106 protein-coding genes, 1 tRNA gene, 2 rRNA genes and 2 pseudogenes (2 of these 111 only partly in view) are annotated in these 115,343 nt (G+C 41.5%); 46 read left to right on the top strand and 65 right to left on the bottom strand.

The window, feature by feature from the left end; genetic code table 11:
* Positions 1–544: the 5' portion of a malate dehydrogenase gene (mdh, locus tag S4054249_RS04865; protein ID WP_046354426.1), read on the bottom strand. 392 nt of this gene lie to the left of the window's left edge; only the first 544 of its 936 coding nucleotides appear in the window; its start codon is at positions 542–544; its stop codon lies beyond the left edge, outside the window.
* Positions 545–785: 241 nt separating this feature from the next.
* On the opposite strand from mdh, the gene argR reads away from it, so the two are divergent.
* Entirely contained in the window at positions 786–1,253 is a 468-nt protein-coding gene (argR, locus tag S4054249_RS04860) for a transcriptional regulator ArgR (protein WP_046354427.1), read from the top strand.
* A 2-nt stretch (positions 1,254–1,255) separates the two neighbouring features.
* On the opposite strand, the gene S4054249_RS04855 is transcribed toward argR, so the two are convergent.
* The 5 genes from S4054249_RS04855 to S4054249_RS04835 form a co-directional block, all read right to left on the bottom strand.
* Positions 1,256–2,185: a Dyp-type peroxidase gene (locus tag S4054249_RS04855; RefSeq protein WP_046354428.1), complete on the bottom strand. Its 930-nt coding sequence runs from the start codon at positions 2,183–2,185 to the stop codon at positions 1,256–1,258.
* Between the two features lie 24 nt (positions 2,186–2,209).
* Positions 2,210–3,241: an ABC transporter ATP-binding protein gene (locus S4054249_RS04850; RefSeq protein WP_046354429.1), complete on the bottom strand. Its 1,032-nt coding sequence runs from the start codon at positions 3,239–3,241 to the stop codon at positions 2,210–2,212.
* A complete protein-coding gene (locus S4054249_RS04845; protein WP_046354430.1) occupies positions 3,241–4,872 on the bottom strand; it encodes an ABC transporter permease in 1,632 nt (543 codons plus the stop codon). The genes S4054249_RS04850 and S4054249_RS04845 overlap by 1 nt, the downstream gene beginning before the upstream one ends.
* A complete protein-coding gene (locus S4054249_RS04840) occupies positions 4,872–5,876 on the bottom strand; it encodes a Fe(3+) ABC transporter substrate-binding protein (RefSeq protein ID WP_046354431.1) in 1,005 nt (334 codons plus the stop codon). Before S4054249_RS04840 ends, S4054249_RS04845 begins: the two co-directional genes overlap by 1 nt.
* A gap of 707 nt (positions 5,877–6,583) precedes the next feature.
* Positions 6,584–7,258, bottom strand: coding sequence for a tRNA-uridine aminocarboxypropyltransferase (locus S4054249_RS04835; RefSeq protein WP_046354432.1), 675 nt, complete (start codon positions 7,256–7,258; stop codon positions 6,584–6,586).
* A 68-nt stretch (positions 7,259–7,326) separates the two neighbouring features.
* Between S4054249_RS04835 and S4054249_RS04830 the strand changes: the two genes are divergently transcribed.
* Positions 7,327–7,866, top strand: coding sequence for a GNAT family N-acetyltransferase (locus S4054249_RS04830; protein ID WP_046354433.1), 540 nt, complete (start codon positions 7,327–7,329; stop codon positions 7,864–7,866).
* 39 nt (positions 7,867–7,905) lie between these two features.
* On the opposite strand, the gene S4054249_RS04825 is transcribed toward S4054249_RS04830, so the two are convergent.
* The 3 genes from S4054249_RS04825 to folB are packed head-to-tail and all read right to left on the bottom strand — an operon-like array spanning position 7,906 to position 9,546.
* Positions 7,906–8,709 carry an undecaprenyl-diphosphate phosphatase gene (locus S4054249_RS04825; RefSeq protein WP_046354434.1) on the bottom strand — a complete coding sequence of 268 codons (804 nt, stop codon included), beginning with the start codon at positions 8,707–8,709 and terminating at the stop codon, positions 7,906–7,908.
* Positions 8,710–8,714: 5 nt separating this feature from the next.
* Positions 8,715–9,194 (bottom strand): 2-amino-4-hydroxy-6-hydroxymethyldihydropteridine diphosphokinase, encoded by a 480-nt coding sequence (folK, locus tag S4054249_RS04820; protein WP_046354435.1) that lies wholly within the window; start codon positions 9,192–9,194, stop codon positions 8,715–8,717.
* A 1-nt stretch (position 9,195) separates the two neighbouring features.
* Positions 9,196–9,546 (bottom strand): dihydroneopterin aldolase, encoded by a 351-nt coding sequence (gene folB / locus S4054249_RS04815; protein ID WP_046354436.1) that lies wholly within the window; start codon positions 9,544–9,546, stop codon positions 9,196–9,198.
* Between the two features lie 104 nt (positions 9,547–9,650).
* Here folB and plsY point away from each other — a divergent pair, with 104 nt between their 5' ends.
* On the top strand, positions 9,651–10,247 hold the full coding sequence (gene plsY / locus S4054249_RS04810) for a glycerol-3-phosphate 1-O-acyltransferase PlsY (RefSeq protein ID WP_145924977.1): 597 nt from the start codon (positions 9,651–9,653) through the stop codon (positions 10,245–10,247).
* Here the strand turns inward: plsY and tsaD are convergent.
* The 3 genes from tsaD to S4054249_RS04795 are packed head-to-tail and all read right to left on the bottom strand — an operon-like array spanning position 10,244 to position 12,224.
* Positions 10,244–11,260, bottom strand: a complete 1,017-nt coding sequence (tsaD, locus tag S4054249_RS04805; protein WP_046354438.1) for a tRNA (adenosine(37)-N6)-threonylcarbamoyltransferase complex transferase subunit TsaD — start codon at positions 11,258–11,260, stop codon at positions 10,244–10,246. The genes plsY and tsaD overlap by 4 nt on opposite strands.
* 24 nt (positions 11,261–11,284) lie before the next feature.
* Positions 11,285–11,884: a YjaG family protein gene (locus S4054249_RS04800; RefSeq protein ID WP_046354439.1), complete on the bottom strand. Its 600-nt coding sequence runs from the start codon at positions 11,882–11,884 to the stop codon at positions 11,285–11,287.
* Positions 11,868–12,224 carry a putative signal transducing protein gene (locus S4054249_RS04795; protein ID WP_230851798.1) on the bottom strand — a complete coding sequence of 119 codons (357 nt, stop codon included), beginning with the start codon at positions 12,222–12,224 and terminating at the stop codon, positions 11,868–11,870. Before S4054249_RS04795 ends, S4054249_RS04800 begins: the two co-directional genes overlap by 17 nt.
* Before the next feature lie 35 nt (positions 12,225–12,259).
* Between S4054249_RS04795 and S4054249_RS04790 the strand changes: the two genes are divergently transcribed.
* From S4054249_RS04790 to S4054249_RS04780, 3 genes are all read left to right on the top strand, one after another.
* A complete protein-coding gene (locus S4054249_RS04790) occupies positions 12,260–12,658 on the top strand; it encodes a DUF2721 domain-containing protein (protein ID WP_046354440.1) in 399 nt (132 codons plus the stop codon).
* A gap of 57 nt (positions 12,659–12,715) precedes the next feature.
* A complete protein-coding gene (locus S4054249_RS04785; RefSeq protein WP_046354441.1) occupies positions 12,716–14,242 on the top strand; it encodes a DUF3369 domain-containing protein in 1,527 nt (508 codons plus the stop codon).
* A 110-nt stretch (positions 14,243–14,352) separates the two neighbouring features.
* Positions 14,353–15,261, top strand: coding sequence for a LysR family transcriptional regulator (locus S4054249_RS04780; protein ID WP_046354442.1), 909 nt, complete (start codon positions 14,353–14,355; stop codon positions 15,259–15,261).
* A 55-nt stretch (positions 15,262–15,316) separates the two neighbouring features.
* Here S4054249_RS04780 and ubiA read toward each other — a convergent pair whose 3' ends face one another.
* On the bottom strand, positions 15,317–16,180 hold the full coding sequence (gene ubiA, locus S4054249_RS04775) for a 4-hydroxybenzoate octaprenyltransferase (RefSeq protein WP_046354443.1): 864 nt from the start codon (positions 16,178–16,180) through the stop codon (positions 15,317–15,319).
* Complete coding sequence (locus tag S4054249_RS04770; RefSeq protein ID WP_046354444.1) at positions 16,177–16,716, bottom strand: chorismate--pyruvate lyase family protein; 540 nt, start codon at positions 16,714–16,716, stop codon at positions 16,177–16,179. Before S4054249_RS04770 ends, ubiA begins: the two co-directional genes overlap by 4 nt.
* Before the next feature lie 155 nt (positions 16,717–16,871).
* Between S4054249_RS04770 and S4054249_RS04765 the strand changes: the two genes are divergently transcribed.
* The gene (locus S4054249_RS04765; RefSeq protein WP_046354445.1) at positions 16,872–17,267 is read left to right on the top strand and encodes a flagellar basal body-associated protein FliL; all 396 of its coding nucleotides are present in this window, start codon (positions 16,872–16,874) and stop codon (positions 17,265–17,267) included.
* Here S4054249_RS04765 and glpG read toward each other — a convergent pair.
* The 6 genes from glpG to S4054249_RS04735 form a co-directional block, all read right to left on the bottom strand.
* Entirely contained in the window at positions 17,245–18,069 is an 825-nt protein-coding gene (gene glpG / locus S4054249_RS04760; protein ID WP_046354446.1) for a rhomboid family intramembrane serine protease GlpG, read from the bottom strand. The genes S4054249_RS04765 and glpG overlap by 23 nt on opposite strands.
* Positions 18,066–18,383 carry a thiosulfate sulfurtransferase GlpE gene (glpE, locus tag S4054249_RS04755; RefSeq protein WP_046354447.1) on the bottom strand — a complete coding sequence of 106 codons (318 nt, stop codon included), beginning with the start codon at positions 18,381–18,383 and terminating at the stop codon, positions 18,066–18,068. Before glpE ends, glpG begins: the two co-directional genes overlap by 4 nt.
* Positions 18,384–18,469: 86 nt before the next feature.
* On the bottom strand, positions 18,470–19,498 hold the full coding sequence (tdh, locus tag S4054249_RS04750) for an L-threonine 3-dehydrogenase (RefSeq protein ID WP_046354448.1): 1,029 nt from the start codon (positions 19,496–19,498) through the stop codon (positions 18,470–18,472).
* A 42-nt stretch (positions 19,499–19,540) separates the two neighbouring features.
* Positions 19,541–20,737, bottom strand: coding sequence for a glycine C-acetyltransferase (locus tag S4054249_RS04745; protein ID WP_046354449.1), 1,197 nt, complete (start codon positions 20,735–20,737; stop codon positions 19,541–19,543).
* A 309-nt stretch (positions 20,738–21,046) separates the two neighbouring features.
* Positions 21,047–21,595 carry a D-glycero-beta-D-manno-heptose 1,7-bisphosphate 7-phosphatase gene (gene gmhB / locus S4054249_RS04740; protein ID WP_046354450.1) on the bottom strand — a complete coding sequence of 183 codons (549 nt, stop codon included), beginning with the start codon at positions 21,593–21,595 and terminating at the stop codon, positions 21,047–21,049.
* On the bottom strand, positions 21,592–22,635 hold the full coding sequence (locus tag S4054249_RS04735; RefSeq protein ID WP_419555192.1) for a glycosyltransferase family 9 protein: 1,044 nt from the start codon (positions 22,633–22,635) through the stop codon (positions 21,592–21,594). Before S4054249_RS04735 ends, gmhB begins: the two co-directional genes overlap by 4 nt.
* Positions 22,636–22,763: 128 nt before the next feature.
* Here S4054249_RS04735 and S4054249_RS04730 point away from each other — a divergent pair, with 128 nt between their 5' ends.
* Positions 22,764–23,489 carry a 3-deoxy-D-manno-octulosonic acid kinase gene (locus S4054249_RS04730; protein WP_046354452.1) on the top strand — a complete coding sequence of 242 codons (726 nt, stop codon included), beginning with the start codon at positions 22,764–22,766 and terminating at the stop codon, positions 23,487–23,489.
* Here the strand turns inward: S4054249_RS04730 and hldE are convergent.
* The 3 genes from hldE to S4054249_RS04715 form a co-directional block, all read right to left on the bottom strand.
* Positions 23,486–24,934: a bifunctional D-glycero-beta-D-manno-heptose-7-phosphate kinase/D-glycero-beta-D-manno-heptose 1-phosphate adenylyltransferase HldE gene (hldE, locus tag S4054249_RS04725; protein ID WP_046354453.1), complete on the bottom strand. Its 1,449-nt coding sequence runs from the start codon at positions 24,932–24,934 to the stop codon at positions 23,486–23,488. The two genes, S4054249_RS04730 and hldE, sit on opposite strands and share 4 nt — an antisense overlap.
* A complete protein-coding gene (locus tag S4054249_RS04720) occupies positions 24,931–25,524 on the bottom strand; it encodes a D-sedoheptulose-7-phosphate isomerase (protein ID WP_046354454.1) in 594 nt (197 codons plus the stop codon). The genes hldE and S4054249_RS04720 overlap by 4 nt, the downstream gene beginning before the upstream one ends.
* 62 nt (positions 25,525–25,586) lie before the next feature.
* Positions 25,587–27,026, bottom strand: a complete 1,440-nt coding sequence (locus tag S4054249_RS04715; protein ID WP_046354455.1) for a capsule assembly Wzi family protein — start codon at positions 27,024–27,026, stop codon at positions 25,587–25,589.
* Between the two features lie 145 nt (positions 27,027–27,171).
* Between S4054249_RS04715 and waaA the strand changes: the two genes are divergently transcribed.
* Together waaA and S4054249_RS04705 are read left to right on the top strand one after the other, a co-directional pair.
* Complete coding sequence (gene waaA, locus S4054249_RS04710; protein ID WP_046354529.1) at positions 27,172–28,434, top strand: lipid IV(A) 3-deoxy-D-manno-octulosonic acid transferase; 1,263 nt, start codon at positions 27,172–27,174, stop codon at positions 28,432–28,434.
* On the top strand, positions 28,435–28,980 hold the full coding sequence (locus S4054249_RS04705; RefSeq protein ID WP_046354456.1) for a DUF1415 domain-containing protein: 546 nt from the start codon (positions 28,435–28,437) through the stop codon (positions 28,978–28,980). It abuts the gene before it with no gap.
* Positions 28,981–29,029: 49 nt separating this feature from the next.
* On the opposite strand, the gene S4054249_RS04700 is transcribed toward S4054249_RS04705, so the two are convergent.
* From S4054249_RS04700 to S4054249_RS04685, 4 genes are all read right to left on the bottom strand, one after another.
* Positions 29,030–29,350 (bottom strand): YdbL family protein, encoded by a 321-nt coding sequence (locus tag S4054249_RS04700; RefSeq protein ID WP_046354457.1) that lies wholly within the window; start codon positions 29,348–29,350, stop codon positions 29,030–29,032.
* An 11-nt stretch (positions 29,351–29,361) separates the two neighbouring features.
* The gene (locus S4054249_RS04695; RefSeq protein ID WP_046354458.1) at positions 29,362–29,541 is read right to left on the bottom strand and encodes a YnbE family lipoprotein; all 180 of its coding nucleotides are present in this window, start codon (positions 29,539–29,541) and stop codon (positions 29,362–29,364) included.
* A gap of 15 nt (positions 29,542–29,556) precedes the next feature.
* Positions 29,557–32,112 (bottom strand): YdbH domain-containing protein, encoded by a 2,556-nt coding sequence (locus tag S4054249_RS04690; RefSeq protein ID WP_046354459.1) that lies wholly within the window; start codon positions 32,110–32,112, stop codon positions 29,557–29,559.
* Between the two features lie 591 nt (positions 32,113–32,703).
* A complete protein-coding gene (locus S4054249_RS04685; protein ID WP_046354460.1) occupies positions 32,704–33,006 on the bottom strand; it encodes a hypothetical protein in 303 nt (100 codons plus the stop codon).
* 335 nt (positions 33,007–33,341) lie between these two features.
* Between S4054249_RS04685 and S4054249_RS04680 the strand changes: the two genes are divergently transcribed.
* Positions 33,342–34,148, top strand: coding sequence for a DUF5694 domain-containing protein (locus tag S4054249_RS04680; RefSeq protein WP_046354461.1), 807 nt, complete (start codon positions 33,342–33,344; stop codon positions 34,146–34,148).
* Between the two features lie 577 nt (positions 34,149–34,725).
* Here S4054249_RS04680 and purL read toward each other — a convergent pair.
* A complete protein-coding gene (purL, locus tag S4054249_RS04675; protein ID WP_046354462.1) occupies positions 34,726–38,610 on the bottom strand; it encodes a phosphoribosylformylglycinamidine synthase in 3,885 nt (1,294 codons plus the stop codon).
* Positions 38,611–38,855: 245 nt separating this feature from the next.
* On the opposite strand from purL, the gene mltF reads away from it, so the two are divergent.
* Together mltF and S4054249_RS26500 are read left to right on the top strand one after the other, a co-directional pair.
* The gene (gene mltF, locus S4054249_RS04670) at positions 38,856–40,238 is read left to right on the top strand and encodes a membrane-bound lytic murein transglycosylase MltF (RefSeq protein ID WP_046354463.1); all 1,383 of its coding nucleotides are present in this window, start codon (positions 38,856–38,858) and stop codon (positions 40,236–40,238) included.
* 91 nt (positions 40,239–40,329) lie between these two features.
* Positions 40,330–40,494, top strand: a complete 165-nt coding sequence (locus tag S4054249_RS26500; protein ID WP_167354831.1) for a hypothetical protein — start codon at positions 40,330–40,332, stop codon at positions 40,492–40,494.
* Here the strand turns inward: S4054249_RS26500 and tadA are convergent.
* Positions 40,485–41,003 (bottom strand): tRNA adenosine(34) deaminase TadA, encoded by a 519-nt coding sequence (tadA, locus tag S4054249_RS04665; RefSeq protein WP_052960845.1) that lies wholly within the window; start codon positions 41,001–41,003, stop codon positions 40,485–40,487. The genes S4054249_RS26500 and tadA overlap by 10 nt on opposite strands.
* 174 nt (positions 41,004–41,177) lie before the next feature.
* Between tadA and S4054249_RS04660 the strand changes: the two genes are divergently transcribed.
* Entirely contained in the window at positions 41,178–42,482 is a 1,305-nt protein-coding gene (locus S4054249_RS04660) for an inosine/guanosine kinase (RefSeq protein WP_046354465.1), read from the top strand.
* 41 nt (positions 42,483–42,523) lie between these two features.
* Here the strand turns inward: S4054249_RS04660 and glsB are convergent, their stop codons facing one another.
* From glsB to S4054249_RS04620, 8 genes are all read right to left on the bottom strand, one after another.
* Positions 42,524–43,441 carry a glutaminase B gene (gene glsB / locus S4054249_RS04655; protein ID WP_046354466.1) on the bottom strand — a complete coding sequence of 306 codons (918 nt, stop codon included), beginning with the start codon at positions 43,439–43,441 and terminating at the stop codon, positions 42,524–42,526.
* A gap of 115 nt (positions 43,442–43,556) precedes the next feature.
* The gene (locus tag S4054249_RS04650; RefSeq protein WP_046354467.1) at positions 43,557–44,120 is read right to left on the bottom strand and encodes a phosphoribosyltransferase; all 564 of its coding nucleotides are present in this window, start codon (positions 44,118–44,120) and stop codon (positions 43,557–43,559) included.
* A 221-nt stretch (positions 44,121–44,341) separates the two neighbouring features.
* Complete coding sequence (gene parC, locus S4054249_RS04645; protein ID WP_046354468.1) at positions 44,342–46,630, bottom strand: DNA topoisomerase IV subunit A; 2,289 nt, start codon at positions 46,628–46,630, stop codon at positions 44,342–44,344.
* 18 nt (positions 46,631–46,648) lie between these two features.
* Positions 46,649–48,538 (bottom strand): DNA topoisomerase IV subunit B, encoded by a 1,890-nt coding sequence (gene parE, locus S4054249_RS04640; protein ID WP_046354469.1) that lies wholly within the window; start codon positions 48,536–48,538, stop codon positions 46,649–46,651.
* 33 nt (positions 48,539–48,571) lie between these two features.
* The gene (locus S4054249_RS04635; RefSeq protein ID WP_046354470.1) at positions 48,572–49,129 is read right to left on the bottom strand and encodes a YqiA/YcfP family alpha/beta fold hydrolase; all 558 of its coding nucleotides are present in this window, start codon (positions 49,127–49,129) and stop codon (positions 48,572–48,574) included.
* Complete coding sequence (locus tag S4054249_RS04630) at positions 49,114–49,878, bottom strand: metallophosphoesterase family protein (protein ID WP_046354471.1); 765 nt, start codon at positions 49,876–49,878, stop codon at positions 49,114–49,116. Before S4054249_RS04630 ends, S4054249_RS04635 begins: the two co-directional genes overlap by 16 nt.
* Positions 49,865–50,302 carry a DUF1249 domain-containing protein gene (locus tag S4054249_RS04625; protein ID WP_046354472.1) on the bottom strand — a complete coding sequence of 146 codons (438 nt, stop codon included), beginning with the start codon at positions 50,300–50,302 and terminating at the stop codon, positions 49,865–49,867. Before S4054249_RS04625 ends, S4054249_RS04630 begins: the two co-directional genes overlap by 14 nt.
* 60 nt (positions 50,303–50,362) lie before the next feature.
* Positions 50,363–50,983, bottom strand: a complete 621-nt coding sequence (locus tag S4054249_RS04620; RefSeq protein WP_046354473.1) for an NUDIX domain-containing protein — start codon at positions 50,981–50,983, stop codon at positions 50,363–50,365.
* Between the two features lie 211 nt (positions 50,984–51,194).
* Here S4054249_RS04620 and tolC point away from each other — a divergent pair, with 211 nt between their 5' ends.
* The 3 genes from tolC to S4054249_RS04605 all read left to right on the top strand — a co-directional run bounded on the left by tolC (position 51,195) and on the right by S4054249_RS04605 (position 54,233).
* Complete coding sequence (tolC, locus tag S4054249_RS04615) at positions 51,195–52,544, top strand: outer membrane channel protein TolC (protein WP_046354474.1); 1,350 nt, start codon at positions 51,195–51,197, stop codon at positions 52,542–52,544.
* 125 nt (positions 52,545–52,669) lie between these two features.
* Complete coding sequence (gene lpxL, locus S4054249_RS04610) at positions 52,670–53,596, top strand: LpxL/LpxP family Kdo(2)-lipid IV(A) lauroyl/palmitoleoyl acyltransferase (RefSeq protein WP_046354475.1); 927 nt, start codon at positions 52,670–52,672, stop codon at positions 53,594–53,596.
* Positions 53,597–53,624: 28 nt separating this feature from the next.
* Positions 53,625–54,233, top strand: a complete 609-nt coding sequence (locus S4054249_RS04605) for a TcpQ domain-containing protein (protein WP_046354476.1) — start codon at positions 53,625–53,627, stop codon at positions 54,231–54,233.
* 14 nt (positions 54,234–54,247) lie between these two features.
* On the opposite strand, the gene glnE is transcribed toward S4054249_RS04605, so the two are convergent.
* Complete coding sequence (gene glnE, locus S4054249_RS04600; protein WP_046354477.1) at positions 54,248–57,043, bottom strand: bifunctional [glutamate--ammonia ligase]-adenylyl-L-tyrosine phosphorylase/[glutamate--ammonia-ligase] adenylyltransferase; 2,796 nt, start codon at positions 57,041–57,043, stop codon at positions 54,248–54,250.
* 80 nt (positions 57,044–57,123) lie between these two features.
* Between glnE and S4054249_RS04595 the strand changes: the two genes are divergently transcribed.
* From S4054249_RS04595 to ruvX, 6 genes are all read left to right on the top strand, one after another.
* The gene (locus S4054249_RS04595; RefSeq protein ID WP_046354478.1) at positions 57,124–58,017 is read left to right on the top strand and encodes a hypothetical protein; all 894 of its coding nucleotides are present in this window, start codon (positions 57,124–57,126) and stop codon (positions 58,015–58,017) included.
* A gap of 40 nt (positions 58,018–58,057) precedes the next feature.
* The gene (locus tag S4054249_RS04590) at positions 58,058–58,540 is read left to right on the top strand and encodes a hypothetical protein (RefSeq protein ID WP_046354479.1); all 483 of its coding nucleotides are present in this window, start codon (positions 58,058–58,060) and stop codon (positions 58,538–58,540) included.
* A 97-nt stretch (positions 58,541–58,637) separates the two neighbouring features.
* Complete coding sequence (gene rsmE, locus S4054249_RS04585; RefSeq protein WP_046354480.1) at positions 58,638–59,372, top strand: 16S rRNA (uracil(1498)-N(3))-methyltransferase; 735 nt, start codon at positions 58,638–58,640, stop codon at positions 59,370–59,372.
* Between the two features lie 108 nt (positions 59,373–59,480).
* Positions 59,481–60,440, top strand: a complete 960-nt coding sequence (gene gshB, locus S4054249_RS04580) for a glutathione synthase (protein WP_046354481.1) — start codon at positions 59,481–59,483, stop codon at positions 60,438–60,440.
* 19 nt (positions 60,441–60,459) lie between these two features.
* Complete coding sequence (locus tag S4054249_RS04575; protein WP_046354482.1) at positions 60,460–61,017, top strand: YqgE/AlgH family protein; 558 nt, start codon at positions 60,460–60,462, stop codon at positions 61,015–61,017.
* Between the two features lie 4 nt (positions 61,018–61,021).
* Entirely contained in the window at positions 61,022–61,477 is a 456-nt protein-coding gene (gene ruvX, locus S4054249_RS04570; protein ID WP_046354530.1) for a Holliday junction resolvase RuvX, read from the top strand.
* A 1-nt stretch (position 61,478) separates the two neighbouring features.
* Here ruvX and S4054249_RS04565 read toward each other — a convergent pair whose 3' ends face one another.
* Genes S4054249_RS04565 through S4054249_RS04555 form a run of 3 tightly spaced genes read right to left on the bottom strand, consistent with a single transcriptional unit; the run spans position 61,479 to position 64,540 of the window.
* Positions 61,479–62,375, bottom strand: a complete 897-nt coding sequence (locus tag S4054249_RS04565; RefSeq protein WP_046354483.1) for a hypothetical protein — start codon at positions 62,373–62,375, stop codon at positions 61,479–61,481.
* Positions 62,350–63,474, bottom strand: coding sequence for a PilT/PilU family type 4a pilus ATPase (locus tag S4054249_RS04560; protein ID WP_046354484.1), 1,125 nt, complete (start codon positions 63,472–63,474; stop codon positions 62,350–62,352). Before S4054249_RS04560 ends, S4054249_RS04565 begins: the two co-directional genes overlap by 26 nt.
* 16 nt (positions 63,475–63,490) lie before the next feature.
* Positions 63,491–64,540: a type IV pilus twitching motility protein PilT gene (locus S4054249_RS04555; RefSeq protein ID WP_046354485.1), complete on the bottom strand. Its 1,050-nt coding sequence runs from the start codon at positions 64,538–64,540 to the stop codon at positions 63,491–63,493.
* 2 nt (positions 64,541–64,542) lie between these two features.
* On the opposite strand from S4054249_RS04555, the gene S4054249_RS04550 reads away from it, so the two are divergent.
* The 7 genes from S4054249_RS04550 to S4054249_RS04520 all read left to right on the top strand — a co-directional run bounded on the left by S4054249_RS04550 (position 64,543) and on the right by S4054249_RS04520 (position 70,812).
* Positions 64,543–65,253, top strand: a complete 711-nt coding sequence (locus tag S4054249_RS04550; RefSeq protein WP_046354486.1) for a YggS family pyridoxal phosphate-dependent enzyme — start codon at positions 64,543–64,545, stop codon at positions 65,251–65,253.
* Between the two features lie 16 nt (positions 65,254–65,269).
* Positions 65,270–66,091 carry a pyrroline-5-carboxylate reductase gene (gene proC / locus S4054249_RS04545; protein WP_046354531.1) on the top strand — a complete coding sequence of 274 codons (822 nt, stop codon included), beginning with the start codon at positions 65,270–65,272 and terminating at the stop codon, positions 66,089–66,091.
* An 11-nt stretch (positions 66,092–66,102) separates the two neighbouring features.
* Complete coding sequence (locus S4054249_RS04540; protein WP_046354487.1) at positions 66,103–66,636, top strand: YggT family protein; 534 nt, start codon at positions 66,103–66,105, stop codon at positions 66,634–66,636.
* A 19-nt stretch (positions 66,637–66,655) separates the two neighbouring features.
* Positions 66,656–67,096 (top strand): DUF4426 domain-containing protein, encoded by a 441-nt coding sequence (locus S4054249_RS04535; RefSeq protein ID WP_046354488.1) that lies wholly within the window; start codon positions 66,656–66,658, stop codon positions 67,094–67,096.
* 4 nt (positions 67,097–67,100) lie between these two features.
* Complete coding sequence (locus S4054249_RS04530; protein ID WP_046354489.1) at positions 67,101–67,694, top strand: XTP/dITP diphosphatase; 594 nt, start codon at positions 67,101–67,103, stop codon at positions 67,692–67,694.
* A complete protein-coding gene (gene hemW / locus S4054249_RS04525) occupies positions 67,691–68,827 on the top strand; it encodes a radical SAM family heme chaperone HemW (RefSeq protein ID WP_046354490.1) in 1,137 nt (378 codons plus the stop codon). The genes S4054249_RS04530 and hemW overlap by 4 nt, the downstream gene beginning before the upstream one ends.
* A 155-nt stretch (positions 68,828–68,982) precedes the next feature.
* Positions 68,983–70,812: a DUF885 domain-containing protein gene (locus S4054249_RS04520; RefSeq protein ID WP_046354491.1), complete on the top strand. Its 1,830-nt coding sequence runs from the start codon at positions 68,983–68,985 to the stop codon at positions 70,810–70,812.
* On the opposite strand, the gene S4054249_RS04515 is transcribed toward S4054249_RS04520, so the two are convergent.
* Both S4054249_RS04515 and S4054249_RS04510 read right to left on the bottom strand, forming a co-directional pair.
* Positions 70,809–72,617 (bottom strand): sensor histidine kinase, encoded by a 1,809-nt coding sequence (locus tag S4054249_RS04515; RefSeq protein WP_046354532.1) that lies wholly within the window; start codon positions 72,615–72,617, stop codon positions 70,809–70,811. The two genes, S4054249_RS04520 and S4054249_RS04515, sit on opposite strands and share 4 nt — an antisense overlap.
* 568 nt (positions 72,618–73,185) lie before the next feature.
* Positions 73,186–73,270, bottom strand: a tRNA-Leu gene (locus S4054249_RS04510).
* A gap of 248 nt (positions 73,271–73,518) precedes the next feature.
* On the opposite strand from S4054249_RS04510, the gene S4054249_RS04505 reads away from it, so the two are divergent.
* On the top strand, positions 73,519–74,016 hold the full coding sequence (locus tag S4054249_RS04505) for an RDD family protein (RefSeq protein ID WP_046354492.1): 498 nt from the start codon (positions 73,519–73,521) through the stop codon (positions 74,014–74,016).
* A gap of 35 nt (positions 74,017–74,051) precedes the next feature.
* Here S4054249_RS04505 and lptG read toward each other — a convergent pair whose 3' ends face one another.
* Together lptG and lptF are read right to left on the bottom strand one after the other, a co-directional pair.
* On the bottom strand, positions 74,052–75,119 hold the full coding sequence (gene lptG, locus S4054249_RS04500) for an LPS export ABC transporter permease LptG (RefSeq protein ID WP_046354493.1): 1,068 nt from the start codon (positions 75,117–75,119) through the stop codon (positions 74,052–74,054).
* Positions 75,116–76,228, bottom strand: coding sequence for an LPS export ABC transporter permease LptF (gene lptF / locus S4054249_RS04495; protein ID WP_046354494.1), 1,113 nt, complete (start codon positions 76,226–76,228; stop codon positions 75,116–75,118). Before lptF ends, lptG begins: the two co-directional genes overlap by 4 nt.
* A gap of 194 nt (positions 76,229–76,422) precedes the next feature.
* Here lptF and pepA point away from each other — a divergent pair, with 194 nt between their 5' ends.
* The 3 genes from pepA (at position 76,423) to S4054249_RS04480 (ending at position 81,430) form a co-directional block, all read left to right on the top strand.
* Positions 76,423–77,934, top strand: coding sequence for a leucyl aminopeptidase (pepA, locus tag S4054249_RS04490; RefSeq protein WP_046354495.1), 1,512 nt, complete (start codon positions 76,423–76,425; stop codon positions 77,932–77,934).
* Positions 77,935–78,113: 179 nt separating this feature from the next.
* A complete protein-coding gene (locus S4054249_RS04485) occupies positions 78,114–78,560 on the top strand; it encodes a DNA polymerase III subunit chi (protein WP_046354533.1) in 447 nt (148 codons plus the stop codon).
* Positions 78,561–78,583: 23 nt separating this feature from the next.
* Positions 78,584–81,430 (top strand): valine--tRNA ligase, encoded by a 2,847-nt coding sequence (locus S4054249_RS04480; protein WP_046354496.1) that lies wholly within the window; start codon positions 78,584–78,586, stop codon positions 81,428–81,430.
* A 731-nt stretch (positions 81,431–82,161) separates the two neighbouring features.
* Here the strand turns inward: S4054249_RS04480 and rpoS are convergent.
* The 10 genes from rpoS to S4054249_RS04430 all read right to left on the bottom strand — a co-directional run bounded on the left by rpoS (position 82,162) and on the right by S4054249_RS04430 (position 89,256).
* Positions 82,162–83,145 (bottom strand): RNA polymerase sigma factor RpoS, encoded by a 984-nt coding sequence (rpoS, locus tag S4054249_RS04475; RefSeq protein ID WP_046354497.1) that lies wholly within the window; start codon positions 83,143–83,145, stop codon positions 82,162–82,164.
* Positions 83,146–83,197: 52 nt separating this feature from the next.
* Positions 83,198–84,025, bottom strand: coding sequence for a peptidoglycan DD-metalloendopeptidase family protein (locus tag S4054249_RS04470; RefSeq protein WP_046354498.1), 828 nt, complete (start codon positions 84,023–84,025; stop codon positions 83,198–83,200).
* A gap of 97 nt (positions 84,026–84,122) precedes the next feature.
* The gene (locus S4054249_RS04465; protein WP_046354499.1) at positions 84,123–84,761 is read right to left on the bottom strand and encodes a protein-L-isoaspartate(D-aspartate) O-methyltransferase; all 639 of its coding nucleotides are present in this window, start codon (positions 84,759–84,761) and stop codon (positions 84,123–84,125) included.
* 5 nt (positions 84,762–84,766) lie between these two features.
* Positions 84,767–85,516 carry a 5'/3'-nucleotidase SurE gene (gene surE / locus S4054249_RS04460; protein ID WP_046354500.1) on the bottom strand — a complete coding sequence of 250 codons (750 nt, stop codon included), beginning with the start codon at positions 85,514–85,516 and terminating at the stop codon, positions 84,767–84,769.
* Between the two features lie 5 nt (positions 85,517–85,521).
* Positions 85,522–86,550 carry a tRNA pseudouridine(13) synthase TruD gene (gene truD, locus S4054249_RS04455; protein WP_046354534.1) on the bottom strand — a complete coding sequence of 343 codons (1,029 nt, stop codon included), beginning with the start codon at positions 86,548–86,550 and terminating at the stop codon, positions 85,522–85,524.
* A 16-nt stretch (positions 86,551–86,566) separates the two neighbouring features.
* On the bottom strand, positions 86,567–87,043 hold the full coding sequence (gene ispF / locus S4054249_RS04450) for a 2-C-methyl-D-erythritol 2,4-cyclodiphosphate synthase (RefSeq protein WP_046354501.1): 477 nt from the start codon (positions 87,041–87,043) through the stop codon (positions 86,567–86,569).
* Position 87,044: 1 nt separating this feature from the next.
* A complete protein-coding gene (gene ispD / locus S4054249_RS04445; protein WP_046354502.1) occupies positions 87,045–87,740 on the bottom strand; it encodes a 2-C-methyl-D-erythritol 4-phosphate cytidylyltransferase in 696 nt (231 codons plus the stop codon).
* Complete coding sequence (gene ftsB / locus S4054249_RS04440) at positions 87,733–88,017, bottom strand: cell division protein FtsB (protein ID WP_046354503.1); 285 nt, start codon at positions 88,015–88,017, stop codon at positions 87,733–87,735. Before ftsB ends, ispD begins: the two co-directional genes overlap by 8 nt.
* A 53-nt stretch (positions 88,018–88,070) precedes the next feature.
* Positions 88,071–88,700 carry a hypothetical protein gene (locus tag S4054249_RS04435; protein ID WP_046354504.1) on the bottom strand — a complete coding sequence of 210 codons (630 nt, stop codon included), beginning with the start codon at positions 88,698–88,700 and terminating at the stop codon, positions 88,071–88,073.
* A 79-nt stretch (positions 88,701–88,779) separates the two neighbouring features.
* The gene (locus tag S4054249_RS04430) at positions 88,780–89,256 is read right to left on the bottom strand and encodes a DUF2947 domain-containing protein (RefSeq protein ID WP_046354505.1); all 477 of its coding nucleotides are present in this window, start codon (positions 89,254–89,256) and stop codon (positions 88,780–88,782) included.
* An 83-nt stretch (positions 89,257–89,339) separates the two neighbouring features.
* On the opposite strand from S4054249_RS04430, the gene S4054249_RS04425 reads away from it, so the two are divergent.
* The 6 genes and pseudogenes from S4054249_RS04425 (at position 89,340) to S4054249_RS04400 (ending at position 96,740) form a co-directional block, all read left to right on the top strand.
* Positions 89,340–89,561 carry a DUF1653 domain-containing protein gene (locus tag S4054249_RS04425; RefSeq protein WP_046354506.1) on the top strand — a complete coding sequence of 74 codons (222 nt, stop codon included), beginning with the start codon at positions 89,340–89,342 and terminating at the stop codon, positions 89,559–89,561.
* A gap of 64 nt (positions 89,562–89,625) precedes the next feature.
* Positions 89,626–90,114 (top strand): annotated as a pseudogene (locus S4054249_RS04420) (AAA family ATPase); the annotation flags it as partial.
* A 100-nt stretch (positions 90,115–90,214) separates the two neighbouring features.
* Positions 90,215–91,678, top strand: a complete 1,464-nt coding sequence (locus S4054249_RS04415) for a tyrosine-type recombinase/integrase (protein WP_046354508.1) — start codon at positions 90,215–90,217, stop codon at positions 91,676–91,678.
* Between the two features lie 5 nt (positions 91,679–91,683).
* The gene (locus tag S4054249_RS04410) at positions 91,684–94,077 is read left to right on the top strand and encodes a hypothetical protein (protein ID WP_046354509.1); all 2,394 of its coding nucleotides are present in this window, start codon (positions 91,684–91,686) and stop codon (positions 94,075–94,077) included.
* Positions 94,070–96,106, top strand: coding sequence for a hypothetical protein (locus S4054249_RS04405; protein ID WP_046354510.1), 2,037 nt, complete (start codon positions 94,070–94,072; stop codon positions 96,104–96,106). The genes S4054249_RS04410 and S4054249_RS04405 overlap by 8 nt, the downstream gene beginning before the upstream one ends.
* A gap of 130 nt (positions 96,107–96,236) precedes the next feature.
* Complete coding sequence (locus S4054249_RS04400) at positions 96,237–96,740, top strand: hypothetical protein (RefSeq protein ID WP_046354511.1); 504 nt, start codon at positions 96,237–96,239, stop codon at positions 96,738–96,740.
* Positions 96,741–97,209: 469 nt separating this feature from the next.
* Here S4054249_RS04400 and S4054249_RS04395 read toward each other — a convergent pair whose 3' ends face one another.
* From S4054249_RS04395 to S4054249_RS04360, 8 genes are all read right to left on the bottom strand, one after another.
* Positions 97,210–97,590 carry a hypothetical protein gene (locus S4054249_RS04395; protein WP_046354512.1) on the bottom strand — a complete coding sequence of 127 codons (381 nt, stop codon included), beginning with the start codon at positions 97,588–97,590 and terminating at the stop codon, positions 97,210–97,212.
* A 134-nt stretch (positions 97,591–97,724) separates the two neighbouring features.
* Positions 97,725–98,531 (bottom strand): M48 family metallopeptidase, encoded by an 807-nt coding sequence (locus S4054249_RS04390; RefSeq protein ID WP_080928271.1) that lies wholly within the window; start codon positions 98,529–98,531, stop codon positions 97,725–97,727.
* Between the two features lie 7 nt (positions 98,532–98,538).
* Complete coding sequence (locus S4054249_RS04385; RefSeq protein WP_046354513.1) at positions 98,539–101,820, bottom strand: type I restriction endonuclease subunit R; 3,282 nt, start codon at positions 101,818–101,820, stop codon at positions 98,539–98,541.
* Between the two features lie 5 nt (positions 101,821–101,825).
* Positions 101,826–103,169 (bottom strand): KAP family P-loop NTPase fold protein, encoded by a 1,344-nt coding sequence (locus S4054249_RS04380; RefSeq protein WP_046354514.1) that lies wholly within the window; start codon positions 103,167–103,169, stop codon positions 101,826–101,828.
* A 42-nt stretch (positions 103,170–103,211) separates the two neighbouring features.
* On the bottom strand, positions 103,212–104,084 hold the full coding sequence (locus S4054249_RS04375) for a GIY-YIG nuclease family protein (protein WP_046354515.1): 873 nt from the start codon (positions 104,082–104,084) through the stop codon (positions 103,212–103,214).
* Positions 104,084–105,265 (bottom strand): restriction endonuclease subunit S, encoded by a 1,182-nt coding sequence (locus S4054249_RS04370; RefSeq protein ID WP_046354516.1) that lies wholly within the window; start codon positions 105,263–105,265, stop codon positions 104,084–104,086. Before S4054249_RS04370 ends, S4054249_RS04375 begins: the two co-directional genes overlap by 1 nt.
* On the bottom strand, positions 105,255–106,775 hold the full coding sequence (locus S4054249_RS04365) for a type I restriction-modification system subunit M (protein ID WP_046354517.1): 1,521 nt from the start codon (positions 106,773–106,775) through the stop codon (positions 105,255–105,257). The genes S4054249_RS04370 and S4054249_RS04365 overlap by 11 nt, the downstream gene beginning before the upstream one ends.
* Before the next feature lie 51 nt (positions 106,776–106,826).
* On the bottom strand, positions 106,827–107,066 hold the full coding sequence (locus S4054249_RS04360) for a helix-turn-helix domain-containing protein (RefSeq protein WP_046354518.1): 240 nt from the start codon (positions 107,064–107,066) through the stop codon (positions 106,827–106,829).
* A 121-nt stretch (positions 107,067–107,187) separates the two neighbouring features.
* On the opposite strand from S4054249_RS04360, the gene S4054249_RS04355 reads away from it, so the two are divergent.
* The 6 genes and pseudogenes from S4054249_RS04355 to S4054249_RS04330 all read left to right on the top strand — a co-directional run bounded on the left by S4054249_RS04355 (position 107,188) and on the right by S4054249_RS04330 (position 112,289).
* Positions 107,188–107,706, top strand: a complete 519-nt coding sequence (locus tag S4054249_RS04355) for a hypothetical protein (RefSeq protein ID WP_046354519.1) — start codon at positions 107,188–107,190, stop codon at positions 107,704–107,706.
* A complete protein-coding gene (locus tag S4054249_RS04350; RefSeq protein ID WP_046354520.1) occupies positions 107,707–109,272 on the top strand; it encodes a DEAD/DEAH box helicase in 1,566 nt (521 codons plus the stop codon).
* Positions 109,273–109,280: 8 nt separating this feature from the next.
* Positions 109,281–109,607, top strand: coding sequence for a hypothetical protein (locus S4054249_RS04345; protein WP_046354521.1), 327 nt, complete (start codon positions 109,281–109,283; stop codon positions 109,605–109,607).
* Between the two features lie 111 nt (positions 109,608–109,718).
* On the top strand, positions 109,719–110,564 hold the full coding sequence (locus S4054249_RS04340; RefSeq protein WP_046354522.1) for an AAA family ATPase: 846 nt from the start codon (positions 109,719–109,721) through the stop codon (positions 110,562–110,564).
* 175 nt (positions 110,565–110,739) lie between these two features.
* Positions 110,740–111,105 (top strand): annotated as a pseudogene (locus S4054249_RS04335) (AAA family ATPase); the annotation flags it as partial.
* Positions 111,105–112,289, top strand: coding sequence for a vWA domain-containing protein (locus tag S4054249_RS04330; protein ID WP_046354523.1), 1,185 nt, complete (start codon positions 111,105–111,107; stop codon positions 112,287–112,289). The pseudogene S4054249_RS04335 and the gene S4054249_RS04330, both read left to right, overlap by 1 nt.
* A 547-nt stretch (positions 112,290–112,836) precedes the next feature.
* Here S4054249_RS04330 and rrf read toward each other — a convergent pair.
* Positions 112,837–112,951 (bottom strand): 5S ribosomal RNA (rrf, locus tag S4054249_RS04325).
* 117 nt (positions 112,952–113,068) lie between these two features.
* Positions 113,069–115,343, bottom strand: a 23S ribosomal RNA gene (locus tag S4054249_RS04320) (it continues 607 nt past the right edge of the window).

Below are 115,343 nucleotides of genomic sequence, written 5' to 3'. Positions count from 1 at the left end.
TTGTTGTACCAGAGTGACCACCGATAACAGGTACTTTTACTTCTGACACGTCTAGGCCTTTAAGCTCTGCAATGAATGTTTCAGCACGGATAACATCTAGTGTTGTTACACCGAAAACGCGAGCAGCATCGTAAGTACCTGCTTTTTTGAATACTTCACGTACAATCGGAACAGTGCCGTTTACTGGGTTTGTGATGATACCAACAAACGCCTTAGGGCAGTTTTTAACGATACCTTCAGCTAGAGTTCTAACGATACTCGCGTTCACATTGAACAGATCCGCACGGTCCATACCAGGCTTACGTGGCATACCAGCTGGGATCAAAACGATGTCTGCGCCTGCAAGTGCAGGATCTAAGTCATCTTTTCCGTAACCTGCAACTGACACAGCAGTTGGGATGTGAGAAAGATCAACAGCAACACCTGGAACAACTGGTGCAACATCGTATAGTGCTAGCTCAGAGCCTGCAGGCAAACCGTTTTTAAGCAGAAGTGACAATGCTTGACCGATACCACCAGCGGCACCTAATACAGCAACTTTCATTATAATTCTCCATATATTGAAGGTAGGAATTTTGTGTGCTGTAAAGATAATGAAAAGCGAGGGTAAAGACAAATTTATCCGCGTTATTTTCAAGATTTTTTCGACTATAGTTGTAAACAAGAGACAACTTTTTGCAATTTGTCTTTACGATACACCTTGAAAATTACTCCATCGTGAAAATTTGGGTAACGGTTAGGATTTGTGTAGAATCGGACAATCAAAATTAATAGAAGAGATGTATATGCAAGCGCAAGACAAACAAGAAGCCTTAGTTAAAGCTTTTAAAGCACTTTTAAGAGAAGAAAACTTTGGTTCTCAGGGCGAAATAGTTGATGCGCTTAAAGATCAAGGCTTTGATAATATTAGCCAAAGTAAAGTATCACGTATGTTAAGTAAGTTTGGCGCAGTGCGAACCAGAAATGCCAAACAAGAAATGGTTTATTGCCTACCTGCTGAAATGGGTGTACCAACTGCCAAGAGCCCTCTGAGACAGCTAGTTATTGATATCATGCACAATGAAATGATGATCATCATCAGAACAAGCCCAGGTGCAGCACAACTAATAGCGCGATTACTTGACTCACTAGGTAGTGCTGATGGTGTGCTAGGTACAATCGCTGGAGATGATACAATTTTTATTGCACCAGCGAAAATATCTGAGATTGACGCGACTTTAGATAAAGTAAAAACGTTATTTGATAACGTATAAACTTAGCCGTCTCTCATTATCTGCGCCATCTCTGTCAAAAACTGCAAAGATGGTGCAAAAAAAGACGCCCCCATATCTGCTTCCGAATAATCAAGTAACGGGTCATAACATTCTTGGCCAGACAATAAACCAAATCGACTCATTAACACGGTTTCAAATGCATTGCCGTGTGCCGCACAGCTCAGGTTAATGCTTCCTTGCTCAAATACATCCCCAAATGGCATGCTTTGATCTAACAATAACACCATCCCCTGTGCATCTTTCAACTCAGCTCGACTTGCATGACTAAATGCAGCTTTAGGCTCAATCAGTTTATTGTCTAACCGGGTACGCCCCATTAACGCTTCTTGCTCTGCAATTGAAAGCTGCTGCCACCGAGCCAAATCAAACTTCACTCTTTGAATATGGATATAGCTACCTTGATGATCCATACCTTCGGGGTTATCTACCAATGCGACTTTACGCTTAAACCGACCATGCGGTGACTCACTGGCGTAAATAAAGCCATTAAAATTCCGCCCATCCAAAAAACGGAACCCGCGAACATGAGCAACTAATTCAACACAGCCACAAAGCATATGTAACACACTTTGTGCAAATAGGTGATTTACATCTTCTCTGTCTGAACGAATAACATATAATAAATCGAAAGGCTGACTATGAATTAAGTGATCGGTGGAGCGGATATGAGGAAAACTTTTTAATTCAGGCGGTATAAACTCTGGGTAAATATGTGGCCAATACTGAGCGCCAATTGCTACAAAGCTACTGAGCATTGACTCAGAAAACCGGTCGCTTAGCTCATCTTGTAATCGACCGGCCTGTGCCAACGCTTCTCGTACAGCTTCATCTTGTCCTTCAAGTACATTGAAAAATAAATGTAAGCCATGTAGGTTTGCTTCTGCACAAATCCCCGATTGCGGTTGGGCCATACGTTTTCCTTATCATTAATCACGCTAAGAAAAGAAATTTACCGCATGAGGCTTAATTTTTAAAGAGATAGGTTTAGACAAATCAAGCGGATTATCCGCAGGCTTAGCTATTTCCAGTTGCTGACCTTGTAATTCGATAGCATATAAATACTCTGTACCTACAAATCTCTCTTGATTAACTTTGATTTCACCATAGTCTGTATTGAACAATTCAATATGGCTTGGTCGAACAAATATTTTGCCTTTATGCTCTGAGTCACTTTGTTGCGTTAATGAATTCACTTGTCCAAACTGAGTACTAAATGCGCCATTTCCAGCATGAGTTGCGTCAAGGTAAATACCCTGCCCTAAAAATTCAGCCACGACTTGATTCTTAGGCTGATGAAATAACTCCGTAGGGCACCCTAGCTGAGCTATTTGACCTTGATGCATGATGGCTAACCTATCAGAAAAGGCAAAAGCCTCATCTTTCGAGTGACTAACGAAGATAGCAGACACCTTTTGATCTTTAATAATACTTCTTATATCGCTGATCAACTGAAAGCGAACTTGTGCGTCTATATTCGAAAATGGTTCATCTAAAAGCAGCAAACTCGGGCGATAAGCCAATGCTCTTGCGATAGCAACTCTTTGCTGCTGGCCACCCGACAACTCATGTGGAAAACGTGCTGCATAGGCACCTAAATGCACAAGTTCTAGCATTTCTGATACACGAGACTGCTTTTCTTCACGACTTAATTTCCCTAAACCAAATGCCACATTTTGTGCAACGGTGAGATGCGGAAATAAAGCATAGTCCTGAAACATCATTCCTACATTGCGATGTTGCGGAGCAACAAAGTGTTTGCCGTCATTCACTCTGTTCTGGCCGATAGTTATTACACCTTGCTGAGGCCTGATCAAACCCGCAATGGCTTTAAGAGTCGTCGTTTTACCGCACCCACTGGCCCCCAATAAACAGACGATTTCATTTTCTTTCACCTGCAAATCAAGATTGTCAATCACGGCATGTCCGTCGTAACTATATTGCAGAGATTCAATTGCAAGGCTGTACATTATGATTGCTGCTCCATTGAGCGGTTAACTAAATAAAGAGGAATTAATCCAACCAAAACGATAAACAAAGCTGAAATGGAAGCCAGTTCTAGCTGTTCATCGCTGACAAACTGAAAAACATGCGTTGCAAGCGTTTCGAAATTGAAGGGCCGAAGCAGCAGGGCTGCTGGCAACTCTTTCATGCACTCAATAAACACCAATAATCCAGCTGTCAATATACCACGCTTCAATAGCGGGATGTGTACGCGACCTAAGGTCTGTAAATTATTTTTCCCTAAAGAGGCGCTCGCCATATCAATACTAGGACTGATCCGCACAAAACTCGCCTCTACTGCACCTTGTGCAATGGCGTAAAAACGCACAACATAAGCAAATACTAAAGCAAAGATAGTACCGCTAAATAACAGCCCTGGCTCCAGTCCAGTGCCGTCCAACCATCGGTTTAAATAGTCGTCGAATAAAGTCAATGGCAGTAAAACAGCTATTGCTAACACTGTACCGGGTAACGCATATCCCATACTAGCGACTTTGCCGGGAAAGCCCTTTGATTTTTGCTCCCCAATTCGCTGATAAAACACCACTAAAATACTTAAGAAAATTGCAATAACACTGACATACAGACTGATCTTCAAGCTTTGCCATGCATAGTTAAAAAATGCGTCATTCCAAGCTTGGTCAAAATAGTCAATCGCGTAACTAAGTAATACACCAACAGGGATAAAAAACGCCAAGATCAATACCAAAGTACAAAATAAAGTCGCCAACCAACCGCTTTTGCCGCTCAGTTTGTATAAACTGGTGTCGTTTACACTACTTTGTCTCTCATGCACCACTTTGCTTTTACGACTCATTTTTTCTAGTGACAGTGCCACAAATAAAAACAGTAGCATAATACCTGAAATTTTCGCGGCAGCCGTAAGTGAGTAATAACCCAACCAAGTGTCATACACTGCAGTGGTGAGCGTGCTAACCGCAAAATAATGCACCGTTGCGAAATCTGCCATGGTTTCCATACTTATCAGAGCAAGTGCAGCGACAATGGCGCCACGAGATAATGGCAGACTCACTTTGAGAAAGCTTTGAAATGGCGATAAGCCCATAAGCTGACTTGCCTGAACTAATTTAAAAGACTGCTCTCTAAGTGCTGTTTTAAAAATCAAATATAAATAAGGATAAAGTACCAGTGCTATCATCACTATAGCACCAGGCAATGTTCGAATATCAAAAAACCAATAGTCATCCGGGCTTGTCCACCCAAACCAGTCCCTCAAAAAAATTTGAACGGGGCCTGCATAGTCAAGCAAATCAGTATAAACATAGGCAATGATATAGGTGGGCATAGCGAGCGGCAGCATGAGTGCCCATTCAAATATTCGCTTACCAGGGAAATGACAATATGCAGTTAGCCAACCAAGAGGAAGTGCAATTAAGGCACTGAGTAACAATACACCGACTATCAGCCAAACCGTATTGCTAATGTAATCCCAAAGAACGGTATTCCACAGGTGTGAGAATACTTCAGATTCTCCTTGCAATGATTCAAAAATGAGAAACGCCAGCGGGGTGGATAGGCAAAGGCCAATCACCCACGCTGTTATCTGCCAATTAGACAGTTTATTTTTTAGCTGCATTAAAGGTCAAATTTTACCTCATCAATTAGCTTAAGAGCCAACGGACGGTATTTACTAATTTCAGCAAGTGGTAAGCTGTCTTCCTTAAACGCTCCCCAGGACGCTACCATTTTCGATAATTCGACGCCCGGCTTCACCGGATATTCCATATTCGTCGATGCATACATATTCTGAGCCTTATTGTCCGTCATAAACTCTATAAGTTTCAAGGCATTTTCTTTATTTTTTGCGTACTTGGTTAGAACAACACCGGAGACATTTAAATGAGATCCTCGGTTCTTTTGATTCGGGAAATTGATATAAACAGAGTCTGCCCAAGATTTTTGTTTTTCATCTGTCATCATCTTGCCGAAGTAATAACTATTGCCCAACGCAATATCACACAAGCCCTCTTTTACAGCTTTCACTTGCGCTCGGTCATTGCCTTGAGGTTTACGCGCTAAATTTTTCTTTACACCAACTAGCCACTCTTTGGTTTCAGTCTCACCGTGGTGCGCAATCATTGAAGCCACTAAGCCTAAATTATAAGGGTGTTTACCCGAACGAGTACAAATTTTCCCCTTGTACTTTGGATCTGCTAGCTCTTCATAACTCAGCGCTTCTAATTTACCAAGCCTAACTTTCGACGAATATACATTGCGTACACGCTTGGTCAATGCAACCCACTGACCATCTGGGTCTCTAAATGACGCTGGGATATTACTTTCAACAGCTTTACTGGCGATCTTTTGAGTTAACCCTAAATCTTCCAACTGAATCATAGCACTGAAATTTGAAGTCAGAACCAAATCTGCTCGAGAGTGCTTACCCTCTCTTTTGACGCGTTCTATTAACCCTTTTTTTGCAAAAACAACATTCGTCTTTATCCCTGTCTGTTTGGTAAAATCATCAAGGATAGGTTGAATTAAAAATGGCTGGCGAAATGAATAGATATTTACTTCATCTGCTGCGAAAGCTGGCATGCAGGTCACAGCGGTCAATAATGTGGCGATAGCTCGTTTCATGAAGACTCCAAATCCAAACAATTATTATTATCAACTAATTCTAGCGCGATTATACATAAATTACAGCCCAGTGACTCGAGCGTCTAAAATTATTATTACCGCATATAGACAATTTATCTGTAAGAGATATCTCACTCTGTCTGTAGAAATCGAGTAATCTACTATAGATTTAACCGCCATAAAATTAAGAACTCATTGTTATTTAATAATTTTTATTTATTAAATAGAACATAGTCGTTTTTTAATAATCTTCAAGCCAATGTTTTACAGCTTAAACCGACATATACTGTATTTGTCTCTTAGGGAGAGGCACTGCAAGGAAAAAGGATGTAAAACGCATTGCATGGATTGATTCCCTTTATTGGAATATGGAACTCGGATAATGATGTATTTGCAGGATGTAAATATTTAAGTAAGGATGTTCAAATTCTAGGATGTCAGGACTAGATGGAATTAGGAAGGGTAACGGAGCAACCCATAAGGATTAATTGCAAGGTGATATCAAACAGTGGATGAGTTTGATGCAAGCTAGGAGGGGGTTAGGACAACCCAAGTGGACTTATACAGGAAGTATGATAATTCGCAGAACCAAAACACCAAGCGAATTGTATGGAAATGAATTAGGGAGTTGAGTTATTCAACATAGCAGGATGCTGTTTAGAAGATTCCGTCAAGCGCGACTCGAAAGAGTCGCGCTATCTTCATTTCTAAACTTCCGCAAACTTACTACGCTTTCCTCGTAAATATGCATCTCTAAAATCTATAAAGTGTGAAGTTAGATTCCCTGCGGCCTCCGCTTCTCCATTCTCGGCAAAGACAACACAAGCCACTTCTGCTGTGCCTAGTTGATGCTCATGCGGCGCCACGCGCAACTTATAATTAGACAAGCTTTGAGGCGAGACAGACAACACCGGAAATTGATCTAGATAGGGGCTTTTTCTAAACATCTTCTTAGCTTCTCGCCAAGTACCGTCTAGAAAAATAAAAAGCGGCTTTTTTCCTTCAATACGCTGGACGGATTTGATCACCCGCTGCGGTTGCACATTCTCTTCTGGAAATACCACAATAGGCTGATAACTCGGATTTTCTAAAAGAGCGATTAAGGCTTTACTAGGTTCAGTTCTATCCCATCTAAAGGCATGATTATCTGGGATAATATCAGCAATTAAACGTCCAGTATTTGATGGCTTAAAACTTTCGTTATGATACATTAATAAACACACGGCACTGGAGCACTGGGCTTGCTTGATACCAGCACAAATACACAAAGGCTCAGCGAGCAAGCAAGCTTCGCAGCGAGTAAGTTTTGAACCCCGTGCTTTAAATTCTCTTTTCGATTCAGAAATTTGCTGTGCGCGAAGTGCCAATACTGAGTTGCCCAAAATATTCTCCCAACAAAAAAGACAGGCCATTGTACCAAGTCTAACAATAAAAGGATAAAGCTATTATTATGAGAGTTAACCAGACAAGCCGGCTAACCTACCGCCTCCTTACACCAGAAGATGCAGATCTGCTGTTTGCGTTAGATCAGAACCCTGAAGTCATGCTCTTTATCAATGGCGGTAAAATCACCAGCCGCGAAGACATCAACTCGATATTCATACCTCGCCTCAAGCAGTTTTCTAACCAAGATAAAGGCTGGGGATTATGGGGCTGCTTTTTACTGGATAGCCATGAATTTATCGGTTGGATACTTGTACGCCCGATGGATTTTTTTACAGAGAAAAGGGATGACTCAAATTTGGAGATCGGTTGGCGATTTATGCAAAAAAGCTGGGGAAAGGGCTACGCCACAGAAGCAGCTAAGCAGATCTCTGATGCCATAGCAGAACATAAAGTCGCGACAAAGCTCACCGCACTGGCTCATACTGAAAATAAAGGTTCAATCAATATCATGAAAAAGATTGGTTTAGAATATTGTAAAACAACCATTCATACCGAGCCTCTTGGCAGTGCTAAGGTTGTAGTTTATGAAAAAGCACTCGATTAATGGAAAAAATTATGGGGCGAAAGAGCCCCATTTATGTAATTACATCGACAAGTAAATCACTAAGAACATGCCTAGGGCGAGTCGGTAGACAACGAACGGCAACATCCCCATCTTTTCAATAACTTTTAAGAAGAAATGAATACACGCATAAGCAGCAAAAAAAGACAGCACAGCACCTGTCATAATATCCGCAATATTAAACTCATCACCTTCTGAAATCAGTTTATATGTCAGATAACTACCTGCAGCTGTAATCACAGGGATAGACATAAGAAACGAAAAGCGCGCCGCACTTTGTTTGTTAAGCCCCATCATAAGGCCAATTGTCATCGTGATCCCTGAGCGAGATGTACCTGGCAACAGCATTGCAATCACTTGAGATAAGCCAATACATAGCGCCATGACCCAGTTGATTTGATAAATAGTTTTGATTTGCTTCGCTGTTTTATCTGCATACCAAAGCAATAAACCAAAACCTATCGTCGTCCCTGCAATGATCCAAGCATTGCGCGAATACTCCTCAACCAAATCTTTCGCAAAATAACCAATAACAAGCGATGGTAGTGTCGCAAGTAAGATAAACCAACCTAGCTTACTGTCGTCTGTGGTCCCCTGTGCTCCAAAGGATTTAAACCACGCTATCAGGATTTCCGCCACTTCTTTTCGGAAATAAATGACTACCGCAAATAACGTACCTACATGTACCGCAACATCAAACGCCAGACCTTGATCTTGCCAGCCAAAAACTTGAGAGGGTAATATCAAATGAGCGGAGCTCGAAATTGGCAAGAACTCTGTTAAACCCTGAATTAGTGCTAGAACAATTATTTCTATAAGACTCATTGTAGTTACAACTCCACTTTCCATAGCTTTTGACACGGGTTACTGTAGTTTTGCCAAATGGCTGAGATTGTTTCTCCTGTAGTAGGCAAGATGACATGCCCTCCTACCTCAGACAAAGGTAAAAGTACAAAAGCATTTTTGGTAATTTCATCTCTAGGTAACTGCGCAGGTTGTTCACACACTAAATCATCATATAATAAAAGATCGAGATCTAATGTGCGTGGGCTAAACTTTTTATCCCCATGTGTTCGACCATTGTCTCGTTCGATTTGTTTAAGCAGTTGACAGACCTCTTCCACTGACATGTATGTGGTGGCTGAAAAAACAGAGTTGAAAAAGTTGCGACCATTGAATCCAACTGGTTCACTCTCATAAACATTAGAATGCTTGTACTCAGGAAAATGGCTTATTAAAGCCTCAAGGCCGTTTTTAAAATGTCGCTCTCTGTCGACATTGGAGCCAATACTAATATAAATCTCTGCCATGTTATTTTTTCCGATATATTTCAATACCTACTGTAGCCGCTTGCGCGACAGCTGCAGGTTTGCTGACTTTAATCCGAACATCGCTTACAGTAAACTCGTCTAAGATCATGGCAGCTAATCTTTCTAACAAGGTTTCTAAAAGCTCAACTTGTGTAAATTCAGACAAAGCAATAACACGCTCGCTAACTTTTGCGTAGTCGACAGTAAGGTTTATGTCATCGGTTTGCGCTGCTGGGGTAATATCTGTAGACATTTCAATATCAAAATAAAGGCTTTGTTTACTTTCTTTCTCAAAGTCGTAAACTCCTATTATGGTCTCGACGTGTAATTGCGAGATATAGACCTTGTCCATGTATACTCCTAGCATGACTAAAACGGGGTCGGCGAAAAAATTAGGCCGTGTAAAAAGAATCGCGATCATAGCCCAAAACAAAGCAATAAAAAATAAGGAAGCTTGTGTTAGTCATTTTAATGTGTATTTGTGCTTATTTATTTGGTTCTATTTCCTCTGCAATTTTGATCTCGAGGCTCTTTTCTTTGCCTGATCCTCGCTTTTCTGGTTCAAATAACCCAGGCGCGACCAATGTATTGCGTATTGGCGGAAAATTACCCGCTGCTTTAGTACTTATTTTTGATGTCCTAAAAGGCACCATCCCAGTTTGGGGTGCTTACTTTTTAAACATTGAGCCTATTTGGCTTGGTGCAGTGGCCGTCAGTGCATGCCTTGGACATATTTATCCGGTTTTCTTCCACTTTAACGGCGGAAAGGCTGTTGCAACTGCATTCGGAGCACTATTACCAATCGGTTTCCAGCTTGCAGGATTGCTGATTTTAACTTGGCTAACGGTACTTTGGGCATTTCGCTACTCATCACTTGCCGCGATTGTCACAGTAACAGCAGCCCCAGTTTATACTTGGCTAATCAAACCTCAGTACACACTACCCGTTGGCTTTTTAACGCTATTAATAATTTTTAGGCACAGAGCAAATATCTCTAGGCTCCTACAAGGTAAGGAGCCTAAAGTTGGCAAGAAGGCAGCCCAAAAAGACTAACTAATGGCCGGTAGACTGTCTAATGGCCAACGCGGCTGTGTCTTCATATCAAGTGGCGCGATATGACCCGCTTTTAAACGTTGCATACCTGCAAAAGCGATCATTGCTCCATTATCCGTACAAAATTCAGTTCGAGGATAATAAACACGCCCTCTCATGCCCTGCATCATACGCTCTAGCTTCGTTCTCAGTTCAACGTTAGCACTAACACCACCAGCAATAACCAAGCGCTTAATTCCTGTCTGCTTTAAAGCACGTTTACACTTAATAGCCAATGTATCAATAACTGCACTTTGGAACGCATGTGCAATATCAGCTTTAGTCTGTAAGTCGTCACCTTCATTTTTGATGGTATTTGCAGCCGCAGTCTTGAGACCACTAAAACTAAAATCTAGACCAGGTCTATCTGTCATTGGTCTTGGAAATATGAACTTCTCGGGTGTACCTTGCGTTGCTAGCTTAGCGAGTAAAGGTCCGCCAGGATAATCCAAGCCCAATAGTTTAGCCGTTTTATCAAAAGCCTCACCGGCTGCATCATCAACTGATTCACCCAAAATCTCGTACTCACCAATACCAGTCACTTTAACCATCATAGTATGGCCACCAGATACAAGCAATGCGACGAAAGGAAACTCCGGTTTGTCTTCTTCTAACATAGGCGCCAGTAAATGGCCTTCCATGTGGTGTACCGCAACCGCGGGTATATTCCAACCAAATGCTAAAGAACGCCCAATTGAAGTCCCTACAAGTAAGGCACCAACAAGGCCTGGGCCTGCTGTATAAGCAATACCGTCTAAAGATTCTGGACCACAACCTGCTTGTTCAAATGCCGCTTCAATCAACGGAATAGTTTTGCGAACATGATCTCGTGATGCTAATTCAGGCACAACTCCGCCATAGTCTGCATGCACTTTAACTTGACTGTATAGCTGATGGGCAAGTAAACCTTGTTCATCATCATAAATAGCTATACCTGTCTCATCACAGGAAGATTCAATACCTAAAATACGCAATCTTATTCTCCAAAACTTTCTTTACTACACATTCTCAATGGCTAAACCAATGTTGGTTTGACCATCAATTATCGCTTGCGCTTTTAATTGCTTCACATTGTCAGAAGTAATACGCCCCATTCCCTCAACAAAATCGATGAGCTCACCTAACACTTCAATTTCATATTGCATCAGGGGATGTTCACGAACCTGTTTGTTGTCAGGGATAACACCGTCTTGAGCGAATAAAAACTCGATATATCTTGCCACCGTAGCCTGCGATATCTTCGCGACATTTACAAATTCAATCTCGTCTTTGGTCATGAGGCCTTGAATAAAGCCCAACAGCGCAGTTGCAACATCTATTGCAGGGTAAGTACCAAACATATCAAAATCCGATAATTCAGGTACATTCGGTTCAATCTTCTCAATTTGTTTTTCTAAACTGATTTTGCTTTTCGGTAATAACAGCTTTTCCCAGCATAAATTCAATGCATTTCTAAATACTTGCTCATCACCAAACCCTGTAGCTTCACTAAACAGTCCATAGTTAGGTGTCATTCTCTCCAAGATAGCAGCCGCTAATACTGCTTTCTGTAAATAGTTCAGCTCACGAATGCGCTGAAAGTTATTTGCTTTGCTCATATTCTGTTCCACAATGCCAACAATATTCAAAGGCTGAACCATTGAGTTCATTACAATGCTGACATTGCCAATCTAATTTTGATTTTTTCTGGCGATAGTTTACCAATATTTCTTCTCCAAGGGGCAACTTTATCGCTGGAACGAAGATCTTAATGGTGTTATCGGCAAAAGGCAGCTCTCCCAACGTAGAGGACAATGCCTCCCCTTGCATACTGGTTTGAATGCGAGCCTGATGTAATAGACCATTCACCAAGTGGGCTTCAATCATATTGTCTGTGCTGAATACACAGCACCATTGTTCTAATTCAGTCATCGCACTCAATGTTAATTTTGCTATCATAAACAATATTGTAGTGTGTAAATTGGAAGAGCTCTATGACGCTTACCACCCCTGGGTTGTTATTTCCCGCAATTTCATTGCTGTTACTGGCCTATACGAACCGTTTTCTTGTCCTTGCACAATTAATTAGAGAACTAAATGCCCGCGAGGGGGATACCTTACGCCCTTTAGTTGTGCAACAAATAAACAATTTAAAAAAACGTATTAAGCTCATCAGGCTCATGCAAGTATGGGGAGTGTTTTCTTTTATTCTGTGTACGTTATCTATGTTTGCACTTTTTATTGATATTAACTTACTTGGCATCATTTTGTTCGGTGTCAGTCTTTGTTGCCTCATAGGATCACTTATGCTGTCATTGTACGAGATCCATATTTCATGTGACGCAATAGAAATCGAACTCAATAATATTGAAAAAAAGCCGATGCAAGAGTAAGCAACTCGTATTGACCTTACTATACTGACAATATAAACAGTTAAAGGTAAGTCATGTGTGAGCAGTTTTCTTTTTTCAAATGAGCAACTAAGGGAAGAAGCTTCACAACCTGAAGAGCATGCTTTTTGGGATGTGTTAGTCGTCGATGACGAAGAGGATATTCATCAGGTTACCAAACTAGTATTGTCTGACTTTAAGTTTGAAGAAAAGTCGTTACGATTCCATCATGCATATTCCGCAAAACAAGCAATGGAGATCTTAGAAAACCAAGACTCAATCTCTGTTGGACTGATTGATGTTGTGATGGAGAATAATCATGCGGGGCTCGACTTAATCAAATTCATTCGCAATGACATGGCTAACCATGACATTAGGTTAATTCTTAGAACGGGACAACCAGGAGAAGCTCCTGAAGAATCCGTAATACGTGATTACGATATCAACGACTACAAAAATAAAACTGAGCTCACCGCTGTAAAACTCAAAACTTTATTATATTCAGCACTACGTTCTCACCGAGATATTCAAACCATTGAGCTTCACAAGAAAGGGTTAGAGAGAATTATTGCGGCTTCTTCAAGCTTTTTGGAATGTGACAATGTACAGGATTTTGCATCAACAATTTTAGAGCATGTGGCACAGGTACTTGGGCTTTCAGATTCAGAAATTTACTGTGCTGCTGCTACCAATCAACAGACTGACTCTGGCTCACAATTCAAACTATTAGCTGCATCAGGAGAAGGCATTGAGCCTAGCTCTGACAAAATTCCAAATAATGTCAAAAACTTATTTATCGAAACGCACAATAGAAAAACTTCTTGCAAGTCATGCAATGAGTATGTGGGCTACTTCACCTCTAAAGGTGGCCTTGAGACGATGCTATATGTCAGCAAAGAAAGTTCACTACGTAGTACTGATTGTCAGCTACTTGAGTTTTTTGCAAATAATATTGCATTGGCACACGATAATATAAAGTTACGAGAGACAGTTAAGGAATCTCAACGAGAACTGTCATACATTCTTGGAGAAGCTGTAGAGAAACGTTCTAAAGAGACTGGCTCGCATGTTAAGCGTGTTGCAATGTACAGTAAATTATTAGCGGAGCTGTCAGGCATCAATAGCTACAAAGCTGAAATTATTAAAATGGCTTCCCCCTTACATGACATAGGTAAAATAGGTATTCCAGATGTCATTTTAAACAAGCCAGGGAAACTGACCAATGATGAATGGGAAATAATGCAAACACATGCGCAGCTCGGTTATGACATATTGAAAAAATCAACGAATGAAATACTGCAATGTGGTGCAACAATTGCCCATCAGCATCACGAAAAGTGGGATGGTTCAGGGTATCCTCAAGGGTTAAAGGGCGAAGATATTGATATTGTTGGCAGAATTACTGCTATCGCTGATGTTTTCGATGCTTTGGGGAGTAAACGCTGTTATAAAGCAGCTTGGACCCTAGAAAAGGTACTTGACGAAATAAAATCACAGAAATCCAAGCAATTTGATCCCAAATTAGTTGATTTGTTTATAAATAATCTGGAACAATTCATTTTAATAAGAGATACCTATCCCGACTAAAAATTTGTAAGCGAAATGTAAAAAATTCACTTGGATGTTTCCTTAATCTGTATTAGTATTAGGAAATCAACGTCATGATTGCATTTTTGTTGAAATAAAAGGAATTTCAAATGAGATTTGAACAACTTGAGCAATTTGTTGCTCTTGGCAACCTTCGTCACTTTAGACAAGCTGCCGAACAAACCCAGATAAGTACATCAGCTTTAACGAGAAGTATACAAACTCTGGAAGATGAAATTGGGTGTGAGCTAGTAAAGCGCTCTACACGCTCAGTAAAGTTAACAGAACAAGGTGAGCTGTTTTTAAACTACTGTAAGGCGACACTAAGTGAGCTTGATGTAACGAAAAACACCATCAAACAAAGCCTATTTGGCAGAGATCAACAAAAGCTCGTAGTGGGATATACCGCTAAAGCGAGTGAAATCGTCCCTATGTCTTGTGGTCGTTTTTTAGCTGACTCGCCGAATGTTAAAATTGAGATGCAATTGCTTGATGAGCATGAACTGACTAGAAAGCTTCAACTTGGTGAAGTTGATATCAGTGTTTACTTATCATCTGCAACAAGCTTGATCAGCGATATACACTTGCCAGATCAGCTTATTTTATTTGTGTCTAAACAACACCCTCTTGCTCAGCAAGAATGTATTCGTAGAGGTGAATTATCACAGTACCCAATGTATAGCTGCTTTTCTCAATCCAAACAGGTGCAGAGTATGCTAAATGAAGCGGTCGAAGGCTTAAACAAATCAACGAGTGTGAAAATTGGCAACATCACACAAGTGATTGATGGATTGAAAAACAGTCAGAGCTTCGCAATTGCAAGTATTGAACATTCAAAAACCATTGCGCAAGACCCTGAGCTAGTTCTTCTCAAAACCAACAAGGACAACAGCCACGAACAATTAGTCATCAATACCAACCACCAGCTAAGCGGCAATAGCCACGTTAGTAGCTTACTTCAGTTGATTGAGAAAACCGCTACTCAACTGCAAGTAAACGGTGCGCCAGTGCATTCTTAACTCCTTTCCATACTCGACGCGCTAAGCCCACACTTTACAGTGTGGGCAAAAATCCTCAGTTAAGTACGACCCCAACAAATAAAACAAGCCCAACATAGTTGTTGTTTAAAAAAGCTTTAAAACAAGCATCTCTGCTACGTTCCACAATCTCACGTTGTAGATATACCAGCATCAAACAGGCAAGAACAAATGCGATCCAGAACCACAAATTTAAGTTGAAATATAAGCCAATCATCAACATACAAAGCAAAAAGCTTATATTGAGTAATGCAATAATATGTCTATCCCACTTCCCAAATAAAATTGCAGTAGATTTAACACCAATTTTAATATCATCATCTCTATCAACCATGGCATACATAGTGTCATATGCGACAGTCCACAGTACATTAGCCACAAACAGCAACCATGCAACTATAGGAACCTCTCCCGTTGCCGCCATAAACGACATTGGTATCCCCCAACTAAACGCTGCGCCTAAAACAACTTGAGGCAAATGCGTGTAACGTTTCATAAATGGATATAAAGCCGCCAATATGACACCGCCAACGGACAAGGCTATTGTTTGCCAATTTAAAGTGAGCACCAATGAAAAAGATGCCAAAACAAGCAACAGAAATAATGAAAGCGCTTCGCGTTCGGATACAGCACCACGCGCCAATGGCCGCATTGCTGTTCGTTTCACTGAGCCATCTACTTTTCTGTCGGCATAATCGTTAATTACACACCCAGCGCTGCGCATTAGAAAAGTGCCAAGAGCAAAAACAAAAATATGCAACAAGCTTGGCGAACCATCAGAAGCAAGCCACAAGCTCCACATCGTAGGCCACAAAAGTAAAAATGTCCCTATCGGTTTATCAATTCGCATCAACTGTTTATATTCAGAGATGTTTGCAAATTGCAATGCCTCACCTTTCATTTATTTATAATCTCACTGTTAAAAATCTCACACACCAAAACTTTAGCAGAACCTTTCGTAAACACGCTACGCCTAGCAAACACAGGATGCTTCTCTACGCCGAAGAGTTCACACAATTGTGTGTGTGCCCGCTTATCATCAACACGACTCACCTCTAGCTCGCCTCGGTGCCAGATAGACTGTTCAAATAATTTCTCGCCAAGCGGCTTATCACCAAGATTGCGTAAGCCATGCTCATTTGCCTCCAATGAGATCCAACTTTGTGCATACACGTGAGGCTGCTCATCACAATACAATAAAACTTCTCGGCATATTGCCAATTCAACCTCTTCCCCCAAGGCCTCGCTAATACATTGAGGAGGCACGTGTGGCTGTTCACTTAACACGCTAACTCTAAAGCTGCTACTTTGACTTTTTAATAATGCCGTTAAAGAACCTTGCTCTACCAGTCGGTCATGTATTTGTACTGGAGCTTCGTCTACTACTTGGGTAAAGCTCCCCCAATTAAAATCTAAAGAAATAGGACTTTTTAACAATTCGATAATTCATTTAAGACTAAACCGAAGCAATGATAGCAAAGCTTAGCAACGCAAAAAAGTTCGCGATTATCTTATTGCTGCCTGTTCATGCCTTTAATTTAAGTATAAACTAACGATATTGTTGATATTTAGTTACGTATTTTCAGGCGATTATGGTTCGTACTCTTTTATTCATTGCGACACTTATTGCAAGTACTGCAAGTTTTCAGCTTAAAGCAGAGTCTAGCGTTGGTTATTATGGCTTTGAGCCCGACATCATTACGAACTATATTGGCCAGTCAAACAAAAAGCTGGGCTATGTGCGTGTAACGATAGATTTGATGCTAGACGATATAGCGAATATTGCGGTGGTAGAGCACCACACCCCCTTACTAAGAGATGCAATTGTACAAATACTGAGTAAAGAGCCAGAAGAAACTATAAAATCTTTGACTGGCAGAGAAGAGATCAGACAACGGTGTGCAGCAAAGTTGAAGACTCTGTTAAAAGACGAGACTGGTCAAGAGATCATTAGAGAAGTTTTATTTACGAAATATCTTTACCATTAGTTTTACAAAAAAGTAATGCAAGGCTCATTCCTGAGGTTAATCCAAATAGGTGGGCCCAATTTGCCATACTGACAAATAAAATATCGGCAAACCCCAACACCATCCAAACCAGCATAAACCCAATCATTGGCTTCGACAGTATTGGTTGCGCAGATTGATTAAAGTGTGAATAAATCCAACAAAAACCCATTTGTGCATAAACGACTCCGCTCAAACCGCCAAAATTTTCATCCACCAATAAAAATTGCGCCCAATTACTTAACAAAGCACTGACAAAAAATAGAATCAACAAGACGGAAACATGCGTTCTTTGCACGATTTGATGGCCCAGATATAGCCACCAACTCAGATTAAAGATTAGGTGTATCACTCCAAAGTGCACAAAGGTAGGCGTGATCCAGCTTAAAGGTTGGCTTATATTAAACTTAAGTGACTCAAAAATACTTAATGGAGAAGAGTAAAAGTAGCTGCAATAAACTGCTACAACGACAAAAGCCACACTTTGTACAAACCAATTCAGAGCCCAAAAACGCTGTAATAAATTGAGTTTCGTACTTTGATACTGTAATGCATTGGTTGTAGAACCGACTTCCCAGGACGCCTTACTATATTTTTCATGATAAGGGTTTGTGAGAAACTCTTCCCAAATAGGTTGAGCAGTTTTCAAATCTTGCTCGTAGACCCAAACAGATACGAGTTGCCCATCTTCACTATGTAACCGACTGGCTACCCCTATCGTTTTAAGATAGTCAACGGCTCCTTGAACCGCTCGAGGGTCAGAAAAGGAGCCGAGCAGTCTCATCTTTCAATATCATTTGGGAGTACTTGCTCCCACTGGGTGAAACCACCATCCATGCTGTAAACATCTTCAAAACCTTGCTCTACAAGGTAATTTGCAGCATTTTGAGAGCTGATGCCATGATAACAAACAATAATTATTGGCTGCTCAAACTCTTTTTCCTGCATAAAATGCGCTAAGTTTTCGTTTGAAAGGTGCTCAGAGCCAGGGATATGTCCGGCTGCAAACGAGTTAGGATCACGAATATCCGCAACAACCACATCACCTTGAGATAGTAACGCTTGTGTTTGTTCAATACTAATATGTTTAAAAGACATGTCTCTCTCATTGAAAAGGCGGCTAAAGCTACAAATATACCTTCACAGGGTCAAACGCAATTTTCAAGCCGCCAAATAAACTTAAATTATTTTGTCCAGTCTAAAATAACTTTACCAGACTGACCTGAGATCATTGTATCAAAGCCCTTCTGGAAATCATCCACATTAAACTCATGGGTAATGATAGGCTCAAGGTTCAAGCCAGATTGAATTAAACTAGCCATCTTGTACCAAGTCTCGAACATCTCACGCCCGTAAATACCTTTGATAACTAGCCCTTTGAAAATTACCTGATTCCAATCAACGGCCATGTCACTTGGTGGGATACCCAACATCGCTATTTTACCGCCGTGGTTCATGTTATTAAGCATACTATTAAATGCAACCGGTACACCTGACATTTCTAGGCCTACATCAAAGCCTTCAGTCATACCCAGCTCTTCCATCACATCTTCAAGACTTTCGCTTGCAACATTGACCGCCTTAGTAGCGCCCATTTTACGGGCAAGTTCAAGTCGATATTCATTCACATCGGTGATAACAACATGACGCGCGCCTACATGTTTAGCCACCGCCGCCGCCATGATTCCAATTGGGCCTGCACCGGTGATCAAAACATCTTCACCAACTAAATCAAATGATAAAGCAGTATGTACAGCATTGCCAAATGGGTCAAAGATCGATGCTAATTCATCTGAAATATTATCAGGTATCTTGAACGCGTTATAAGCTGGGATAACTAAGTACTCAGCAAATGACCCCTCTCGATTAACACCTACACCAATCGTATTGCGACATAAATGTACTCGACCTGCTCGACAGTTTCGGCAATGTCCACATGTAATGTGACCTTCACCAGAGACACGATCGCCAACAGAAAAGCCTCGCACTTCTTGGCCCATATCTACAATTTCACCAACATATTCATGGCCTACAACCATTGGGGTTGGAATCGTATTTTGAGACCACTCATCCCACTTATAAATATGGACATCGGTGCCACAAATTGCCGTTTTACGGATCTTAATTAGTAAGTCGTTATGCCCCATTTCAGGTTTGGGCACATCGGTCATCCAGATCCCTTCTTCAGCTTTCAACTTGGATAATGCTTTCATAATATTCACTCGTTAGAAAGTAGGTGCGTTGGCACCTAGCAATTAAATCACACCTAAATCTTTACCAATTCGGATAAATGCTGAGATTGCTTTATCTAGTTGCTCTTTAGTGTGTGCAGCTGAAATTTGCGTACGAATACGAGCTTGACCTTTTGGCACTACTGGGAATGAGAAGCCTATTACATAGATACCTTCAGCCAACAATCTATCTGACATTTCAGCTGCTACTTTTGCATCACCAAGCATCACTGGGATAATCGCATGATCCTTACCAGCACACGTAAAGCCTGCCGCTTCCATCTCATTACGGAAGTAAGCTGCGTTTTCCCACAGTTGGTCACGCAATGCTTTGCCGTCTTTAAGCATATCAAGTACTTTGATTGATGCTGTCACAATTGATGGCGCTAATGAATTAGAGAATAAATAAGGACGAGAGCGCTGACGTAACCACTCTACAATCTCTTTTTTACCTGATGTGTAACCACCAGATGCACCACCTAAAGCTTTGCCAAGAGTACCTGTGATAATGTCAACTCTGTCCATTACACCACAATACTCAGCGGTACCTGCACCATTCTCACCAACAAAGCCAACTGCGTGAGAGTCATCGACCATAACAAGCGCATCGTACTTATCAGCTAAGTCACACACTGCAGCTAAGTTACAGATAACACCGTCCATTGAAAACACGCCATCAGTTGCAATTAACTTATTTTTAGCGCCTGCTTCAGTCGCTGCGATCAACTGCTTCTCTAAATCAGCCATATCATTGTTTGCGTAACGGAAGCGCTTAGCTTTACATAAACGTACCCCGTCAATGATCGATGCATGGTTCAGTGAATCTGAAATAATCGCATCTTCTGGACCAAGGATAGTTTCAAACAAACCTGCATTCGCGTCAAAGCATGACGAGTATAAAATCGTATCTTCAGTTTTCAAAAACTCACTGATTTTTTCTTCTAAAGTCTTGTGAATATCTTGAGTACCACATATAAAGCGCACAGATGCTACGCCAAAGCCATGATCAGATAAACCGCTTTGGGCAGCAGCAATCAGATCTGGGTGATTAGCCAAGCCTAAGTAGTTGTTTGCACAGAAATTAATAACGCTTTCACCCGTTGATACAGCGATTTCCGCTTGCTGTTGTGATGTAATAATGCGTTCTTTTTTATATAAGCCTTCAGCTTTCACTTCTTCTATTTGTTGTTGAAGTTGGCTGTAGAATGCCGCTGATCTCATGTAGAGTCTCCATTGGTTGCACGGAGTGTGTACGCCTAATCTTAGCTCTAAGGTAAACACACGACTATGACGCTTCAAATACTGCATGGTTTATTGAACTCAATGCAATTCTGTGTCGATTATATAGACGTTGAAACTCAGACTAAATCAATTAAATGGGTACACACCAAATGAAAAGTCATACTCAAGCCAATTACCCACTTGTTGTATGAATGAGTTAAATTACTTGAGTATATTTTAAAAGGTTCGCAAGCTAAATGCACGAATTGTGATTATCTTGTTTTCTATGAGCGTAAAGCTAAATGGGCGTTAACCTAATTTTTGTGCCAGCTCTGCCAGAGATTCAAAAACAAAATCTGCAAGTGACTCATCCTCTACGGTGAACTCTTGCCCTGAACGTACTAGTATTTTGGTTGCTACGCCTGCCGCACTGGCGGCTTGCATATCGGAAGCTTTATCTCCAACCATAATGCTTTTTGTAGGATCAATATCATGCTCTTCAATTGCTTGTAATAACATACCTGGTTTTGGCTTTCGGCAATCGCAATCACGCAAATACTGCGGTAATGCTTTTTTAGGGTGATGTGGGCAAAAATAAACGCCCGCGATATCAATACCACGCCCATTAAACTGCTCACACATCCACTGCGTTAAGTGCTGGAACTGAGTTTCATCGTAATATCCGCGACCAATACCTGATTGATTCGTCACTACAACAAGCTTATAACCTAACTCTGTAAAGTATTGACACGCCTCAAACACGCCGTCGATAAACTCAAAGTCCTCAATGGCATGCACATAAGCATGATCATGATTGATCACACCGTCTCTATCTAAGAATACTGCTTTAGACTTCATAATTTCTCTTGCTGAACGACTTTGTCAAACATCGCGGTCACATCATCAACACTAATTTGTGCCATTAAATCCGCGCCTTTTACACGAGTACCCCACGGTAACTCACTGACTGGTTTGCCTTTTTGCTTAAGCACATTTTGATGATACACCTCAACAACATATTGCTGATATAAGTATGGTCCTGTTCGTTTTGGGTTTGAATGTGCATACAAACCAATGACAGGTGTACCAACTGTCACAGCCATATGTGCAGGTCCTGTATCTGGAGCAAGCACCAGCTTAGCCTCTTTAAGTACACACAATAATGTTTTTAATCCCGTTTGGCCAACTAGGTTTAAAATATTACACTTAGCCTGTTTGATGATAGCCTGACTTAAACTGGCTTCTAACTCAGTTGGGCCTCCAGTTATAACGACATTAAACCCCTGTCCCGCCGCATAATCTGCAAGTGCAGCGTACCGCTCTGGCAACCAATTTCGCTCCTGTTTACTTGCAGCAGGTGAGATGACAAACACACGGTCTAGACCATGTAAAAGTGATCTTGCCAACTCCTCATCCTCTGCGGTGTAGGGCATTTTCCAAGTTGGCGATTGAGACTCTGTACCAATTGCCTGAGCGAAATGATGAAAACCTTCCAATACATGCGGCTCGGTTTGGCCAGTAATACGTTGATTCACGACCAGCGAATGCAGTTCTTTTGAACGCGCACTATCAAAACCAATTTTTACCTTCGCTGGAATACACATCGCTGCCACATTAGAGCGAAAAGCAACCTGCATATGCAATAGCACATCAAATTGTGCCCCCTTAAAATGCGCTCTAAGATCCTTAAAAGCCGCTTTGCCACGTTTTTTATCAAACACCACAAATTCAACACCAGGTAAATCGGCCAACAACATCGCCTCTACTTTACCTATCACCCAAGTTATTTTCGCTTGAGGATGTGCTCGTTGAATTGCTTGGACAGCTGACACGGCGTGACATACATCACCGATGGCTGATAGCCGAAGCACACAAATGGAAGAAATTGTTTTTGACACTCGCCTTATCCAATCAGTTTAGGAACGCATGATCTTAAATTAATCGTCTCGATTTGCAACACTTGTGCATTTCCCTCTTGAGAAAAAATCGCTAAACTTGCGACATATTTCCTCTTTGCTAGCCACATATGCTCAAAATAGACAACATCGGTAATCATTTTATATTAATGCCACAAAACAGCGTATTAAACATTACTCGCGACTGGTTTGATGTCGAACATTGGCGGCAAAAAGATGCGGTCGTTAACAGTAAGCTTGGCCGCGCTCCAGCTTGGTTTATTCAATATCAACATAATAATATAGCCGTATTAAAACACTATTGGAGAGGCGGCTTAATTGGCAAGCTACTCAGTGATCAGTATCTATTTTTGGGCCTAGAAAAAACCAGAGTATTTAAAGAGTTTAAACTACTCACAGAACTCAAAGAGTTAGAACTGCCAGTGCCTGAACCTATCGCAGCCTATGTTAAGGTGACGTATGGAATTTACCGCGCAGATATATTAACTCAGGCGATCCCTGGTGCACAAAGTCTGTGTGAAAAACTTAAACTTAGCAGCGCTACAAAAGAAGAGCTTATCGCTGTAGGTAATACCATCGCGGATTTTCACCGAAAAGGTGTCTATCATGACGATCTCAATATCAATAACATTCTTTTCGACGACCAAGGTCAAGTCAACTTAATTGACTTTGATAAGGGTGAGATACGTCATATCGAGAGTTCTTGGCAACAGGCTAATATCGACAGATTAGCCCGTTCATTTAAAAAAGAAGCCGGCAAATGGCCGACTTTCTTTTTCGATGATGCAGATTGGCAAACCCTGATAAATGCCTACCATGCACGTCTAAATAATTAACCCTTACTTAAACGCGCTTTCTTAATTACATTCGAGGTTGAGCAACCGTCTAGAAAAGACAATACCTCAACCTGACCACCTTGTGCTAAGACGTGATCAGCTCCAGCGATTTCTTCAACCTTATAATCGCCCCCTTTAACCAACACATCAGGGCTAATGGTCGCGATTAAATTAGCAGGTGTGTCGCCTTCTTCTTCTTTTCCAAAAGGTACAACCCAATCAACCGATGCCAACGCTGAAATCACCATCGCACGCTCGTTTAATGGGTTAATTGGCCTGTCCGCACCTTTTAAGCGAGAAATCGACTCATCATTATTTAACCCAACCACTAAACGGTCTCCCATCGCTTTAGCTTGCGCTAAATAACGCACATGGCCTGCGTGTAAAATATCAAAGCATCCATTAGTAAACACAATTTTCTCGCCATTTTGCTTAGCAAACGAAATGTGCTGTAATACATCTTCAAATGGGGCTTGATAGTGCTCGCCTGTTTCCCTCAAGTATTGACTCAGCTTCGCACTGAGTTCCTCAGGAGAAACTGTTGCAGCGCCCAGCTTTCCAACTACAATACCTGCTGCCAAATTTGCCATTTCTACCGCATCTTTCGCATTCATCCCAGCGCCGAGCATCGTAGTCAATGTGGCGATCACGGTATCTCCAGCGCCTGTTACATCACTCACCTCAAGCACCTGTGCTGAGAAGTCATGCTTATCATCAGCCGAAATCAAAGACATGCCTTGTTCAGAACGCGTCAACAACATCGCACCAATGCCTGCATCAGCGATAAGCTGCCTTGCACTGTTTGTCAATGCTAACTCTGAGCTTGCATCCCCGCCTGCCAATTTAAACTCATTGAGATTTGGCGTAATAAAGTCAGCGCCACGATAAACAGATAAGTCGCTCATTTTAGGGTCAACCAGCACCGTTTTTCCAGCTTGTTTTGCCACGTCAATCATTGCTTTAACATTGGCAAGTGCACCTTTATTGTAATCAGAGAACAAAACATACTCGTATGCATCAATCACTTCCTCTAACTTCTCAGTGAGTAATGCGCTATGCTCAGGTAAGAACTGCTCTTCCATATCCAGCCTAACGACCTGCTGATGACGGCTGATCACACGCATTTTGGCTATCGTCGGCAAAGTATCAACACTAACAAGCTGAGAGTCGATACTCTCATCTTCTAAAATACTATTAAGCTTTCGACCGTTTTCATCTTGACCAATCAAGCCTAATAAACCTACTTTGCCATCCAAGTGTGCGATATTTTTCGCAACATTGGCCGCACCACCCGCTTTATCTTCTAAGCTACTGACTTTTACAACTGGGACAGGTGCCTCAGGAGAGATCCTGCCAGTATCCCCATGCCAGTATCGATCTAGCATCACATCACCCACAACGAGAATTTTAGCGTTATGAAGGTTTTGTAAAGCAGCTAAGTTCATTTACTTTGCTCCGCAATTGAAAGGTCTACAGCCTCGCAAAGCCAATGACCAATAAACATATGTGCTTCTTGAATACGGGCTGTTTCGTCAAAATTAATAATAATTGGTAATCTAGCGATGTCTTTTACTTCACCGCCTTGACGACCAGTTAATGCCACGGTGAAGGCACCAATTTCATTAGCCGCAGCCAATGCTAAATTGATATTCTCACTGGTCCCAGAAGTTGTCAGCCCAATGACCAGATCTTCTGGTTTACACAGCGCCTGAACCTGCCTTTCAAAGACAGTGTTAAAATGGTAGTCATTACTATGCGCAGTTAAAATCGATGTATCTGTTGTCAACGCAATGGATGCCAAAGGTCCGCGTTCTAATTTGTATCGAACAACAAACTCAGCAGCAAGATGCTGTGCATCCGCGGCGCTACCGCCGTTACCAAACCAGATAACCTTTCCGCCCGCAGCAAGCGTTTTCTGACACGCTTCTAAAAGTGCTACCGACTCTTTATGATAATTTGCCATGTTGGTAAATAGTGCCATATGGCGGTCTAAGCTGTCTAAGTAGCTATTCGCAATTTGTTCATTGACTGACATAGTGAACCTTAAATTTCTTACAAGCCCAAAAATAGTGCTAATTCTTAATTATTACCCGTGTATTACCAGTATACATTGACTGACAACCAAGTGTAATTTTCTCCGAACACATCTTTACCCACTGTTAGGCTTGTTTCTAGTTGATAGTCATCGATTTTTCTAGAGTTGGTAAGCTGGATTTCATTTAGCTTTTTATAATCGTATTTAGAATTACCCTGATTATCTACTGTAGTCCACTTTAAGTGCCACAAAGAATCAAAGCTTTCAGCATAGGTAATTTCCACCACTTGACTTTGCGTCGGTTCAGTCGTATTGAATACTCTATGATTACTTGCAAAGTGCCCTAATACGAAGTTATTTATGCTATTGCCTTTAACTGGATATAAGTGATGTACGTACCACATTTCACTTATATCGGAAAACTCATAACGTAAAGAGGTGTTTTTAGTCACTTCAGGAATATAAAAGCCATAATTCGTTACAGAGTTACCAAATAAATAATTTTTATGTTCCCTTGTGTCTTCACCGCCATGTTCAACATACCACTCAATTGGCATATAAAAATCAGTTTTGAAAGATGAAGTCACCGTAGCCCATTGGTCACCTAATTCATTGTCAGAGCCTCCAGTTAGTGCATTGTTATCATTGCCAGCGGGATCAAAAAACGCTTTCAAAACATCTTTACCTGACGCTTTTCTCGGTCCACCACCAAATTGCATCATTCTGTTAATGGCAATTTTCCAGTTTTCGAGAGGTTCAAAACTCAAGTGAGTGCCCGCTAGCTTCGGCGTGCCATCATGCCTTGTTTTTTGATATGAGATCCCTTTTTCAACATGCTCTAATTCAGCATAGAAAAACTCGAAATCAAAGTTCCACCAATTTTTAAGTGGGGAGTTTAGCCCCAAAGAGACAGACAGAGGAGCCTGAGCATTTGTCGAATAGACTTGTGCTGAATGCTTAAAAGGAGAAAACCAATGTTCCTTATAACCTATATTAAGTTGTAAATTCTCTCCACCCAATGCATAAAAAGTATTGTAAGGCACTAACCTTCCAGCTTCGACGCGGTACTCAGCGCCAAACTGAACTAAAGAGCTACCACTACCTCGATAAATACCATCCAATGAAATTTCAGCATATTCGCTTGAATAATTACCTCGGTCATTGGCAATTTGTTGCTCTTCACCTGAGTCCACACGTAATTTTATTCCCCTACGAGTAATTGCATCGGTTTGTAAGTAGGGTGCAATTCGAGCTCGAATGCTCGCTTGCAGTGCAGGGTCTATGTTGCCAAGTTTCACAATGTGTTGGTTAATTTCTGAAATTCTATAAGGCTTGCTCATTGGAGTAACCGCAGTAAGCGTGAACATCTTTTCTATCTGATACTCTAGAATATTATCTTTACCAATCGGAAGATAAGCCGTCGGCATTGCAAACGCCGATTGAGCGACAAAAGACAAAGGTAAAGAAACAGCAAACAACAACTTCTTATAAATTGACAACATTATATTTCTTTCAAAAATAATCAGGGGCGAGCATACTAGCAAATTTAGTGCTTTTGAGCACGTTCCGATATGTGTAAAATTGTTATGGTAATTTCCATTGAGCAACAACCGCGTTAAACTACGCTTTTATTTTTGCCCTGATACTATGACTCGACTTATTTACTCCATCACCTTAATTTTGCTCGCCCCCCTCATTGCGTTCTACTTGTATCAGATCAGAGGTAAGAAAAACCTCGGTTACAGAGCGCATTTTGGTGAACGTTTTGGAGCCATTGACCCGCGTCTGCCCAAAGAGGCCATTATCATTCATTGCGCATCAGTTGGCGAAGTCCTCGCAGCTGCACCGCTCATCAAAAAAGTACGTGAACAACATCCAAATGATTCCATAATCGTTACGTGTAATACACCAACTGGCCGTGATGAAATTACTAAGCAATTCAAAGATTCAGTCCATGTCTGCTACCTGCCAATTGACTTTGGATTTGCAGTTCACCGATTTATAAAAACTCTAAAACCAAAGTTGCTACTTGTGTTAGAAACTGAACTATGGCCAAACCTGTTCTATTATGCCAACAAACACCATTGTCCGGTTGCGGTCGTCAATGCTCGTTTATCAGAGAAATCATATCGAGGCTATCAAAAAGTCGCGTCTTTAACCCGACTTATCATGAGTAACATCACTGTACTTGCAAGCCATAACGAAGAAGATGCACACAGATTTGTCGAGCTCGGCCTGTCGTCACAACGAGTGTCCACAACAGGGTCAATTAAGTTTGATGTCACACTTGACGCACATGATATGCAACAGATGCATGATTTAAGCGCTCAGTTGGGGCTGCGTCCAATTTGGATAGCCGGTTCGACACACCCAGGTGAGCATGAGCAAATCATCGCTGTGCACAAAAAGTTATTAGAAAAGATACCTACCGCTTTATTGATTATCGCGCCACGCCACCCAGAGCAATTTTCGCCAGTCGCTGACTTGTTAAGTGACGCCGGGCTTTGTTTTAGTCGTCGCAGTGGGCCATATAACCCAAACAGCCAAGTACTCCTTGCTGATACCCTAGGTGAGCTTAAGTTTCTGTATGGGTGTGCCCAGATTTCCTTTATAGGAGGGAGCTTAATTGAAAGAGGTGGTCATAATCCTTTGGAGTCCGCTGCAAGTTCAGTCGGTGTATTAAGTGGGCCTAGTACCTATAACTTTTCCCACATTTATCCGCAGCTCATCGCTCAACAGGGCGCACAGATTTGCGCGGATCAATCTGAGTTACTTGCGCAAGTAAGCAAATATTTACATGACCCCAAAGCGACCAAGTTACTTGGAGCACAGGCACATGCTTGTCTAGCACTAAACCAAGGTGCAATAAGTCGCACTCTCAATATTATCGATTCACTATTGGAGCAGTAAATGAGTGAACACATAATCAACACGATGAAAAGCTGGGTGAGTAATGTCATCGTCAAATACAACTTTTGTCCCTTTGCAAGAAAAGAAGTGGAACAAAACGCCATACATTATCACATTAGCGAAGCTGTCACTCATGACGATGCTGTTATGGATATGTTGGAGCAATGTTTTGAGCTGAATCAAAATAAGGATAGAGAAACGACACTGCTCATGTTTTCACATGGCTTTACCGACTTCAACGCGTTTTTAGACTTGGTTGATTTGGCAAATGCGATGCTCTGCGCACAAGGATTTGAGGGAATTTATCAAATTGCTAATTTTCATCCAGACTATGTCTTTGCAGACAGTGATGAAGATGACCCGGCCAATTACACCAACCGCGCGCCCTATCCCACATTACACTTGATCAGAGAGGATAGCATGGCTGCTGCGTTGGAAGCTTATGAAGACCCTGAGTCCATCCCAGACAATAATATTCGCTTGGCTAGACGCAAAGGTGAGGCATTTTGGCAACAATTACTGGCTAGTTGTACTCACAAAAAGTAAATATTAAAAGAGAATAACTGCGTATGTACGCAGTTATTCCTAACTAAGCCTACTTTTTCACCCACTTCCCATTCACTTGAATAAAGTGTCCCGAAGAGGTTTTTTTATAGGTTTTCTCAGCAGCAAGCTTTTCAACCTGTGACAAGCTAATACCGTTTTTCTTCGCCAACTGCTGATACTTAGCTTTGCGCTTTTTATTGATATCGGCGACAAGCTTCTTCACATCGCTTGACCCTTTAATTACTCCCAGATAACCCGCCGCGGTTTCGCCAACCATCCCTTGTGATTTTGCTTCATTTAACGACAGCGCCATCACAGAAAAGCTCATACATGCAGCTGCGATTGTGGTCAGTATAATTTTTGCTCTCATGTTCTCACTCCTTAGAATAATTCGCTTTCATCGCTAAACAAATCGTCTAGCTCTTTGTCAACTTTCACACGAATTTCGTGGTCAACTTTTACATTTAAATTGATGGTAATCGGTTCTTTTGTCTCAACCTGTACTTTATGCGTACAGGCTGAAGTGACCAAAACCAGCATCAAAGTTAGCATCCATTTCATGCCTTCTTGCTCCTATTAGTTTAAAGCTTTTTCAACTTCTTTAGTAATTTCATCGCTCAAGCGTAATGCTCTAAATAGCTGAAAGATATTTTCTTTATGTGTGTAATTAAAGTTAATTGGCTGCCCTTGTTGCTCATTAACTCCGGTTATTTGAACACCTAAGTCAAGCCACCCATCGGCTGTCATATTCACGTCACTTGATAGCTTTTCTATATTCAATCTTTCCAACATACCAAAAGCAGTTTCCAAGCTCGGTTGCTGAGCTTTCAACGCCTCAACTGACTGGTTATTCTCAATACTCAGCAACCCAACATCGATGTTATTAAGCTTACCGCCATGAATTTCTAGTTTTCCATCAATCACAGTTACGGGTAATTGACCATAAACCCGCCCGCTAAGCTCGACACCTGCATTTTTTGCCGCATTGGCAATTACTGCAAGATCCCAGTTTTCAGCTTCGACTAAAAAGCTTTGATCTTCTTTTGACAGACTTACCTGCTCGGCACTAAGCTGACCATCAAATATATACGCACTGATGTTACTCAACATTGGCTGGCCGTCATAAGATGATAAGATGGCTTGAACATTTTCAATGACAGCGCCTGAGCGGATCTCTCGAATACTTATCTGTGACTCCTCAATAATAATGTGATCGGCATGAGCCTGCCCTGTTATAGGCATATTGATACCACTGAGATAATGGGAGTCATACAAAATGCCCCCTTCCTCCAAGGTCATATCAAAAAGGTAAGCGCGCTCAGTCATATCACCTTTTAACTTGGCTGAGATTGTTCCTTCGCTAAGTTGTAGTTTAGGATCAAGCTGCTGAATTATTGGCTGCAGAGTTAAGAAGCTTTGTTCCGGTATGGTCATATCCAGCTCATTCAGCTGTGGCCCGATTTTTTGCTTCGCTAATACCTCTAACTCATCTAGATGAACGACATGCTCTAAATTTAGCTGCTCAGAAAAATGACCCGTAGAGGTCACAACGCCATGCCGAAAAGATAGCTGAGGTGTTGCTACTAGGCCAAGATGCGTTTCTCCATCAAATTGAACTGCCAATTCAGTCTCATTAAGATCGCTGTTAAATATCATGGTATGTGCAAGGTCTTTACCTCGCAGCTGCGCCAGCTTAAACGATCCCACTTCTAGTTCCAGCCCCCCCTTCAACTTGTGTTGTGCATCTAAATTGAGCTGACTCTCGATTAAAACATGTTTACCTGATATACCCTCAAATCGATAACGCTCCGCGCTCATGAATGTTTTCAGTAGGTCCACCTCAAGTGCCTTATTCATCTCTGTTTGAAAGTGACCCATATCCACAGTAAACCGTGCGTCTAAATTCAGATCTGTGTTATCAAGACTAGCCTGCGCTTTTATTAACTCACCAATCGATGTTTGCGTTGATAAGTCTACTTTAATGACTTCACCAAACTTGCCTGTTAAAGAAAAATCTCCTTGGCTAATCATATCTTTGACGATTACTTCATCGACTAAATCCAGCGCGACACCATTTATTAACCAATCTCCTTGAGTTGATAGACTGTTATCTTCAATCTGAAGCTTAGATTGTAGCTCCAGCCAACCCAGCTCAGGGTTGTAATGGCGCACATTTAGGTTGGATGAGAGCGTTTGTTGGGTAATACCAAGCAATAAGTGATTGAGCTCTATTGAAGACATGCCATTGCTGTCACTAAAGCGCAGTTCGGGAATTTCGAGCTGACTCATCGTTGCTGAAAATGGTTTAGGCACGGACAGCTGCCAACTCGCACTCAACACATCTACAGGGAGAGATTGTTGAAGGCGTATCAGTTCCTTGCAAGCTTGACCATTTAAATTTATATCTAACTTCGAGAGATCAATACTGGCACTCAGTGTATTTGCATCAACGTTGCTCGACACGTCTCCACTGAAAAGAGCCTCAACGGGACAACCTTCAACGCTGTTATCTGAAATATTCGCTTGCAGGGTTGCGGCTAAGTCAGCTTGTATACCATCGAATGTGACTGACAATTGTCCTGATAGGCGCTTAATTTGCGCAGGAACATAAGGAGTAAAACCGGTACTTGATAAATTGATATTCAACATGATGTTATCTGACGCCACCGTGACGTGAGCCTGCACATCCCCATTAATGCTAAACGTATTGAGCTCTGTTTCATTGATTGAAACACTTAGTGGATGATGCAGCTGCGGTGATTCGATAAGCGCATTTTTTACCGATAAAAGGGGCCGAGAGTAAAATAAAGGCAATGATAGCTTTTTCAGAGGCTTAGACGACTGCGGTGACGTCTCAGAGGCTTGCTCAATCTTCAGCGTCTGTACTTCGATTAATTCAGGCGTTATGGAGATATGCTCACCGACCACATTGGCTTGTTCATGACTAAAGCACACCTTGCGAATGTGAATTTCAGACAAGCCTGTGACAGACCACTCTAAACAATTTAGCTGACCTTGATCTTGTGTTAAATACAGGTTGGCAACCGCAAGACTTAAAGGCGATCGAAAAATAAAAGCCGTGATCAGTAATAAGCAGCAGCTTATCCCAACGTATACTAAAAAACGTCGCATTCGTTCCTAAACTATTTTCCATCAGAAAGATTAGTTTAAGCCATCATGCACACAATGTAATGTAGAAGAGCGTAAGAAGTTGTAAAATTGGAGAAAGTATCTACCCTTTGTTTGTTCACTTATGGTTTGTGATTACTAAGCAACCACTTATGATGGTGAAGCGCCATTGAGTAACCATAACACATACAAGGCTGCCGAAGTGTAATACCGTTTTTGAACATTAGGTTACCTTTACCGAACTCCGAAAAAAGCAGTGCTCCAACTCCTCTCATTCATTTCTTATTCTAGCACTCTAAGAAACACGACCAAAAGAGAACTAAGTAGCACCACTGAACCAGAAATTGATTTTTCAGCAATAACATATAAGCGCACAATCGCTTGCTAAGTAATGATGTTGCCTTTATTCAATGTAAATAAATTATCAATAAAAATTAGTATATTGGAATACTGTAAAACAACTTATCGAGCTCGCCACTCGCATTTTTTATCTCCACAAGCAGCAAGCCATTATATATTTAAAATGAAGCATGGTGCGACAACAATTTCACCACCCCTCACGCATTATATAATAAAGGTTGTCACCGGTTATTTTTAATGACTCATACTCACAATTAAAACCTTTGGGTAAGAACCGTGAGGTTCTTTCGTCCAGCGTATCCACATTTCTGATGAATCCGAAACCTTTCCAGTTAGAGCAATTGACATCATACTTTGAGTATAAGAGTTATCAGTTTTACCTAAATTAAGCCAACTTGAAACACCCTCGACTTTAATTAATGCTTCAGATGAGCTATTAACATAAACAGCTTTAATTTTTCCATTATACTTCTCTTCGAAACTCGCGAACGAAGAAAAAGAAAAAACAAGAAAAGACAGTAAAATAATTTTTAGCATTTGAGTCTCAATTATAAAAAAGAAAAGAAAATAACATATTAAAATGAAAAATCAACCACCAAAAAAGTGGCTTAAAAAGCTCAAAATACAAACAAATTATCATTGAGCAATAACCTTTAAACCTAGGCACCTTTTCTATAATAAAATTTTATTTTAAATATTAATGATGGCATCATTCACAACAAACAGCTCTCTCCAAGCACGCTATTTGCAATTCGGATCCCATACACATGATATTAATTCAACGAATAAAATATAAATGCGTATAAGAGTCAATTATATTGTTATGAAATATGCATAATTTAACTACAAGCACACTCCTTGGAGATATAAAAATGAAAAAAATCACCTTCTGTGTCGTTGCACTTTTACAGTCATTTTCAATCATAGCCAAAGAACCAACACAACAAGACCCTGCGCAAATTATGTTAATGGGTGTATTCCACTTTGCAAATCCGCAAGCTGATACTGTAAAAACCAAACAAATTAACGTCATGACGCCCGAAAACCAAGCCTATTTGAAGACGCTCGCAAAGCAGATCAGTGAATATAAACCGACTGTGGTACTACTTGAATACAATAAAAAGTATCAAGAGCAAACTCAGCAGGAGTATACACAGTATTTACAGGGGCAATTTACACTAAAAAGTAATGAAATCTATCAACTTGGATTTAGAGTCGCCAAACATGCAGGGCTGAGTCAGGTGCATTTATACGACGAGCAAGAAGTTCACTGGCAATCTAAACCATTGTTTGAGTACATGGCGCAACATGACACTAATACGCAAAAGCATTTTGGCGCATTTATAGCTCAAATCACCCAAGAGATGGAACACAACCAAATGACTAAGTCATTAAAAGAGCTCCTACTAATAAGTAACAGCGCTGAATGGGACAACCTCAATAAATCTTTATACTTTAAAACCAACCATGTGGGTGCAGGAAAAGGCTTTGAAGGCGCAGATGCCGCCGCCAGTTGGTGGCATAGAAACTTCCGTATGTATGCCAATATTCAACAATTTGCGCAACCCGGAGAACGCGTACTGGTCATTGGTGGACAAGGCCACACATCAATATTTAAAGACTTTTTAAAGTTAGACACAGAGCGTCAAGCGGTGGATGTGACAAAATATATTAAATAACAATCAATATAGTTACTGAGAATGCTTAGTCATTATCTTAACAATTATGGGGCTCAAATTTAAAGAGAAAAGGCGACAGAAGTGACCTTTTCTCTTTAACTAAGTTTTAGTCAATGTTATTTCGTGCACAGCGAAACAAGTAAATCCACGGGCTATCCTCTTTCCACTCATTATCAAAGGTATCGCTGCCAAGAGTTAGCTTTCTAAAGGCTACAAAAAAGGCCGCTTTCGCGACCTTTTCTTTAGAGTAATATTTTACTCAATTAACCCACGTTTTTGCGTGCGTTACGGAACATGCGCATCCACGGGCTGTCCTCTTTCCACTCTTATCAAAGGTATCGCTGCCAAGAGTTAGCTTTCTAAAGATTACAAAAAAAGGCCGCTTTCGCGACCTTTTTTTTAGAGTAATATTTTACTCAATTAACCCACGTTTTTGCGTGCGTTACGGAACATGCGCATCCACGGGCTGTCCTCTTTCCACTCTTATCAAAGGTATCGCTGCCAAGAGTTAGCTTTCTAAAGACTACAAAAAAAGGCCGCTTTCGCGACCTTTTCTTTAGAGTAATATATTACTCAATTAACCCACGTTTTTACGTGCGTTACGGAACATGCGCATCCACGGGCTGTCCTCTTTCCACTCATCTGGGTGCCAAGAGTTAGCAACTGCACGGAATACACGCTCAGGGTGTGGCATCATGACTGTTGCACGGCCATCAGTTGATGTAATACCTGTGATACCCTCTGGTGAACCATTCGGGTTGTTCGGGTATTGCGTTGTTGGCTTACCAAAGTTATCAACGTACTGAACTGCGACAGTACCAGACTCAAGTGCCGCCTTAACTGCTGCGTCGTTTGCAAACTCAGCATGACCTTCACCGTGAGATACTGCGATTGGCATACGAGAGCCAGCCATACCTTGGAAAAATACCGACGGGCTTTGCTGTACTTCAACAAGGCTGAAACGTGCTTCAAAACGCTCTGACTTGTTCGTTACAAAACGTGGCCAATGCTCAGTGCCTGGGATAAGCTCTTTCAGAGTTGATAGCATCTGACAGCCGTTACACACACCTAAGCTGAACGTGTCTTGACGCTCAAAGAATGTTTGGAACTGATCGCGTGCCATGTCATTAAATAGGATTGACTTAGCCCAACCTTCACCTGCACCTAGTACGTCACCGTATGAGAAACCACCACATGCTACAAGGCCTTTGAACTCTTCTAGCGTTAGACGACCTTCAAGGATATCACTCATATGCACGTCTACCGCAGCAAAACCAGCACGGTTAAATGCAGCTGCCATTTCAACATGTGAGTTAACACCTTGCTCACGTAGAATTGCCATCTTCGGCTTAGCACCTGTAGCAATGTAAGGCGCTGCTACGTCTTCGTTAAGGTCGAAGCTCAAGTTTACGTTAAGACCTGGATCTTTCTCGTCAAACTTCGCATCAAATTCTTGCTTAGCGCACTCTGGGTTATCACGAAGTGCTTGCATCTTGTAAGTCGTTTCAGCCCAGATAGTACGTAGCTCAGTACGTGTATTTGCAAGTACCGCTTCACCACCACGGTTGAAGATAACTTTATCTTCAGTGTTTAGTGCACCGATAGTGTGGCTGATAGCTGCAATGCCGTTATCAGCTAACACAGCTTCAACTGCTGCAAGGTCGTCGTTACGAACCTGAATCACTGCACCTAGCTCTTCGTTGTAAAGTGCTTCGATGTCAGAGCCTGTTAGGCTATCAAGGTTTACTGTCACACCAGTGCGACCTGCGAACGCCATTTCAGCAACGGTTGTGAATAAACCACCGTCTGAACGGTCATGGTAAGCAAGTAACTTCTCGTCAGCCACAAGTGCTTGCATCGCGTTGTAGAAGCCTTTTAATAGCTCTGGGCTATCAACGTCAGGCGTCTTATCACCAAGCTGCTTGTAAACCTGTGCAAGGCTTGATGCACCCATACGGTTTTGACCGGCACCTAAGTCAACTAGGATCAGGCTTGAGTCACCTTTATCAGTGCGAAGCTGAGGCGTGACTGTTTTACGAATATCTTCTACACGACCAAATGCAGTAATAACAAGAGAAAGTGGCGCGGTAACTTCTTTGTTTTCACCATTCTCTTCCCATTTAGTCTTCATCGACATTGAGTCTTTACCAACTGGGATAGTTAGGCCAAGTGCTGGACATAACTCTTCGCCCACAGCCTTAACTGCTTCGTAAAGACCCGCGTCTTCACCTGGGTGACCAGCTGCTGCCATCCAGTTTGCAGATAGCTTGATGTTCTCAAGACCACCAATGTTTGCGCCTGCAATGTTCGTTAACGCTTCGGCGACTGCTAGACGTGCTGATGCACCATAGTTTAGAAGTGCCGCAGGTGTACGCTCACCCATTGACATCGCTTCACCGTGGTAAGTGTCAAACGCCGCTGCTGTTACAGCACAGTTTGCTACAGGTACCTGCCAAGGACCAACCATTTGGTCACGTGCAACTAAACCAGTTACCGTACGGTCACCAATGGTGATAAGGAATGTTTTCTCAGCAATAGTAGGTAGACGAAGTAAGCGCTTAGCCGCTTCTTCTACATCGATGCTATCTGTTTTAAGTGCTTCACCAGATACTTGCTTTGATTCAACGTCACGGTGCATCTTAGGTGCTTTGCCAAGTAATACTTCAAGCGGAAGATCCACTGGGTTGTTATCGAAGTGACTATCCGCAACAGTTAGGTGACGCTCTTCTGTTGCTTCACCGATCACGGCGTACTGTGCGCGCTCACGCTTACAGATCTCTTCAAAACGTGCGAAGTCTTCTGCCGCTACAGCCAGCACGTAACGCTCTTGTGATTCGTTACACCAAATTTCGTGTGGTGCCATACCCGGCTCATCGTTCGGGATATTACGTAGTTGGAATTTACCACCACGACCACCGTCGTCTACAAGCTCAGGGAATGCGTTTGAAAGACCACCCGCGCCCACATCGTGAATAAATGCGATTGGGTTTTCGTCACCTAGCTGCCAACACTTGTCGATAACTTCCTGACAACGACGTTCCATCTCTGGGTTTTCGCGCTGTACAGAAGCAAAGTCTAAATCTTCGTTTGACTGACCAGATGCCATTGATGATGCAGCACCACCACCCAGACCAATGTTCATCGCAGGACCACCTAAAGCAACTAGCTTAGCGCCTACAGGAATTTCACCTTTTTGAACGTGCTCAGTACGGATGTTACCTAGACCACCTGCAAGCATGATTGGCTTGTGGTAACCACGTACCTCTTCACCATTGTGGCTGTTAACTTTTTCTTCGTAAGTACGGAAGTAACCAAGCAGGTTAGGACGTCCAAATTCGTTGTTGAACGCCGCGCCACCTAGTGGACCATCGATCATGATATCAAGTGCATCAACGATGCGACCAGGCTTGCCGAAGTTTGTTTCCCAGGGCTGCTCAAAACCTGGAATACGAAGGTTAGATACAGTAAAACCAACTAGACCTGCTTTTGGCTTAGAACCACGGCCTGTAGCGCCTTCGTCACGAATTTCACCACCAGAACCCGTCGATGCGCCAGAGAACGGTGCAATTGCAGTTGGGTGGTTGTGGGTTTCAACCTTCATCAAGATTTCAATGTTCTCTTGATTGTAGCTGTACTCGCCTTCTTTATTTGGGAAGAAACGACCTGCTTTAGAACCCTTCATGACCGCTGCGTTGTCTTTATAAGCAGACAGTACGTTTTCTGGGTGCGTTTCAAATGTATTTTTGATCATTTTAAACAGCGACTTAGGCTGCTCTTCACCGTCGATTGTCCAATCGGCGTTAAAAATCTTGTGACGACAGTGCTCAGAGTTCGCCTGTGCGAACATAAATAGCTCGATGTCGTTCGGGTTACGACCTAGTTTTGTGAAGTTTTCTACTAGGTAGTCAATTTCGTCGTCCGCTAATGCAAAACCTTGCTCAACGTTTGCTGTTGCAAGTGCCTCACGGCCACCACCAAGAATGTCAACAGATGACATTGGGCGCGGTTCTTCAACACGGAATAGCTGTCCAGCGCCTTCTAAGCTACTGTGCACCGATTCTGTCATACGGTCATGAAGTAACTTAGCCACATCAGCTAACTGCTCTGCATTTAGCTCGCCCTCAACATAGTAAGCGATACCACGCTCAACACGGTGAACCTTATCTAGACCACAGTTGTTCGCGATGTCAGTTGCTTTTGAAGCCCATGGAGAAATAGTTCCAATGCGAGGCGTCACTAAAATAAGTGTTCCCTCAGGCTTGTGCTCGACGGCGGTAGGCCCATACTTTAATAACTTGCTTAGCTTGTCGAGTTCTGTCTCTGAAAGGTCAGCTGTTACATCAGCAAAATGCATAAACTCAGCATATACGCCTGTAACAGGTAACTCTGCATCCGCGCAGCTTTTAAGGATCTTTTGGACTTTAAAATCAGAAAGTGCAGGTGCACCACGTAGGATTAACATAGATATTTCATCCGGGGTTAAGGATTGAACGATATTTTGGGCCGCTATTATAGTCGAATTGACGCACAGATTTAACTCAAAATTGTCATTTATCGAAAAAAACCCTCTTCACAAATAGGTATATACTTGAGAGCATACGATTAAAAGTTTGAATTTGCTTTTTGAGTACCTAGATATCGTGTGCAAACACACGATATCTCATGAATTAATAAAGTAACTTAGTAAATTTCACGAACGGAAAAAGCATGAGACAAAACAAGCTAACAGCTTCATTAGGAATTGTAATATTCTTGCTCTTGCTCACCGGCTGTGACAAGGCCCCTCCAAATCAACTTCAGCAAATTAAAAACAGTGATACGCTGAATGTCGGTATTTTGGTAGGGCCGGCCACCTACTACCAAGGCCATAATGAAGAGGAAGGCTTCGAATATGAGTTAGCAGGTATGTTCGCCGATGAACTTGACGTCGAACTTAATATCATTCCCTTTTTTAACTTAGAAAAACTTTTTGAACAATTAGAGCGAGGCACTTTAGACATAGTGGCCTCTGGAATAAGTTATCACCCAAACCGAGCTGAGCACTTCCGCTTCGGTCCTTTTTATCGAGATATCAGCCAAAAACTAGTTTATAAGCAAGGGAAAAAACGCCCCAGACATTATGGTCAGTTATCTGGGCCTGTGACTGTACTTGCCGATAGCCACCATGCGCTGTCTCTTCAAACTGCAAAGAAAGACTACCCTGAGCTACAGTGGCAAACGACTCAAGCATTAGACCAAGAAGAGCTGCTACAGGCCATTTTAACGGGCGACATTGAATACACCATAGTGGATTCTCACTCTCTGGCACTTTTTCGTCGCTATCACCCAAACCTGAGCATTGCCTTTTCTGTTACCCAATCAGATCCCATTGCATGGGTCATGAAAAAGCAAAATGATGACTCATTATACGCCCTACTGCTGCCATTTTTTGCCAAAATACAAGACAACAATCAACTAGCCACCTTAGAAGAAAAGTATTTCGGTCATGTCGAGCGGTTCAATTACGTTAATACGGTCGCCTTTGTTGAAGCCAGTAAAGAAGTACTGCCCAAATACGCACCTTGGTTTATCGACTATGCGCAGGAACATAACGTAGATTGGCGACTACTGGCAGCGCTGAGCTATCAAGAATCTATGTGGAACCCTAGGGCCAAATCACCCACTGGCGTTCGCGGCATTATGATGCTGACTCAAAGTACAGCTAAGCGTGTTGGCGTTAAACATCGACTTAAGCCGGAACAAAACATACGCGGCGGCGCAAAATACCTTGCTAACTTAATTTCACGCGTACCGGAAGGCGTATCTGAACCGGATAGAACTTGGTTGGCATTGGCTGCGTATAACGTAGGTATGGGACATGTAAGAGATGCATTAAAATTGACAAAACAACAAGGTGGCAATCCGAATAGTTGGGCAGATGTCAAAAAACGACTACCACTGCTGACTAAAAAACGCTACTATCGAAGTACAAGATATGGATATGCGCGTGGCGATGTTGCCGTACATTATGTCGATAATATACGCCGCTACTTCGACGCTCTGGTCTGGTTAGACGAAAATAGAGCGCTTCCTTTCAGTTCCGGCGAATAACTGCATCCTAGTCTCGTTGTCATAAGCCTGTCATACAAAGCAGGTATTTCTGTCACGCGTAAGTTTTTTCTCTCACATTAAGGAGGTTCTGATGCTCAAAAGACGTCGAACTCATCAATTTAAGCGCAATACTCGTAATACGAACCCGAATCGCCGCCGCGTTATGCTAAAAAATATACATAAAAAAATTCTTTTGCGTCGTCGTATCTACTCTCTATTGCAACTTGCAGCGGACGTTAAAACGGCTCAATCTTGAGCCGCATTATCTTCTAACGATTTGCGCGCCTTTTTAGCAGCTTTGTGCTCCTTTCTTCTACGTCTAAAAAAGTTAGATAATTTCTCACTACACTCCTGTGCAAGTATACCTGCGGTCACCTCAGGCTGGTGATTTAATTGTGGTTCTTGCAACAAGTTCATCACTGAACCGACCGCGCCTGTCTTCGCATCACGTGCTCCAAATACTACACGCTTTACTCGGCTATGTACTAACAGCCCTGCACACATAGGGCAAGGCTCCAATGTGACATACAAGGTGCAATCTACTAAACGGTAATTTTGAATTTGCTTGCCCGCCTCACGAATCGCTATCATTTCTGCGTGTGCAGATGGGTCATGACAACCAATCGAGCGATTCCAGCCCGCAGCAACAAGATTACCATCTTGCACAATCACAGCACCAACAGGGATTTCATTCTCTGCCTCAGCTTTATCAGCATATGCCAGCGCTTGGCGCATCCAGTATTCGTCTAATTCTTGGTTGTTCATACTAAAGTTATCTGAGTAATTAGTGGACTTAGTATACCAAGCTTGGCACAACAGAAACCCCTTGGTTACAGAATTATTGCTAAAATTACCAAATTACCATGGCTCACCAATATAAAATTAGGCTATAATTCGCCGCTTTTTTTATTTAATGAGCTCAAAACACACGGGTAAAACATGAAATTTCCGGGACACCGTAGGCATAAGCATTATTTTCCTGTGGAAGATAAGGACCCTCTTATCAACCACTTAAATGCTGAAGATCGCTTGAAGCGCAACTATATTTGCGGCATCGACCAAATCGTTGTCGACATCGAAGCAAAAGTCGACCAAGCATTTTTGGATGAATTCCACCTGCAGCGTGGTATGTCACAAGTCATAGATAATGATGTCACCAATGCGCTATATGAGCGTTTAAAACGTGATGACATGATTGACTACGAATTTGCTGGCGGCACAATTGGCAACACTATGCACAACTATTCAGTACTGGCTGACGATCGTTCAGTACTGCTAGGTGTAATGAGTGAAAGTATCGAAATCGGCAGCTATGCGTATAAGTTTTTATGCAATACATCTAGTCGCGTCGATCTAGACCACCTTCAACCGGTTGCAGGTCCTATTGGTCGTTGCTTCACACTGATTGATGATAGCGGTGAACGAACCTTTGCTATCAGCGCAGGTTTAATGAACTACTTACGCCCTGAATCAATCAGTCAATCATTAATCGAAAACGCGTCTGCTTTGGTGATCAGTGCATATCTCATGCGTACAAAAGGCGATGAGACAATGACGCAAGCAACCATGCAAGCCGTTGAGTATGCGAACAAAGCAGGTGTACCAGTGGTATTAACTCTGGGCACTAAATTCTTGATCGAGCAAGATCCACAATGGTGGGCTGAATTTGTCGAAAAACATGTTGATATTCTTGCGATGAATGAAGAAGAAGGCGAAGCGATAACTGGTTTTGATGACCCACTTATGGCCGCAGACAAAGCGCTGGATTGGGTTGACTTAGTTATCTGTACGGCAGGTCCTACTGGTTTGTATATGGCAGGTTATGTCGAAGATAACTTGAAGCGAGAAACCGAATATCCGCTACTTCCAGGTGCAATCCCTGAATTTAACCGCTACGAGTTTTCTCGCGCAATGCGCAAATCCCATTGCGACAATCCTATTCGCGTTTATAGCCATACAGCACCTTATATGGGCGGTCCAGATACCATTAAAAATACCAATGGTGCCGGTGACTGCGCGCTAGCTGCGGTATTGCATGATTTATCAGCCAATGTTTATCATCGTTTAAACGTGCCAAACTCTGCCAAACATGAGCAGGCTGCAATCACCTATTCGTCACTTGCTCAAATCAGCAAATACGCAAACCGCGCAAGCTTTGAAGTGCTGGTTCAACATTCACCGCGATTATCTCGAGGTTTACCAGAAAGAGAAGACTCTCTAGAGCAATCTTACTGGGATCAGTAATTTGCTAAAGCGCACACACCGTGTGCGCACCTTGTGCTGCGTTAGAAAATAGCTGTTCCGAGCTCTTCAGCAAGAAACTCTAACGCGGCAATCCCCGCTACCGAATTTCCCACCTTATCAAGGCCTGGCGACCAAACAGCAATCGTAAACCGACCGGGTACCACCGCGATAATCGCACCAGATACACCCGATTTTCCAGGCATACCAACTCGATAACCAAAATCCCCCGCTGCATCATACAAGCCACTGGTAAACAGCAGTGAATTAAGCTGTTTTATCTGTTTAGCAGGCAAAATTTGCTGCTGTGTTTGTGTACATACACCACCATTAGATAAATAAGAAAAGCATTTCGCCAACTCAGCCGCATTGAGTTCAATGGCGCAAAAGTTAAAATATGACCAAAGCACTTCTTCAACTTCATTGTTGAAGTTACCAAATGATTTCATGAGGTAAGCCATAGCCGCATTGCGATAACGGTGTTCATATTCTGACTGTGCAACCACTTTGTTGACACCTAACTTAGGGTTACCAGTTTGCATTCGATAGCTTTCAAGCATAGTGTGAATAGGCGCACTCAAGCGTGAGTAAAGCGCATCACAAGTCACAATCGCACCCGCATTGATAAACGGGTTTCTCGGAATACCATTTTCAAACTCTAACTGCGTTAGTGAATTAAACGCAGTACCTGAAGGCTCTTTCCCGACCCTTTGCCATAACTCATCACCATAACGCTGCAACGCCAGTGTAAGTGTCATCACTTTTGAGACTGACTGCACAGTAAATTTAGCCTCACAGTCACCAGCACTATATGTGTCACCACTTTGCGTTTGAATCGCAATAGCAAACTGACCTAGCTGTTGCTCAGCAAGGGCTGGAATATAATCAGCAACCTTACCTTGGTGCAATAAAGGCTGAACATGTCGCACTGTACGTTCTAAAATAGATTGATAGTCTGTCATAGTAAAAATGCAAAAATCACAATGAGCGGAGTGTAACAAAAGCACTATCACCCGGCCATAAAAAAGCCGTTGAAAACAGCGTTTTCAACGGCTTTTTTATAAAATAAGTAACGACTTACTTCGCAAACAAACCTTTGATGTTAGCGAGGTCTGACTTGCCTTCAATTAACTCATCTGGCGTTAAGCCCGATAGCTCATGTGGGAAAACCAACCATTCATCAGACTCGTGAATATAGTAATCTGGCGTCATCGGCACTTTTTTGTTCGCTGGTTTGTAGTACGGACACGCAACACGGATATCTTTAGGTAAGTTTAGACGCATCAACTCTTCAAGTTTTTCTTTCAATGCGTAAATACTGCGACCAGAATCAAATACATCGTCAACAATCAATAAAGAGTCACCGGCGTTGGCATTCTCAATAATGTAATGTAGACCGTGTACTTTGATCTCCTTCGACTGCTTGCCAATACCATAATACGAAGATGTACGCACCGCGATATGATCTGTTTCTATGCCTTTGTAGTCATAGTACTCTTGCACAGCAATACCAATTGGCGCACCACCTCGCCAAATACCGATGATAAAATCCGGACGAAACCCATCTTCATACACTTGAGCCGCCAGACGAAATGAATCCTCTAATAGCTGTTGCGCTGTGATATAGCACTTATCAGACATAAAAACCCCGTATTGTCAGTGCGAGTGGCACCTGATCATGTGTCACTCTGAACAAGAATAACTTATAACCGTGTATTCTAGCTGAGTCGGGTAGAAATTGCTTGCGGTACATCAGAGTTTTTACGACAAAATGACGGAAAAAAGATGTTGAAATGAAAAATAGTAGAAAGATTATAAACGTTGATTAAATCATGAGCGGGCGGGGCCCGCTCATGGGCTTATTATTCTGGCGTATCTGCTTCTGAGTCGTCTTGTTCAATTAACTCAATTTCAAAATTATCAACGCGTTGTAACCCCCGAGGTAATTTATTACCACGACGACCGCGCTCACCAAAATAGTGTTCTAAGTCCGAGCTCTTGAGCGTTAATTTACGTTTACCTGCGTACAACGTAACTGCGCGTCCTTCTGGTACCACAGCGAGCACTTTCACAAACTCTTCTCTTGCCTGTACCTTGGCACTTGGAATGGAGATGATCTTATTCCCTTTGCCTTTCGCAAGCTTAGGTAAGTCTCTAAGCGGGAATAATAGCATGCGCCCTTCATTGGAGATGGCCATACAGCGATCAGTCGCCACATCATTCACCGAAATTGGCGCAATGAGCTCAGCTCCTTTTGGAATGCTAACCAAAGCTTTACCATTTTTATTTTTACTGACTAAATCGTTAAATTCAGCAATAAAGCCATAGCCTGCATCGGTTGCCATCAAATAAAGCTCTTGCTCTTCACCCATTACGACGTGTTCAAAGTTCACACCCGCGGCGAGGTTAAAGCGCCCAGTCATAGGCTCCCCCTGACTTCTTGCAGATGGCAAACTGTGTGCATCGGTGGCGAACGCACGACCCGAACTATCCAAGAAGACCGCTGGTTGATTGCTTTTACCTTTGGCCGATGCTTTATAGGCATCCCCTGAGCGATAATTTAAGCCCTCAGCATCAATGTCATGGCCTTTGGCGAAACGCGCCCAACCCTTTTCAGATAGCACAACGGTGACCGCTTCAGATGGAATTAAATCTTTTTCACTCAGCGCTTTCGCTTCTTGGCGCTCAATCACAGGTGAGCGTCTTTCATCGCCGTATAACTCTGCCGCTTCTTGAATCTCCTTTTTCATCAAGGTCGACATGCGACGCTCTGAACCTAAAGTAAGTTCAAGCTTGTCACGCTCTTTGCTCAACTCATCCTGCTCACCGCGAATCTTCATCTCTTCTAACTTCGCCAAATGACGAAGTTTCAGATCCAAAATGGCTTCAGCTTGCGTTTCAGATAAATCAAAACGTTTTATGAGCTCCGCTTTTGGATCATCTTCATTTCTAATGATTTCAATCACTTCATCAATATTCAAAAAGGCGATCATCAAGCCTTCTAGAATATGCAAACGCGCCAATACTTTATCTAAGCGATATTGCAAACGCCTACGTACTGTCTCACGACGGAATATTAACCACTCAGACAAAATCTGTTGTAGATCTTTAACCTGAGGGCGGCCATCTAGCCCGATCATATTGAGGTTTACACGGTAGTTTTTCTCAAGATCTGTGGTGGCAAACAAGTGCGCCATCAATGGCTCTGATTTGACTCGGTTAGAACGAGGCACAACGACAATGCGCGTCGGGTTTTCGTGATCTGATTCATCGCGTAAATCTGCAACCATAGGCAGCTTCTTCGCAGTCATTTGCGCTGCGATTTGCTCCAGCACTTTTGCACCTGATGTCTGGTGAGGCAGTGCTGTAATGACGATTTCACCCTGCTCTTCATGGAACACCGCGCGCATCTTAATCGAGCCGCGACCCGTAGTGTAGATTTTACGAATATCGTCTTTTGGAGTGATAATTTCCGCTTCAGTTGGATAGTCTGGCGCTTGGACGACTTCTAACAACTCTTCTAGCGTTGTTTTTGGCTTATCTAGTAACATACAACAAGCAGAGGCTAATTCATTGACATTATGCGGTGGAATGTCCGTCGCCATACCAACGGCGATACCCGTCACACCATTTAATAAGATGTGTGGCAGTCTCGCTGGTAATACTTGCGGCTCTTTCATTGTGCCGTCAAAGTTAGGCACCCAATCCACAGTACCTTGACCAAGCTCTTTGAGTAATACCTCAGAGAACTTAGACAAACGCGCTTCAGTATAACGCATTGCCGCGAATGATTTAGGATCGTCAGCTGCACCCCAGTTACCTTGACCATCTACAAGTGGATAACGGTAAGAGAATGGCTGTGCCATTAATACCATGGCTTCGTAACATGCACTGTCGCCATGTGGGTGGTATTTACCCAATACATCACCAACTGTACGTGCTGACTTTTTATATTTTGCAGCGGCTGATAAGCCCAATTCACTCATCGCATATACGATACGACGCTGCACAGGCTTAAGGCCATCACCAATATGTGGCAATGCCCGGTCCATGATCACATACATGGAATAATTTAAGTAGGCGTCTTCTGTAAAACGCCCCATAGGTAATTGTTCTATGCCCTGTAAAGAGAGGGCCTGTGGATCAGTCATGATACACCTTACTTCTTGTTATACCTCGGCTTTATCGCCATGTTGCTCTAACCAAGCCTTTCTATCACCAGAGCGTTTCTTCGCCAGTAGCATATCCATCATTTCTAATGTTTGCTCTTGCTCATCTAACGTGAGCTGAACCAAGCGGCGAGTATTCGGGTCCATCGTCGTTTCACGCAATTGCATTGGGTTCATTTCACCCAACCCTTTAAAGCGTTGAACATTCACTTTCCCGCGTTTCTTTTCGGCTTCAATACGATCTAAAATGCCACGTTTTTCATCTTCATCTAGGGCATAAAATACTTCTTTGCCGACATCAATTCTAAATAGCGGCGGCATAGCAACGTACACGTGTCCCGCCTGTACTAAGGTTGGAAAATGCTTAACAAATAGCGCGCACAATAGCGTTGCAATGTGTAATCCATCGGAGTCTGCATCGGCAAGAATACACACCTTGCCATAACGCAGCGTCGATAAATCAGTTGAGTCCGGATCTATGCCAAGTGCAACTGAAATGTCATGCACTTCTTGGGAGGCAAGAATTTGGCCTGAATCCACTTCCCAAGTGTTTAAAATTTTACCACGCAGTGGCATGATGGCTTGAAACTCTCTATCACGCGCTTGCTTGGCTGATCCGCCCGCAGAGTCACCCTCGACCAAAAATATTTCTGAACGCTCTGTTTCACTGCCCGAGCAGTCGGTGAGCTTACCTGGCAGAGCCGGGCCACTGGTGACCTTTTTACGTACCACCTTTTTCGCTGCACGCAAACGCTTTTGCGCATTGCTGATACACAGCTCAGCTAATAGCTCTGCTGTTTCTGTGTGCTCGTTGAGCCATAAACTAAATGCGTCTTTCACTATACCTGACACAAAGGTTGCACATGAGCGAGACGACAGTTTTTCTTTCGTTTGGCCCGCAAACTGTGGGTCTTGCATCTTAACAGATAAAACGTAGCTACATTTATCCCACACGTCATCTGGCGTTAATTTAACGCCTCTTGGTAACAAGTTACGGAATTCACAGAACTCTCGCATTGCTTCAAGCAAGCCTTGCCTTAAGCCATTCACATGCGTACCGCCCTGCGCAGTTGGGATCAAGTTCACATAACTTTCAGCTATCGACTCGCCTCCCTCAGGTAGCCAGTGCAGTGCCCAATCAACTCCTTCTGTTGAGCCACTAAAGCTCCCAGTAAACGGAGATTTAGGTAGCACTTCTAACTCTTTTGCACTGTCACTCAAATAGTCTTCTAAACCAGATTCATAATGCCATTCTTGCGTTTCTTTGGTTTGCTTATTAATAAAACGAATGCGCAGACCTGGGCATAAAACAGCTTTCGCTTTAAGTAAATGATTTAGCTTGGTCAAAGAGAAATTAGCAGAGTCGAAGTAGCTCGAATCAGGCCAAAACTGTACAGAAGTACCGGTATTGCGTTTGCCTACACTGCCAGTGACTTCTAAATCCTGAACTTTATCACCATTTTCAAACGCGATTTCATATTGCTGAGCATCTCGCTTAACCGTTACTTCTACTCGCGTAGAAAGTGCGTTTACAACTGAGATACCAACCCCGTGCAAACCACCGGAAAACTGATAGTTCTTATTTGAAAATTTACCACCAGCATGGAGCTTAGTCAGGATCAATTCAACTCCTGGGATCCCTTCTTCAGGGTGCACATCCACAGGCATGCCTCGACCATCGTCAATTACTTGCAACGAGTTATCTTCATGCAAAATCACATCAATTTTGCTTGCATGCCCTGCTAGCGCTTCATCGACACTGTTATCAATAACTTCTTGCCCTAAATGATTAGGTCGGGTGGTGTCTGTGTACATTCCAGGGCGGCGCTTAACCGGCTCTAAGCCATTCAACACCTCAATGGCTTCTGCGTTATAATTTTGCTGACTCATAAATGCTACTGACTAATTTTAGTTCTAACTGTTTTATTTAATTTTAAGATAGTTGGCAATGCGACTAAAGTGCCTCTCAAAGCCCATGAAACTGTGGTCGCCACCAAATTCTATGATTGATGGACAGTCTCGATAATAATTTACAGCATCTTGATAAGGTAACACTTCATCTGCTGTTTGTTGCAATAGAAAAACATTACTTGGCATTGAGAGCGTTTCAATATGCATACGCTGTAATGCCGTCATATGTTCTATTGTAAGTTCATAATTCAATTCTTGATAGGGATTATACTGAGGACCAAGGTAATCCCATAGTAATTTGTCTGGTCGTACAGCCGGATTGACCACTACCGCGCGTAAATTAAACGTTTGTGATAAGTATGTGGCAAAAAAACCACCCAAAGAACTGCCAACCAACGCGCATCCATCATCAATCATACTTTCCAGCTGCAGCATTGCGATGCGCGGATCATAATGTAACCGAGGAACAAGGTATTCACAATGGTCTTTAAAATATTCCCCTAATTGCTGGGCTTTAAATGACTTCTCTGAACTATTAAAACCGTGGATATAAATTACTTTGTTAGCCATTTTACCTCTGTCTGCATACCACCTGCTGACCAGCTAATTATTCGATATCCAGCACCGAGGTTTTCTTGCTGCCAATCATCTGTCAATTTTTTAAACTGAATCGATGTCGCGGGGGTAGCGTACACAGGCAGTTCCCTAAATCTAAAGACATACTCATTGTGCACATGGCCATGAAAAAGCGCGATGACATTTTGCGAGTCGACTAATCGATTTAGTAATTGAGGGCCATTTTCAAGCATGTGCTTATCCAAATAACCTTGAATAGCAAGGGGGTTATGATGACAAAAAACCATACTTGGTACGACACACTGGCGTATTATTTCTTCTAAATGTACTTCACCTACCCATCCAGCAGGAGTCGGCCCTTTGCTATTCGTTAATAGTATTTGGCCTAATTCAAAACCAATCTTTTTCGCCGATACAATTTGTCCCTGACTTATCTCATTTAAATACTCAATATCATCGTGATTACCAGGAAGCCAAAAAATTGGACACGTCAAAGCTGACTCATCAATCAAACGAGCAAAAAGTTGATAAGAACCGAAGGTATGATCCTGAGTGAGATCCCCCCCAAATATGACTCCGTCTAGATTTTGCAGCGCTAGATCTGCCAGAACACACCTAAAATGCTCTGCTGTGTTTACTGCAAAATACTCTCCACTACTTTGTTCAAATAGATGCGTATCAGTAATGTGAGCAAGCTTTAACTGCGATTGATTAAATTCAAATGTTGCATTAAACCATGCCATTATTTACATCCCAATCTAGCGGTACGCGACCATTCTCGACACAGGCAACTAACCAATCGCCTAAAAAAGCATTCAGTTGATACTTTTCATCTTTATGGTGCATACTCGGATTAGGGTAACGGTACGAAGGCTTCACTCGTTGATGGTAATTATGCTGGATCACCTCGGCAACTTTAGCATCGTGATATAGCCTCACAGCCAACTGAAACTGGCCAAGGTGGCTACTCAAACTATGATGCTGAGTCACTTTGATGTCCGTTGTGTATTTCTCTACTGCTTCAACCTCAATGAAAAAGTCCATAGAACCTAACTTGATCTGACGACGTGCGCCTATAACCTCTTCAGGCAACACCTTAAGTGCACGTAAATAGTTACGCTCACACAGTGTGATATATTTGGGTAAAGACTGCACATAACCGCTCATACGCGCCTTTCCATTGTGCTGGTTTTGGTGGATCAAGTCAGACAAAACGACTCCCGTTTACTACTTAAATGACAGTTTAGATTTGTTTAGCGCTAACCATTGTAGACTAATCACTGTCGCAGCGTTATCTATTTCCTCTGATTCTAACCTACACATCGCCTCATCATATGACATTACATGGGCTTTAATATCTTCCCCTTCTTCGGGCAAGCCAAATGTGCCCCCTTGATAGTCTCGCAAATCCACTTGTGCAAGATATAAGTATAGGCGCTCCGTAGTACCACCAGGACTAGATAAATATGAACGCATATAGTGTAATTCGCCGAGTTCTAATCCCGCCTCTTCTTGTGCTTCTTTTCTAGCAACAGCTTCTAAATCTTCGCTCCCTTCGGCCATTCCAGCTATACACTCTAACAACCAAGGTGACTCTTTTGTTGCCAAAGCACCTACTCTTATTTGCTCAATCAATAGAACCTGATCGCTGATAGGATCATATGGCAATACTGCAACTGCATGACCTCGCTCAAGTATTTCTCGACGTATTGGCTCACTTATCCCACCTTCGAACAATGCATGCTCAAACACATATTCTTCAATTTTGAAAAAACCGTCATACAATACCTTCTTCGGCGACGCATTGAACATCACATGCTCTCGGTTGTATTGGCTAATTTCTTTCATATTTCATCCTACATTCATCAAAAGGGGTTTAATCTAGGCTATTTTATCCCCATATCGCTTTTAATTAACGTAAATATACTCAGCATGTGAACTCACTAAGTATTATATTCTGTTACACTTGTTTTGCATTTATCTCTTGTTTGTCGTTGGGATTTTGTTTTAAAACAAGGTAACATGCTGACATCAAAATTGTCTAAGGACTGCACAAATAATGAAAAAAACCATTTTATCTATGCTGGTTGGCTTGAGCTGTGCTTTGTCAAGCAATGCCGCTAACGCAGAGGACTTATTACAAGTATACGATATTGCAACTGCAAACGATCCTACTGTTTTGCGTGCTAAAGCAAATGCGAATGCACAGAAATATGCCCAAGACAGCGCACTTGGCGAACTGCTACCTTCTCTGAACTTAAATTTCCGTTACTCTGATACAGACTCGACTGGCGCTCCTCTTTCACAAAATGATACAACCAATTACCAAGTGATCGATAGCTGGAGTGATTCATTTAGCCGTACTCTAACACTGAACCAAACCATTTTTAACATGGGTATCTGGGAAAGCCTCTCTATTGCAGAAAAACGCGCTTTGCAATCATTGACGCAATACGAACAAGAAAAACAAAACCTGATTGTACGCATTGCTCGAGGTTATTTTGATGTTTTAAGTGAATTAGACAACTTGGAATTTGTCCAAGCTGAAAAACGCGCAATTGAGCGTCAGCTAGAGCAAACCAAGCAACGCTATGAAGTTGGTTTAACGGCAATCACCGATGTACACGAAGCACAAGCTCAGTTTGACCAATCAGTGGCCAATGAAATCGTTACAGCGAATGACGTAGAAACAGCCCGTGAAACGCTTCGTACGATCACAGGTAAGTATCACTCAAAGCTAAACGCACTAAATACTGACAAATTTTCTACCGTTAAACCAAATAGAAAATCAGATGGCTTTATAGATATTGCAAAAGAGAAAAACTTAGCACTGCAAGTTGCAAAAGCCTCTTTAGAAATTGCTGAAGATCAGATTGACTTGGCACAGGCTGGTCACTATCCAACACTTTCTCTCACTGCGACTCACCAAGATTCACTTGAAAATTCCCCAGGCAGAGAAATGGCGCCGCGCGGAGATTCTACCAACATTCGTTTAGACTTGAATGTCCCGATCTACTCTGGTGGCCGCACCGTCGCTGCAACCGATCAAGCGCGAGCACTTTATGTTGCTGCTAGCGAAGATCTAGAAGCATCAATGCGTAACGTAACACGCTCTGTTATCACGTCATACAATCAAGTGATGTCAAATGTTGCGACCTATCGCGCACTTGAGCAAGCGGTTGTTTCTGCTGAAAGTGCATTGCAAGCGACTGAAGCTGGTTTTGAAGTAGGTACTCGTACAATTGTAGATGTACTGGTGAGCACACGTAACCTATATAGCGCAAAGCGAAACTTAGCTAACTTACGTTATGAATACATTGTTTCTACTCTACAGTTAAAGCAAGCATCAGGCGAATTAAGCCGAGCAGATTTAGAAGCGATCAATAAAGGCCTTCAAGCTGCCCTTTAAATGCACTCAATATCAGATCAGCAGTTCGCTGGTCTGATATTTCCCGACATTCTCCCTCGCTACTTGAGCATCACAGTCGTTATCGATAAACTACGCTCTTTAATAGTTGTACGAGAGTATTCCACTTGGTTCATAATCCAACATTTAAACTGCAATTTTTAGCACCTAAGTTCTGGTTAACTTGGCTCGGTGTGATCGTTTTATACTCATTATCTTGGTTACCACAAACTGTGCAGTTTATGCTGGGTCGACTTCTTGGCCGGCTTGTCCATCGCTTTTTAAAGAAACGTCGCAAAATTGCCGAAGTTAATCTAAAGCTATGCTTTCCGGATATGGATGAGCACCAACGCAATGCCATGGTATTACAAAACATGGAAAATACGGGTATTGCAACCTTTGAAACCGGTATGGCTTGGTGGTGGCCAGAATGGCGTGTAAATAAAGCGGTAGGCTCCATTTCAGGGTTAGAACATTTTGAGACTGCGAATAAAAATGGCAAAGGTGTTTTGCTGTTGGTACCTCATATGTTGCACTTAGAGATGTTAGGAAGAGTATTAGGTACACACACACAAGGTATTGGCTTCTATCGTCCTCATAATAATCCCTTAATGGAATATTTCATGACTAAGGGTCGATTGCGTTCCAACGAATTCCTGATCGGTAAACGTGATGTAAAAGGGTTATTGAAAGCCCTACAGAATAAAAAAGTATGCTATTACTTGCCGGACCAAGACTACGGCCGAAAACGTTGTGAGTTCGCACCTTTTTTTGCAGTCCCTGATGCAGCGACAACCACAGGCACTTTACTATTTGCTTCAAGTAAAAAATGTGAGACATTGAGCTTAGTAGGTCTGCGTGATAAGCATGGGAAATATCACCTTAGCATCCAACCTGCTATGTCTGAGTTTCCAAGTGATAACGAAAATCATGATGTTACTCGTGTAAATAAGCGCATGGAAGCTGCAATAATGGAAGCACCAGAGCAGTATATGTGGCTACACAGGCGTTTTAAAACAAGACCGGATGAAGACGCGCCTTCACATTATTCATAATTTAACTAAGACGTCGTACTGAAATAAAATGGCTAAAAAAAATAAAAAACGAATATCGGCAATGTGGTTTTGGACAAGGCACTTAACATTAGGCGCGGTACTTGTATGGGCAGCGTATTACTTTTTATACGGTAATATTCCAAAAATGGAGTTCAGGGAAACGACAAATGCCGCAGCACAAGGTTTATCGCAATTTTACGCTAATTATAGAAACCGCGTTAATGAACGTGACACTGAGCGGGAAAAGTTTGTGATGGATATTGGTAAACCCACTTTCCCACTCGATGATGCACTTGCTCAACGCGGGCTCGTTGTTAAGCCAACACACCAAAGGTGGACTGGAGAGAGCCAACCTCGTCGTTTTGAGATGGGTAATACTTTAAAAAGTGTGCTCACCAGCTATGCAGAGCAAGAAGACATCGAACTATTTTGGTACCTAAACAAAGACTATGTTGTAAAACAAAATTTTCGTGTTGACTCAGACTTTGTCAGTGCACTATACCAAGTGGGCAAAGCCATTAATGACGACTTCGAATTTGAAGTGTACACCTTTTTCTGCCATCGTCAGCGTGCTGCCGTGATCACAGAAAACCCATCCATATTTGTCCGCGAAAACTGTCGCCGTCTAACCAATTAACGCCTTCTTTAGGCCTACTCTAAGTAGGCCTTCCATATTGCTTTTATACGCTCGCTCTGCGCCGATAATAATGCCACAGACACTGTTTTTCCTGAGCCATTTAAACTATTGAGGTGATAATGCTCTCTTAATTGGCAATAAACCTGCGTAAGAACAGCTTGTGAGTCACAATTCAATACTGATTCTTTACTTGCGATTTCAAAGATCCGAATATTATCTGAGTAGCGTGTTAAAGCAGGATAATCATAAGCAAAAGCAAGAACTAGATATTGTGCTAGAAACTCAATATCCGTCATCCCCCCAGTGCCTTGCTTCAAGTCAAATTCAGCCTCTGAATCTTTTGATAAATGTTGGCGCATTTTCTCACGCATTTTAACAATATCTGATTGTAGTTCGTTGACATTACGCTTCTGACATAAAATATCATGGCGAATAGTGTGAAAACGTTTCACCAATATATCTTCACCCACTATCATTCTGGTTCTGACCAACGCTTGATGCTCCCACGTCCAAGCTTGCTCGCGAAGATATTGGTAATAGCTGTCAATATTAATTGCCAATAGCCCAGAGTTACCTTCAGGCCTCAGCCGTGTGTCAAGTTCATATAAAATGCCAGACAGAGTACGTGTATTAAACAAGTGCATTAGGCGTTGAGCTAATTTGAGATAGAATTGCCTCGAAGCAATGGCTTTGTCACCTGTAGTTTTACTTTGACCATCACAATTATGAACAAAGACAAGATCTAAATCAGAGTCATATCCCAACTCAAACCCCCCCGCCTTACCATAAGCAATCACAGCAAATCCCTTCTCTTCTACAGAAGTCCCTTGCGGCGCGCCGTATCGGTTAATCATTTGTCCCCAAGCGATATCCACTGCTTTTGCCACGATTGACTCAGCAAGTGCTGTTAGATGATCACTGACCTTCATGATATCGAGCACACCTGTCGCATCCGCAGCCGCAATCCTAAGTTGCTGCGTTTGCTTGAATTGACGTAGCGCTTCCATTTGTAATTCTAAGTCATCAGGGTCAATACGTAGGAAATACTGCTGAATTTCGTTGTAATACGCATTGAGAGGCAAAGGTCGATACAAAACGGCAGGATCAATAAGTTCATCTAATAATATCGGGTATCTGGCAATTTGCTTCGCTATCCACACACTGTGAGAACACAGTTTAATGAGTTGCTTCAGTGCCCCCATGTTTTCATAAAGCAATTCAAGATAAGCTGTTCGAGAAGCGACTTTCGAAATCACGTTCAAAACCCTTTCTAATACCTCTGGGACTTTTAATGGCGTAATTTCGCTAAGTACTAGCGGCATCAGTTTATCTAACACATCTCGCCCTCGCACACCGATTTGTTTTTTTGTGATATCAGTATGGAATACGTTTAATGTGTCTTGCCATTTCACGTGAGCCTGCTCGTCAAGTTCAATATCAAGATAACTCACATCCTGATATTCCCAAGCGGACACAAAACATGCCTTCAAAGCTTGCGTATCATGTGCTTCTTCGCCAATAACTTGAGAAAACTCTTGACGAATTTGTGATTGGACTTGCTCTATATACGCCACCAACTGCCCATAATCTGGGATATCCAATAACACACACAAACGCCTTTGATTAGTCACATCGTCAGGTAATGTTTGAGTTTGCTCATCATTAAAAGCCTGCAGGTACTGTTCTACCCTGCGCAACAATAAATATTGCTTCTCAAGTTCAGCTGCCACACTTTTGGGGATCACATCTTGGCGTGCCAGTACACTTAACGCTTGCAGTAGAGAAGGAGTCTGTAGATCAGGCTCCCGCCCACCTCGGATCATTTGCAAAGCTTGGACAATAAACTCAACTTCTCGGATCCCGCCCGCACCCAATTTAATGTTATTGATAAGCCCTTTTCGACGAACTTCCTGCGCTATCATATGTTTCATTTTACGCAGTGATTCAATCACCGAAAAATCAATATACCGACGAAATACAAAAGGTTTAATAAGTGCTCTAAACTCATCCCAGTACTGATTGTATTGACCTAATAAACGCGTTTTGAGCATCGCATAGCGTTCCCATTCGCGCCCTTGGTCTTGGTAATAGTCTTCCATCGCAGAAAAGCTCATCACCAATGGACCACTTTCTCCAAATGGCCTAAGCCTCATATCAACTCTAAACACCTGACCATCTGCAGTGCGTTGATCCAAAGCAGCTATGAGCTTTTGTGCCACTTTCGTATAAAAAACCTGTGCTTCTATGCTGCGACGTCCACCTTGTGTTTTCACTGACAAAGGATAAGTGAAAATCAGGTCTATATCAGAAGAGAAATTCAGCTCTTGGCCACCTAGTTTCCCCATGCCCAATATTAACATTGGCAACGGCGTATTTGCGTCATCAAGTGGCATGCCATTACTGGTGGCAACCTGCTCAAATGCCCACTGATTAGCACTATCGATTAATTGCTCACTTAGCTGAGATTGATATTCAATACTGTCTGCAATGTCGTTACCTAGCACGAGATCAAGCCACATCAACTTAAGCCAATACTGTTTGCGATAGCGCCTCAATTGTGCGAAGCACTCAACGTCCGAAAGAATTTTTAAGTCACCAATCAAGGCTGGTTCAATATGACGACTATTCATCGCATCTTGATCTAACAACCAACTCAGCCACTGAGGGTGTTGTGCCAATATGCGATAAGCAAAATCACTGAGTGCCAATAGCCTCAACACCTGAGCATTTGCAATTTGCTTTGGAAATAATTCTGTAAAGCGCTGCTGTGCTAAAGCAAATAACTCGGGACTTAATTGGCCTTGTTCCATAGAAAAACCTCCAGTGCTTTGTGGCTCATTTGTTGTGCGGTGTTATAGTAACGCTAAATAACAACAACCTTACACCGAGCATGAGTTACTTGTCTTTAGAAAACAGCAATTTTTTCACCCTATTGAGTGGTATAATTCTGGCTTTTGTTGCTTTGATTTGCCTGCGTATCATAGTTCAAGTGCGAGCAAAAAAATTACTACAAAAAGAATTAGCTCAACACGATAACTTCGCACTTGGTATTAATTACGCAGCGAAAGTAGCCGTTGTGTGTGGCAGCGTTGGCTATTTTTTTGGCCACTTGGATGTTTTTGACCTAGCAAATATTCATCTACAAATACTGCTGCCCATGGCCCTCATTTGGACGTATATTTGTGTTGGCCAAGCCATTCACCGTAAATGGATTTTATATCGTTTTAACGAAACACAAGCGATATTAAAACAGAATGTCTGTGCAGCCTTAGTCGACTCTGGGATGTTGATAGGTAATAGTATTTTGGTGTTAGGCTTATACCATTGGCTAGAACCTAACTCACCTCAAACCCTGCTTATTGTAAGTATTTGCTTTATCTTTCTCCAAGGCGTCTTCGCATTAGATAGCAAAATTAGAGAATCTCGTTTTGCAAAGAAAAATCAAGGAGCATCTTTGCAATATAATTTTAGTCTCGCCAATACCTCTATCGGGATCCGCTACGCAGGTAAAACCATCGGATTAGCGCTGGCTATTTACGCAGGTTTGCACAGTGCACCGAGTTACCCAGATAAAATTGTGGATAACCTACTGTCCGTGGTAACACATTCGGTCTTTATGTGGTTTCTACTATACGTATTTAGTCGATTAATGATCCTCATCGTCCTACCAAAAGTAGACATTGGTTTAGAAGTCGATCATCAAGATAATATCGGGATTGCTTGCTTAGAATTTGCTGTTTTTTGTAGCATGGGCTATTTACTAATAAACATGTTTTCAATTTAAACACCGAATTAGATTATGGATATCTTAATTCTGGAGACTTATGTCCTTGAAATTAGATAACTTTTTACTTGTTGATAGCAATTGGGAGTTCAGTCAGGAGTTCGTCGAATTTGTTAAGTCACTCGCTCCTGACACGCCAAGCCAATTAATAATCGCTGGAGACAACACCAAGCAAATGCTCAAAATGATGTTTAAGGATCAAATCAAAGACTACAGCTACTGTGACTTTGACAATGAGATAAGTGTCTCTGAGCTTGCTACCTACCTGCACGAGCACCACAAAATTCAAGGGGTGCTCATCTATGCGCTCGACTACAATCTAGCCGATGAAAAACAAAAATTTATCTTCAACTCTTTACATGCAGAACGATATACCATCGAACAATTAGCCAATGGTTATGATTATCATCGTATCAACGATACGTTCAACAATAATCACCTAACATGTAACTCTAGCTTGGCGGCGACAAAGCACGATACATTTAGTGAATTTGTTGTATTAAAAACAGACACTACTGATTAGGGTTGCGACGACCTTATCAATCATGTGAAGTGTTCTCTAGACTCATGACGATGAACACTTTAACATGAGCACATATCCAATTTAGACACTCAACACTATGCGAATTCCACATATTTACCAACCTTCGGATTTAGTCATTAATCAGCCCGCGGATTTAGATGAAGATGCCGCAGGACATATTGCACGTGTACTCAGAATGAAAGAAGGTGAGCACGTCAGTCTGTTTAATGGACAAGGTGGTGAATACTTAGCTGAGATCACCGCTATCTCAAAAAAAGCCGTGAAGGTAACCCCTTTTGAATTTGTCGACAAGTGTATAGAGTCACCTCTCAAAGTTCATCTCGGACAGGGCATATCTCGTGGTGATAAAATGGACTTCACAATCCAAAAATCGGTGGAGCTTGGTGTCAGTGAAATTACACCTCTATTCACAACGCGATGTGGCGTGAAACTCAGTGGCGAACGACTGGCCAAAAAGCACCAACAATGGCAAAAGATAGCAATTTCTGCAGCCGAGCAATCCGGTCGAAACTTCGTTCCAGTCGTTCACCCTCCTATCACGCTTGAGCAATGGTTAAGTCAACAAAGCGAAGAGTTAAAACTTACTTTGCATCCAAGAGCTGAACACTCAATCAAAACCCTACCAACGCCAGGTCAAGGTGTGCGCTTTTTAGTTGGGCCTGAAGGTGGCTTTACCGATGAAGAAATGGCTAACACGACAGAGCAAGGGTTTGTCGATATTAAAATTGGACCTAGGGTGTTACGTACCGAAACTGCCGCCTTAACCGTTTTAAGTGCCTTACAATTGCAGTTTGGTGATTTGGCCCTTTAAATCCATTTATAAGCCCTCATATCATAGGTAGTTAGCAGTCAATCATGGTCGTTTGGCTGCTGAGCATTTTGCTCATACACATCGAAAATAACACATAAGGTAACGGCGATGGCAGTCAAACTTGGAATAGTCTCAGATCCAATCAGTGGTTTTAATATCAAAAAAGATACCGGTTTTGCCATGATGATGGCGGCTCAACAACGTGGATTTGAGCTCTACTACATGGAAATGGACGACCTGTATATGTACCAAGGTGAAGGTCGAGCAACAGCCGCTAAAGCCAACGTGTTTAATGATGAAAACCACTGGTATGAATTAGATGACAAGCAAGATATCGCATTGAGTGAGCTGGATGTGATTTTAATGCGCAAAGATCCGCCTTTTGATACCGAGTATATTTACGCAACCTATATACTGGAACGCGCAGAGTTGGCAGGCACTTTGGTCGTCAATAAGCCTCAAAGCTTAAGAGATGCCAATGAAAAGCTCTTCACGGCTTGGTTTAGTGAACACACACCAGATACTTTAGTCACCAGAAATGCAAATCAGATCAGAGCTTTTTTAGACAAACATCAAGATATTATCTTAAAACCCCTCGATGGCATGGGTGGCGCCTCAATCTTCAGAGTACAGCATAACGACCCTAACATTGGGGTGATCTGCGAAACACTCACTGAGCATGGTAGTCGTTTTGCAATGGCGCAAAATTATATCCCAGAGATAAAACAAGGGGATAAGCGCGTATTAGTCGTTGACGGTGAGGTTATTCCTTACTGTTTAGCACGTATTCCACAAGGTGGTGAAACCCGTGGTAACCTCGCAGCTGGTGGTCGAGGGGAAGCAAGGCCGATTAGCGATAGTGACCGTAAAATCGCAGAAGCTGTAGCACCAACGTTAAAAGAAAAAGGATTATTGTTTGTTGGTCTAGATATCATTGGAGACAAGCTAACGGAGATCAATGTCACAGCACCGACATGTGTTAAGGAAATCGAAGCTGCGTACGATATATCTATTATGGACAAGTTTTTTGATGCGATTGAAGCAAAACTCAACCATACTGAAAGTTAAATCATAGAAGGGGTCTCGCATGCAATCATTAGCTAATCACTTCCTTATCGCAATGCCTAATTTGCAGGACCCGATGTTCAAACGCTCCGTCACCTACATCTGTGAACATAACGAAGAAGGCGCAATGGGATTGATAGTCAATCATCCCATTGATGTCACTGTAGGTGAACTACTCGACCAGATCGAAATCGATAATGACAAAGACAGCAGCGCTGCCGATCAAACGGTTTTTGCTGGCGGACCGGTGCACACGGACAGAGGGTTTGTGTTACATACACCCAAAATTGGTTATGCATCAAGTAAAGAACTCAGTTCTGACATCATGATCACGACCTCCAAAGATGTCTTAGCGTCTTTAACCTACCACGATAGTCCCGATGCATTTATCATTACACTTGGGTACTCTGGCTGGGAAAAAGGCCAGCTAGAAAAAGAAATTATGGAAAACTCTTGGCTTATCATTCAAGCCGATCCTGAAATCATATTCAGTACACCACCAGAAAAACGCTGGGAAAAAGCGGTCAGTATACTCGGTATTGATATCGCACAGCTTAGTAATCAAGCAGGACATGCATAATAAAATGAGTAGTAAAAAGCCAAAAACCCCACAAGGTCAACGCACTGTAATGGGGTTTGACTTTGGTACAAAAAGTATTGGTATGGCCATAGGCCAAGAAGTAACAGGTACAGCCACCAGCTTAGGAGCAGTAAAAGCAAGAGATGGTATCCCTCATTGGCCGGATATTGAACAGCACGTTAACGAATGGAAACCCGATCTCCTTGTTGTTGGCTTACCACTTAATATGGACGGTACTAATCAGCAAGTTACTTTTTCTGCCAAAAAGTTTGCCAACCGTTTGCACAATAATTATCGCCTTCCTGTTGAGACGCAGGATGAACGCCTAACAACAACCGATGCCAAAGCCAGGTTATTTGATCAAGGTGGCTATCGTTCACTGGCTAAAGACAATGTTGATGGTATGTCTGCGGTAATTATTTTAGAGAGTTTTTTTGAGCAAATGTGGGAAACTGACTAGCTCACTTGCCACTATCATCAAGTATATTAAGTTGCTTGTATTTATTCATATCAGGGAATAATCCTGCTTGGCGATACGCCGCTTTGATTTTTCCCTGCTTTCGTAACTTTTTTAAACCTTTTTGCAATGCCTCAAATGCCCGCTCACCATCAGGGTGAAGCTTAGAAATCACAAAATGGCGGCTGCTATCAAGTAAGATGACCCATTTAGGGTGAGAGACAAGATTAATATTTGCCAGTTGAAAGTCATTCCCCAGCACTGGCATTAAATGTATTAGCATAAAGTCAGCCCACTGCTTATTCACAATCTGAGCTTGAGAAGACCATGTAGGCTCGTTAACTAACTCTTTTAATGGTAGAGCACTCAACGTGTACCAGTCCACTAGCCAGCGGCTAGAAGATACAGCAGTCAACTTGCTTAAATCTTCAATAGATTGAATATTGGCAACCAGTTCATTGTCTTTCGCATAATAAAGACCCGCATAAAACTCCCCTTTATTAATCACAGGATCGCTCACAAACAATTTGTCAGCCTTAAGTTGAGCTTCTTCATACCAATAAGTGTCAAAACTCAAAAGCTGCTTGCCTTGATCTAATAAATTGGAATCTCTGAAATTAACATTGCCGGGGCGATATCTGAATGGCTTATCAAAGCCACCTAAGGTCAAAGCTTGATGAAGCAATACCATATCAACCACGTCACGTCGCACAAACTGTCCACCAAAGTCATCTACATCAAGTGGAGAGCGACCCGCTAACAACGCTGTATAATTCATATATACATCATCTCTGATGTAGATATCGACATACTCTGTCTGAGCCCAGCAATAACTTGCAAGGCTCAGTTGGCAAAAAGTAAGGAAGCTAAAAAACCTAATTTTTCTTGCTTTCCAAACCATCAATCGTTACCCCTTGCAAAAATCCAGCGCCTTTTTGCTCATTATTTTGCAATTTAATCATTAAGCGTAAGTCATTTGGTGAGTCAGCATGATGCAACGCATCAGCATAATTGATCCGCTGTGCTTTATATAACTCAAATAAAGCTTGATCGAAAGTCTGCATGCCCATTTCTTTAGACTTCGACATTGTCTCTTTAATGGATCCAATGTCTCCCTTTTTTATTAACTCCGCAACCATTGGCGAGTTTAATAAAATCTCGATTGCAGCAACACGCCCCTCACCTTTTGACGTCGGCACTAATTGTTGTGCAACTATAGCTCGAAGGTTCAATGCTAAGTCATATTTTAACTTGTCATGCTTTTCTTTAGGCACCAAGTGCATGATGCGATCGATAGCCTGGTTTGCGTTATTGGCGTGTAAGGTAGCCACACACAAATGGCCAGTTTCAGCAAAACTAAGTGCATACTCCATGGTTTCCTGTGAGCGAATTTCGCCTATTAGAATAACATCAGGCGCCTGACGTAATGAACTTTTCAATGCGGCTTCAAAGCTTTCAGTATCAAGCCCTACTTCTCGTTGGGTGATGATACTTTTTCGATGTTCATGAACAAACTCAATCGGGTCTTCGATTGTCAGTATGTGACCTCGTTGATTCCGGTTTCGATAACCAAGCAACGCAGCTAATGAGGTTGATTTACCCGTCCCCGTGCCACCCACAAACAAGACTAAACCACGCTTAGACATGATCACATCAGTCAATACCGAAGGCAAACCGAGTTGATTCACATCTGGTATATCCGTCACGATCCGTCGAATAACCATACCAGCACAATCTCGCTGCCAAAATGCCGACACACGGAAACGTCCTGCATCATTTGCGACGGCAAAGTTGCATTCTTTTTCAGCATGAAATTGTTGTTTCTGTGTTTCTGACATTGCAGACTCGACCATAGCCAAAGCGCCATCACTGTCTAACACATCTTCGTCAAGCGCGCGCAGCTCGCCATCAATTTTCGCACTCACGGCCAACCCTGACGAGACAAATAAGTCTGATGCTTCTTTGTCTACCATCAATTGTAAATAATCTAATAATGCCATTATTTATAACCTCGTACTAAAACCCAGCAGCACCAAATTGATTTTTGTCATGCGCTTTCGAATGCGCATCTTGTGTGGTGATAAGGCCGTGATTCACTAAACTCATCAAACATTGGTCCATGGTCTGCATACCATGTAATGCGCCGGTTTGGATAGCTGAATACATTTGGGCAATTTTATCTTCACGGATCAAATTACGAATTGCAGGTACACCCAGCATAATTTCATGAGCAGCCACTCGTCCTCCACCTACTTTTTTAATTAAAGTTTGCGAAATAACCGCCTGCAAAGATTCAGATAACATGGAGCGGACCATATCCTTTTCTTCGCCAGGGAAAACGTCAATAATACGGTCAATGGTTTTAGGCGCAGACGTCGTATGCAGTGTACCAAACACGAGGTGGCCTGTTTCGGCCGCTGTCATTGCCAGACGTATCGTTTCTAAATCTCGCAGCTCACCAACTAAGATCACATCTGGATCTTCGCGTAACGCACTGCGCAGTGCAGCATTAAAACTATGAGTATCACGGTGAACTTCCCGTTGATTCATCAAGCTAAGTTGGTTTTGATGTACAAATTCAATTGGATCTTCAATGGTTAAGATATGATGATGTTTGGTACTATTAATATAATCCACCATTGCCGCCAGCGTGGTCGATTTACCTGATCCGGTGGGGCCGGTTACAAGCACTAACCCGCGCTGATTTTCAGCGATTTTCTTAAAAATATCAGGAGCGCCTAAATCATCTAGCGTAAGTACTTGACTAGGTATGGTACGAAATACCGCGGCAGGTCCTCGGCTAGTATTAAATGCATTGACACGAAAACGCGCTAAATTAGGCACTTCAAAAGAAAAATCCACCTCAAGGTTTTGCTCATAGTCCTTGCGCTGGTTATCATTCATAATATCGTAAATTAAACTATTTACGTCTTTCGCTTCTAAAGCGGGTATATTTATGCGGCGTACGTCACCATCTACACGTATCATCGGTGAAACTTCCGACGAAAGATGTAGATCCGACGCTTTATGTTGCACACTAAAGGCTAATAATTCAGTAATATCCATCTATGACTCCACTACGAGCAAACAATAATATGGTTACAATAGCAGAACGGCTAAATAACGCCTATGATCGCATTACAAAAGCAGAGCAAAATGGTCATATTTCTGACCCTGTTCAGCTTTTAGCTGTATCAAAAACAAAACCAATCGAATTAATCCAGCAAGCTTATGAAGCCGGTCAGCGCCAATTCGGTGAATCTTACGTCCAAGAAGCTGTCGATAAAGTGACCCACTTCAAGCAATATCGGGATATTGATTGGCACTTTATCGGCCCTATTCAGTCAAATAAATCTCGCCACATCGCTGAGCACTTTAACTGGGTACAAAGTGTAGACCGAATAAAAATTGCTAGACGCTTAAATGAACAGAGGCCAACCAATCTCAAACCTTTGAATATTCTGATTCAGGTCAATATCAGCGGTGATGAAAAAAAGTCAGGCTGTCTGGTCGAAGAACTGGCTGAATTAGCAGAGTTTATTGATAGTGCAAAGCAATTAACTTTAAGAGGGTTAATGACCATCACAGCGCAAACAAACGATGTAAATCAGCAGCTACAATATTTTGAGCAAATGAAAGATTGCTTTGATAAACTAAAGGCCCAATACCCGCGTATCGATACACTTTCAATGGGCATGAGTGGCGATTTAGAACCCGCTATAGCAGCTGGTGCCACCATGGTAAGGATTGGTACTGATATTTTTGGAAAAAGACAATAAAGGCTATATAAATAATATGTCTAACAAAACAATTGCATTTATCGGCACTGGAAATATGAGTTACGCCATTATAGGTGGCATGCTCAAAAGTGGATTTAGTGCCAACAATATTATTGCTACCAACCGCAACCAAGAAAAGCTAAACAAGGTTGCTAATGATTTCAATGTCCAAACCACCAGCGATAACCTAGACGCTATCACTCGAGCTGATGTTATTGTACTGTCAGTAAAACCGCAGATGATGGAAGCGCTGTGTGACACGTTCAAATCTGCGCAAATCGACTTAAGTCAAAAAGTGATTGTATCGGTTGCAGCTGGTATCACCCTCTCTCGTTTAAAAGAGATGTTGCAGTGTGAAACAAAACTGGTTCGCTGCATGCCTAATACGCCTTCATTGGTCGGTCTTGGCGTTTCTGGTTTGTTTAGCCATGATGTAGACGAGCAAGAAAAAGCATTCATCGATCAGGTTTTTAGCGCAACCGGTATTACCGCTTGGCTCACAGAAGAGAGCCAAATAAACGATATCATTGCTGTTACGGGTTCCTCTCCTGCATACTTTTTCCTTTTTATGCAAGCAATAGAAGAGAAAGCGCGTAGCCTTGGGTTCGATGAACAACAAGCACGCCTGTTAGTACAACAAACTGCGCTGGGGGCTGCACAAATGGCCGTAGCACAACCTGACGTAACCCTTGAGCAATTACGTGCAAATGTCACCTCAAAAGGGGGAACGACTCACGCAGCAATTGAATCGATGAAAGACAATCAATTACCTCAGATCGTAGCGAATGCGATGGATGCGTGTATCGCGCGTGCCGAGGAAATGGAAACACAAATTTAAGGACCAACTATATGAGTGCAATGCATTTTTTAATTGAAACGGTTTTTAACCTATTTTTAATGGTGGTTTTGCTTCGCTTTTGGATGCAATGGGCACGGGTTGACTTTTACAACCCTGTCAGTCAAACCGTTGTAAAAGCGACTTCTTTTGCAGTTAATCCGTTACGCAAAATTATTCCTGGTTTTGCAGGGATAGATTTCGCTTCTTTGGTGCTTGCTTTTATCGTCGCAGGTGCCAAAATTTCCGTATTAATGCTCATGTTTAGTGGCCATTGGGATGCAGCAACAGCAGCATTAGGTGGATTACTCACCGTGCTAAGAGAGGCATTTAGCCTCGTATTTTGGATTTTAGTGATCCGTGCACTACTCAGTTGGGTTGTTCAAGGTTATAACCCTGCTGCTGCCGTTTTTGAACAACTGACCGAACCTCTATTACGACCAGTGAGAAAAGTTATCCCACCTCTAGGGGGTCTGGATTTATCTATCATGGTCGTATTAATTGGCATGATGTTCTTACAGCGTTTGGTCATGGACTTTATGCACTAAGCAATCAGAGTGAGGTATTATGCGATTAATTCTGTTAGCGGTTTTTTTTATATTTAGCGCTTTTTACGGCCATACCCAAAATTCACAATCGGGAGGCCAATATAAAGAGTTAGGTGAATGGGAAGTACATTACATCGCCTTTCCTTCTACCTTTATCCAACCAAGTGTTGCCAAGGCGTATGGTGTTGTGCGCAGCGAAAGCAAGGCCTTAATTAATATTTCAGTATTAGCGACTGACAAGGCTAAAACAGCGCAGCAGGTACAAATATCTGGCTTTGCTAAAAACTTATTGGGTAATAAAAAACAACTTAACTTTAAGCAGGTCGTTGAAGGTGATGCCATTTATTACCTCGCTCAACTTGATTATTACAATGAAGATGTTTATCGCTTTGAGTTAAATATTAAACAAGGCAATGAGCAACAAGTTCTTAAGTTTCAACAAAAGTTTTACGTAGATTAAAAATATGACTAAACAAATCGTGCTCGCCACAGGCAATAAAGGCAAAGTAAAAGAGCTTGGAAATATGCTCGAGTCACTACAAATAGAAGTGCTACCGCAAAGCAAATTTGAAGTTTCCGATGTAGAAGAAACCGGCACTACCTTTGTAGAAAATGCCATTATTAAAGCACGCCATGCTGCCAAAGAAACTGGCCTACCCGCTATCGCAGACGATTCCGGCATAGAAGTCGATGCACTCAATGGTGCACCCGGTGTATTTTCCGCTCGTTTTGCAGGTGCTGGCGCCAGTGATCAGCAAAATATCGACAAATTATTGACTAGTCTGGAAAATCAAGACAATCGTACAGCCCGTTTTTGGTGCGTACTGGTCTACATGCGACATGAAAAAGACCCAACGCCAGTAATTTGTCAAGCAAGCTGGGAGGGTACTATCGCTACGTCACAACATGGAGACGGTGGCTTTGGGTATGATCCAGTATTTTGGGTAGACAGTCTGCAAAAAATGGCCGCAGAGCTCACTAAGGAAGAAAAAAATGCAATCAGTCATAGAGGGCAAGCACTGCAACAATTAATGACCCACTTTAAGAGTACCCTGTGAATCTCCCTCCATTAAGTTTATATGTGCACGTACCTTGGTGCGTGCAAAAATGTCCCTATTGCGATTTTAATAGTCATAGTCAAAAAGGCACTATCCCTGAGAAAGAATATATTGGCCATTTATTAGATGATCTCAGAGCGGATTTACACTTAGTCCAAGGCCGAAAACTTCATAGCATATTTGTCGGAGGGGGCACACCAAGTTTGCTCTCTGGCGATGCCTATGTCGATTTGCTAGAGCAAATTGAAGCCCTTATCGGCTTTGAAGATGACATTGAAATCACCTTAGAAGCCAACCCAGGGACTGTAGAAAGCGATAGATTTAAGCATTATGTTCAAGCAGGTATCAACCGTATATCTATTGGTGTGCAAAGCTTACAGAGCGATAAACTTAAAGCTCTTGGGCGCATCCATGGCGAACAAGAAGCATTAAATGCTGCCACTGAAGCACATGGTGCTGGTTTAAATAGCTTCAACATGGATTTGATGCACGGACTACCTAATCAGTCTTTAGACGACGCACTAAGTGATTTGCGAAAGGTCATAGAGCTTAATCCGCCACATATTTCTTGGTATCAACTCACAATAGAGCCCAATACTCAATTTGCATCCAAGCCACCGAAATTGCCAGAAGATGAAACCTTATGGGCAATACAAGAAGCAGGACAAGCTTTACTAGCGGAGCATGGCTACCAGCAATATGAAATATCTGGCTATGCCAAACTCGGTTATCGCTGCCAGCACAACTTGAATTATTGGCGATTTGGTGACTATCTTGGGATTGGCTGCGGTGCACATGGTAAAATTACGCTACCAGCTAAAAATCAAATTTTACGTACCGTCAAAGTCAAGCACCCTAGAGGGTATATGGATCTTACTAAACCTTATTTATATGACAGTTGGCATGTTGCACCGGAAGATAGGCCTTTTGAGTTTTTTATGAACACATTCCGCTTATTAGAACCGACTCCAAGAGCTAATTTCTCAGCATATACAGGCTTGCAAGAGGCGGATATACAAACACCATTGCAAAAAGCTATAAAGTTAGGCCTGCTAGAAATAGAGGGTGATTCATGGTTTGTAACAAATAAAGGACACAGGTATCTAAATGACCTGCTAGAATTGTTTGTCTAATTAAGGGGACACACAGCAAAAATTTGCGTGACTCAAAAGTACATTGCACACATCTTCTAGCTGTAACTCGCTGCATAACATATAATAGCCTAGACTGAGAGTCTTATCTCAGATAGGCAAAAAGTGTCTAAAATATAAAAGAAAAAGGCTAAAACATGCGTAAACTTACCATCATCGCTGCTGCAATATCAGCAACGTTATTGGCAGGCTGTCAACAAACAGCTGAGCAACCAAAACCAGTTTCTTCTGTACAACAAGTTGTTCAAAGTGAAGTAGAAAAAGCAAATGCTCTATTTGAAGAGTCATTTAATCGCAGTGTCATGCGTAGCCCTATCTACCAAACGTATCTAGGTATTAAAAAAGACTATGACAAATGGGATGATGGCTCTGAAGCACGTCAACTAGAAGATCTAGAACTTACAAAACAAGACCTTGCAGCGATAAATGCAATTGATAGAAGCAAGTTAGATCTGCAAACTCAAGTAAGTTACGACCTATTTAAGCAAGGCTTAGTGGAAGAAATCGAAGACTTCAAGTGGCGCCGTTATTCTTACCCTGTTAATCAGATGTTTGGAACACATTCAATGATCCCTGCATTTTTGATTAACCAACACCAGATCGCTGATGTGCAAGACGCAAAAGCCTATATTTCTCGTCTTAATGGTGTGACAACGGTATTTGATCAATTAATTGAAGATCTGGAAAAGCGCGCAGATGCGGGCATTATTGCACCTAAGTTTGTTTTCCCTCATGTTATCGAATCAAGTAAAAACATCATAAAAGGCGCGCCATTTGCAGCCGGTGATGACTCGACTCTATTAGCGGATTTCAAAAGAAAAGTAGAGAAATTAGAAATTTCTCAAAGTGAGAAAGATGCATTAATTACGCAGGCCAGCAACGCGCTGACATCTGCGTTAAAACCTTCTTATAACAAATTGATCAGCTATTTGCATAAACTTGAAAAGCGTGCTGACAATAGAGATGGTGTTTGGAAGTTCCCTGAGGGAGAAAAGTTCTTCAACGTTGCACTTGAACGTACTACAACAACGAAGCTTTCTGCAGCAGAGATCCATAAAATTGGTTTAGAAGAAGTTGCTCGTATTCATGATGAAATGCGTGAAATCAAACAAAAGGTTGGTTTCAAAGGTGACCTAAAAGCCTTCATGGAATTCATGAGAACAGACAAGCAGTTCTACCTGCCAAATACTGAAGAAGGTAAAGCAAAATATCTTGCCGATGCCACGGCCATGATCGACAACATGAAATCTCGCTTAGATGAACTGTTCATCGTTAAGCCAAAAGCTGACATGATCGTTAAGCGTGTTGAAGCATTCCGTGAAAAGGCGGCAGGTAAAGCATTCTATCAGCAACCAACTCCTGATGGATCTCGTCCAGGTATTTACTACGCCAACCTGTATGATATGGAAGCAATGCCAACGTACCAAATGGAAGCGTTAGCCTACCACGAAGGTGTCCCAGGCCATCACATGCAGATTGCAATTGCTCAAGAACTTGAAAATATGCCTAAATTCCGTAAGTTTGGCCGCTACACAGCGTACACCGAAGGTTGGGGACTATATTCTGAGTTAGTACCAAAAGAAATGGGCTTATACGAGGACCCATATTCTGACTTCGGTCGTCTAGCTATGGAGTTATGGCGCGCATGTCGTTTAGTTGTTGATACGGGTATCCACGCAATGAAGTGGACACGCCAAGAAGGTATTGATTACTATGTAAACAACACGCCAAATGCGAAGTCTGATGCCGTTAAGATGGTTGAAAGACATATTGTTATGCCAAGCCAAGCAACTGCATATAAAATTGGTATGATCAAAATTGTAGAACTTCGTGAAGCTGCCAAAAAAGAGCTCGGTGATAAGTTCGATATCCGCGAATTTCACGATGTAGTACTTAAGAATGGACCGGTTCCACTTAACGTACTTGAGCAATTTGTTGACCAATGGGTTGCTAGCAAACAAAGCTAATTTTCTTCTAATTGAAAAGGCGTATTAGCCAAAATAATATGTAAACAAGCCCCGCCATGTGCGGGGCTTTGTATTTTTACTTCCCCATTCAACTTTTGTGTTACCAAGTTATAGATAATGCTTAACCCCAGCCCTATCCCGCCCTTATTTCTTTGTGTTGTTATAAATGGCTCAAAAATTATGGGGAGTAACTCCTTATCTATTCCCTTACCGTCGTCTTTCACATATAAATGAATATAATTATTAACAATCAAAGCCGATATGACGATATTAAGTACTCTGCCTTCGCGCTTCGCATGTTGGATGCAGTTGCCGACACTATAGGTCATGAGTTGGACAAATACGTTCGGATAACTTTTCAGCATTAAAAGCTCGGGGATTTCAACTTCCACATGATAATCAGGTTTGCTCAACTCGTGTTGATAGCAGTCTAATACACCATTCACCAAAGCTTTCAGGTTAAACTCTTGTACTTCGTCATATTCTTGCTGTACTGATACTTTTTTAAAGTCATCTATCAGCGATGCGGTTCTCAGCAAGTTATTTTCCAATAAAGATAATGCTGACTCCGCTTCTGAGATTAGATTGGTTAATGTCTGTTTCTGCAGCTGGCCTGATTCTAAATCTTTCTTAAGTACTTCAACTTGTTCTTTCAAATGAGATTGACTGGTAATTGCAACACCAAGAGGTGTATTCAGCTCATGCGCAAAGCCACTAACCATATTACCTAAGCTTGCCATTTTAGCTTCTTCAATTAGCCTTTGTTGAGCCGCTGTTAAACGCTCTAACAGGGTTTCAATAAAGGCCAATAAACTATCTAAGTGATGGGCTATCTGTGCAATCTCATCTTCGCCCTCAATATTTACTCGGATCGAGAAGTCTTCATGTTGCGCAACATTTTTTAGCACTCGACTAATAGAAATAATATGTTCGGAGATACGGGTATTGAGTACAAAAAGCAATAACAAGCTAAAACAACTGATGGATACAATGATCACTAAACAAGTTAATATCAAATTTTGCTTTTCAGTCAGGTCTTCATTAAAAAGTTGCTTTGAAACAACTTCAAAATGGCCTCGAATAGATAGCTTTAGTTGGTGCAATTCAGCTCTCACCCCTTGGCTATGATCCAACCCTTGCTTTTGTAAAACACTAATGTAGGTCTTAAAACCTTGTTGATATTGATTCAATGTGGACATCAAATCCTGTGCTTTATCGGGGAACTGCGTAGTTATGATCTGCTCAGTACGAACCAACAAGTCTTGATGCATTAATAAATAACTAGGCTCAAGGCGAAGCAAAAAATCCTTTTCCCTGCGACGTAGCTCCAGCAAGAGTATTTCTAATTGAGGGTGCGATGTTTGCTTTGCAATATCTTGCAATGCATGTGCCTGGCGCCTAAAGTTACCATAAACGCCCTCCTCTTTGTCATAACCTAATAAGGCTTGCATCGAAGCTAGCTGTTCATATTTGAGTGTAAAGCGTTTAACTTCTTCATCGAGCTTAAACAATTGCTCTAAGTTCCGCTGCTGCGCTACCAGCATATTTAACAATAAGCTATAGCTTTCTCGGTATGAAAATCTATCATTTTCAATCGACGCTAAACTATCTCGTTGACGCTCAATTAAAAACCGTTCTTCTTGGTCAAGTAAACGTTGGATCTGAGCCTGAAGCTGAAATAAATGATCGTTTAGCGCTCTCGTTTGTTGCAGCTGGACATATAAAAACCAACTGGCAATCATTATCACAATTGCAGAGCCAACAGCCGCTGTTTTGAAAAGAAGAAGTGATTGCTTTAACTGCACAAATTTACCCACATTGTATTTTGCCCCAACTTTAGTTTAGTCGAAGAAAATTATTATGGTATCTCTTAAACTTCGCGGCTAAAGCGAATACACATTAAGAGTAATATTGTGCCCAAACCTTTTTATGAACTATTTTATGCTAACACTTGTCATCATCTTATTTGACTTCAATCTGTGAGACTCAAAATGGAAATTTTCATAACCCTATGCGTATTATTGGTGCTAATACTTCCTACTGTTATCTACATAACTTACATCCAACTTTCTACTCGAAATAAAGTACGCCTCGCAGACTCTATAATTTATATGATCAAGCACGATGAGCCAGTAAGAATAGATATGGAAATATTAAAAGGGCTGAAACTATCCCCAAAAGAGAAAAGCTACTTACTCAACGTATACAAAACACCGACAAAAAACACACGTGTAAATTGAACTATTTAATTTGACAATTTTTAATTATTCTCATTCAGAGTGAATTCATTGAAAAGGCTTTCTAAAAAGCAGAGGCGTGTTAATTATAATTTAGAAATAAAAAAGCCTCAGAAATCTCTGAGGCTATAAAAAGTGGTACCAGTGGGCGGACTTGAACCGCCACGCCCGAAGGCAACGGATTTTGAATCCGTCATGTCTACCAATTCCATCACACTGGCATCATTTTTCTTTAATCTTCTAGCTTTGAGAAGATAAAGAAAAACCACTTTGAGCTCAGGCTTTTTTTATTTGCCCTCGTCTCTATGCCCTGCATTATACAAATATGTGACAGGCCCGCAAGCAGTTTTTTTAATAAATATGTTCAAGTGCCGAGTATTTGACCAAAATCATAAAATATCGAGGTTTAATCAATATAAGCCTATATTAAGTGTAGAATATCACTATACAGTTTTATATAGGTTTTTAAATGTCGACTTTCCCCCGAGCAGGGTTTGCTAGAAGAGTTGCATCCTTAATATATGATGCACTCGTTGTTATTGCCTTCGCGATGCTTACCACCATTGTGTTTTTGGGAATTGTGCAAGGTATGTTGTCTTTAGGTTGGTATTCTATAGATGGCTATGAGGACATATCTGCTCTTATTCAATCTACACCCACTTTATATTACGGCCGCTCCGTACTATTGATGATTGTCTCTATTTTGTTTTTTGCTTATTTCTGGACCAAAAGTGGTCAAACTATCGGGATGAGGGCATGGCGGCTCAAAGTACAAAACACCGACGGCACGCTACTTTCTTGGCCTCAAGCCATAGTGAGAAGTCTAGCGGCACTACTTGGAGCTGGGAATTTACTCGTTTTACTTGATATAAAGCATAAACGCGCGCTGCAAGACTTGATTTGCCAGACAGAAGTTCTGGTATTAAGTAAAGAAGAAAATAAAAAAGTATACGACAGCCTAGACTGAACTTTAAAATAAAAAGGCGCTCAAAGCGCCTGTTATCACTGCCTTCTTTGCAAAAAGTACATCGCAAGCAATGTGAAGATAATACTCGGCATCACAGCGCCAATAAATGGCGGTATTTGGTATACCATAACGATTGGCCCAAACACTTCATTACTCAAATGAAAGGTTAAACCCGTTACTACGCCCATAATAATCCTTGCGCCCATACTAACTGAGCGTAATGGACCAAAGATAAATGACAGAGCCACAAGCAGCATGACTGCAATGGTTACAGGCTGGATCACCTTGCGCCAAAGCGCCAGCTCATAATTGCTCGTATCTTGCTCATTTTGCTCTAAGTAATGCAAATAAGAAATCAAGCCGCTGAAAGACAACGACTCAGGTTCAAATGAAGCAACACCTAAACGATCAATTGTCAGTTGAGAGCTATAAAGTTTACTTTGAGCGTAATAGGTTCTGACCTGTTGTTCAGTGATCTGTACTTCTTCTACAGCTCTGAGCATCCACCCATCATCCGATGTCACCGCGGATTGCGCTCTAGTAATCATCTCCAAGCTCAAATCTTCGGCAAAATGATAAATATTAATATTTGTTAGCTCACCGGATTTCTCAACATTTGCAATATTTATAAAGTTATTACCGTCTTTGGCCCACAACCCCTTTTGAGCATCATAAACCTCACCACCATAAATAGCTTGATTTCTAAGCTGTTTAGCTGTGCGCTCGGCTTCAGGTGCGCCCCATTCACCTAACATCATCATACATACTGCCAATACAATCGCCGTCTTCATCACAGAGCCAATAATTTGTAACCGTGACATACCGGCAGCTTGCATGACAACCAATTCGCTGCTTGACGCCAAGGCGCCAAGTCCAGTCAAGCCACCAATCAACGCTGCCATTGGAAAAAACACGACAATGTCGCTCGGAACACTGTAAAGAGTAAATAATAACGCGTCAGAGACTTCATAAGTGCCCCGGCCTACTGAGCGTAACTGCTCAATGAATTTGATTAAGGTATTAATGCCAACAAACACTAACAATGCAAAGCTTGTAGTTTGCAAAATACTGCGGCCTAAATACCAATCAAGTGTCTTCATCATGCGACAGCCTCCCTCTTTTTCCAAATAGACCTGAGCCATACACCGAATGGTCGCCCTTTCACTATGAGGTATGCGCCAATAAATAGGACTGACAGATGAATCCACCACAATCCGACAGAAGGTGGGATTTTCCCCTCTGCAACTAAATATTTTCCAGCATTAAGCATAATAAAGTAACCTAGGTAAATACCGATAGCCGGCACCAATTTGGCAAATTTGCCCTGCCTAGGATTCACAACACTTAAAGGTACAGCCAGCAGTGTTAAAAGAATAATGGAAATTGGCGTCGCTATACGAAGCTGAAACTGCGCTGCTGCTTCGGGGGTATTTAGCTCTAACAAACGGCTCGAAGGTAAGTCTTCTAGTTCACGCCTTCTTCGCTCAATTTCTTGCTCTTGGATCTGTACTTGATAGCTGCCAAACTCTGTTTTGTTAAGCGCTTGGCTAAACCCGTCAGTTTCATAGCGTTTGCCATCTTTTAATATCAGCTGCTGCTCCCCCGACTCGCCTTCTGCAACTTCCCCCTGCTGTGCATACACAATTCGTGTTGCATTGTTCGATTCTTTTTCTGGCAACTGTGCCACAAACACTTTGTTTAGGACGGAACCTTGCTCACTGGTATTATGAATAAACACGACCGCCTTTTCATTACCCGTTTGTTGGAATCGTCCTGCACGTAATTGCGTTAAACCTGACTCTGCATTCGCTTGCTCGCGTAATTGATTTTGTTTTTCTCCTGCCCACGGAGCGACATATAAGCTAACCGTAGCTGCAATTAAAGCAACGAAGAAACTCGAAATAAGTGTTACGCGCACAACATACCATTCGCTTACACCACACGCCTTCAAGACTGTCATCTCACTGTCAGCATAGATCCTGCTGTAAGCTAGTATAATTCCCAAAAATACACTCAATGGCAGAATATATACGGTTAACTTAGGTAAATTAAGCGCTAAAAATGACAATACGAGTTTTCCTGGTATTCCGCCACCGGAAGCCTCGGCTAAGATTTTGACAAATTTTTGAGAAAGAAAAATCGTCATTAGAGTAAGGAAAACGGCGACCTGCGATTTTAAAACTTCAGCAGTCAAATATCGAAAAATTAGCAATGTTCGCCCCTATAAAACGTCTCATTTCACTGGAATAGTAGGAAATTTTGAGTAAACTGGTTATTTTAGTCACTTTATTATATGCCATCAAAATCAAATATCCTACTAGTGCTGCAGCACTAAAGTAACTTAGTAACTTGATGTAGTGTGGCATTTAAAGTTTGAAATGGCATAACTTAGACTTAGGAGTCGCAATGGAATTCAGCGTTAAAAGTGGTAGTCCAGAAAAGCAACGCAGTGCTTGTATTGTTGTTGGGGTGTATGAACCACGTCGTTTATCGCCGGTTGGTGAGCAGCTGGATAAAATCAGCGAGGGCTATATTTCCAATTTATTACGCCGCGGTGATCTTGAAGGTAAACCGGGGCAAGTACTGTTATTACATCATGTACCAAACGTTCTAAGTGAACGTGTATTATTAGTTGGTTGTGGTAAAGAGCGTGAACTTGACGATAAACAGTACAAACAAATTATCTCAAAAACCATCAACACATTGAATGAAACAGGTTCAATGGAAGCGGTATGCTTTTTGACTGAGCAACATGTCAAAGGTCGCGATACTTACTGGAAAGTAAGACAAGCCGTTGAAACAACTCAAGACTGCTTATATACCTTCAACCAACTGAAAAGTAAAAAGAGTGAAGCCAGACGTCCACTGCGCAAAATAGTCTTCAACGTCCCAACTCGCAGAGAACTTACCATTGGTGAAAACGCCATTGAGCACGGCTTAGCGATTGCGGCAGGAGCCAAGCTATGTAAAGACGTCGCCAATATGCCACCTAATATTTGTAACCCTCGATATCTCGGTGAGCAAGCAGAGCTATTAGCTAACGAATTTGATAACGTCACCGTTAATTTAGTTGGTGAAAAGGAGATGGAAGAGCTTGGGATGCACTCTTACCTTGCCGTTGGCCGTGGTAGTGAGAATGAATCTGTGATGTCTGTTATTCATTATACTGGCGCATCAGACAAACAGGCGCCTATCGTATTTGTTGGTAAAGGTCTTACTTTCGACTCAGGTGGTATTTCACTGAAGCCTGGTGAGGGTATGGATGAGATGAAGTACGACATGGGCGGTGCCGCCGGCGTGCTTGGTTTAATGCGTGCAGTGGTCGAAATGCAATTGCCACTTAACGTCATTGGGGTTTTAGCTGGCTGTGAAAATATGCCCAGTAGCCGCGCATATCGCCCAGGTGATATACTTACAACAATGTCAGGTCAAACTGTTGAAGTACTCAACACCGATGCGGAAGGTCGACTAGTACTCTGTGACGCACTAACGTATGTTGAAGCGTTTGAACCAGAGACTGTTGTAGATGTTGCGACCTTAACGGGTGCATGTATTATCGCATTAGGTCATCATGCTTCAGGTGTATTGTCGAATCATAATCCATTAGCACACGATTTATTAAAAGCATCCGAGCAAAGTGGTGATAGAGCTTGGCAATTACCGCTTTGGGATGATTACCAAGAACAGCTGAAAAGTCCATTCGCTGACTTTACCAATTTAGGTGGCCGTCCAGCAGGTACAATTACCGCTGCATGCTTCTTATCTAAGTTTACTAAAAAGTACAATTGGGCGCATATCGATGTTGCAGGTACAGCATGGAAAAGTGGTGCAAATAAAGGAGCTACTGGGCGCCCAGTACCAATGTTGATGCAATATCTACTAAACCGTGCAAACATCACTGAAGGTTTGCAAGATTAAAAATAAACTAAATACGGATGGATATGTGATGGGATAGTAAATAACTCACTTCACGGTCCACAGTAGATTGATGAGAGCCGCATTCTGTGTCAGAATGCGGCTTTATTTTGAACGCTGTTCAGGCACAAAGTATTTTTATTTGGTGTCCTGCATTCAGTACTGAAGATAAGTCACATGCCATGTCAATCAACGCACACTTTTTAGTGTTAAAGCATGACCAAGAGCCTAGTCATCAAGTCCCGGCTCATTTTGACCTTGCAGCGCGAAGTGCTGCTAAACTGTACCGTGCAGGGCAGCGTGTATTTATATACGTGGATACAGTAGAAAACGCCCATGCAATTGACGAACACTTGTGGCAGTTCGACGCTGACAGTTTTGTACCTCATAACTTACAAGGAGAAGGCCCTAAAGGCGGCGCTCCAGTAGAAATTGGCCAAATGCCCCCCGTTGGGCGACGTACAATACTGATAAACCTTGCCACACATATCCCGGACTTTGTCCGACGATTTGAGCAAGTATATGACTTTGTCCCCGTCGAGCCGATGGCCAAGCAGGCTGCCCGGGAAAGGTTCAAACAACTGCGCTCTATTGGCGCCAACATTTCAACTAAAGAAATTGATAACTAAAGTATTTTTTAAGGTTCTGTGTAATGGATAAAACCTATAACCCACAAGATATTGAACAGTCTCTATACCAAGACTGGGAAGAAAGCGGCTACTTCAAGCCTTCCGGACAAGGCGATGCATACTCAATAATGATCCCACCGCCAAATGTCACAGGTAGCCTGCATATGGGCCACGCGTTCCAAGACACCATAATGGACACCCTCATTCGCTATCAACGTATGAAAGGTAAAAATACTTTATGGCAAGTGGGTACAGACCACGCAGGTATCGCGACACAAATGGTTGTTGAGCGTAAACTTGCAGCCGAAGAAAGTAAAACAAGACACGATCTTGGCCGTGAAGAGTTTATCGACCGTATCTGGAAGTGGAAAAATGAATCAGGCGGTACGATTACAAAACAGTTACGCCGCTTAGGTGCCTCTGTTGATTGGGACCGTGAGCGCTTTACAATGGATGAAGGGCTATCAGAAGCCGTTAAAGAAGTGTTCGTTCGCCTATATAAAGAAGATTTAATTTATCGCGGTAAACGTCTAGTAAACTGGGATCCAAAGCTACATACGGCAATCTCTGATCTTGAAGTTGAGAACAAAGATAAACAAGGCCATATGTGGAACCTTCGCTACCCACTGGCCGATGGCGTGAAAACCAAAGACGGTAAAGACTACATCATCGTTGCAACTACGCGACCTGAAACCATGCTTGGTGATACAGGCGTAGCTGTAAACCCTGATGATGAACGCTATCAGGACCTAATTGGTAAAGAAATTTTACTACCTATTGTTAATCGTCGTATCCCTATCGTTGCCGATGAACATGCTGATATGGAAAAAGGCACAGGTTGTGTAAAAATCACACCTGCTCACGACTTTAACGATAACGAAGTTGGTAAGCGCCACCAGCTACCAATGATCAATGTATTCAACAAAGATGCCGCTGTACTAACTCAAGGTGAAAGCTACACCTTTGATGGCAAAGAGCTCTCTCTAGATGCGCCAATTCCAGCGCGTTTTCATGGTTTAGATCGCTTCGATGCAAGAAAGCTGATCATCGAAGAGTTTGAGCAGGCAGGTCTGTTAGAAAAAATTGATGATCATAGCCTAACTGTTCCTTATGGCGATCGCTCAGGTGTTGTGATTGAACCTCTATTAACAGACCAATGGTATGTTCGTGTTGCCCCACTTGCAGAACCTGCAATCAAAGCTGTTGAAGACGGTGACATTGAGTTTGTACCAAAGCAATATGAAAATATGTATTTCTCTTGGATGCGCGACATTCAAGATTGGTGTATTTCACGCCAACTTTGGTGGGGCCATAGGATCCCAGCATGGTATGACGCTCAAGGTAACGTGTATGTCGGTCGAGATGAAGCTGAAGTGCGTAAAGAAAATAACTTAGCTGATGACGTTGTACTTACACAAGATGATGATGTGCTAGATACTTGGTTCTCTTCTGCGCTTTGGACATTCTCAACGCAAGGCTGGCCAGACAATACAGAAGACCTGAAAGTATTCCACCCATCAGATGTGCTTGTAACAGGTTTTGATATCATTTTCTTCTGGGTAGCTCGTATGATCATGATGACGATGCACTTCGTGAAAAATGATGATGGTACACCACAGATCCCATTTAAAACTGTTTATGTTACAGGTCTTATTCGCGATGAAAACGGCGACAAGATGTCCAAATCAAAAGGTAACGTCCTTGACCCGCTTGATATGATTGACGGCATAGACCTTGAAAGCCTGGTAACTAAGCGCACTGGTAACTTGATGCAGCCTCAATTGGCGAAAAAGATTGAAAAGAATACCCGCAAGACTTTTGCTGATGGTATCGAAGCGCACGGCACAGACGCGCTCAGATTTACACTTGCTGCAATGGCATCAACAGGACGTGATATCAATTGGGATATGAATCGACTAGAAGGCTACCGTAACTTCTGTAATAAACTATGGAATGCAAGCCGTTATGTTCTAATGAACACAGAAGAGCAAGACTGTGGCTTTAACGATGCGCCTAAGCAGTACTCACTGGCTGACCGTTGGATCTTAGGCCAGTTCCAAAACACTGTTCAAACATTCACTGAGCATTTAGATAACTACCGATTTGACCTTGCTTCAAATACCATATACGAATTCACATGGAACCAGTTCTGTGACTGGTATTTAGAGCTAACCAAGCCGGTACTATTCAAAGGCAACGAAGAGCAGCAACGTGGCACTCGTCATACGTTGATCACTGTTTTAGAAGGGTTATTACGCCTAATGCACCCGCTAATGCCGTACATTACAGAGACCATCTGGAAACGCGTAGCACCATTAGCAGGCCTTGAAGCCAATACCATTATGCTACAAGCCTTCCCTCAGTTTGATGAATCACAAGTTGACGCACAGGCAATGGCAGATCTTGAGTGGGTTAAGCAGTTTATTCTTGCTATTCGTAATATCCGTGGTGAAATGGACATCAGTCCAAACAAACCGCTTGGCGTATTACTTGCCAATGTGAGTGAACAAGATCAGCGTCGTTTAGACGAGAACCAAGCGTTCTTAAGTTCACTGGCTAAGCTAGAAGCATTTACTGTACTTGATAACAAAGATGATGCACCAGCGTCTGCAACGGCATTTATCGGTGATTTAGAGATCATGATCCCAATGGCTGGTTTAATTGATGTCGATGCTGAATTAGCCCGTATTGCTAAGCAACTAGAAAAGGCAGAAAAAGGCCTTGCGCAAGTAGAGAAAAAGCTAGCAAACGAGAAATTCGTTAACAATGCACCTGAAGCAGTGCTTGCAAAAGAAAAAGCGAAGCTGACTGAATTTAGTGACGCTAAAGCAAAGCTATTAGAGCAAAAAGCAAAAATAGAAAGCTTATAATTATCCTGTAGGCCACCTTTGTGGTGGCCTATTCACCTTCCTTTAGCCCCACTTACACATTAGCTTCTGTCTACACTTATCAACTCCTTTCAGCTTGATAATACCTATAATGCATTAGAATATGTAAGCACCTCGATTACCGTAAAATCATGGCAGGCAAAACGTTTAAATATATTGAGTGACGGCCTTATTAATAAAGGATATTACTTCTGTCCTAGTTAAGCTTTTAAATTGATGACAGATAAGCCAGCTATTAGTAATCTTGATTTTTTGACATTGGAAGAAATAAGATAAATAGCCTAATTGCGCTCAAAGGCTAGCCATTAAACTTTAAACGTAGCGTTAAGGTTTTAAAGCCGCTCATTAGCACTGTCTATTCAAATTAATACGACTATTGTCCATAATAATTTTACATCACTAGACGATTGTTGTTATCGAACCCATTCAAAAATTGCGATGTGCTGAAAACAAGCCGATTTATTCTTGAAAATAAACACACCTGAGGCACAACGCCCTATAAACCGCTGTTAGCTGGTTTCAAAAAATAGTAACACGTCCACCCTTAGCTAAATATGAGGCAATAAAAAACCACATGACATCATGTGGTTTTTTACCTTAATTAGAACGAATGTACTGTGCTTTTATGGCACAATTGTAATTGACTACCAAACAGAGCTACTGCAAGTAAATTACTCTTCTTTAAATCAATATATTAATAATCTTGCAAATGGCTATAGTTGCTCAAAAAGACTATCCGTACTAAGCCCTTCATGCTGTAAAATATCTTTCAGCCGACGCAAAGCTTCAACCTGAATTTGTCTCACTCTTTCCCGAGTCAGACCTATCTCTCTACCCACATCTTCCAAAGTAGAAGGCTCATACCCTAATAAGCCAAAACGCCGCGCTAACACTTCACGCTGCTTAGGGTTTAGCTCACCAAGCCAATCCACTATATGTCGGTTAATATCTTTATTTTGTACTTCACTTTCGGGCTCGTAGCCACGCTCATCCGCGATAATATCTAGCAATGCTTTATCGTTGTCGCCGCCAATAGGCGTATCAACGGATGTGATCTTCTCGTTTAAGCGCAGCATTTTACTGACGTCTTCTACTGGCCTGTCAAGACATTCAGCAATCTCTTCCGCCGTGGGTTCATGATCTAACTTTTGAGTGAGCTCTCTTGCAGTTCTGAGATACACATTCAGTTCTTTTACAACATGGATAGGTAAACGAATAGTGCGGGTTTGGTTCATGATGGCACGCTCAATGGTTTGACGGATCCACCACGTTGCGTATGTTGAAAATCTGAAACCTCTTTCAGGATCAAACTTCTCTACAGCCCTAATAAGGCCTAAATTACCTTCTTCAATTAAATCAAGAAGCGCTAAGCCACGATTATTATAGCGACGTGCTATTTTCACCACGAGCCTTAAATTGCTCTCAATCATCCGTTTGCGAGATGCCTCACACCCTTTTAGGGCTTTTCTCGCAAAATACACTTCTTCTTCAGCACTTAATAAAGGGGAAAAACCAATTTCACCTAAATAGAGCTGAGTTGCATCAAGGTTTTTAACAGTGTCGTCTTTTGAAAAAACCTCTTCGTCACTGTCTATATCTTCCAAAAGTTCTTCGTTTGGACCATCTTCGTCCGCCCCGTCAAACTTATCGTCTAATTCCGGGTTCACTTTACTTTTCTGTTTTGCTGTTTGAGCCATAAGCATCCTCCCAAGCGAATAAGTGATAGTGTTCCATCAATACGTCGATACGCTATTTTTTAGGCAGATACCTTATTGGGTTCACGGATTTACCCCGGTACCTCACTTCAAACCGTAAGGCTACTGAGCTTGCATCCGAACTACCCATTTCGGCAATCTTCTGCCCCACTTTAACCTGCTGCTGCTCTCTTACTAGCAATTTGGAATTGTGGGCGTAGGCACTAAGATAATCATCTGTATGTTTCAGAATTATCAAATTACCATAGCCTCGTAATGCACTCCCTGCATAAACAACAATGCCACTTGCCGCAGCTTTTATCGATGTCCCTGTTTTGTTTGTGATCTGTATTCCCTTGTAGCCATTTTCTTTAATAGAAAAGCGTCTTGTCACTTTACCTACTGCGGGCCAATTCCACCGTACCTTTTTATTCAACAAAGCATTGGTGTCATTGGTTTTTTTATTGGCTTGACTTTGAACATACTCTCGTTGCTTAGGTGGATCAAGCTCTTTTTTTGAGAGTTTGTTATTTAAAGGTTTATTATTTGTATAATTATTGGTTTTTGAAGACGTATTTTTAGCCGTTTTGTTAGATTTTTTAGGATAGGTTAGTAAAATAGTTTGACCAGGGTAAATGGTATAGGGAGGCTGGATTTTGTTGATTTTGGCAACTGTTCTAACATCTTTATTTGCGCTAAATGCAATGGAAAATAAGGTATCACCTTTTTTCACTTTGTAGCGGTTATTTTTAATATGAATTTTTTTTGACACCTTGGTCTTACCTTTAGTAAGACTAACCACAGGTGCTGGTGAATGAACAGAGGAACAGGCTACCAATGAACTACATAGTATACCCACTATAAAAAAGTTCGAATGTTTCACTCACACTCCACAAATTCCATCGTATATTTGTATCAATACAATCAACGTACTTAAGACGAATAATGTATCAGGGTTATAAAAAATTTTCCTTCTTTATTTATATAATCGGTCCAGCCACAAGAGGAACAAACTTCACTGAAGCTATAGGTTGCTGAGTAATTTGGCCATTACGGTGTATAAATAAAGTTAATACCTGCTCTTCCACCCCAATAGGGATTATCATGGCTCCGCCTTCAGCAAGCTGTAACAACAATGATTCAGGGACCGTCGCAGCAGCCGCTGTAACAATAATGCCGTTAAATGGTCCTTTTGATTGCCACCCTTGCCAACCATCGCCATGCTTCATAGACACATTGTATAAATCTAATTGATGTAACCTTCTTTTCGCTTGCCATTGCAAAGCCTTGATTCTTTCAATACTAAACACCTTGTCAAAAAGCTGTGCCAAAATCGCCGTTTGATAACCGGATCCTGTCCCGACTTCAAGAATATTATCTTTAATACCTATTTGGCGTAAAACCTCTGTCATTTTCGCCACAATATATGGCTGAGAAATAGTTTGCCCTTGCCCAATGGGCAGTGCGGTATTCTCATATGATTTATGTTTTAAAACATCATCAATAAACACATGCCTAGGCGTGTTATGCATGACGTTTAGTACTTCTTCATCCTGAATACCTTGTGATCTTAAACTGTTCATCAGTTTATCAGCACTGCGTTGATAATTGTTTAGCAAAGTATTTACTCCTGCGAAGATAACCAAGTTGCTAAACGCTCTAGGCTATCATGAGCTGTCATATCAACGGTTAATGGCGTAATTGCAGCATACCCTTGCTTCACAGCATAAAAATCAGTTCCTTCACCAGCATCGCTCTCAGTACCCAAAGTACCGTACCAATATATATCACGATTCCAAGGATCTTTTTGTTTAGTCATGGTGTCCGCTTTATGACGTGCACCCAACCGCGTCACTTTAATACCTCGGAGCTCAGACAATGGAATATCTGGCACATTTATATTAATTATTTGGTCTTGAGGCAATGGATGACTACCAAGTGCATTGATGATTTTTATTGTGACCGCTGCTGCTGTCTCATAATGTGCCTCTTTTTTAGAGCAAAGAGAAACAGCAATCGCTGGCAACCCCAGATGACGTCCCTCAGCTGCGGCAGCCACGGTACCAGAATAAAGCGTGTCATCTCCAAGATTAGCCCCATTATTAATCCCAGCAACGACCAAATCTGGCGGTGTTTTCGTTAACTGGTTGACCCCTAAATGAACACAATCTGTAGGTGTTCCGTTTACTGAGATAAACCCATTGTCTAATTTAGTTGTACGCAGTGGGTTCATTAATGTGAGAGAATTACTTGCCCCACTACAATTTCTGTCTGGAGCAACTACGGTGACATTTGCTACCTCACTGAGCGCCTTGTACAGCACCTCTATCCCTTTTGCACTAACACCATCATCATTGCTCAGTAAAATATTCACTCTTATTATTCTCCAAAGTCTTGTTTATCTCTCAAACTCACATCTTTGTGCTCAATAAGCTCTCGAAGTACAGAGGTTGCATAACAGCCTTTCGGTAACTCAAAGTTCAACTTTAATGTCGCATCATCAATTGTTTTCACACTAAGAGAATTAGGGATCACTCTTAGACTTCTCCGCTCGTTTTTCAAACCAAGTTCAGCAAGCCCTTCTCGCCAAGAAGTATACTCTTCTAACCAAGACAGTTCCGTCTCAGTCAGGCCTTTTTTGCCTTTTCCAACTAGCGGTGCAGACAGTAGAATATCCCCTTGATTCAGACGCTCAACAATATCATCGTTTAAATCATCTTCAAAAAAAGCATTACTACCCGACAATAAAAATACTTCTCTATGCCAAGTTTTTGCAAGACCATGCTCTATCACTCTACGAGATACAATTTGATTAAAAATATGAGATCTAGCTGCTGAAATCACGATACCTCTGAGCTTTTTATCCCGAATATGTTCGCCACTAAATAATCGCTCTGCCATTGTCAAATTATGACCATCATGGCCAAATCTTTGCTCAGCAAAGTAATTGGGAACACCTTGCCTTACAGCATTAATACGCGCCAGTACATCCAAGTGATTAGTAACATTTCGCAGTGTGATCTCGAATCGATTGCCACGATGACAGCCGGTTTTAAGTTTACGGTTGTGTCGAATTTGATTGATAACAACCAGAGAGTCTGAATTGAGCTGAGAAAAGTCGATATGTTTCTTAATTGGCACAGGTACACTGAACCACTGTGTACACACACCATGGCGGTCTTTTAAACCTGCATAACTCACATCTCTTGGCGCTACGCCAGCAAACTTTGCGATTTGTTTAGCTAAGTAAGCCGTATTCTCGCCTCGTTTGATAATTTGCAGGCAAACGTGCTCTCCTTCCCCTGTAAACTCAATATCGAGTATCTCCTCAACCACAAAGTCTTCTGGGTTGTGCTTAAAGTTACCTTGTGACAAGGGCTTTCCGTAAAGGTAATTCAATGAAGCTATGGCGTCTATCACTTATCTACCCCTTCAAAAGCAATACAACCGCGTGGCTAGAAATGCCTTCTTTTCGGCCTTCAAAGCCTAACTTTTCAGTTGTTGTTGCTTTAACATTGACTTGGTCAAGCTCAACTTGACAATCAGAGGCTAAATTGGTTCTCATTGCATCAATATGCGGTCGCATTTTCGGTGCTTGAGCTACGATGGTGACATCAATATTTCCAACTTTGTAACCCATTTCAAGGACTTGTTCGATGACTCTTCGCAGCAGTATCCTACTGTCAATATTCTCGAACTCGCTATCAGTATCGGGAAAATGTTTGCCAATATCCCCTAACGCAACAGCACCAAGAAGAGCATCGCACAATGCATGAACCGCTACATCCCCATCAGAGTGAGCAATAAACCCATGCTCAAACTCTATTTTTTCGCCACAAATAATTAAAGGCCCCTGACCACCGAACTTGTGCACATCAAAACCATGACCAATTCTAAACATACTAAATACTCTTTTGTTGTTGATCCATTAAGAAACATACCAGTGCGTGATCTTCAGGAGTCGTAATTTTTATATTGTCTGAACGCCCACTAATTAGTCGAACTGGTTGTCCAGCTCTTTCCATTGCAGAGGCTTCATCAGTGATCAACGCACCATCTACTAAGGCACTATCCAGGGCGTTTAATAACGCCGTGTAAGGAAATAGTTGGGGTGTAAGCGCTTGCCAAAGTTGATCTCTTGGAACGGTTTCCTGACTATATATGTCGCCTTTTTTTATCGTATCTTTTACTTTGCTTGCTAGAATTCCACCTTCATCTGCACTGATGCAAGTCGTTATCAATTTTTCTATATCATTAATACATACAAGTGGCCTTGCAGCATCATGAACCAGTACCCACTCAGGTGGGCTGCCCTTCATTGCTTTCAATGCGTTCAATACGGAGTTGGCTCTTTCTTTTCCACCAGATACTCGTGTCACACGATTATCGGGTAACTCTAAATCATCAAAATAAGCGTCATCATCGCTAATCGCGATATAAATATGCTCTATGAGGTCAACCTTAGATAACTTGTCTAATGTATGCTCTAAAATGGTTTGATCACCTATTTTGAGGTATTGCTTCGGGTGATTTAACCCCATTCTAGAGCCAACACCTGCTGCCGGAATGATAGCGGCTAATGATATTACTTTATTCATAGTGTTTCTTTGGTAATACGCGGATAAAAGTTTCATTGGGCTTGATCATACCAAGCTCATGCCTAGCTCTTTCTTCAACACCTTCTAAGCCCAATTTCAGATCTTCGATATCCGCCTTAAGTAATTTATTTCTTTTAAGTAATTCAGTGTTCATTTGTTGGTGGGTATTTACAGTTTCGGTTATCCTGCGATAGTCATGTAACCCATGATGACCAAACCACAATTTGTACTGTATATAGGCGCACAGGCAAAACAACGCTAACTGAAATAAACGCATAAAATATACTCTAATAAATGAATGGTGTAGTCATGTCGCCAACTATGCGAATGTTAACCAGATACTAATTTTCTTTTTGTTACATTGCGCCAGTTAATACTGCTTGCAAGCAACATCTCTCTGAGGCCAAGTACTCTCGGTGTTACTATTTTATGATAATGCCAACGGTGTCCACAACAGGCAGCTGTCATTAAAGCTTTGGTAGGTCTTAATAAACTAAGATCCGAGCTGTGCACTCCTTGCCCATCAAGTGTAAACCACCCAAACTGATTACAATGAATTTGTGACTGATTTACCTGATCTATCATATCGATACACAGGCTAGTCTCATGAGCTTGTGTCACAACAACAGGCACAACCAAACCCACTTCAGCTTTATTCTCATAATACAAATGTATTTTATCAAGCCCTTGAGATGGTATTTTTTTTTGCGTGGCTACCCAACAACCATTGTGACTATCTAATTGAAGAGGCACATCTCCCAGCACAATATGCGTTGCAGCTCGCTCAATATAGTAAGGCAGACTCGCCAACTTTTTTTTGAGCCTACCGTGATCTAATTCATTGGCTAGGCGGCTAATTTCTCGCGTATAAAATACATTAACAAGCTCGGCGAAGACAAGTCTTGAAGCCTCATCTTGCCAGATCGTCCCTTGTTGTTTATCAGTATTGCGCGCTTCCAAAGGCCCTCCTATTGAGGATTTTATATCATGGCGTCACATCGAAATACAGCCTATCACTTAAAATAGCAAAGCAGCGTGTTTATTTAGGGCGCTTACCGAGTTTCGCCTCTCCTGACTCCAAAAACTGAACGGCACCGTCACGTTTCTTACCGAGTAGTAGACTCCCGTCGACTAAAAACATGAAGTTTTGCCAACAACGTTTAAACACGCCAAACTGAGTTTCTATCACATGGTTTCGTGACAAGCAAAAGTAAACAGTGGTGTTGTCTTCCCACCCTAAATACTCAGAAATCTCAGCTGGAAGTGTCGCTTCGCCTTCTTCCCATTTTCCTTCCCAGTCAACAACCTCCTCCCAATTATCCTCCTTACCGGCCCAGTCTGTCGGCGTAAAGAAGTCAGGGTGATCTTGCTCTCGGCTCACCATTGTGCTCCAAAGTACTGCAGCACGCTGTGCTGACATAGGCTTAATTTGTGCCAAATCTGCTTCCTCTATAGGAAGATCTTTGTGTCTAAACACCCATGCTTTCTTGAAATCGCCAAGCGCAATATAATTCATACTTATAAACCTTATCTCAAACTCAACGAGCTAACTACTCGTTCATAATATCTAATTATACCCAGTCAAAGGAGCTATCAACAATGCCTGAAGAATTTAAAATAGGTATCTACCGCCACTATAAAGGTAAAGATTATAAAGTAATATGTGTTGCCACTCATAGTGAATCCCAAGAACAGCTTGTGGTTTACCAAACGCTATATGGTGATTTTGACCACTGGGTAAGGCCTCTTAGCATGTTTACTGAAAGTGTACAGGTCAATGGTACCGTGGTGCCTAGGTTTAAATACATTGCTAAAGAATGAAGTTTGATAGCTTTGCACTAACTGTGGCACACTGACCTTATTATCTCATCAGACCACAATAATTATGTTCACAGGTACGAATACATATATTGCTACTTCCGCTCTACAACAGGCGGTTAACGCCGCCATCGTTTTAGAAAAGCCATTACTAATAAAAGGAGAGCCAGGTACAGGAAAAACGCTATTGGCCCAAGAACTTGCAAACAGCTTGGATACAGAACTAATACAGTGGCACATTAAATCTACAACTAAGGCTCAACAAGGTTTATATGAATACGATGCGGTCTCTCGATTGAGAGATAGCCAGCTCGGTGACTCTCGGGTTAATGATGTTAATAACTACATTGTTAAAGGGAAGCTTTGGCAGGCGTTTGAAGCTGCAAAAAGGCCCGTTTTATTGATTGATGAAATTGATAAAGCCGACATTGAGTTTCCAAATGATTTACTGCTTGAATTAGATAAAATGGAGTTTCATGTTTATGAAACTCAACAACAAGTCAAAGCCCAAATTCGTCCTATTGTCATAATTACATCTAATAACGAGAAAGAGCTATAGTTGGTGAAAATTTATGACAGTCATAGTTGGGAGTTGTTGAAAATGTAAAATAATGACATAAAATGAGATTGAATTTACAAAGTGGATATTCTGTCTCATGGAACAAAATAGTGACTATGAAATAAAAGTAATTAAGGTTCTAGCAGCCCCTAAGTTAACTAGTGTAGTTAATCTTGAAACTGGAGAGGTTGAATTAGGAACTAAAGAAAGCACAGCAGAAAGAAAAAAGTTAGCCATCATTGTTCAATCAGATGGAATACCACTTGAACCACATAACCAATATTTACATACGAAATTGAAAGACGGAGCTAAGGATACGTCTTCCGAGGCACATGCCTTATTGTCATTCCAGCGCTTTCTTGTAAGTATCGGTGAGAGCTATCAATCTTTAACCGACGATCCTGAAGAGGGTGTGGTATGGAAATATGCTGATTACTTAATTGATAGTACAAAGGTTATTTGTCCGTCATCGGGCGATGTATTAAAGAACCCACACGGCTATTCATCATCAACGACTATCAACTACATCACTGTAGTTATTAATTTTTATAAGTGGCTACATAGTAACGGTCTCTTTTTTATTACCAAAGACAAAAAACCGTTTGAGTTTAAAGAGATCACCAAACGTATGTCTAAAGGGGTGAATCAGCATGAGTTACTCGGACACATTAACAGCAAAAATCGAGTCCTTCACGTCCAGACGACGGACGTAAAACAACGATTTCCAAAGGTTCAAAGTCGCCAGCAGCATGAATTATTGAAACCAATGACCCAAGAGCATAAAGATATATTCCTTGCTCACATTAAATCTATGCCGCATACCTATTCTAATACGACTCAAAGTTTAATGTTACGTCTTACCATTGAAACAGGGTTGCGTATAGATGAATTAGTCACCTTTCCAGCACTCGGAATACATCACCCGACAAGTGATGCTGAATCAATTCCATTTAGCATAGGGCCTTACAACGGGTGCAATACTAAATTTAAAAAAGTCCGTAATATAAAAATCCCATATAGCTTGATGCTTGAACTTGACGAATACCTTCATAGTGAAGGTAGGAAAAACATGCTTAAAAAACGGATTGTTAACCTACAAAAACAGCACGAAAAGGAAGTTGAAGCTCAAAAGGTAATACACATCATGAACGGTGGTGAAGAGGATGCTTTTAAAAGCATTGAATTTGATGAAAGTAAACATCAAGAAGTGCAAAACTTGTTCGTCAGTTCAAACGGGCTTCCTTTTAATAAAAACACGTTACAAAGTAAGTTCAGTGATATTCGCACTTCAATACAAGAGAGCTATCCAGATTGGTACTATCGACCACATGACTTACGCTCAACATTTGCTACTCACTGGCTTAGAGATGAGGCTGATCGAAGAATAACTGTATTTGATATTTTAATTAGCGAATTAGCCGATCTGATGGGGCATGAGTCAACGCACACTACACAAAAATACATTAATTTCATGAACGATCTTGCTGCCAAAATGGAGTATGCAAGAAGAAAGAATCGTGCGACCCAAGAAGCAATGAATAAAAACAAAATCAACGGATGATACAGATGCCAGAACTTCGTAAAAGCCCATTAAGTGCTGACATTTTAAAAGAGAATCCGATAAAACCTAGAATACGTAATGTAGTTGACCTCAACCTGCTAGCGCAAGAAGCAACTCTTGCTGACAAGCGTACCGTTCGCTTTGACTTTAATCCATTGTTAAACGGTTGTGATAAGCGAAAAGCTCTTGTTTATAAAATTGCCAATGTATTGAGCAAGAAGCTGAAGGATAATAAATCTGTTGATACAGAATATACGTCGTACACAATCTTCCTCCAGTATTGCCGTTATTGTGAAGCTATAGACGTAGATCCCTTTTCAGAACAAGGGTTCCTAAAATATTGCGGAAAAAGTGGTGAGTTGCAGCGACGCATCAAACTAGCAAATAAACCTCTTCCTTACGTATACCTATATCCGCACGGAACTGAACTAGGTTTATCAGAACGTGCCGCCAGTGCTGCGCGAGGATATGTTGTAACCAACCTTAAACGCTCAGAAATGTTTTCTGAACTTTGGTTGCGCGATACTCCAATTTTGAAATCCAAAAGCAAACCCACTCCAGCATACTCTCAAAATGAATACTCTGTATTGCTGCGGCGTTTAAATTTCATCTTCTTTTCGGCCACCAGTCAACTGATTGCCTCAAAAGAAAAAGAGGAACCCTTAGAGTCTCTAGAAGCGGTTTTTGACGAGTTGAATGATGGTTCCATACAAACAATAACACTTAAAAACACCGCACCCAAAACTGGTAATGTTGACATTACATCTCCTTTTAATCTAGCGATGCTTTACGGCTATTACTTGTTTTGTCACTACACAAACCTAAATCAAACTTCGATATTAAACGTTTGCCATCCTATTGTTGAAAACGAACATAAACAAGCTCATCGCACCACGCAATACGTTAGCATTAATGCGTGGAAAGGTAGAGCGAAAAAGGTCGTGCAGGGCACATTTGTGGAATCGGAAGAACCGGATGAAGGAGAAGAATTGCCGCTCGAAGTCGATAAGCGCGATGGGCTAACATTCATAAATGCACTCGCAAAGTTATCACGTCTGTATAATCCTACCCCGAACAACAACCATTCACCGTTATTTTACCTATTAACCAAAGATGGAAAACCTACGCTGATAACATCGCTGAGCCTCCTCAGAGCCGCAGAGTTGCTCGCATGTTATGCTGATAGTCGTATTCATCATGCACCTTATTTAATAGAAAGGTTTTACGAGGTTATTGACAATAAGACCATCACTAAAGTAACAAAGTCTAAAGCTAATGTTGGGCTTGCTGTTCATAAAGAAACCAGCATTATTAAACCTAAGGCAGCAAAGCTATGGGCTGTAGCATTAGCATATGGATCTCTACGAGCTTTAACTGACATACCTCTTAAAAACATATACATGCCTCTTAATTACTCAGCTGTGGATAAAGAAGGTAAAGTCCTCGTTTCCTTTAACTATAGTGACGGTACGTCAGGGAAATTTAGGGTTGAATCTCGATATGTGGCTTTTTTAAAGAAATTGGAAGAATTTTCCAATCGATATAATTCAAGCAAAAGAAGCAAGTATCATCCAAACGGCAAGCTAACCCCATATTTAATACCTTTGGGGCAAAAATATGGCACATATCAATGGGATACATTGGAGTATCCCATTGCTGATTACTTAACAAAGGTTGGTATTTATTCCGGTGAATACCTTTTAAATGTAACAGCAAAACGAATACGAGCTACCGCATCAAATAATAATTTTGATCCTGATGACGGTGGGTTATCTGTTGCAACCTCGTTACTTCAAAACCAACTCGGTACTTTAGAAGACCATTACCTAGCAGGTGACATTACACAGAACCAAGTTATTGCCAGTCAAGCCATTGATATATTGCATGAATATGCCCATAACGACTCAATTGAAGAAGCTAAGGCCAAAGTTAAAGAAAGTCGAAGTATAGAAGTGTTGGAGTATGATGCTTGGTTAGAGTTACGAATGCCAACAAATCCAAATGGTATGTTGTGTAATGGAGATCCCACTGGTGAGGCAAAAAGCGAGCATCGAGCATCCAAAAGGCGAGCCAAGGGCATGGTCGATGAAAATATAGAGCTTAGATGTTACCAATACGATAAATGCATTAACTGTCAGAGTGCAAAGCTTGTCAATGATGTCACAAACGCCTACAAACTTTTGTCTTTCATCGAGTTGCTGGAAGACTCAATTGACTTAATGCCTGAACGAGAAGAAGAATTTTCCAAGCAAGCCAATGAATTAATGGAACTAGCCGAACAAAATTTATCAAAAGACGTGTTGGAACAAGCGGAAGACAAACTTGTAACTGAGGGGCGTTACCTGCTCCATAATGAAGACTTCTTATATTCGATGGCGGGAGTAAATTACAATGCTTAAACTAAACGATTCAACATTGCAGATACAACCAAGCCCGACGAATCAAAAAGGGGAAGATGTTAATTACTATCGAGATACATTACTTCCAATGATGCGCGAGGGGAAATGGGAAGAAATACAGCAATATAACGTCATTCAATTACCCCAAAAGTGTATTAAATTTAGCTCTGACAAATGGGATTTACGTTTATTGGATAAAGAAAATCCAACCGTTCTATTGTTTACATTCAATGGTAAAGTGCTTCCCAATCGTCTACGTAACGAAGTAAAAGCTGTAGTCCTAGCAAAGATGTTTACTGGCCGAAAAACGATTACATTAGGCTCTATAAGGGCATGGTTAGATTACTTAAAAGCTTTAATGATAGAAATGCCCAAACTCGGCCTAGAGAGCTTCTCGCAACTCACGGACGAAAAACTAAAGGATATTGTTGAGTTAAACCCTAATGCCTTTAACAGCCCAAGTAAAGCATGTGCTGTTAATGCTTTAATAGAGTATTATGAAGCACTCCCATTTCATATTCATTTTTCACATCAAACAACTAAAAAGCTTGGGGTTGAATCGAAAAAGCAAGAACAGCATTTAGCTATTCCCCCTCGGATATACACGGCATTATTGACACATTTTTCTAAAGAAGTGAATGATCTTATGCCTCATCTAGAGCAGATCCAAAATGAGATAAGTCGAATGTTCGACATCAAAGCAAAATTCAAATCTTATCTTTTACAGCAGTTTAGATGTGGCAATATACTCAATCCATTTAACGACAAGGCAACACTCGATAAGATTAAGGCAAAGTTCGAACAGGAGGAGTGTTGTTTAATTGACGACTTAGAGGAAGAAAAGCACTCACCTGGTCGTTGGATGCAAATCATTGATGAGATGAAACCAAACCTACACTCTTTTTCATCTTATCCTAAAAATGCAACTTGGTCTTACGAGCCATTTCAGGTAGGTGAACGACGATTCAACACTATAGGTGGTTTTAAAAAGTTTTTAAATGAATCTGACACAAAGTCAAAAGCCTTATGTCTCTTATTAAGCGGGATGCGTATTGACGAATTGAATTCAATGCACCCTATATATGGGGCACAAAGCTATACTTATAATGGTCAAACTATTTTCTTGTTTACAACACGTCAATCAAAAATAACACAAGGACAGCAAACAGAAGAAGATATCTTTGTGACAAATCAAACTGGTCACAATGCATTTCGTTTGTTAACAACCATTCATCACCCTTATCTTAATCAAATTTGTGATGACGACAAAGTGAGTTATTTTGCGTCGATTCGAACAGACTCGTACCTCAAAACTGTGGCAAAAAGTCAATGGGCCAAGTCACTAAGCAGAAAGGTTAATAAGTGGATTGAAGATAATGTGGGGAATTTGATATCCACTGAGGATGAGAGCTTTCTACGAATTTCCAATCCATCAAACACAGGTATAGAAGCGGGTGCAACGTTTAAATTTACAAACCATCAAACTCGCCGCTCGTTTGCGTTCTACATGATTGGTTTAGAGTTAATGGCTTATCCACAACTTAAGAAACAGCTGTCACATTTGAGTTCAGCAATGACTAGACATTATGCGAATAATGCGTCGTACTGGGGGGCATTGCGCACTGAAATTCAACAAGAAAGAGTTTATCAAAAGTCTCAACTCTTAACTAATGTATACGAGCGATTGGCTAAAGGTGGAAATATTGCTGGCGGAAAAGGTAAAACACTTAAGAAACTTGCAGGAAGTAAAAACTACTTTGAAAGTGGACATGGCGATAGGAGACTTAATCCAGACTATTGGGCGAAATTGATAAAGGATGGAAAAGAACATATCCATGCTATCGCTCCGGGAATGTATTGTACTAACGCTCAGTGTGATATGCGTATCAATGTCGCTATGGACGAGTGCGTAGATTGCGAGTTTGATTTTATTATGGATGGCTTATATGCCGAAGGTAAACGCCTTGCCGCACACAGAAACTTAGCGGTTTTAGATGAAATGAACGACTTAAACCACAATGTTGCATAGCAATTGGTTGTTGTTATAAAAAGCTGTGAGAAAATCTTGAGCGATTTAGATATACCGTTCACACCAATCGAATTACCAGAGAGTATTACTAATATGCTTATTAATACTGTTCCAGCTTGACGGAGGCTCTATGTCATTGCGAGAAATTAAGAAACAAAAAACAGCTGACCAATTAATGGAAGCTATTAAGCGAATTGTAGACAATCAGCCAACTTGTAAAGATCTAAAAAATAAAATTGCTGCGGGTAAGCAACTAAAGCTTAACCCGACTAACGTCGAAAAAGAAGCTGGGTTAAGTTACAACTCGACTAAGAGTCATAAGCCCGTGCTTGATGAAATAGACAGAATAAACTCTCTGAAAGTTAATGAGGCTGGTAATAATGCGCGAAAAATTGCTAATCAAAAGATTCAGCGAGCGAAAAAGAGCAAAGAAATTAATAGTCTTAAGGATGAGATTAAGAGTAAGAATGATGAAATAGAGATGTTAAAGCGTGTTAACTTGAACTTACATTCGCATTGCCGTGAGCTAACTACTGCCCTCTACCAAAAAATTCCTCAAGAAGAGCGAGAAGCCTTATTTGATAAACTTTTGGGTGACAGTAATGACAGTAATATTATTCCATTTAAAGATTAGCAGCTTTTGAGTGTGATGATTCTGAGGATATGGCTATAACCCATTCAAAGTTCAAGAAAAGCAGGGTGCACCTTTTATTGAGCTAAAATAGCCAGTCATACAAGTAAATATTGCGTGTCTAGTTATTCTGATAACCGCAGGTAAAAAACTCAGCTACTCATAAAATTTAGGACTAAACGAAGACTGTTCAAAATTTTGAATCAACTTTTCATAGCCTAGTCAAGGGGCCTACTTCTCTACCTTTCAAAGTGTTAAGCCGACACTATTTTATAGTCATATAAAAAGTATAGGGCACTTTTCTAAGCTAGTAGATGTAATTACTAATACTCAATACAGAGAAACTATATCACCACCAAATACGGTTAGGATCTTTGACTGAACTATATCCTGACTCAATATGGTTATTTTATAAGTGAACACACGTTTAGATCAGGCAATTAGCAGGGTATGGCTTATTAAAAGTTATTATTTATCGAGGCTCCATAACTAAACAATTAACAGGTCGCTCTCTTTTGTTATATTTATCCCTAACATCATAGACGAAATAACCATAGTCTTTTTTGTCATCATAATAAAGCGCCATACCTTTAGCTGCCATCGCAAACAAATCTTTATTTTCTTCATCAATTAAAGCAGATGTTTTAAAGTTTCTTACGTGCAGATTTCCCCTCTTAATCCTGTATTCGAACCCATTCCAAAGTTTTGTCTCGATTCGATTAACGACACCCTTTTCAAAGTCCGCATCCACAAACACAGTGCCTTTTTCTTCTGTATAGTGGCATACGTACTGTTTAGCATTTGCTAAGCCAGAAAACAAAGTTATAGATATCATTAAAGCTAGTAGTTTCATATATACGACAGTCCCTTTTTATTATTGTTAATATGGCGCGATTATAAGTTTTTGATATTAATATAACTATACGGTTGATAAAATTTATTTGGTTAGTGTCAGTTGTTAACGCTATTATTTAAGTCGTAACCTTTTTACTCATTCAAATACAACTCCGCCATATCATCCAACTTAGCCTTAACCTCTTTCCAATGCGGCATTACTTGCGTTAATAAACGCCAGAATTTGTCACTATGATTGTGCTCAGCAATATGACAAAGCTCGTGCAGAATCACGTAATCTATACACTCTTTTGGGGCTTTAACTAAGTGAGGGTTGAGCATCAAGTTACCCTTAGTTGAGCAGCTTCCCCATTGTTTAGTCATCGCCATTATTCGAAATCGCGGTAAGCCCATTACCCATGATGCTTTAGGCAGCATAGCTTGTAGTCGTTCATGAAAAATAGCTTCAGCTTTTCGTGCATACCAACGGTCTAAAAGTGCCTTAATTTTAACCACCCGATCATCACAATCTTTTTTCAGAGTAACGGTTAATTTACCTCGATGAAGCTTAACATTTGGCACTTGCTCAACATCGAAAACTACTTTTAAAACGTAACGCCTGCCCAAATAGAACTGAGTTTCGCCACTTATGTATTTTCTTGGCATCACATATTCATTCTGGGAAGCAAATTCAGTTATGCTTTCCCAGATCCATCTAGCACGTTTAAGCATTGCATCCTTGATGGACTCATCGGATGCATCAAACGGAACAGTTGCGACGACTCTTTGGTCAGGATGAACTTTTATAACGACTTTACGAGCGTGCGTTCTACCATGCTGTGATTTAGCATTTTCAGCCTTGCGAATGATGTCATAATGGATTGTTTCCGCTCCATAGCTGAAGCAGCCTCTTTCTGCTGTTGTCTTTTGAATTTCCGCAGCGATTGATTGACTTATCACTGTTTGGCTAACCTCTTGCCAAACCGAGGCGTGTAATTTTCAACACCTCCTCGATAAGCTGCTGCGCTTTATCAATACCTAAGTCAGCAAATAGCATTGGCAGTAATTTCATACTGATTGCGTTTTCAATTTCAGCAGGGTTAATGGAAAATTCAGCAACAGCCGTTGTAACAACTTGATCAATACTGAATGCCAGCTCAACAAGCTTCTCATTATCCAAGCCTTGCTCCACAAGATATGTATCTTCGAATAAAAATTTAAACAAGCCATAGTATGCTTGTGCAAGTTTATTAAGCTTACCTTTGTCATCATGAAATACAGATGGGGTATCCGCTACTTTGCGCTCTTTGACTTCTTGCTCAAAATCAGCAAACAAAATGTACTGTTTAACTGGCGCATCGAACATAGCCTTGGCATCTTCAATAGCTTTTTTAAGAAGTTTAGAAAAGTATTCTTGCGCGTATGGATCGTCAGCGAGATCTTGCTCGATCATCTTTGTTATTCGACCAGTGATCTTATCCGTTTGGTTTCTGGCCTCGTCATCTGACATATCCACAGGTTTAACATTTTTGCCAAGGTTGCCAACAAGGTAAGCACCATCGGGTTCTTTTACTTCAACACCCGCAATATGCTTATCTAGCAGGCTTTTTATATCTTCAGCGTACTGGTCATAATCGATTGTTTCATTAGCATCTTCACGTACTTGTTTTCGCAAGCCTACAAACATTTTTAGATCTTGTTTATACAGATCGCGTTTGCTATCAAATGATTTATCATCAAAGTAACTTGCCGACTGCAACGCTACCTTCATACAGTTTGAGAATGAAGTCAGTGCAGCGTAGAAGTCATCACGTTGTTTCAAATTGGTATCAACTAATTCGCCACTAATATCTTGTACTTTAGGTGCTAATGCTTGTCTTAATGCTGGGCCATCTTGCTTGTTTTTTACTTCTGAAAATATTGCCCATAAATCAGCATGTAGACCTGGTAACTTCTTGTACTCGGTGTCCATGCGATTATATAAGCCTTTGAGGTCTTCAATATCAAAACCTGCTTGGGTTCTTTCAGCTAAATCTTGATACTTCTCTATCGTCGTATCTAGCTCTTTTAAAATACCGCGATAATCAATTAAGTAGCCAAACTGCTTTTTACTATGCAAGCGGTTTACACGAGCAATCGCTTGAATCAAGTTATGCTCTTTAAGCGGTTTATCTATGTATAACACGGTATTTTTAGGTTCATCGAAGCCTGTAAGGAGCTTATCAACTACTATCATTAAGTCAGGGCCATCTTCTCTACCGTAATCTTCAATAATGGCTTTGGTATAAGATTTTTCATCCTCTTTACCAACATTAGCTTTCCACCAATTCTGAACAACATCTTTGCTTTCTTGATCGACTGCCTCATGGCCTTCACGTGTATCAGGCGGCGACATTGCAACAACCGAAGTTACTTTACCAATATCATCCAAAATCTTCTTATATCGAATCGCGGAGGCTTTAGAGTCACAAGCCAACTGCCCCTTCAATCCTTGTTGCTTAAAGTTCTGAAAATGGTCTGATATATCATGGGCGATCAATTCAATACGACCTTCGGTTTGATAAATCTGTCCCTTTTGAGCGAATTTCTTTTTAAGATCTGTTCGTTGTTTATCTGTAAGGGCACTAGTCATGCGCTCGAACCAAGCATCAATAGCTTTGTCATTAATGTTCAATTCTGGAATTCTTTCTTCGTACAACAACGGTGTGACTGTTTTGTCTTCAACTGCCTGCTGCATAGTGTAAGAGTGAATAATCTTGCCAAACTTATTCTCTGTCTTGTCGTCTTTTAATAACGGTGTGCCAGTAAAAGCGACCAATGCAGCCTTTGGTAGCGCTTGTCGCATACGTACATTGTTTTCACCGTTTTGACTGCGGTGTCCTTCATCAACTAGAACGATAATGTTGGGACTGTCGTTATAGCAGTCTTTATGCTTAATGGCTGAGCCAAACTTGTTGATGATTGAGAAAATAACGCGCTCGTTTCCTTTACCTATCTGCTGCGCCAACCGTTTGCCTGACGTTGCCATTGCGTCTTTTTGATCTCGATCCGTAAGTGCTCCTCCAGAAGCAAAAGTTCGACTTAACTGATCTTCTAGATCAACACGGTCAGTAACAATAATTACTCGGCATTTGGCTAAATCCTGTAACCAAATTAGGGCTTTTGACAAAAACACCATAGTGAATGACTTACCACTGCCTGTGGTATGCCAAATTACACCACCTTCACGTGCACCAGTATCGTCATAATTACTGATCCTTTCTATCAGGGCTTTAATTCCGAATACTTGTTGATAACGAGCGACAATTTTTCCCGCTTTCTTATCGAATAAAGTAAATAGACGAACCATTTCTAAAAGCCTGTCAGGTCTTAATAAGCTAATGACAAGCCTATCTTGATCAGTAACGGCTAGTTCTCCAGAGGCCAATAGTGTCAGGTACTCATCTTTCTCAGCAAGGTTGCGGTGAGCAAATAGTTTGTCTATCTTGCCTTTTTCAAGCTCGTTATTTTTTAGCCGTACAAACTCAGCTTCAATGATTTCTTCTTCTTTCCATTTAGCCCAGAACTTATCTATGGTTCCACATGTGCCGTAAAGACCTTCATGACCATTGATAGAGAGAAGTAGCTGGCTATAAGCATAAAGGTGTGGAACTTCTTGTTGACCTTGATTGCGAATATGCTGAGATATCGCTTCAGAGCAGGTAGATTTACCTTCATGTTTTGAATCAGGCCGTTTGGCTTCAATAATTACCAGTGGTAAGCCGTTAACAAAGCAAACTATATCAGGTCTTCTGTTACCCGTACCTTCCGCATTTTGAACTGTCATTTCTTCAGTGAAATGGAAATAGTTTCTCTCTAGATTTTGCCAATCAATAAGCTGAATTGTGGGCGAGGTTTTCTTTCCATCAACAAACTCTGTCACGCCAACACCATAGAGCATTGCCTCATAAAGCTTCTCATTGGCGCTTTTTAGCCCCTCATTCATTGCGGGGCTAAGCTGGTGAATGATTTTATCTATAGCAGCTTCAGAGAGCTTTTGAGGCTTTCCTGCGTACATGTATATTTGCGTCGATAAAAACTCCCTCATAACAGGTATTAACATAACCTGTGATGTAGTTTTCCCTTCAGATGCAACCTTATTTCCACGAAGCTGTTCACACTCACTTGGTGAGACAAACTCGTAGCCTAGTTTTGCCAGCAAGGTCATGGCAGGTATTTTTGAGCTGAACTCTTCTTTGAAATTAGCCATAAAAATTATTTTCCTAAAGAAAGTATTTCCGTGGTGGCTTCAATGATTTTATAGCCTTCAAGATAACTTATGCTTGAATCAAAGTATTGGTTTATTAGCTCGTTCCAACCTTTAAGACTTTCTTCATTCAATACAAACTTTTCTTTATCATGAAATGAATCATACAAAACAAATAGGACAACCATAAGCTGTTCACTTTTTAGTATCTTTCCATCGAATAAAGGGTCTATCTTCCTAACTCCAATAAATTCTGAAAACTCTATAATTGAAGCTTCTCTCCGCCTTATCTTGTCTAATAAGTTAGGATTAAAACAAAACATCATCAGGCTTGTTATTTTAAATAACTGATTACCTTTAAGGTCATCATTAAAAAAGTTAGGAGAAATGTGATTAGCAACACATAAATATCTATAAAAAGTTTCGATTTCTCTTAACGATAACTTTTGTTGAATTATGAAACTTTTTATTACTAGATACTCTAATGACTCATCTTCAGCCCGTTCGTCAGGAACCTGCTTTCCTGATTTAACAAGTTGTTGAAAGTGTTCCAGTGCAGCTAATTGCGGTTGTTTAGGAATAGACTCTGAAATTGGTGAAAGTTCAAAACGGAATTTAATAAACTTATCTAAATATCTTTGGGCATCGACGGCAGCTCCGTAACAATGATTTACGGATGCTTTTAGCTGTTGAGTGTTCGTCACTAATACAAACTGTACGCCATTCACGTCAAATGTATGCTTGATTATTTCGAGCATATCCACAGCAAAGTTTGGTCTACATCGATCTAATTCATCTACGAACAATACAATTGGTTTTTCGGCTGCTATTTCTGCCATTGCTTCTTGCAGTGCTTTTAGATTCTTCTCTGCTTCTACATGGTCTTTTAGAATAGATTCAACCGTCGCATCAATTGTTTTGTCAGCAGCCTGTTGAATCTGCTTATCAAAATCATCCACAACATCTGCTGCGTCTTGTCTAAGGAGATGTGACACGCCAGCTTTAGCAATTGTCTTCAAACCATACCTAACGGCAGGAAGTGCTTTCTTGACGAAACTTTGTTTACTTTCATCTTCAGGTAAAACTTTGATTACCTCTGCAAGTACCGTCATCAAAGGCTCATTGGCATGGTCGGCTTTAAATGCGTCAATATAGATTAAGTGATGAGACTCTTGTTCATTCATTAAATTAATAAGTTTGTGACAAAACTCGGATTTTCCGGTGCCCCAACTACCGTCTATTACCATAGGTGAAATATCAATTTCAGCCTGTAGTAGAGAGATTGCTTTTTCAGCAATACTCTTCCGTTTGAATTCGTCCCTCTCGTTGAACGTTAATGCTGTGATATCCATATTTTCCTTATTTTTATTTTATGTTTTTAATAAGCTAAACCATTAAATTTGAGCATCTGCTACTTCAATAGTACGACCTTGATGATCATGCAACGTCATGCCTTTGTCTGTTTTCCAATCTACCCAGCCATTTGATGTAGCCAGGAGCAAAAACATAGATGCACCACTTGGCGTTTGGAAAAGGTAATCTCTCTGGAAAACAAAGCGATCACCATCTTTAACTATTACACCTTTGTTAAGTAACTCATCTCGTTTATCATAAAAGCGTTGTTCGGTTTTCCTCTTGGTAACCATTGGCGCAGAAGAGCCTTTTAAAACAACCATACCTTCGTTGGTATAAATTCCTTTGGCATCAGATCCAGCTCGATTACAGAAGAATACTTGCTCTGTTTCAGATGAGACCTGTTCCGTAAGAGGCTCAAAAATAGGGTATCCCAGAGTTGCCAATAGCAAGCCTCCCACTTCATGTATTTCATCACAGTCTGCTTTGAGTGGAATAGGAGTATGAGGTTTTTGCCCGTTATTACCATTTAATAACTCAAAGCGTTGGCAAGCCTTGGCTTTTTCAATAGAAAGTGATTCTAAATACAACACGTGAGTTTGAGTTAAGTTATTTGTAAGTGAAATCAATACTAGGGCGCGTTCCCAATCCTTTTTGCCATCTTTATGATGCTGCATTAGACGAGAACCAACTTCACCAGATTGACCTATATACAACTCATCTTTACTATCGCCAGATATTAAGAAGTACAAGCCTACTTGCTTTGACTCGTCCATTTTTAGGAAGTCAGCAATATCGCTACGCGGTACTTCTATTAAGCGAATAATAGAAGTTGTTTGTTCAGCTATGCGAATACCCGATGGGTCACCAGTAGGCAAAAATATTTGAATGGTGCGAGGTCTTTTAGAATTCATTATGCAGCCTCCGAAGAATCAACTTTTACTCTACGCTTACCTGTCAACAACTGCTGCATTAGCGCTTTTTTCTCTTGTTTTAAGTCGGCAAGTTGTTGCTCTAGCAGTTCAATTTCTTTATCCGCAATCGTTAACACTTTGGCAATTTTTTGTTGCTCTGCAATTGTTGGTAATCGTATGGGCATTTTCTGAAACATCGGTAACCTCAGTGATTTAACTGTGCTACCAACTGCTTGAGATAGAAAATAGTGACGATAATACCCAATGTAATAGAATAGGTATTTACCAACGGATTCTGAAAAATCCATAATCGCGTAGGTTCTCTGATGAAGATCGAATTTTCCCTTAAAATGCTTAGGTACAAAGTCTTGGCCTTCGCCTGGAACAATTACAGCTTCAGAATCAAATAGATATCGACTACTTGTTCGAATATCCTCTGAGCGATCAAAAAAAGTAAACTCTCCATCTAGAGAAGAATCCTCTCGATTGGAACTGCCTGTCGTTATAAAGCTTATGTCCCCAAGCTTCACTTCTTCCCACTCTCCATCAAATTGCTTGCCTGAATCATCAAGTAGACGCTTTTTGCCTGTGAGCAGTTGTTGCATTAGCGCTTTTTTCTGTTGCTTGCTGTTATCAATCAGACGCTCAGTGGTGCTAATCGCTTTATCCCAAGTGGACAGAATTTTGGCAATTTTATGTTGTTCTTGAATTGGGGGGACATCTATTGGAATAGACCTAATTGTTGGTAAATTTAATCCAGCTTTTGCCCCTGAGTCATTAAGCCTATTTATTTTGTGGTTCATTGTCTTTGACGACAACAAGTAAGCGATATATTTACTATTTGCTTGACTCTGATCCAAACGAATTAATGCAGTATGTTGATTAATATATGATTCACCCAACCCTTCATGAACCCAGCCTATTTTTCCAAGTTCGGCTGTGATCGACATTAGAATATCACCAGCTTTAAGTGATGTTCTTTTTCCGTCAGATGAGTCGCTTTGAATATCTACAAATTTCAAGTCAGAAAGATCTAAATAGATGTTCTCTCTTTGAAGATTTGTCATTCTTATAAATTTGCTTCCTTGCTCAGCGTAATACTTTGCCCAATCTCGCGAACCGCTAGTGACAGTTTCGCAAAGCTTATCAAGGCGGATATGTTTCCATCCACTAGGCACCATAATCCAACTCCTTTAAGTAGCCTTCCATTTCAATTTCAAGCGCTTTCAACTCATTCTGCAATTGCAAACGCTCAGTCCGAACTGCGACTAAATCAATCTCAGCTTCTTCTTCAAACGTATCTACATAACGTGGAATATTGAGATTAAAATCGTTTTCTTTAATCTCTTCTAAAGTCGCTAAATAGGCATACTTATCAACCGTCTCACGGGATTTATAGCTATCGATGATTTTTTGAATATTATTGGTCGTTAACTGGTTTTGATTTTTACCTGGTTTGAATTCACGGCTACCATCAATAAACAAAACCTTGTCGTCAGCTTTGTGCTTTTTGAAGATTAGGATTGCAGCAGGAATACCTGTGCCGAAGAACAACTTTTCAGGTAATCCGATGACGGCATCTAATAGGTTTTCTTCAATGAGCTGTGTACGTATTTTACCTTCGGCTGACCCTCTGAATAAAACCCCATGAGGAACAACAACTCCCATTCGACCAGACTCAGGCTTAAGCGTTTCAACCATATGGCTGATAAACGCATAGTCACCTTTAGTTTTGGGTGGAACACCTCGGCGGAAGCGACCAAACTCGTCATTAGCGGCACCTTCAAAGCCCCATTTGTCTAACGAGAATGGTGGATTTGCGGTAACCACATCAAAGTGTAATAACCCCGTACCTTCTTTATCAAGCAGCATAGGGTGGCGAATTGTGTCCCCCCACTCAATACGGTGGTTGTCTTCACCGTGAAGAAACATATTCATCTTGGCAAGCGCCCAAGTAGAACCTATCGCCTCTTGTCCAAATAGTGCGTACTTTTTCGAACCATTAAAATTGTCTCTGATCATTCGTCCACACTTCATTAAAAGCGATCCTGATCCACATGCAGGATCACAAATTTGATCACCTTCTTGCGGATCAAGTATTGCCGCTAACAGATCCGAAACTTCTGGCGGAGTATAGAATTCACCAGCCGACTTACCGCTACCCGCTGCAAAGTGTTTGATTAGGTATTCGTAAGCATTGCCGATAATATCAAGTGAACCTACACGGCTTGGGCGCAGGTCTAATACTTCTTTACCAAAGTCTTCTAGTAAATGACGGAGAATATCGTTCTTTTGTTTTTCTTGGCCTAACTTGTCGGTATTAAAGCTGATGTCTTGGAAAACATTTTTTAACTTACCACCATTTGCTTCTTCAATAGCGTGCAATGCTTGGTCGATACGTTGGCCGTTGCCAGCTTTGTGGCGGTCTTCGTATAAGTCCCAAAAGCTTGCCCCCTTCGGTAATACAAAACGTTGTTTTGCCATCATCGCATGAATTAAGTCAGGCTGATCACCGTACTGTTCTACTAGCTTGTCGTACTCATCCTGATAAACATCAGAGATGTACTTTAAGAACAGCATGGTCAAGATGAAATCTTTGTAGATTGAGGGGTCAACTGTGCCTCTAAAGGTATCGCAAGCAGCCCATACCGCTTTGTTAATTTCGTCTTGGTTAATCTGAGTATTTGTCATTTCAAGATCCTTAATACGTCATTCCCTGTTGTTTGGAGAAGATTATTGTTCTTAACGATTAAATTGTGTTTCCACTTCTTTTGATTCAGGAAAGATGTCAGAAGCTTTGCAACCTAATAAGTGAATAATTTCATATATGCGTTCACACGATGCAGCTACCGAACCAGATTCCACACGGCTTATATAACTTTGCTCAACGCTCAATTTGTCAGCTAACTCTGCTTGGCTAAAGCCACTCTTTGTTCTTGCTAACTTGATGTTAAGTCCAATAATTTTTAGTGCTGGCTGCATTCAAAAGCTCCGCAGTTAAATGGAATATCTTCCCACATTGCGGATCTTTCACCTATGCCATATAATACATAAAATATGACCTATTAGTCATATTTTATGTATTAACGTAGATAATTTTGAAATGAAACTAGATCCAGTAATTAAAACAATCATCAGCATGAAAAACATTGATCGTTTTTCAGTCACTGAAATTCGAACTGCCTACCTTGCATTGATGAGTGATGAAGAGTTGGATAGTCAGAAGATCAGGCAATTTATTTATGATGACTTACACAAATTAGTAAAACGGGGCTGGTTAGTTAAAAAGACGGCCAGTAATGGTAAAGAGAGTCGTTTTACAAAAACAGAAGCTTTTGATCCTGAATTAATAGCCGAAGAATTAGAGCAACCTTTTACAAAACCAAACAGCAAATTAAGTGAAACAATTAAGTCGCTCTACTTGGATTTGAGCGCGTTAAATGCTGACCTTTTACAGTGCATGGGGGCACTAGATTCATTTCTAAATTTAAAACAGCAGCACCCAGAATTATCAGACGAATTCAATGAGTTCATTCATTCTACTAAAGAGCAGAAGCATATTTTAAAAGGGAAAATAGCTGCAACTGAAGAGATTTTAAAAAAGTTAAAAGAGAAAAAATAAATGAAATTAAGAAGTTGGCAGTCTGATTGTATTAACTCAGCAATTTCAAAATTTACCAGTTCAACAGACTCCAGTGATTTTAAAAAACACTTCCTAGCGCTCGCAACACCTGGAGCAGGTAAAACTATTATGGCGGCAACGTTAGCTCGAAAAATGTATGAACTTGGCTTAACAGACTTAGTGTTATGTTTTTCGCCGTCGTCAATCGTATCATCAGATTTTAGTGATGAACTCTCCACTCAGTTTAAAACTGAGTTTAATGGCAAAGTTGGTTCTTTGGGGGACGCATTCACCTATCAAAAACTTGGAACTCTTGATAATGGTACTTGGAAGCTATTTGAGCGTTTTAGGGTATTCGTGATCTTTGATGAAATTCATCACTGTGCAGGATCTTCAACTCATGATGCAAATGCTTGGGGCGCTCCGATCATCGAAATCATTCGTGAGAAAGCAGCCTATAGTATCGCTTTAACAGGTACACCGTGGCGCTCGGACTCGTTGCCAATCGCTCTTTCAACTTATTGTGAAGACAACCGGATTCAATGCGACTATGTTTACGGTTTAAAACAAGCAATCGCTGATGACGTTTGTAGGGTTCCTCAGGTCATTGCAGTAGACAACAATAAAATTGTTGTCACCAAAAATAAGAAACGAAAAGTATTCAAAAGTTTTAATACCTTGCTATCAGCTAAGGCTACTTCATATTCCCATATCGTTTTAAACGAGATAGTAAATGACCAAGTGCTTTCTAGAGCAATTATTAAGTTTAACGAACTAAGAAAAATAAACAGTAATGCAGGGGGCTTGGTTGTCGCATCTTCTATAGAGCACGCCGAAGCAATTAAGCTGCTGATGACAAAAAACTACAACATAGGTGCTGTAGTTGTAACAACAAATGAAGCAAGACCTTCCAAGAAGATAAAAGACTTTAGAAATAGCAGTGATGAATGGCTCATTAGTGTTGGTATGGTCAGTGAAGGTACGAATATTCCTCGCTTGCAGGTTTGCTGTAACCTAACAAATGTCACTACTGAAATGTACTTTCGCCAGATATTTGGCCGTGTTCTTCGAAAAACTGATTCGCCAAATCAAGAAGCATTTATGTTCATGCCAGCGGAACCTAAGCTGGTGAGCTACGCAAGGAGAATGGTTCAAGACATTCCAGATGAGGTAGCTAAGGTCAAAATCGTAAAAATGGATGAGGAAATAACTACAAATGCTGAGGAGCTGACACCTGTTGAAGCCGCTCGGAGCAATACGCATGTTTTACCTGAGAAGCATGAAATTACTGTTGGCCGCCATAGTGTCGAAGATATTCAGCGCCAAATCCAGAATATACTGTCGAATCATTACTTAGATGAGTCTGAAGGAGCGCAGGCTGAAGGGTTAAGTTATAAAGAGCCAAGTTCGAACCAAAACGGTACTAATTTACCTCAAGCTAAATGGTCGATGGGTATCGTAGGTAAATATCGTCAAGAAACGTTAAAAGTTGCTGATATAGAACCTTTCCTAATATCTCAAGCTTCTAAAGCTAAGTTGGCTGAACTTAATCAGCAACTAAAATAAGGTGAACCATGATCGTAAAACCACAAGGCTGGGTAATTTTAAAGTTTTCAACACCTGCTGATACATTTTATAAAATTTTCAGCAGTTGGCGGGGTGGCTACTTAGATGGAGACTCGTGGCGACTTAGTTCCGGTTCTCTTCACCTCCCAACACTTTCAGAGTGCGGGAATTATTGGGTTTGGCCTCAAGAGTCTGGCTCTTGTTATCACCTTCCTGTTAATGGTGAAGGGGGGTATTCACATTTCACAGCTCAAGTTTTAGGAAATATCATCCTCAAGTCTGGAGAAATGGATGTTTCGATTGAAAAAGTGAAGTTGTCTTCAATATTTGAATAGCTAAATGTACACTAATTAAGTTTAGAGAAATCTAGCAGAGTAAAACTTATTAAAAATGCGGCGTATAATAGCTGGTTCATCAGTTTCAACATATAAGAAATGAGGTATTAAATGTCATTCAAGGGCACCGAAACATATATCGCTAGCGAAGAATTACAGTTAGCAGTTAACGCAGCAATGACCTTAGAGCGCCCTTTACTAATTAAAGGAGAGCCTGGTACTGGTAAAACTATGTTGGCTGAAGAGTTAGCATCTAGTTTAGGAGCTGAGCTAATCCAATGGCATATTAAATCGACAACCAAAGCTCAACAAGGTTTGTACGAGTATGATGCGGTTTCTCGCCTCAGAGACTCTCAATTGGGTGATGAGCGAGTCCATGACATTTCTAACTACATAGTCAAAGGTAAATTGTGGCAGGCTTTCGAATCTCAAAAGCGTTCTGTTTTGCTGATTGATGAAATTGATAAAGCAGATATAGAATTTCCTAATGACTTACTTTTAGAGTTAGATCGTATGTCTTTCCACGTATATGAAACTCAGCAAGAGATTAAAGCTAAGCAAAGACCAATTGTTATCATTACATCGAATAATGAGAAGGAGCTTCCGTCAGCCTTTCTTCGTAGGTGTTTCTTCCACTACATTAAATTTCCTACTGCTGATGAAATGAAGCAAATTATTGAGGTTCACCACCCCAATATAAAACAAAAACTTCTCAAAGAAGCTCTTGATGTGTTTTTTGAGCTTAGAAATGTAAATGGATTAAAAAAACAGCCATCCACTTCTGAACTTATCGATTGGCTAAAACTGCTCATCGCAGATGACATTTCAAAAGAAGCTTTAATTGATAAAGAAAATAGCAAAGGTGTTATTCCTCTTTTGGGGGCGTTAATCAAGAATGAACAAGATTCTTCATTGATAGAAAAGTTAGCCTTTATGTCGCGGAGACAAAATCGTTAGTTCGCTTTTAACCTTACCGACAGAAAAAATATGACTTAAAATTAAGTCATTATTTTAATTTTTTTATAAAAATATGACTTAATTAAAAACAAGGAACTAATAAATGAATATGACTTTTGAATCTATTGAATTTAATGGCTATAAACGTCATTTGTCATATAATTTATTAGACCCAACCTCCAATTGTAAAGAGCTTCCAGATGCCTTCTTGCGTCGCTGCTTTTTCCACTATATTGACTTCCCATCACCGTCAGAAATGCAGGCAATCATCGATGTTCATTACCCAAACATAAAGTCAGAGCTCATACATCAAGCACTAGAAGTCTTTTTTAACCTACGCGAAGTAAGAGGGTTAAAAAAGAAACCAAGCACTAGTGAGTTGCTTGACTGGTTAAAATTACTCTTAGCAGAAGATATAGACCCGAAAACGCTGCAAGATAAAACCCACCAAGGTGGCTTAATGCCTTTGTTCGGTGCATTACTTAAAAATGAACAAGACGTGTCGTTGATTGAAAAGCTCGCTTTCATGAGTAAAAGATAATGCTGATAGCCTTCTTATTTACACTTAGAAAGCATGGCGTCAATGCCAGTCTTAGGGAATTAATGGATTGTATTAGCGCTTTAGAAAAAGGACTTTGTTTTGGCAGCATAGAAGATTTCTATGCACTAGCCAGAGTTATTTTCGTCAAAGATGAAACGCTATTTGATAAATTTGACCGCGCTTTTGCTGAGTATTTTGAAGGCGTCGAGCAAGTCGATGTTGCCTCAGCTATCACAAAACAAGCTTTACCTAATGAGTGGTTAAGAAAAGAATTTGAAAAACAGCTCAGTGAAGAAGAAAAGGCCAAATTAAAATCCCTCGGTGGTCTAGACAATTTAATGGAGACATTGAAAAAGCGTCTAGCAGAACAGCAAAAACGTCATGCTGGGGGGAATAAGTGGATAGGTACTGGCGGCACGTCGCCTTTTGGAGCATATGGTTATCACCCTGAAGGTGTTCGTATTGGGCAGCATACTGGTCAGCATAGTAAAGCAGTCAAAGTGTGGGACAAACGGCAATACAAAAACTTAGATAAAGATGCTGACCTCAGTAGTCGTAACCTCAAATTAGCCCTCAAGCAACTAAGAAAATTCGCCCACAGTGGTCATAGTGACACACTTGACCTGAATCAAACGATTGAAGCAACAGCCAAGCAAGGTGGTATGCTCAATGTAAAAATGGCACTCCAAAGACAAAACACAGTGAATGTGCTAATGCTCTTTGATATTGGCGGCTCGATGGATGAACATATTCAAATATGTGAACAACTATTTAGCGCAGCACACAACCAGTTTAAACACCTAGAATTTTTTTACTTTCATAATTGCGTGTATGAACACGTTTGGAAGGATAATGACCGACTAGATGACTCTTTGCTTGATACCTATCAACTTATCAATAAGTTTGGTAAAGATTATCGGCTTATTTTTGTCGGAGATGCCACCATGGGACCTTATGAGATTTCCTACCCTGGAGGAAGTGTAGAGCATTGGAATCAAGAAGCTGGCAGTGTCTGGCTGCAGAGGCTAACAGCGCACTTTAGTAAAGTTGCATGGCTAAACCCTCAGCCTCAAGCACACTGGCCTTATTATCAATCTATTCAACAAATAGGCGACTTAATGGAGGATAGGATGTTTCCGCTATCACTTGACGGGATCACTCAAGCGGTAAAGTCATTAACTTAATTACCTAAGTGCAAAAGGTTAGCGACAACGAACGCAGTGAGTACGCTTCTTTTGCGCAAGGTGATTATCGTGCAAAAGGTTAGCGACAGCGAACGAAGTGAGAGCGCTCTTTTTGCGCAAGGTGATTATCGTGCAAAAGGTTAGCGACAGCGAACGCAGTGAGAGCGCTCTTTTTGCGCAAGGTGATTATCGTGCAAAAGGTTAGCGACAGCGAACGAAGTGAGAGCGCTCTTTTTGCGCAAGGTGAAGTGACCCATTTTAACAAGAGATAATCAATACACCCCTATCAGCGTAGCAACCGATTAAAAACCAACAAAGTCTGGATCCTGAAACGAGTTCAGGACGACATGGTGAAAAAGGTGAATGACAACGAACGCAGTGAGAGCGCTCTTTTTGCGCAAGGTGATTATCGTGCAAATGGTTAGCGACAGCGAACGCAGTGAGAGCGCTCTTTTTGCGCAAGGTGAAATAAGCGAGTTTAACCGCTGCTAAGGGACTTAAACGCAAAAAACCCGCTGCATTTCTGCAACGGGTTTCTTTAATTGGGCCCTGGCAATGTCCTACTTTCACATGGGAAACCCCACACTATCATCGGCGCTATTTCGTTTCACTACTGAGTTCGGCATGGGGTCAGGTGGTTCCAAAATGCTATGTTTACCAGGAAATTCTGTGTGCAAGATGTTTAAAACACCTTACTAAAATCTGGAAGCGTAATTAAATTCTTATCGTCTACTTTCTATTCTTAACTTCTAACAAGCTTAAAACCACTTTGGCGTTGTATGGTTAAGCCTCACGGGTAATTAGTACGAGTTAGCTCAATGCCTCACAGCACTTCCACATCTCGCCTATCAACGTTGTAGTCTTCAACGGCCCTTCAGTTAACTCTAAGTTAAAGTGAGAACTCATCTCGAGGCTCGCTTCCCGCTTAGATGCTTTCAGCGGTTATCGATTCCGAACGTAGCTACCGGGCAATGCTATTGGCATAACAACCCGAACACCAGCGGTTCGTCCACTCCGGTCCTCTCGTACTAGGAGCAGCCCCTCTCAATTCTCAAACGCCCACGGCAGATAGGGACCGAACTGTCTCACGACGTTCTAAACCCAGCTCGCGTACCACTTTAAATGGCGAACAGCCATACCCTTGGGACCGACTTCAGCCCCAGGATGTGATGAGCCGACATCGAGGTGCCAAACACCGCCGTCGATATGAACTCTTGGGCGGTATCAGCCTGTTATCCCCGGAGTACCTTTTATCCGTTGAGCGATGGCCCTTCCATTCAGAACCACCGGATCACTATGACCTACTTTCGTACCTGCTCGACGTGTCTGTCTCGCAGTTAAGCTGGCTTCTACCATTACACTAACCGTACGATGTCCGACCGTACTTAGCCAACCTTCGTGCTCCTCCGTTACTCTTTGGGAGGAGACCGCCCCAGTCAAACTACCCACCAGGCACTGTCCTCAATCCCGATTAGGGACCTAAGTTAGAACATCAACACTACAAGGGTGGTATTTCAAGGTCGGCTCCACACAATCTAGCGACTGTGCTTCAAAGCCTCCCACCTATCCTACACATGTAGGGTCAATGTTCAGTGCCAAGCTGTAGTAAAGGTTCACGGGGTCTTTCCGTCTAGCCGCGGGTACACAGCATCTTCACTGCGATTTCAATTTCACTGAGTCTCGGGTGGAGACAGCGTGGCCATGGTTACACCATTCGTGCAGGTCGGAACTTACCCGACAAGGAATTTCGCTACCTTAGGACCGTTATAGTTACGGCCGCCGTTTACCGGGGCTTCGATCAAGAGCTTCGACAAAAGTCTAACCCCATCAATTAACCTTCCGGCACCGGGCAGGTGTCACACCGTATACGTCATCTTACGATTTTGCACAGTGCTGTGTTTTTAATAAACAGTCCCAGCCACCTGGTCACTGCGGCTCTCGTTTGCTTACGGAGTAAATCCTTCACAAACAAGAGCGTACCTTCTCCCGAAGTTACGGTACAATTTTGCCTAGTTCCTTCACCCGAGTTCTCTCAAGCGCCTTAGTATTCTCTACCTGACCACCTGTGTCGGTTTAGGGTACGATTCGATATAAACTGAAGCTTAGAGGCTTTTCCTGGAAGTAGGGCATCAACAACTTCACCACCGTAGTGGCTCGTCTCGACTCTCAGCCTTAGCGACCCGGATTTTCCTAAGTCACCAGCCTACAGCCTTTCACATGGACAACCAACGCCATGCTTGCCTAGCCTGCTCCGTCCCCCCATCGCATTTATACCAAGTACGGGAATATTAACCCGTTTCCCATCGACTACGCTCTTCAGCCTCGCCTTAGGGGTCGACTCACCCTACCCTGATTAACATGGGATAGGAACCCTTGGTCTTCCGGCGTGCGGGTTTTTCACCCGCATTATCGTTACTCATGTCAGCATTCGCACTTCTGATACGTCCAGCAAACCTTACAGTTCACCTTCAGCCGCTTACAGAACGCTCCCCTACCCCGCGAACAAAGTTCGCAGCCGTAGCTTCGGTGGTATGTTTAGCCCCGTTACATCTTCCGCGCAGGCCGACTCGACTAGTGAGCTATTACGCTTTCTTTAAAGGATGGCTGCTTCTAAGCCAACCTCCTAGCTGTTTTAGCCTTCCCACATCGTTTCCCACTTAACATACACTTTGGGACCTTAGCTGACGGTCTGGGTTGTTTCCCTCTCCACGATGGACGTTAGCACCCACCGTGTGTCTCCCGGATATTACTTTACGGTATTCGGAGTTTGCAAAGGGTTGGTAAGTCGGGATGACCCCCTAGCCTTAACAGTGCTCTACCCCCGTAAGTATTCGTCCGAGGCTCTACCTAAATAGATTTCGGGGAGAACCAGCTATCTCCCGGTTTGATTAGCCTTTCACTCCTAGCCACAGGTCATCCCCTAACTTTTCAACGTTAGTGGGTTCGGTCCTCCAGTCAGTGTTACCTGACCTTCAACCTGCCCATGGCTAGATCACCGGGTTTCGGGTCTATACCCTGCAACTTAAGCGCCCAGTTAAGACTCGCTTTCGCTAC

It is taken from the genome of Pseudoalteromonas luteoviolacea (assembly GCF_001750165.1).
Classification (GTDB): Bacteria; Pseudomonadota; Gammaproteobacteria; order Enterobacterales; family Alteromonadaceae; genus Pseudoalteromonas; species Pseudoalteromonas luteoviolacea_G.
This window is presented reverse-complemented; position numbering and strand designations above follow the sequence as displayed.

What these genes read in the sequence shown, in the direction of transcription:
- S4054249_RS04480 (WP_046354496.1), top strand. Translation starts at nt 78,584, where the DNA reads ATGGATAAAACCTATAACCCACAAGATATTGAACAGTCTCTATACCAA.
- pepA (WP_046354495.1), top strand. Translation starts at nt 76,423, where the DNA reads ATGGAATTCAGCGTTAAAAGTGGTAGTCCAGAAAAGCAACGCAGTGCT.
- parC (WP_046354468.1), bottom strand. Translation starts at nt 46,630, where the DNA reads ATGACTGATCCACAGGCCCTCTCTTTACAGGGCATAGAACAATTACCT.
- S4054249_RS04340 (WP_046354522.1), top strand. Translation starts at nt 109,719, where the DNA reads ATGTCATTCAAGGGCACCGAAACATATATCGCTAGCGAAGAATTACAG.
- S4054249_RS04430 (WP_046354505.1), bottom strand. Translation starts at nt 89,256, where the DNA reads ATGAATTATATTGCGCTTGGCGATTTCAAGAAAGCATGGGTGTTTAGA.
- gmhB (WP_046354450.1), bottom strand. Translation starts at nt 21,595, where the DNA reads ATGAAGTCTAAAGCAGTATTCTTAGATAGAGACGGTGTGATCAATCAT.
- S4054249_RS04365 (WP_046354517.1), bottom strand. Translation starts at nt 106,775, where the DNA reads ATGACAAATACTCAGATTAACCAAGACGAAATTAACAAAGCGGTATGG.
- S4054249_RS04565 (WP_046354483.1), bottom strand. Translation starts at nt 62,375, where the DNA reads ATGGTTTGGAAAGCAAGAAAAATTAGGTTTTTTAGCTTCCTTACTTTT.
- tolC (WP_046354474.1), top strand. Translation starts at nt 51,195, where the DNA reads ATGAAAAAAACCATTTTATCTATGCTGGTTGGCTTGAGCTGTGCTTTG.
- S4054249_RS04765 (WP_046354445.1), top strand. Translation starts at nt 16,872, where the DNA reads ATGGTTCGTACTCTTTTATTCATTGCGACACTTATTGCAAGTACTGCA.
- S4054249_RS04575 (WP_046354482.1), top strand. Translation starts at nt 60,460, where the DNA reads ATGCAATCATTAGCTAATCACTTCCTTATCGCAATGCCTAATTTGCAG.
- S4054249_RS04660 (WP_046354465.1), top strand. Translation starts at nt 41,178, where the DNA reads ATGAAATTTCCGGGACACCGTAGGCATAAGCATTATTTTCCTGTGGAA.
- mltF (WP_046354463.1), top strand. Translation starts at nt 38,856, where the DNA reads ATGAGACAAAACAAGCTAACAGCTTCATTAGGAATTGTAATATTCTTG.
- S4054249_RS04395 (WP_046354512.1), bottom strand. Translation starts at nt 97,590, where the DNA reads ATGAAACTACTAGCTTTAATGATATCTATAACTTTGTTTTCTGGCTTA.
- S4054249_RS04330 (WP_046354523.1), top strand. Translation starts at nt 111,105, where the DNA reads ATGCTGATAGCCTTCTTATTTACACTTAGAAAGCATGGCGTCAATGCC.
- S4054249_RS04505 (WP_046354492.1), top strand. Translation starts at nt 73,519, where the DNA reads ATGTCGACTTTCCCCCGAGCAGGGTTTGCTAGAAGAGTTGCATCCTTA.
- lptG (WP_046354493.1), bottom strand. Translation starts at nt 75,119, where the DNA reads ATGATGAAGACACTTGATTGGTATTTAGGCCGCAGTATTTTGCAAACT.
- hldE (WP_046354453.1), bottom strand. Translation starts at nt 24,934, where the DNA reads ATGAACTTAGCTGCTTTACAAAACCTTCATAACGCTAAAATTCTCGTT.
- S4054249_RS04690 (WP_046354459.1), bottom strand. Translation starts at nt 32,112, where the DNA reads ATGCGACGTTTTTTAGTATACGTTGGGATAAGCTGCTGCTTATTACTG.
- S4054249_RS04830 (WP_046354433.1), top strand. Translation starts at nt 7,327, where the DNA reads ATGAGAGTTAACCAGACAAGCCGGCTAACCTACCGCCTCCTTACACCA.
- ruvX (WP_046354530.1), top strand. Translation starts at nt 61,022, where the DNA reads ATGAGTAGTAAAAAGCCAAAAACCCCACAAGGTCAACGCACTGTAATG.
- S4054249_RS04790 (WP_046354440.1), top strand. Translation starts at nt 12,260, where the DNA reads ATGACGCTTACCACCCCTGGGTTGTTATTTCCCGCAATTTCATTGCTG.
- S4054249_RS04345 (WP_046354521.1), top strand. Translation starts at nt 109,281, where the DNA reads ATGATCGTAAAACCACAAGGCTGGGTAATTTTAAAGTTTTCAACACCT.
- S4054249_RS04650 (WP_046354467.1), bottom strand. Translation starts at nt 44,120, where the DNA reads ATGTCTGATAAGTGCTATATCACAGCGCAACAGCTATTAGAGGATTCA.
- S4054249_RS04400 (WP_046354511.1), top strand. Translation starts at nt 96,237, where the DNA reads ATGTCATTGCGAGAAATTAAGAAACAAAAAACAGCTGACCAATTAATG.
- S4054249_RS04780 (WP_046354442.1), top strand. Translation starts at nt 14,353, where the DNA reads ATGAGATTTGAACAACTTGAGCAATTTGTTGCTCTTGGCAACCTTCGT.
- S4054249_RS04800 (WP_046354439.1), bottom strand. Translation starts at nt 11,884, where the DNA reads ATGAGCAAAGCAAATAACTTTCAGCGCATTCGTGAGCTGAACTATTTA.
- S4054249_RS04730 (WP_046354452.1), top strand. Translation starts at nt 22,764, where the DNA reads ATGCTCAAAATAGACAACATCGGTAATCATTTTATATTAATGCCACAA.
- S4054249_RS04485 (WP_046354533.1), top strand. Translation starts at nt 78,114, where the DNA reads ATGTCAATCAACGCACACTTTTTAGTGTTAAAGCATGACCAAGAGCCT.
- S4054249_RS04700 (WP_046354457.1), bottom strand. Translation starts at nt 29,350, where the DNA reads ATGAGAGCAAAAATTATACTGACCACAATCGCAGCTGCATGTATGAGC.
- S4054249_RS04635 (WP_046354470.1), bottom strand. Translation starts at nt 49,129, where the DNA reads ATGGCTAACAAAGTAATTTATATCCACGGTTTTAATAGTTCAGAGAAG.
- folB (WP_046354436.1), bottom strand. Translation starts at nt 9,546, where the DNA reads ATGGACAAGGTCTATATCTCGCAATTACACGTCGAGACCATAATAGGA.
- ftsB (WP_046354503.1), bottom strand. Translation starts at nt 88,017, where the DNA reads ATGCGTTTATTTCAGTTAGCGTTGTTTTGCCTGTGCGCCTATATACAG.
- gshB (WP_046354481.1), top strand. Translation starts at nt 59,481, where the DNA reads ATGGCAGTCAAACTTGGAATAGTCTCAGATCCAATCAGTGGTTTTAAT.
- ispD (WP_046354502.1), bottom strand. Translation starts at nt 87,740, where the DNA reads ATGAATAAAGTAATATCATTAGCCGCTATCATTCCGGCAGCAGGTGTT.
- S4054249_RS04695 (WP_046354458.1), bottom strand. Translation starts at nt 29,541, where the DNA reads ATGAAATGGATGCTAACTTTGATGCTGGTTTTGGTCACTTCAGCCTGT.
- folK (WP_046354435.1), bottom strand. Translation starts at nt 9,194, where the DNA reads ATGGCAGAGATTTATATTAGTATTGGCTCCAATGTCGACAGAGAGCGA.
- waaA (WP_046354529.1), top strand. Translation starts at nt 27,172, where the DNA reads ATGACTCGACTTATTTACTCCATCACCTTAATTTTGCTCGCCCCCCTC.
- S4054249_RS04630 (WP_046354471.1), bottom strand. Translation starts at nt 49,878, where the DNA reads ATGGCATGGTTTAATGCAACATTTGAATTTAATCAATCGCAGTTAAAG.
- glnE (WP_046354477.1), bottom strand. Translation starts at nt 57,043, where the DNA reads ATGGAACAAGGCCAATTAAGTCCCGAGTTATTTGCTTTAGCACAGCAG.
- S4054249_RS04375 (WP_046354515.1), bottom strand. Translation starts at nt 104,084, where the DNA reads ATGAATTCTAAAAGACCTCGCACCATTCAAATATTTTTGCCTACTGGT.
- S4054249_RS04745 (WP_046354449.1), bottom strand. Translation starts at nt 20,737, where the DNA reads ATGAGATCAGCGGCATTCTACAGCCAACTTCAACAACAAATAGAAGAA.
- S4054249_RS04355 (WP_046354519.1), top strand. Translation starts at nt 107,188, where the DNA reads ATGAAACTAGATCCAGTAATTAAAACAATCATCAGCATGAAAAACATT.
- S4054249_RS04855 (WP_046354428.1), bottom strand. Translation starts at nt 2,185, where the DNA reads ATGGCCCAACCGCAATCGGGGATTTGTGCAGAAGCAAACCTACATGGC.
- rpoS (WP_046354497.1), bottom strand. Translation starts at nt 83,145, where the DNA reads ATGGCTCAAACAGCAAAACAGAAAAGTAAAGTGAACCCGGAATTAGAC.
- S4054249_RS04825 (WP_046354434.1), bottom strand. Translation starts at nt 8,709, where the DNA reads ATGAGTCTTATAGAAATAATTGTTCTAGCACTAATTCAGGGTTTAACA.
- glsB (WP_046354466.1), bottom strand. Translation starts at nt 43,441, where the DNA reads ATGACAGACTATCAATCTATTTTAGAACGTACAGTGCGACATGTTCAG.
- S4054249_RS04705 (WP_046354456.1), top strand. Translation starts at nt 28,435, where the DNA reads ATGAGTGAACACATAATCAACACGATGAAAAGCTGGGTGAGTAATGTC.
- S4054249_RS04530 (WP_046354489.1), top strand. Translation starts at nt 67,101, where the DNA reads ATGACTAAACAAATCGTGCTCGCCACAGGCAATAAAGGCAAAGTAAAA.
- S4054249_RS04840 (WP_046354431.1), bottom strand. Translation starts at nt 5,876, where the DNA reads ATGAAACGAGCTATCGCCACATTATTGACCGCTGTGACCTGCATGCCA.
- S4054249_RS04425 (WP_046354506.1), top strand. Translation starts at nt 89,340, where the DNA reads ATGCCTGAAGAATTTAAAATAGGTATCTACCGCCACTATAAAGGTAAA.
- parE (WP_046354469.1), bottom strand. Translation starts at nt 48,538, where the DNA reads ATGAGTCAGCAAAATTATAACGCAGAAGCCATTGAGGTGTTGAATGGC.
- S4054249_RS04845 (WP_046354430.1), bottom strand. Translation starts at nt 4,872, where the DNA reads ATGCAGCTAAAAAATAAACTGTCTAATTGGCAGATAACAGCGTGGGTG.
- argR (WP_046354427.1), top strand. Translation starts at nt 786, where the DNA reads ATGCAAGCGCAAGACAAACAAGAAGCCTTAGTTAAAGCTTTTAAAGCA.
- S4054249_RS04540 (WP_046354487.1), top strand. Translation starts at nt 66,103, where the DNA reads ATGAGTGCAATGCATTTTTTAATTGAAACGGTTTTTAACCTATTTTTA.
- proC (WP_046354531.1), top strand. Translation starts at nt 65,270, where the DNA reads ATGTCTAACAAAACAATTGCATTTATCGGCACTGGAAATATGAGTTAC.
- S4054249_RS04715 (WP_046354455.1), bottom strand. Translation starts at nt 27,026, where the DNA reads ATGTTGTCAATTTATAAGAAGTTGTTGTTTGCTGTTTCTTTACCTTTG.
- S4054249_RS04795 (WP_230851798.1), bottom strand. Translation starts at nt 12,224, where the DNA reads ATGATAGCAAAATTAACATTGAGTGCGATGACTGAATTAGAACAATGG.
- glpE (WP_046354447.1), bottom strand. Translation starts at nt 18,383, where the DNA reads ATGTCTTTTAAACATATTAGTATTGAACAAACACAAGCGTTACTATCT.
- S4054249_RS04405 (WP_046354510.1), top strand. Translation starts at nt 94,070, where the DNA reads ATGCTTAAACTAAACGATTCAACATTGCAGATACAACCAAGCCCGACG.
- S4054249_RS04590 (WP_046354479.1), top strand. Translation starts at nt 58,058, where the DNA reads ATGTCCTTGAAATTAGATAACTTTTTACTTGTTGATAGCAATTGGGAG.
- S4054249_RS26500 (WP_167354831.1), top strand. Translation starts at nt 40,330, where the DNA reads ATGCTCAAAAGACGTCGAACTCATCAATTTAAGCGCAATACTCGTAAT.
- glpG (WP_046354446.1), bottom strand. Translation starts at nt 18,069, where the DNA reads ATGAGACTGCTCGGCTCCTTTTCTGACCCTCGAGCGGTTCAAGGAGCC.
- S4054249_RS04360 (WP_046354518.1), bottom strand. Translation starts at nt 107,066, where the DNA reads ATGCAGCCAGCACTAAAAATTATTGGACTTAACATCAAGTTAGCAAGA.
- S4054249_RS04380 (WP_046354514.1), bottom strand. Translation starts at nt 103,169, where the DNA reads ATGGATATCACAGCATTAACGTTCAACGAGAGGGACGAATTCAAACGG.
- ispF (WP_046354501.1), bottom strand. Translation starts at nt 87,043, where the DNA reads ATGTTTAGAATTGGTCATGGTTTTGATGTGCACAAGTTCGGTGGTCAG.
- S4054249_RS04410 (WP_046354509.1), top strand. Translation starts at nt 91,684, where the DNA reads ATGCCAGAACTTCGTAAAAGCCCATTAAGTGCTGACATTTTAAAAGAG.
- S4054249_RS04350 (WP_046354520.1), top strand. Translation starts at nt 107,707, where the DNA reads ATGAAATTAAGAAGTTGGCAGTCTGATTGTATTAACTCAGCAATTTCA.
- S4054249_RS04685 (WP_046354460.1), bottom strand. Translation starts at nt 33,006, where the DNA reads ATGCTAAAAATTATTTTACTGTCTTTTCTTGTTTTTTCTTTTTCTTCG.
- S4054249_RS04520 (WP_046354491.1), top strand. Translation starts at nt 68,983, where the DNA reads ATGCGTAAACTTACCATCATCGCTGCTGCAATATCAGCAACGTTATTG.
- S4054249_RS04625 (WP_046354472.1), bottom strand. Translation starts at nt 50,302, where the DNA reads ATGAGCGGTTATGTGCAGTCTTTACCCAAATATATCACACTGTGTGAG.
- S4054249_RS04850 (WP_046354429.1), bottom strand. Translation starts at nt 3,241, where the DNA reads ATGTACAGCCTTGCAATTGAATCTCTGCAATATAGTTACGACGGACAT.
- tdh (WP_046354448.1), bottom strand. Translation starts at nt 19,498, where the DNA reads ATGAAAGCATTATCCAAGTTGAAAGCTGAAGAAGGGATCTGGATGACC.
- S4054249_RS04385 (WP_046354513.1), bottom strand. Translation starts at nt 101,820, where the DNA reads ATGGCTAATTTCAAAGAAGAGTTCAGCTCAAAAATACCTGCCATGACC.
- S4054249_RS04370 (WP_046354516.1), bottom strand. Translation starts at nt 105,265, where the DNA reads ATGGTGCCTAGTGGATGGAAACATATCCGCCTTGATAAGCTTTGCGAA.
- S4054249_RS04680 (WP_046354461.1), top strand. Translation starts at nt 33,342, where the DNA reads ATGAAAAAAATCACCTTCTGTGTCGTTGCACTTTTACAGTCATTTTCA.
- S4054249_RS04620 (WP_046354473.1), bottom strand. Translation starts at nt 50,983, where the DNA reads ATGAAAGAAATTAGCCAATACAACCGAGAGCATGTGATGTTCAATGCG.
- S4054249_RS04595 (WP_046354478.1), top strand. Translation starts at nt 57,124, where the DNA reads ATGAGTTACTTGTCTTTAGAAAACAGCAATTTTTTCACCCTATTGAGT.
- S4054249_RS04550 (WP_046354486.1), top strand. Translation starts at nt 64,543, where the DNA reads ATGACTCCACTACGAGCAAACAATAATATGGTTACAATAGCAGAACGG.
- ubiA (WP_046354443.1), bottom strand. Translation starts at nt 16,180, where the DNA reads ATGAAAGGTGAGGCATTGCAATTTGCAAACATCTCTGAATATAAACAG.
- purL (WP_046354462.1), bottom strand. Translation starts at nt 38,610, where the DNA reads ATGTTAATCCTACGTGGTGCACCTGCACTTTCTGATTTTAAAGTCCAA.
- rsmE (WP_046354480.1), top strand. Translation starts at nt 58,638, where the DNA reads ATGCGAATTCCACATATTTACCAACCTTCGGATTTAGTCATTAATCAG.
- S4054249_RS04605 (WP_046354476.1), top strand. Translation starts at nt 53,625, where the DNA reads ATGGCTAAAAAAAATAAAAAACGAATATCGGCAATGTGGTTTTGGACA.
- S4054249_RS04560 (WP_046354484.1), bottom strand. Translation starts at nt 63,474, where the DNA reads ATGGCATTATTAGATTATTTACAATTGATGGTAGACAAAGAAGCATCA.
- S4054249_RS04555 (WP_046354485.1), bottom strand. Translation starts at nt 64,540, where the DNA reads ATGGATATTACTGAATTATTAGCCTTTAGTGTGCAACATAAAGCGTCG.
- tadA (WP_052960845.1), bottom strand. Translation starts at nt 41,003, where the DNA reads ATGAACAACCAAGAATTAGACGAATACTGGATGCGCCAAGCGCTGGCA.
- S4054249_RS04720 (WP_046354454.1), bottom strand. Translation starts at nt 25,524, where the DNA reads ATGTCAGTCAATGAACAAATTGCGAATAGCTACTTAGACAGCTTAGAC.
- S4054249_RS04415 (WP_046354508.1), top strand. Translation starts at nt 90,215, where the DNA reads ATGGAACAAAATAGTGACTATGAAATAAAAGTAATTAAGGTTCTAGCA.
- S4054249_RS04535 (WP_046354488.1), top strand. Translation starts at nt 66,656, where the DNA reads ATGCGATTAATTCTGTTAGCGGTTTTTTTTATATTTAGCGCTTTTTAC.